Annotated in this window: 93 protein-coding genes and 1 pseudogene (2 of these 94 cut by a window edge); 59 read left to right on the top strand and 35 right to left on the bottom strand. The window is 60.1% G+C overall.

Translation table 11 applies throughout. From position 1 onward, the window contains the following. The 8 genes from IPK17_RS34475 to IPK17_RS34440 all read left to right on the top strand — a co-directional run. A protein-coding gene (locus IPK17_RS34475; RefSeq protein WP_343422257.1) for a TolB family protein crosses the window boundary here: on the top strand, positions 1-377 show its end. Its footprint begins 886 nt before the window's first position; the window shows 377 of its 1,263 coding nt (coding positions 887-1,263); its start codon lies beyond the left edge, outside the window; the stop codon is at positions 375-377. Next, a complete protein-coding gene (locus IPK17_RS34470; protein WP_502749825.1) occupies positions 316-1,131 on the top strand; it encodes an alpha/beta hydrolase family protein in 816 nt (271 codons plus the stop codon). Before IPK17_RS34475 ends, IPK17_RS34470 begins: the two co-directional genes overlap by 62 nt. Then, on the top strand, positions 1,128-2,162 hold the full coding sequence (locus IPK17_RS34465) for a succinylglutamate desuccinylase/aspartoacylase family protein (protein WP_343422256.1): 1,035 nt from the start codon (positions 1,128-1,130) through the stop codon (positions 2,160-2,162). The genes IPK17_RS34470 and IPK17_RS34465 overlap by 4 nt, the downstream gene beginning before the upstream one ends. A gap of 8 nt (positions 2,163-2,170) precedes the next feature. After that, positions 2,171-3,157: a succinylglutamate desuccinylase/aspartoacylase family protein gene (locus tag IPK17_RS34460; protein WP_343422255.1), complete on the top strand. Its 987-nt coding sequence runs from the start codon at positions 2,171-2,173 to the stop codon at positions 3,155-3,157. A gap of 43 nt (positions 3,158-3,200) precedes the next feature. Beyond that, a complete protein-coding gene (locus IPK17_RS34455; protein ID WP_343422254.1) occupies positions 3,201-4,355 on the top strand; it encodes a M24 family metallopeptidase in 1,155 nt (384 codons plus the stop codon). Between the two features lie 190 nt (positions 4,356-4,545). Continuing rightward, positions 4,546-6,135 (top strand): ABC transporter substrate-binding protein, encoded by a 1,590-nt coding sequence (locus tag IPK17_RS34450; RefSeq protein ID WP_343422253.1) that lies wholly within the window; start codon positions 4,546-4,548, stop codon positions 6,133-6,135. Positions 6,136-6,208: 73 nt separating this feature from the next. Further along, positions 6,209-7,126, top strand: a complete 918-nt coding sequence (locus tag IPK17_RS34445) for an ABC transporter permease (protein ID WP_343422252.1) — start codon at positions 6,209-6,211, stop codon at positions 7,124-7,126. 12 nt (positions 7,127-7,138) lie between these two features. Then, the gene (locus tag IPK17_RS34440) at positions 7,139-8,062 is read left to right on the top strand and encodes an ABC transporter permease (protein ID WP_343422251.1); all 924 of its coding nucleotides are present in this window, start codon (positions 7,139-7,141) and stop codon (positions 8,060-8,062) included. A gap of 122 nt (positions 8,063-8,184) precedes the next feature. On the opposite strand, the gene IPK17_RS34435 is transcribed toward IPK17_RS34440, so the two are convergent. From IPK17_RS34435 to IPK17_RS34405, 7 genes are all read right to left on the bottom strand, one after another. Then, positions 8,185-9,000, bottom strand: coding sequence for an anti-sigma factor (locus IPK17_RS34435; RefSeq protein ID WP_343422250.1), 816 nt, complete (start codon positions 8,998-9,000; stop codon positions 8,185-8,187). 56 nt (positions 9,001-9,056) lie between these two features. Then, the gene (locus IPK17_RS34430) at positions 9,057-9,611 is read right to left on the bottom strand and encodes an RNA polymerase sigma factor (protein WP_343422249.1); all 555 of its coding nucleotides are present in this window, start codon (positions 9,609-9,611) and stop codon (positions 9,057-9,059) included. 223 nt (positions 9,612-9,834) lie between these two features. Continuing rightward, positions 9,835-10,605, bottom strand: a complete 771-nt coding sequence (gene tatC / locus IPK17_RS34425) for a twin-arginine translocase subunit TatC (RefSeq protein WP_343422248.1) — start codon at positions 10,603-10,605, stop codon at positions 9,835-9,837. Further along, positions 10,602-10,946: a twin-arginine translocase TatA/TatE family subunit gene (locus IPK17_RS34420; RefSeq protein WP_343422247.1), complete on the bottom strand. Its 345-nt coding sequence runs from the start codon at positions 10,944-10,946 to the stop codon at positions 10,602-10,604. Before IPK17_RS34420 ends, tatC begins: the two co-directional genes overlap by 4 nt. A 15-nt stretch (positions 10,947-10,961) precedes the next feature. Next, positions 10,962-11,141, bottom strand: coding sequence for a twin-arginine translocase TatA/TatE family subunit (locus IPK17_RS34415; RefSeq protein WP_343422246.1), 180 nt, complete (start codon positions 11,139-11,141; stop codon positions 10,962-10,964). A gap of 95 nt (positions 11,142-11,236) precedes the next feature. Continuing rightward, complete coding sequence (locus IPK17_RS34410) at positions 11,237-12,232, bottom strand: SH3 domain-containing protein (protein WP_343422245.1); 996 nt, start codon at positions 12,230-12,232, stop codon at positions 11,237-11,239. 81 nt (positions 12,233-12,313) lie between these two features. Then, on the bottom strand, positions 12,314-13,036 hold the full coding sequence (locus IPK17_RS34405) for a ferritin-like domain-containing protein (RefSeq protein WP_343422244.1): 723 nt from the start codon (positions 13,034-13,036) through the stop codon (positions 12,314-12,316). A gap of 627 nt (positions 13,037-13,663) precedes the next feature. Between IPK17_RS34405 and IPK17_RS34400 the strand changes: the two genes are divergently transcribed. From IPK17_RS34400 to IPK17_RS34335, 14 genes are all read left to right on the top strand, one after another. Beyond that, on the top strand, positions 13,664-14,359 hold the full coding sequence (locus tag IPK17_RS34400; RefSeq protein WP_343422243.1) for a GntR family transcriptional regulator: 696 nt from the start codon (positions 13,664-13,666) through the stop codon (positions 14,357-14,359). Between the two features lie 108 nt (positions 14,360-14,467). After that, complete coding sequence (locus IPK17_RS34395) at positions 14,468-15,505, top strand: sugar ABC transporter substrate-binding protein (protein ID WP_343422242.1); 1,038 nt, start codon at positions 14,468-14,470, stop codon at positions 15,503-15,505. Positions 15,506-15,592: 87 nt separating this feature from the next. Beyond that, positions 15,593-16,768, top strand: a complete 1,176-nt coding sequence (locus tag IPK17_RS34390) for an ABC transporter permease (protein ID WP_343422241.1) — start codon at positions 15,593-15,595, stop codon at positions 16,766-16,768. Then, on the top strand, positions 16,765-18,330 hold the full coding sequence (locus IPK17_RS34385; RefSeq protein WP_343422240.1) for a sugar ABC transporter ATP-binding protein: 1,566 nt from the start codon (positions 16,765-16,767) through the stop codon (positions 18,328-18,330). Before IPK17_RS34390 ends, IPK17_RS34385 begins: the two co-directional genes overlap by 4 nt. Continuing rightward, entirely contained in the window at positions 18,330-19,367 is a 1,038-nt protein-coding gene (locus IPK17_RS34380) for an ABC transporter permease (protein ID WP_343422239.1), read from the top strand. Before IPK17_RS34385 ends, IPK17_RS34380 begins: the two co-directional genes overlap by 1 nt. Positions 19,368-19,369: 2 nt before the next feature. Then, on the top strand, positions 19,370-21,295 hold the full coding sequence (locus IPK17_RS34375) for a D-apionate lactonase family protein (protein ID WP_343422238.1): 1,926 nt from the start codon (positions 19,370-19,372) through the stop codon (positions 21,293-21,295). After that, positions 21,292-22,545: a ribulose-bisphosphate carboxylase large subunit family protein gene (locus tag IPK17_RS34370; protein WP_343422237.1), complete on the top strand. Its 1,254-nt coding sequence runs from the start codon at positions 21,292-21,294 to the stop codon at positions 22,543-22,545. Before IPK17_RS34375 ends, IPK17_RS34370 begins: the two co-directional genes overlap by 4 nt. Next, on the top strand, positions 22,542-23,924 hold the full coding sequence (locus IPK17_RS34365; protein ID WP_343422236.1) for a four-carbon acid sugar kinase family protein: 1,383 nt from the start codon (positions 22,542-22,544) through the stop codon (positions 23,922-23,924). The genes IPK17_RS34370 and IPK17_RS34365 overlap by 4 nt, the downstream gene beginning before the upstream one ends. 10 nt (positions 23,925-23,934) lie before the next feature. Further along, entirely contained in the window at positions 23,935-24,786 is an 852-nt protein-coding gene (locus IPK17_RS34360) for a phosphogluconate dehydrogenase C-terminal domain-containing protein (protein ID WP_343422235.1), read from the top strand. A gap of 9 nt (positions 24,787-24,795) precedes the next feature. Then, positions 24,796-25,872 (top strand): DUF6786 family protein, encoded by a 1,077-nt coding sequence (locus IPK17_RS34355; protein WP_343422234.1) that lies wholly within the window; start codon positions 24,796-24,798, stop codon positions 25,870-25,872. After that, entirely contained in the window at positions 25,869-26,681 is an 813-nt protein-coding gene (locus IPK17_RS34350) for a sugar phosphate isomerase/epimerase family protein (RefSeq protein ID WP_343422233.1), read from the top strand. Before IPK17_RS34355 ends, IPK17_RS34350 begins: the two co-directional genes overlap by 4 nt. Positions 26,682-26,687: 6 nt before the next feature. Continuing rightward, positions 26,688-27,713, top strand: coding sequence for a Gfo/Idh/MocA family protein (locus tag IPK17_RS34345; protein ID WP_343422232.1), 1,026 nt, complete (start codon positions 26,688-26,690; stop codon positions 27,711-27,713). Between the two features lie 631 nt (positions 27,714-28,344). Continuing rightward, positions 28,345-28,776: a MerR family transcriptional regulator gene (locus tag IPK17_RS34340; protein WP_343422231.1), complete on the top strand. Its 432-nt coding sequence runs from the start codon at positions 28,345-28,347 to the stop codon at positions 28,774-28,776. Positions 28,777-28,942: 166 nt separating this feature from the next. After that, positions 28,943-29,890 carry an oxidoreductase gene (locus tag IPK17_RS34335; protein ID WP_343422230.1) on the top strand — a complete coding sequence of 316 codons (948 nt, stop codon included), beginning with the start codon at positions 28,943-28,945 and terminating at the stop codon, positions 29,888-29,890. Between the two features lie 172 nt (positions 29,891-30,062). On the opposite strand, the gene IPK17_RS34330 is transcribed toward IPK17_RS34335, so the two are convergent. Beyond that, complete coding sequence (locus IPK17_RS34330) at positions 30,063-30,419, bottom strand: cyclic nucleotide-binding domain-containing protein (RefSeq protein ID WP_343422229.1); 357 nt, start codon at positions 30,417-30,419, stop codon at positions 30,063-30,065. A gap of 389 nt (positions 30,420-30,808) precedes the next feature. Between IPK17_RS34330 and IPK17_RS34325 the strand changes: the two genes are divergently transcribed. Both IPK17_RS34325 and IPK17_RS34320 read left to right on the top strand, forming a co-directional pair. Next, positions 30,809-32,206, top strand: a complete 1,398-nt coding sequence (locus tag IPK17_RS34325) for a CehA/McbA family metallohydrolase (protein WP_343422228.1) — start codon at positions 30,809-30,811, stop codon at positions 32,204-32,206. A gap of 6 nt (positions 32,207-32,212) precedes the next feature. Next, on the top strand, positions 32,213-34,243 hold the full coding sequence (locus tag IPK17_RS34320) for a DUF5054 domain-containing protein (protein ID WP_343422227.1): 2,031 nt from the start codon (positions 32,213-32,215) through the stop codon (positions 34,241-34,243). Between the two features lie 405 nt (positions 34,244-34,648). Here IPK17_RS34320 and IPK17_RS34315 read toward each other — a convergent pair whose 3' ends face one another. The 6 genes from IPK17_RS34315 to IPK17_RS34290 all read right to left on the bottom strand — a co-directional run bounded on the left by IPK17_RS34315 (position 34,649) and on the right by IPK17_RS34290 (position 46,597). Next, entirely contained in the window at positions 34,649-38,965 is a 4,317-nt protein-coding gene (locus IPK17_RS34315; RefSeq protein WP_343422226.1) for a CBM96 family carbohydrate-binding protein, read from the bottom strand. Positions 38,966-39,749: 784 nt separating this feature from the next. After that, positions 39,750-42,176 (bottom strand): glycoside hydrolase family 31 protein, encoded by a 2,427-nt coding sequence (locus tag IPK17_RS34310; RefSeq protein ID WP_343422225.1) that lies wholly within the window; start codon positions 42,174-42,176, stop codon positions 39,750-39,752. A gap of 65 nt (positions 42,177-42,241) precedes the next feature. Next, positions 42,242-43,069: a carbohydrate ABC transporter permease gene (locus IPK17_RS34305; RefSeq protein WP_343422224.1), complete on the bottom strand. Its 828-nt coding sequence runs from the start codon at positions 43,067-43,069 to the stop codon at positions 42,242-42,244. Between the two features lie 5 nt (positions 43,070-43,074). Further along, positions 43,075-43,950 (bottom strand): carbohydrate ABC transporter permease, encoded by an 876-nt coding sequence (locus IPK17_RS34300; protein ID WP_343422223.1) that lies wholly within the window; start codon positions 43,948-43,950, stop codon positions 43,075-43,077. 94 nt (positions 43,951-44,044) lie between these two features. Further along, positions 44,045-45,331, bottom strand: a complete 1,287-nt coding sequence (locus tag IPK17_RS34295; RefSeq protein WP_343422222.1) for an ABC transporter substrate-binding protein — start codon at positions 45,329-45,331, stop codon at positions 44,045-44,047. A gap of 207 nt (positions 45,332-45,538) precedes the next feature. Next, on the bottom strand, positions 45,539-46,597 hold the full coding sequence (locus tag IPK17_RS34290; protein WP_343422221.1) for a LacI family DNA-binding transcriptional regulator: 1,059 nt from the start codon (positions 46,595-46,597) through the stop codon (positions 45,539-45,541). Between the two features lie 368 nt (positions 46,598-46,965). Between IPK17_RS34290 and IPK17_RS34285 the strand changes: the two genes are divergently transcribed. From IPK17_RS34285 to IPK17_RS34230, 12 genes and pseudogenes are all read left to right on the top strand, one after another. Further along, on the top strand, positions 46,966-48,030 hold the full coding sequence (locus IPK17_RS34285) for a hypothetical protein (RefSeq protein ID WP_343422220.1): 1,065 nt from the start codon (positions 46,966-46,968) through the stop codon (positions 48,028-48,030). A 420-nt stretch (positions 48,031-48,450) separates the two neighbouring features. After that, a complete protein-coding gene (locus IPK17_RS34280) occupies positions 48,451-49,470 on the top strand; it encodes a LacI family DNA-binding transcriptional regulator (RefSeq protein WP_343422219.1) in 1,020 nt (339 codons plus the stop codon). 68 nt (positions 49,471-49,538) lie between these two features. Further along, entirely contained in the window at positions 49,539-50,843 is a 1,305-nt protein-coding gene (locus IPK17_RS34275) for an ABC transporter substrate-binding protein (protein ID WP_343422218.1), read from the top strand. Between the two features lie 173 nt (positions 50,844-51,016). Beyond that, positions 51,017-52,147 (top strand): ABC transporter permease subunit, encoded by a 1,131-nt coding sequence (locus IPK17_RS34270; RefSeq protein ID WP_343422217.1) that lies wholly within the window; start codon positions 51,017-51,019, stop codon positions 52,145-52,147. Beyond that, on the top strand, positions 52,144-53,019 hold the full coding sequence (locus tag IPK17_RS34265; protein WP_343422216.1) for a carbohydrate ABC transporter permease: 876 nt from the start codon (positions 52,144-52,146) through the stop codon (positions 53,017-53,019). The genes IPK17_RS34270 and IPK17_RS34265 overlap by 4 nt, the downstream gene beginning before the upstream one ends. An 8-nt stretch (positions 53,020-53,027) precedes the next feature. Further along, entirely contained in the window at positions 53,028-54,140 is a 1,113-nt protein-coding gene (locus IPK17_RS34260; protein WP_343422215.1) for an ABC transporter ATP-binding protein, read from the top strand. After that, positions 54,137-54,415, top strand: coding sequence for a hypothetical protein (locus IPK17_RS34255; RefSeq protein WP_343422214.1), 279 nt, complete (start codon positions 54,137-54,139; stop codon positions 54,413-54,415). The genes IPK17_RS34260 and IPK17_RS34255 overlap by 4 nt, the downstream gene beginning before the upstream one ends. 40 nt (positions 54,416-54,455) lie before the next feature. Continuing rightward, a complete protein-coding gene (locus IPK17_RS34250) occupies positions 54,456-55,235 on the top strand; it encodes a hypothetical protein (protein ID WP_343422213.1) in 780 nt (259 codons plus the stop codon). Beyond that, a pseudogene (locus IPK17_RS34245) lies at positions 55,153-55,878 on the top strand (glycoside hydrolase family 125 protein); the annotation flags it as partial. The gene IPK17_RS34250 and the pseudogene IPK17_RS34245, both read left to right, overlap by 83 nt. Positions 55,879-55,915: 37 nt before the next feature. Beyond that, the gene (locus tag IPK17_RS34240) at positions 55,916-57,166 is read left to right on the top strand and encodes a glycosyltransferase family 4 protein (protein WP_343422212.1); all 1,251 of its coding nucleotides are present in this window, start codon (positions 55,916-55,918) and stop codon (positions 57,164-57,166) included. Next, complete coding sequence (locus IPK17_RS34235; RefSeq protein WP_343422211.1) at positions 57,153-58,469, top strand: alpha-amylase family glycosyl hydrolase; 1,317 nt, start codon at positions 57,153-57,155, stop codon at positions 58,467-58,469. Before IPK17_RS34240 ends, IPK17_RS34235 begins: the two co-directional genes overlap by 14 nt. Next, the gene (locus tag IPK17_RS34230) at positions 58,435-58,779 is read left to right on the top strand and encodes a DUF3459 domain-containing protein (RefSeq protein WP_343422210.1); all 345 of its coding nucleotides are present in this window, start codon (positions 58,435-58,437) and stop codon (positions 58,777-58,779) included. Before IPK17_RS34235 ends, IPK17_RS34230 begins: the two co-directional genes overlap by 35 nt. Before the next feature lie 106 nt (positions 58,780-58,885). On the opposite strand, the gene IPK17_RS34225 is transcribed toward IPK17_RS34230, so the two are convergent. The 5 genes from IPK17_RS34225 to otsB form a co-directional block, all read right to left on the bottom strand. After that, positions 58,886-60,823, bottom strand: a complete 1,938-nt coding sequence (locus tag IPK17_RS34225) for a glycoside hydrolase family 36 protein (RefSeq protein ID WP_343422209.1) — start codon at positions 60,821-60,823, stop codon at positions 58,886-58,888. Continuing rightward, the gene (locus IPK17_RS34220; RefSeq protein WP_343422208.1) at positions 60,820-61,809 is read right to left on the bottom strand and encodes a Gfo/Idh/MocA family protein; all 990 of its coding nucleotides are present in this window, start codon (positions 61,807-61,809) and stop codon (positions 60,820-60,822) included. The genes IPK17_RS34225 and IPK17_RS34220 overlap by 4 nt, the downstream gene beginning before the upstream one ends. Continuing rightward, positions 61,809-62,855, bottom strand: coding sequence for a zinc-binding dehydrogenase (locus tag IPK17_RS34215; protein ID WP_343422207.1), 1,047 nt, complete (start codon positions 62,853-62,855; stop codon positions 61,809-61,811). The genes IPK17_RS34220 and IPK17_RS34215 overlap by 1 nt, the downstream gene beginning before the upstream one ends. A gap of 218 nt (positions 62,856-63,073) precedes the next feature. Beyond that, positions 63,074-64,540 carry an alpha,alpha-trehalose-phosphate synthase (UDP-forming) gene (locus tag IPK17_RS34210; protein ID WP_343422206.1) on the bottom strand — a complete coding sequence of 489 codons (1,467 nt, stop codon included), beginning with the start codon at positions 64,538-64,540 and terminating at the stop codon, positions 63,074-63,076. After that, positions 64,540-65,391, bottom strand: a complete 852-nt coding sequence (gene otsB, locus IPK17_RS34205; RefSeq protein WP_343422205.1) for a trehalose-phosphatase — start codon at positions 65,389-65,391, stop codon at positions 64,540-64,542. The genes IPK17_RS34210 and otsB overlap by 1 nt, the downstream gene beginning before the upstream one ends. A 488-nt stretch (positions 65,392-65,879) precedes the next feature. On the opposite strand from otsB, the gene IPK17_RS34200 reads away from it, so the two are divergent. From IPK17_RS34200 to IPK17_RS34175, 6 genes are all read left to right on the top strand, one after another. Beyond that, complete coding sequence (locus IPK17_RS34200) at positions 65,880-66,635, top strand: putative hexosyltransferase (RefSeq protein WP_343422204.1); 756 nt, start codon at positions 65,880-65,882, stop codon at positions 66,633-66,635. A gap of 49 nt (positions 66,636-66,684) precedes the next feature. Then, positions 66,685-67,539 carry a hypothetical protein gene (locus IPK17_RS34195; protein WP_343422203.1) on the top strand — a complete coding sequence of 285 codons (855 nt, stop codon included), beginning with the start codon at positions 66,685-66,687 and terminating at the stop codon, positions 67,537-67,539. A gap of 211 nt (positions 67,540-67,750) precedes the next feature. Beyond that, a complete protein-coding gene (locus IPK17_RS34190) occupies positions 67,751-68,776 on the top strand; it encodes a LacI family DNA-binding transcriptional regulator (protein WP_343422202.1) in 1,026 nt (341 codons plus the stop codon). Between the two features lie 186 nt (positions 68,777-68,962). Next, positions 68,963-70,279 (top strand): ABC transporter substrate-binding protein, encoded by a 1,317-nt coding sequence (locus IPK17_RS34185; protein ID WP_343422201.1) that lies wholly within the window; start codon positions 68,963-68,965, stop codon positions 70,277-70,279. An 86-nt stretch (positions 70,280-70,365) separates the two neighbouring features. Further along, complete coding sequence (locus tag IPK17_RS34180) at positions 70,366-71,262, top strand: carbohydrate ABC transporter permease (protein WP_343422200.1); 897 nt, start codon at positions 70,366-70,368, stop codon at positions 71,260-71,262. Next, a complete protein-coding gene (locus tag IPK17_RS34175) occupies positions 71,262-72,086 on the top strand; it encodes a carbohydrate ABC transporter permease (protein WP_343422199.1) in 825 nt (274 codons plus the stop codon). Before IPK17_RS34180 ends, IPK17_RS34175 begins: the two co-directional genes overlap by 1 nt. Positions 72,087-72,340: 254 nt before the next feature. Here the strand turns inward: IPK17_RS34175 and IPK17_RS34170 are convergent, their stop codons facing one another. Further along, entirely contained in the window at positions 72,341-72,766 is a 426-nt protein-coding gene (locus IPK17_RS34170; RefSeq protein ID WP_343422198.1) for a pyridoxamine 5'-phosphate oxidase family protein, read from the bottom strand. 161 nt (positions 72,767-72,927) lie between these two features. On the opposite strand from IPK17_RS34170, the gene IPK17_RS34165 reads away from it, so the two are divergent. Beyond that, positions 72,928-74,529, top strand: coding sequence for a serine hydrolase domain-containing protein (locus IPK17_RS34165; protein WP_343422197.1), 1,602 nt, complete (start codon positions 72,928-72,930; stop codon positions 74,527-74,529). A 48-nt stretch (positions 74,530-74,577) separates the two neighbouring features. Here IPK17_RS34165 and IPK17_RS34160 read toward each other — a convergent pair whose 3' ends face one another. From IPK17_RS34160 to IPK17_RS34130, 7 genes are all read right to left on the bottom strand, one after another. Then, on the bottom strand, positions 74,578-76,503 hold the full coding sequence (locus tag IPK17_RS34160) for a glycoside hydrolase family 3 N-terminal domain-containing protein (protein WP_343422196.1): 1,926 nt from the start codon (positions 76,501-76,503) through the stop codon (positions 74,578-74,580). After that, a complete protein-coding gene (locus IPK17_RS34155; protein ID WP_343422195.1) occupies positions 76,409-76,819 on the bottom strand; it encodes a hypothetical protein in 411 nt (136 codons plus the stop codon). Before IPK17_RS34155 ends, IPK17_RS34160 begins: the two co-directional genes overlap by 95 nt. Before the next feature lie 457 nt (positions 76,820-77,276). Then, entirely contained in the window at positions 77,277-78,233 is a 957-nt protein-coding gene (locus tag IPK17_RS34150; RefSeq protein ID WP_343422194.1) for a carbohydrate ABC transporter permease, read from the bottom strand. 13 nt (positions 78,234-78,246) lie between these two features. Next, positions 78,247-79,146 (bottom strand): carbohydrate ABC transporter permease, encoded by a 900-nt coding sequence (locus IPK17_RS34145; RefSeq protein WP_343422193.1) that lies wholly within the window; start codon positions 79,144-79,146, stop codon positions 78,247-78,249. A 76-nt stretch (positions 79,147-79,222) separates the two neighbouring features. Next, positions 79,223-80,572 carry an extracellular solute-binding protein gene (locus IPK17_RS34140; RefSeq protein WP_343422192.1) on the bottom strand — a complete coding sequence of 450 codons (1,350 nt, stop codon included), beginning with the start codon at positions 80,570-80,572 and terminating at the stop codon, positions 79,223-79,225. Between the two features lie 94 nt (positions 80,573-80,666). Then, positions 80,667-81,761, bottom strand: a complete 1,095-nt coding sequence (locus tag IPK17_RS34135) for an SIS domain-containing protein (protein ID WP_343422191.1) — start codon at positions 81,759-81,761, stop codon at positions 80,667-80,669. 23 nt (positions 81,762-81,784) lie between these two features. Beyond that, the gene (locus tag IPK17_RS34130) at positions 81,785-82,549 is read right to left on the bottom strand and encodes a DeoR/GlpR family DNA-binding transcription regulator (protein ID WP_343422190.1); all 765 of its coding nucleotides are present in this window, start codon (positions 82,547-82,549) and stop codon (positions 81,785-81,787) included. A 243-nt stretch (positions 82,550-82,792) separates the two neighbouring features. Between IPK17_RS34130 and IPK17_RS34125 the strand changes: the two genes are divergently transcribed. The 10 genes from IPK17_RS34125 to IPK17_RS34080 all read left to right on the top strand — a co-directional run bounded on the left by IPK17_RS34125 (position 82,793) and on the right by IPK17_RS34080 (position 94,092). Next, entirely contained in the window at positions 82,793-83,788 is a 996-nt protein-coding gene (locus IPK17_RS34125; protein WP_343422189.1) for a thiamine pyrophosphate-dependent dehydrogenase E1 component subunit alpha, read from the top strand. Continuing rightward, complete coding sequence (locus IPK17_RS34120) at positions 83,785-84,792, top strand: alpha-ketoacid dehydrogenase subunit beta (protein ID WP_502749681.1); 1,008 nt, start codon at positions 83,785-83,787, stop codon at positions 84,790-84,792. Before IPK17_RS34125 ends, IPK17_RS34120 begins: the two co-directional genes overlap by 4 nt. Before the next feature lie 11 nt (positions 84,793-84,803). Next, on the top strand, positions 84,804-86,102 hold the full coding sequence (locus IPK17_RS34115; protein ID WP_343422188.1) for a dihydrolipoamide acetyltransferase family protein: 1,299 nt from the start codon (positions 84,804-84,806) through the stop codon (positions 86,100-86,102). A 6-nt stretch (positions 86,103-86,108) separates the two neighbouring features. After that, positions 86,109-87,020, top strand: a complete 912-nt coding sequence (locus IPK17_RS34110) for a phosphotriesterase family protein (protein WP_343422187.1) — start codon at positions 86,109-86,111, stop codon at positions 87,018-87,020. 20 nt (positions 87,021-87,040) lie between these two features. Continuing rightward, positions 87,041-87,259 (top strand): hypothetical protein, encoded by a 219-nt coding sequence (locus IPK17_RS34105; RefSeq protein ID WP_343422186.1) that lies wholly within the window; start codon positions 87,041-87,043, stop codon positions 87,257-87,259. Beyond that, positions 87,256-88,296 (top strand): D-2-hydroxyacid dehydrogenase, encoded by a 1,041-nt coding sequence (locus tag IPK17_RS34100; RefSeq protein WP_343422185.1) that lies wholly within the window; start codon positions 87,256-87,258, stop codon positions 88,294-88,296. Before IPK17_RS34105 ends, IPK17_RS34100 begins: the two co-directional genes overlap by 4 nt. Before the next feature lie 113 nt (positions 88,297-88,409). Then, on the top strand, positions 88,410-89,771 hold the full coding sequence (locus IPK17_RS34095) for a family 4 glycosyl hydrolase (RefSeq protein WP_343422184.1): 1,362 nt from the start codon (positions 88,410-88,412) through the stop codon (positions 89,769-89,771). A gap of 35 nt (positions 89,772-89,806) precedes the next feature. After that, on the top strand, positions 89,807-90,919 hold the full coding sequence (locus tag IPK17_RS34090; protein ID WP_502749677.1) for a homoserine dehydrogenase: 1,113 nt from the start codon (positions 89,807-89,809) through the stop codon (positions 90,917-90,919). A gap of 13 nt (positions 90,920-90,932) precedes the next feature. Continuing rightward, positions 90,933-93,731: a WD40/YVTN/BNR-like repeat-containing protein gene (locus IPK17_RS34085; RefSeq protein ID WP_343422182.1), complete on the top strand. Its 2,799-nt coding sequence runs from the start codon at positions 90,933-90,935 to the stop codon at positions 93,729-93,731. Continuing rightward, a complete protein-coding gene (locus tag IPK17_RS34080) occupies positions 93,622-94,092 on the top strand; it encodes a hypothetical protein (protein WP_343422181.1) in 471 nt (156 codons plus the stop codon). The genes IPK17_RS34085 and IPK17_RS34080 overlap by 110 nt, the downstream gene beginning before the upstream one ends. A gap of 70 nt (positions 94,093-94,162) precedes the next feature. Here the strand turns inward: IPK17_RS34080 and IPK17_RS34075 are convergent, their stop codons facing one another. The 7 genes from IPK17_RS34075 to IPK17_RS34045 all read right to left on the bottom strand — a co-directional run bounded on the left by IPK17_RS34075 (position 94,163) and on the right by IPK17_RS34045 (position 107,678). Continuing rightward, positions 94,163-100,072, bottom strand: a complete 5,910-nt coding sequence (locus IPK17_RS34075; RefSeq protein ID WP_343422180.1) for a sensor histidine kinase — start codon at positions 100,070-100,072, stop codon at positions 94,163-94,165. Positions 100,073-100,674: 602 nt separating this feature from the next. Continuing rightward, a complete protein-coding gene (gene nrfD, locus IPK17_RS34070) occupies positions 100,675-101,877 on the bottom strand; it encodes an NrfD/PsrC family molybdoenzyme membrane anchor subunit (RefSeq protein ID WP_343422179.1) in 1,203 nt (400 codons plus the stop codon). Further along, positions 101,877-102,692, bottom strand: a complete 816-nt coding sequence (gene dsrO / locus IPK17_RS34065) for a sulfate reduction electron transfer complex DsrMKJOP subunit DsrO (RefSeq protein ID WP_343422178.1) — start codon at positions 102,690-102,692, stop codon at positions 101,877-101,879. The genes nrfD and dsrO overlap by 1 nt, the downstream gene beginning before the upstream one ends. After that, the gene (locus IPK17_RS34060) at positions 102,689-103,615 is read right to left on the bottom strand and encodes a cytochrome c3 family protein (RefSeq protein WP_343422177.1); all 927 of its coding nucleotides are present in this window, start codon (positions 103,613-103,615) and stop codon (positions 102,689-102,691) included. Before IPK17_RS34060 ends, dsrO begins: the two co-directional genes overlap by 4 nt. A gap of 85 nt (positions 103,616-103,700) precedes the next feature. Beyond that, positions 103,701-105,317: a rhodanese-like domain-containing protein gene (locus IPK17_RS34055; protein ID WP_343422176.1), complete on the bottom strand. Its 1,617-nt coding sequence runs from the start codon at positions 105,315-105,317 to the stop codon at positions 103,701-103,703. Positions 105,318-105,347: 30 nt separating this feature from the next. Next, entirely contained in the window at positions 105,348-106,625 is a 1,278-nt protein-coding gene (locus IPK17_RS34050; RefSeq protein ID WP_343422175.1) for a cytochrome c3 family protein, read from the bottom strand. 636 nt (positions 106,626-107,261) lie between these two features. Next, complete coding sequence (locus IPK17_RS34045; protein ID WP_343422174.1) at positions 107,262-107,678, bottom strand: VOC family protein; 417 nt, start codon at positions 107,676-107,678, stop codon at positions 107,262-107,264. A gap of 427 nt (positions 107,679-108,105) precedes the next feature. Between IPK17_RS34045 and IPK17_RS34040 the strand changes: the two genes are divergently transcribed. From IPK17_RS34040 to IPK17_RS34015, 6 genes are all read left to right on the top strand, one after another. Beyond that, the gene (locus IPK17_RS34040) at positions 108,106-108,705 is read left to right on the top strand and encodes a helix-turn-helix domain-containing protein (protein ID WP_343422173.1); all 600 of its coding nucleotides are present in this window, start codon (positions 108,106-108,108) and stop codon (positions 108,703-108,705) included. A gap of 92 nt (positions 108,706-108,797) precedes the next feature. Continuing rightward, complete coding sequence (locus IPK17_RS34035; protein ID WP_343422172.1) at positions 108,798-109,817, top strand: BMP family protein; 1,020 nt, start codon at positions 108,798-108,800, stop codon at positions 109,815-109,817. 68 nt (positions 109,818-109,885) lie between these two features. After that, positions 109,886-111,406 (top strand): ABC transporter ATP-binding protein, encoded by a 1,521-nt coding sequence (locus tag IPK17_RS34030; RefSeq protein ID WP_343422171.1) that lies wholly within the window; start codon positions 109,886-109,888, stop codon positions 111,404-111,406. A 27-nt stretch (positions 111,407-111,433) separates the two neighbouring features. Beyond that, on the top strand, positions 111,434-112,519 hold the full coding sequence (locus IPK17_RS34025) for an ABC transporter permease (RefSeq protein ID WP_343422170.1): 1,086 nt from the start codon (positions 111,434-111,436) through the stop codon (positions 112,517-112,519). A gap of 5 nt (positions 112,520-112,524) precedes the next feature. Continuing rightward, positions 112,525-113,412, top strand: a complete 888-nt coding sequence (locus IPK17_RS34020; protein WP_343422169.1) for an ABC transporter permease — start codon at positions 112,525-112,527, stop codon at positions 113,410-113,412. Continuing rightward, positions 113,409-114,143 (top strand): creatininase family protein, encoded by a 735-nt coding sequence (locus tag IPK17_RS34015; RefSeq protein WP_343422168.1) that lies wholly within the window; start codon positions 113,409-113,411, stop codon positions 114,141-114,143. Before IPK17_RS34020 ends, IPK17_RS34015 begins: the two co-directional genes overlap by 4 nt. Positions 114,144-114,414: 271 nt before the next feature. Here IPK17_RS34015 and IPK17_RS34010 read toward each other — a convergent pair whose 3' ends face one another. Beyond that, positions 114,415-115,343 carry the 3' portion of a Gfo/Idh/MocA family protein gene (locus tag IPK17_RS34010; RefSeq protein ID WP_343422167.1) on the bottom strand. The gene runs 112 nt beyond the window's last position, so only the last 929 of its 1,041 coding nucleotides appear in the window; the start codon falls outside the window, past its right edge — the gene reads right to left on this strand; it ends in the stop codon at positions 114,415-114,417.

Below are 115,343 nucleotides of genomic sequence, written 5' to 3'. Positions count from 1 at the left end.
CTGACCTTGATGAGGAAGTCGGCAATTACGCGGTCGCCGATCAGCGCAAGGGGTTGGCCAACATCACCATGAAGTGGGCTCCCGGCGATGCGTACATCTATTTTCTGCTCACCGAACAGGGCGCGACCAACCTCTTTCGCATCACACCCGCTGGTGAGTACGAGCGGATCGTCGGCGGCAGCAGCGTCACGTTTGAATACAGTCCGGCGGTCGGCGGCACGGTTGCGTATGGGCAGGCGAATCCCGCCAATCCCGGCGAACTCTACCTCTGGCACAACGGCGCGGTCGCAGCAGCTCTCCGATTTCAACCCGTGGCTGCGCGACCACTACCTCTCGCCGCCGGAAGAGTACTGGTACAACGGACTCGACAGCGCTAAAGTTCACGCGTGGCTGGTCAAACCAGTCGACTTTATCGAGGGTGTTCGCTACCCGACGATTGTCTACGTGCACTGCTCCATGTTCTCATGGGACTTCAACCACGAAGTACAGGTGTACGCCAACGCCGGGTTCGTGGTCGCGTATTTCAATCAACGCGGCACCACGGCGGGCTACGGCCAAGCGTGGACCCATGCCAGCGAAGGCGATCAAGGCGGGGCGGACTACGAAGAGATCATGCTCGGCGTGGATGAGCTGGTCAGCCGACCGTACGTGGACGCCAAGCGGCTCGGCGTGACAGGGGGGAGCTGCGGCGGCTTCATGACCAACTGGATCGTCGGCCATACCAACCGCTTCGCCGCCGCGGTAACGCAGCGCTCGATCACCAACCAGATCAGCTTCTTCGGCACGTCGGATATCGGGCCGGAGGGCACCGAAGGCGAAACCGGGACGAATGCCTGGAAAGACCTCGACGCGAGCTGGCGACAGTCGCCAATTGCGTATGCGGCCAATATCAACACGCCGCTGATCATTCTCCATGCGGACGAAGATTACCGCTGTTCGCTCGATCAGGCGGAGCAGTTGTTCGCCGTGCTGCGCTGGATGGGCAAGACAGTCGAAATGGTGGTGTTTGAAGGCGAAAATCATGGTCTGACGCGCGGCGGTCGCCCCGGTAACCGCATCGAACATCAGCGGCGCATCCTCGGCTGGTTTCAGAAGTATCTCGGCGCACATGCTGGAGGGGACACCCCATGACCTTGAAAGTGGGACAGCTAGAAGCCCAACCCGGTGAGCACGTCTTCGGCTATTTGAAGACCGCCGCGTCGCGTTCCGGTCTCAGCCCGGACTTTCCGATCCACCTCTTCGCCGGAGCGGAACCCGGCCCGACGATGCTGGTGCAGGGCGCGATTCACGGTGGGGAGATCATCGGTTCGATTGCCATTCTCAACTTCATTGGCAAGCTCGACCCCAAGACTTTGCGCGGCAATGTGATCGCCGTGCCCGTGGTCAACCGCGTCGGCTTTGAACTCGGCGAACGCGGGTCACGGTTGGACGGCAAAGACATGAGCCGCCTGTTCCCCGGCAAGAAGAACGGCAGCGTGACCGATCAGGCGGCCTATGTGTACTTCGAGGAAGTCATCCGGCAGGCAAACGTGATGGTCGACTTCCACGCGGGCGCGCGCACCGCCTATGAGCGTTACGTGCTGTTCAGCGCGGAAGCCGACCCCAACAATCTGACCGAACTGGAAAAGATGCGGCGCAAGCTGGTGGTCGCCTTCGGGCTGGATCAGGCGGCGTTCTTCCCGCCGGGGACGTTCGGCAATAACTCCGCCAAAGAAGCGATTGATGGCGCGGGGGTCGCGCAGATCACGCTGGAGTTCGGCGGCGGCACAGGCTGGTTCAAGAATGGCGCGGACAATGTGCGCGACGCGGAACGGGGCATCTGGAACATTCTCAAGTCAATGCGCATTATCGATGGCGCATTCGAGGCCGACGGCGACCTGTGCACCGTCTATAACGCGGGCGTGGTCATCTGGAAGCCCGACGTTGACGGGCTGTTCGTGCGGCTGAAGGCGTTCCGCGACGAGCTCAAAGCGGGTGATGTGTATGGTCAGCTCCTTGACCCCTACACGGGTGACGTGTTAGCGGACATGAAAACACCGAAGGACGGCATCGTCATCCCGAGCGGGCAGGAATGGCCGACGGTCGGCGCGACCTCGATTGGCATTCTCGGCACGATTGACCGTGTGGAAGACCGCCGCACCGCCGATCTGTATGTGTACTAGGAGCGCTGATGATGAAGATCGGAACGATTGAAGCTCAACCCGGGTCGAAGGCCTACGGCGCATTCAAGTCCGGCGAAACGCACGGGCGCTTTGACGTGGATATCCCATTGCACCTCGTAGTCGGCGCACAACACGGTCCCATGCTGGTCGTACAGGCAGGCGCGAGCGGTCTGGAGATCGAACCGTCGCTGATTCTGCCGCAGATCGTCAAAGCCATTGATCCCGCGCAATTAGCGGGGACGCTGGTCGTCGTCCCGCTGATGAACACGTCCGGCTTTGAATTTGAGCAGGAAACGAGCGTCTGGGATGAGAAGCATCTCAACCGGGTCGGGCGCGGCAGCCCGACAGGCACGGTCAGCGAGCAGTTGATCGACGCGTACTACCGCGCGGTGATCGCGAAGGCAGACGCGCTCATCGACATCCGCACCGGATCGCAGTGGGGCTACTACCGCTACGCGGGCGTGTATACGACGAGCACAAGCGACACTTCTAAAGCGCTGGCGCTGGCGCTCGGACTGCCGCAGGTCGTGCTTGGACAGCCCGCCGACTCTTCGATGGCGTACGAGGCGGCACAGGACGGCAAAGCGGTCGTCGCCGCGTACATCGGCGGTGGCCCCGGTTTGCGCGACTACCGCGAAGAGGATCTCGGACGCATCGAAAACGCGGTGCTCAATGCCCTGCGTCACCTGAAGATGCTCGGCGGGGCGCTCGCTTATGAATCGGCCTCCGTGCAGGTGATCGCAGCGCACACCTTCATCAAGCCGGACGGCGAACGCGGCTTCACCTTCATGCATACCGCCAAGCGCGGGACACAGGTACAGGCGGGCGAAGAACTCGGCTATGTGCGGCATCCGTTCACGGGCACAGTCGCACAGCGCATCACCGCCCCACGTGCCGGGGTAGTCGTGCACGCGGGCGCGTCGTGGCCGCTGCCGCTGGAAGATCACATTCTTGCCATTCTCGGGGATCTGCAAGCCGAAGTTGCTGTGCCTTAATGAGATTGACTACCTAACTCACGAACAGGAGCACACCACCTCTATGTTGACCCATGACTCACTCAAGCGCGACGTCGCCCGCCGCGTCGAACGCATTCAGGCAATGATGAAAGAGAAAGACCTCGGCGCGCTGATCATCGTCGGTCAGGCGCAGCCGGGCGGCATCGGCGCGATTCGCTATATCACGCACGCGCACATCTGGGGCGGCGCGGCCTACGCCGTGCTCGGCACGGATGATCCGCATCCGTGGCTGCAGGTGTGGAGCTCGTATCAGTCGATGTGGAGCCGCAACGAAACGACCACCCTGCCCGACCGCGTCGAATCGCCAGACAACATCGTCGCGCGCACCACAAACCTCGCGAAAGACTACGCGGGCGCGAATAAGCGCATCGGCATGGTGAACATGAACAAGCTGATGCCCGTTGGGGAGCACGCGAAATTCGTCAAGGCGCTGGAAGGCTACGAACTCGTTGAAGTCTCCGCCGCGTATGACGCCATTCGCCAGATCAAAACGCCGTTCGAACTGGAAGCCATCCAGCAGAACGGAGCGATCCTCGATGCGGCGATGGATGTGTATCGCGAATATGCGCGGGTCGGCGCGCGTTACTGGGATGTGTGCGCGGCGGTCGAAGGCTATATCAAGGCGTTTGGCGGCTTCTGGGGACGCACCAAAGTGTCGACCGACCTGTCACCGTACACCGTGCCCACCCACAAGGATCGGCGCATGGCCGAAGACGACATCATGAACTTTGAGATCGTCTACGAATCGCCGTGGGGCTACTGGCTGGAAATGACGACCGTCTTCTCGTTCAAGCCGCTGCCCAAAGACGTACAAGCCATGTACGACGGCTATCTGCTGGCGGTGGAAAATTCGGCGGCAGCGGCCAAGACGGGCAACACCTTCCGCATGATCTCGGATGCCAACGACAAAACACTGCGCGATCTCGGCTTCCCGGTCGTCGGCAAGCACACGCCGGATTGTCACAGCACCGGGCTGGACGGCAGCGATGGTCCCAGTACAGCCAGCAACCCCGATTTTGTGTTGAAATCGAACATGGTTTTATCCTTCCATCCGGGGACAATTCTGGAGAATGATCGCGGTTTCCTGATTTCAGATAATTTTCTGGTGACGCCGGAAGGGGCGGTGCGGTTGTCGCCGCACAGCGCCAGCCGCTACTACATGCGGTTGGAAGCCTAGTGGGCGTTTGAGTTCGGTAGGTCGGCAGGGGAACACCCAACAGTAAACTTGGCGGTTTCGTAGGTGTTTCCCCGCCTGTTAAGACGTGCAGCCCAACCCGTATAGAGGAGGTGATGCCTATCTCGGGAGCCTAGGATAGCAGAGACGCGGATTTAAGTCAGTATTGTCTTTTAGCCTTGGAGCCAGAAACATGAACGTACAGCCCCGTACACGAATCGTCGCTGTAATCCTCCTACTGGTCATGTCCGTCGTTCTGACTGTGCAGCCTTTGATTGCGCAGGACGACGTCACTGAGTTTGTGTTCGCGCATTCCGGCCCGATCCGCACGATGGATGCGCCCGTTACTTGGTTTGGCTCAACCCATTGGCTGACCAACGGCTTGTACGACTGTCTCATCTGGCGTGCCGCCGATGGGAACGGCTATGTTGGACAGGCCGCGGAGAGCTGGGAAAATATCGATGACCTCACCTGGCGCTTCCATTTGCGCGAAGGCCTGACGTTCCAGAACGGTGAGCCGCTGGATGCCGAAGCCGTCAAGTGGAACCTTGATCGCGTCCGGACGCGTGAAGATTTCCTCGTCTACCCGCAGTGGCAGTTCATCGCCGAGGTGGTGGTGGTCGATCCGGTGACGGTCGATGTCATCACGGTGAGCCCGCATCCCTACTTTGAATACGACGTGAGCTACAACGGCTGCGAACTGCTGCCGCCCGGCTACATGGAAGAAGTCGGCGAAGAAGAATTCGCGCGCACGCCCGTGGGTTCCGGCCCGTATAAGCTGGTGGAATTCACCGAAAGCGACCGCTACGTCTTTGAAGCGTGGGATGGCTACTGGGCTGGCCCGCCCGCCGTCGACCGCGTGATCTATCAGGTCATTCCGGAAGCGTCCGCGCAGGTCGCAGCGCTGCTGGCGGGTCAGGTGGACATGATCCCCGCCGTGCCGGTCTCGGATGTGGGGCTGCTGGAAGGCACTGAGGGAGTTTCGGTCGTCCGCGAAACGTCCAACCGCATTACGAGCTTCTATCTCCGTGTCGAAACGGAAACGGGCGCGGTCGCCACGACCTACCCGGATTTCGTCCCGGCCACCGTTGATAACAACATCCGCCTCGCCATCAGCCATGCGCTCGACCGCGATCTGCTGGCCGAAGTGCAGGGTTCGGCGCACGCCCGGCTGGGCCGCGTGTGCGATTACTATCCGGAAGGCTCCGTAGGCAATATCGACGATCCGGAATTCATCAGCGCGTGGTACAACCCGGATACAACGCGGCAGCTCTTAGCGGATGCCGGTTTCGCCGCGGGTGAAGGCCCCACGATCTATATTGACGCGCCGACCTTCCAGTTCGGCAACGAAAAGGAAGTCGCGGAAGTCGCCGCGGCCATGCTCGAAGAAGTCGGCTTCACGGTCGAACTGAACGTGCTGGATACGTCTGCTTATTCGGAACAGATCACGTCGGGCGGCAACAACCGCGACATGATGCTGACGACGCTCGGCTGCACGCCGTCGTTGGTACCCTCGTTCTATCGCTGTGACTGGGTGCAGGCGAACTACAATGTCTGCGTGGAAGAATGGGATCAGCTCGGTGGCGAAATCCTGACGACGGTCGACCCGGATGCGCGGTTGGCGCTGTGGGAACAGTGGTGGGACACCTACCTGAACTACGCTCAGACGATCTCACTCTATGAAATAGATAGTGTCATCGCCTACAACTCCGCGGAGTTCGAATTCACGCCGCGCAAGGATGGCTGGTTCACATTCCGTGACCTCCGTCCGGCTGGCAGCTAGATCGGCATGAGAGCGGGGCAGCGCCGGAACGTGCGTGCGCTGCCCTGCTCTGCTTTCACCTAGAGGAGATGCGATGCGCGCTCTTGTCATGCGGCGACTGCTGGAAATGGCGGTAACGCTGTTTGTCGTCTCATTGGTCGTGTTCTTCATGGTGCGTCTGAAAGGCGATCCCATTTCGGTGATGGCCCCCCCGACGTTTAATCAGGAGCAGATCGCGGGACTGCGGGCGGCCTGGGGGTTCGACAAACCGCTGGTTGAGCAGTACATCGTGTTTTTGAGTAAGGCGGTGACGGGCGACTTCGGGCAGTCAATTCAAGCACGCCGTCCGGCGATGGAGCTGGTTTTCGAGCGCCTCGGCTACACCTATTTGCTGGCGGCGGCGTCCGCGCTGCTCGGGTTAGTGATCGCCCTGCCCCTCGGCATCTTGTCCGCCGTCCGACGCAACGGCGCCATCGATGTGGTCAGTTCGGCATTAGCCTCGCTCGGCAATGCCATGCCCAATTTCTGGCTAGGCTTGATGTTGATCATCATTTTTTCGGTCAACCTGCGGATTTTGCCTGCCTTTGGCGCGCTGGAGCCAGCGGCGATCATTATGCCCGCGGTGACACTGGCAGTGGGCACGGCGGCGCGCCTGTCGCGGATCACACGTTCGGCCATGCTGGAAGTCCTCAGTCAGGACTACATTCGGACAGCGCAGAGCAAAGGTCTCAGCCAGCAGTTGGTACTGTATCGCCATGCGCTGCGCAATGCGCTCATCCCGATTGTAACGGTGTTCGGGCTGCAGCTCGGTTGGTTACTCGGCGGTTCGGTCGTGGTCGAGAGCGTCTTTTCATGGCCGGGACTTGGGCGCCTGATGATCGAATCGATTAACGTGCGCGACATCACCGTCGTGCAGGCGGGCTTGTTCTGGTTCGCCCTATCCTTTCTTGTGATTAATCTCGTGATCGATGTGTTGTATGTCTACCTCGATCCGCGTATTCACTATAACTAGAGAGCAGAAACTGTGGAAGCCAAGGATGAGCGGGTGATTGTCCCCAAAATCGCTGTGGGTTTCGGCGGCAGACAACGCCGCAGCAGTTTGGGATCGTTCTGGCGATCACTGCGGCGCAACCCGGTCGGGCTGATCGGCTTCATCATCGTGACGATCGTCGTCCTGCTCGCGCTGTTCGGAACGCTGATCGTCCCGCACGATCCCACCGAGAATAATCTGCGCGCGCGCTTCAAAGAACCGGGCTATACCGACGCGATGGGCAGTTACTGGTTGGGTACGGATCAACTGGGTCGCGACATTTACAGCCGCATGATCGTCGGCAGCACGGTCTCCGTGCTGGTCGGCGTGGTGTCGGTCGCCATCGCCGGGACCATCGGCGTACTGGTCGGGCTGGTCGCGGGCTTCTTCGGCGGCTGGATCGACAACGTGCTCATGCGCCTCGCGGATGGTTTTCTGAGCATCCCCTTCATCATCCTCGTCGTAGCGATTTCCGGCGTGCTCAGTCCCGGCCTCGGCACGCTGATGTTGATCCTCGGCCTGACCGGGTGGGTTACCTACGCCCGCGTCATCCGCGCCGAGGTGTTGAAGGCGCGCGAGATGGAATACGTCGTCGCCGCCTATGCGATTGGTCAGCGCCGCGTATGGGTGATGTTGAACCACATTCTGCCCAACGTCGTTTCGACCGCGATCGTGCTCGCAGCCTCGCAGGTCGGCGTGACCATTCTGGCGGAGTCTTCGCTCAGTTTTCTTGGGCTCGGCGTCAAGTCGCCGACCGTGACGTGGGGGTTGATGCTCGCGGATGGGCGCCAGTACATCAACAGCGCGTGGTGGATGACCACTTTTCCGGGGATCGCGATCACGATCACGGTGTTGGGCGTGGTTTTCCTCGGCGACTGGCTGCGGGATGTGCTCGATCCACGCATGCGTGGGCGGTGAATCGTTCGGTGGTGAAACAGCCTTTTAGGTCAAAAATCCGATTGGCGCTATCAGCATGACGGGCTGCACAACCAGCGCGATCAAAGATCATGTAGTTCGAGGAACTCAAGCGCTCCCGGTCGCTACAGCGTTGGCAGCGTGCCGAGCGCAATAGGCGCGCTGGTAGGAGCCGAACTGCCGCCCAGCGGTTCGACCGAAATCGCCACCGCCTGATAATTCTGCAGCGGTTGATCGACCGAAAACCGCAAAGCGCCATCTCCCAGCGCGTCGACCGCGAACACGCCCGCGCTGACCGGCTGACCATCGGCGATCAACCAGAGTTGGAAGGTCTGCTCGGTATTCAGGGACGGCAGAGCCAGCCCGGTCAGCACCGCTGATTGCGACCCAGTATTCCACAACAAGGTCGCCAGTGCCTGATCGGAGTTGGCCTCCGTGCTGATGAGCGCGGTGCGCTGCAGGTCCGTGGCGCTCGCCAGCGCAATCGCCTGATCACGCTGCTCCCGCAGGGCCGTCAACTGATTTTGCAGGCCGCTCCATTGACTCAGCCAATACACGTTGCTGATGATGAGCAGCAGAGCGGCAGCCGCTAACGCCCACCCCAGTAACCGCCGCGGGAACACGCGCGCTGCTGGCGCGGGCGTTGGTCTACGCGCTGTGGCGGCGCTGACCGGGGCAGCAGTCTGCGCCCGCACCTGCGCCATTAAACGGGCATGCAGTTCCGGGGGCGGCATGACTGGTTCGATGCGCTCGTAAAAACCCGCGGTGGCCGCGGCATACTCTGCTATCTCGGCGCGCGCTTCGGGGCATTGATCGAGCAGCAAGCGCACGCGCGCCACCTCATCCGCGTCGGCGGCTCCCGCCACGTAAGCGGGCAGCAGCGCGCGCAGTTCTTCACAGGCGGAGGAACTCGGCTCAGGCTTGGGTTGTCTCTCGTTCATGCTCACACACGACTGCCTTTTGCTTCGGTGAACCACGAAACTGCCATGTTCTTGCGTTAACGCATCTCCCGCAGCCATATTCCACGCAGCATTTGTAATCCACCGCGAATGCGACTTTTGATCGTCCCAAGGGGCTGACGTAAATGCGCGGCAATCTCCTGATGGGTCATGCCTTTGAAAAAAGCCAGCTCAATCGCTTCAATTTGTTCCGGTGGCAGCCGCGCGATCAACGATTTCATCAGTTCAGCATCCAGCGCGTCGTGGTTGTGACCCGGCTGCCCGGCCAATTGAATCATCTCATCCAGTTCGACAGCCGAGGCTGCGACCTGATGCACTTCGCGGCGCAGAATGTCGATGGCCGTGTAGCGCGCGATGGTGAATATCCACGTGCTGAGCTTGCCGCGTTCCGCATCCCATTTGTGCGCGCTGTTCCAGATTTTGAGAAACGTATCCTGCGTCGCTTCTTCTGCCAGGGTTCGATCTTGCAGCACGTGGAGGGTGATCCCAAACACCTGACTGCCGTGCTGCGTGTAAAGCTCCGAGAGCGCCGTTTCGTCCCGACGGAGGATACGGTTGATGAGTCGAAGATCGGCAATGGCTGTTTCCGTCATGACCCCTTTTCCAACCGCAAGCGGAGCATCCCCATGGTACACAGGCGCTGGTTTCCGCGACGTTTCAGCGCTGTAGGTGAAGTCTAGCACAACCTGTGGTCGGCGCAAACGTGGGGTCTGCGAAGCTTTGGAAGCGCTCATCAACGACCTTTCTTCTCGACTCGCCGAGGGCGCGCTCGCGTCACACGCGCCCTTATCAACCAGGGGATGTGGTTTAGGGTATTCAGGTGAGGGGCGGGGGCGCGACCGAAGCGGCGCGGTGGTCATGGATGCGCGCGGCGATAGCCGTTAAGCCGATACTCAGGAGGAACAGTGAGAGCAGCGGCGCGACCACGAGAAACATATTGACCGGGTCAACGGTCGGCGTGATGATCGCCGCCGCGACCATCGACCCCACCACGGCGATGCGCCAATTCCGCAGCAGCATCCGCGGGCGCACAAATCCCAACAGCGCGACGATGAAGAACACCAGCGGCGTTTCGAAGGCGGCGCCCATCCAGAACAACAACGTCGTCACGAACCCCAGATACAGATCCGCCGTCCATTCGGGTTGAAACAGCCGCGGCTGAAAACCGGAGAGAAAGCCGATGGCGGGCGGGATGAGGACAAACCATGTGAACAGCATACCGACCAGAAATAGCAGCGTAATCGGCGGAATTGAGACCAGGACCAGACGCTTTTCACGGTTCGTCAAACCGGGCAGCACAAACATCAGCAGATGGTAGGTGATCATCGGGATCGACAGGATACCACCGAGCATGAGCGCGACCCGGAAATAGGCGGTGATGCCGCTGGTCGGCCCCAGCACAATGAATTCCCGACCATACGGCTGCTGCAGGTAGAGCATCACCGTTTCCGCTGCCAGAAAGCCGATCACGGTGCCGATGACCAGTGAAATCAGCACGGCGAATATGCGATTACGCAGTTCCACCAGATGTTCCATAATGCTCATTTCAACCGGTGCTGGAGCGCTGCGGCGCATGGGAATGTTCATGATGCGGCTCTCTCCTCCACTTCAGGCACGTCCACCACCTCGGCGGCTGGAGCGGCGTCCCGGCGCGCGGGCGGCGTCGCGTACAGGTTACGCAGCGCGCGATCCATATCGCGAGTCAGGGTTTGCCGGGTTGGGATCTCCTTGGGCACCGTAATGCCCGTGCCGGACGCATCCAGTTCGTGCTGGAGCGTCTTGGCGGTCTCGCGCCACAACTGCTGTAACTTCCCCGCATATTGCCCGAGCGTGAATGCCCAGCGGATCATCCGCTCCGGCCCGACGATCACGAGCATCACGAGGATGATCGCCATCAGTTCGCCTAGCCCAATCCCGAAAATCTCCATCGTTGGCCGCTCCGGCTACACTGCGCGGTCGTCAGAGCGGGTTTCCGCCTGGGGCGACTGCACCGCTTCCAAACCCTTGCGGAAGTTGGCGACAGCGTGTCCCAGCTCGCCGCCAATCCGCGAAACGCGCCCAACACCAAACAGCAGCAGCACAATGACGAGGATGATCAGAAGTTCTGTTGGCCCTAAGGACATGAGGTTGCCTTTCTATGCATCACACTTCGGAAGTTGCGCGGACTCTCGCTGGAGTTCAGCCGAGAGTCCGCATGTAATCGGCTTGTTGTTCCGCCTTACATACCCGGCAGGTTCGCTGCGCCCTCACCGACGGTAACGGTATCGGCGCGCACCCAACCGCCGCTGCTCAGATGCCACCACTGCATGCCGGCGTCATCCATCCGCTGACCGTCGATGGCGGCGCTCGTGTTTGCGCTCAGCACACCGTCAATCGCCGCCGAAGTGTTCGGCTCACGGCGAATGTTGACGTTGCCCGCGCCCGCGGTCACCATGACGGCACTGCCCATCATCTCCGGCGTTGCGGCGGGCGTCATTTCCATCGCCGCGTACGGCGTCGTTGACATGTAACCGAGGCTGGCGGCTTCCGCGCGGATCGCGGCGACATCCGCCTCGGTAGGCGGCGCGACCGGGCCGATAAAGCCATCGCCCGAGCCATCGAGGAAGGGCTGGAGCACCGGCACCGCATCCGACACGTTGTTGAAATCGAATTTCTCATACGAGAGGTTGTTCGGCAGACGGCGACCGATCTGGCGGACCAGTGCGCGATGTTCGGCCTCCACTGCCGCAATCTGCGCGGCGGTCACGGCGAACGCGGGCTGTCCCAGATTGGTGAAGATGCGCGCGGCGGCGAGGTACGCCGCCGTGAAGGCCGTTTCCGCCACTTCGGTGATCTGTGAAAACAGGTCGACATCACTGAACAGCGTTTCCGGCACATAGAATTCCTGCACTACGGGCTGCGCGCCGAGCGACAGCAGCAGATCGTAGTGTTCCCGTTCCGCTAGAAACGCCGTTTTGAGATAGTTGACCTGCACCTCGGCGAGATCAAGATCGCCGTTGTTCGCCGCATTGATCGCCGCCAGATAGTGCGTCGACGCGAAGAGCTCGGCAGTCGCCGCCAGGTTGATCACCGTTTGCAGGTCGTCATCTGTGCCCGTCATATCCTGGGCAAACGCGCGGCTAAAACCGAACAGCGCATTGAAACTAACAGCTGAAGCCCCCGCGATCAGGGTTGTGTTCTTGAGAAAGCCGCGTCGCGAAATTCCTTGTCCCATCGTCATTACTCCTCGTGATTGTGACTGCCGTTCACCGGAACGGCAGGTGCATTCAGCAGAAAAATACCTGTTGGAACGGCGTTACATCGCGGCGTACGGCATCGTCGCTTCGTAACCCAGTGCCTCGGCCTCAGCGCGAATCGCAGCCACTTCATCGTCGCTGGGCGGAGCCACCGGGCCGATGAAGCCATCGCCTGAGCCATCGAGGAACGGTTGGAGCACCGGCACCGCATCCGAGACGTTGCGGAACTGGAACTGGGCATACGAGATGTTATTCGGCAGCATCTGCCCGATCTGACGGATCAGCGCGCGGTGTTCGGCTTCTACCCCGGCGATCTGCGCGGTGGTGACGGCAAACGCCGTCTCGCCCGCTTCCGCGAAAATCCGCGTCGCGGCCAGGTACGCGGAGACGAACGTGGTCTCGGCGACTTCCGTGATCTGCGCGAACAGCGCCTTGTCGCTGAACAGCATTTCCGGCACGTAGAATTCCTGCACGACCGGCTGCGCGCCGAGCGACAGCAGCAGATCAAGGTGATCGCGTTCGGCGATAAAGGCCGCTTTCATATAATTGAGCTGGACTTCGTCGAGATTCAGGTCGCCGTTGATCGCGGCCAGATAATGCGTCGACGCGAACAATTCGGCGGTGGCGGCGAGATTGATGATCGTCTGTACATCGTCATTCTGCCCCGTCATGTCTTGAGCGAACGCGCGGCTGATGCCGAACAATCCGCTGATTCCCAGAGCGGAAGCGCCCGTGAGTACCGTTGCCCCTTGCAGGAACGAACGTCGTGTCCATGAAGCCATGTGCTTTTGCCCTCTCTTGTTGTCGATACCCGTTTCATCGGCTGGACTGCCTGAACTGTGTGCGCGCGCCGGTTCAGACACTTCCCGGGAAGGCTGACTTGCTCAACCTCTGTGCTGTTGTTCAGCCGTATGACAGATAGTTCGTGGGGTGGTTGGAGTCTGGATGAAAACTGGTTCGACAAATCGGCGGAACCGCCGATTCTCTTATGTTTAGCTCATCTGGCGCTGGTCTGGGGCGGAAAATTCAGCCCAGCAAAGACGGTTAGCTGCGTAGTGTTCTCAGCCGAGGTAAGCCGATGAAGCGCAGCCTGTCCCGGAATAGTTACCAGCTCAGAAAAGCTTTACCGGTTCCGGTTTGGATTTACCGCAACTTCAGGGCGTCGCAAGCACGCTTAGCGACCCCGAAACGCTTGTCACAGCAATAAGCTTGACTAGGTGCTCTGGCTCGCGTACAGTCTGCTCATCGTCGAACAGCCCACATCCACCAGCTACAGCAGAATGGTCGATTGTGAAATAATATACAAAGTTGACAGTATGATTGTAGATTGTATACAATCTGCTGTATATAGATTTGGGCGATAAAATGCTGTGCATCGTCCTCTTTTTTCTGAGCAAAAGATTGCAGCTATGACGGTTTTCTCCCAAATCCGTGCGGTCAGCCTGCGAGAACAAGTGGCAGAACAAATTCGCACTGCCATCATCGAAGGTCGACTCCGCGCCAATGACCACATCATCGAAGCGTCACTGACCGAACAGCTCGGAGTGAGCCGTACCCCGGTTCGCGAAGCGCTTATTCTTCTGGAACGTGAAGCGCTCGTCGTTTCACTGCCTAACCGTGGTTGTTTCGTCCGTGCCTTTACCGTCGACGACGTGCGCGCGCTGTTTTCTATGCGCGTCACGCTCGAAAACTTTGCCGGCGAGCTGATCATCGACCGCTTGAACAGTGCCGACTACGAGCGGCTGCACATGCTCATGGAACAGCAGCAGTTCTACATTCAGCAGGCCGACTTCAAGCAGGTGCGCAGCACCGATATGGCCTTTCACCAGTACCTGATTAATCGCAGTGAACACCCCCTGCTCATGCGCAACTGGCAGGAAATCGTCGCGCAGGTCGCCGCGGTGCTGTATGTCCGCGCCGAGGGGCACCCCAATTACGACGAAATGCAGGCTATCAACGACCACCGCCGCATTCTCGAAGCGTACCAAGCGCACGATCTGGAACGGCTCAAGGCCGAAAATCGGCGCATCAACCTGCGCGTGCAGGAAGAATGCGCCCGCGCGATTGAAAACATCCCGGCAGCGGAGGGCAAAATCAAGCGTTAGCGATCCTTCCGCAAAAAATACCTGTGGCTTCAACGTCCCTCACGGGAGCAGGCTCGCGTGGGGGATGTTTGGAAGTAACGAATCTTTTTTGGTTTAAGGAGTCTTTCCATGCTCAAGAAGCTTTTGAAGGGTAGTTTGGTTCTCGTCGTAGTCGCCATGATCGGCGCGCTGGCTGTGACCGGCGTCGTCGCGCAGGACACTACCACCATTTGCTTTGGGTTTCAGGACCTCGAAACTGAATTCTGGGTTGCGGGTCACCGCGCCATCACCGATACACTCCGCAATGAAGGCGTGGAAGTCCTCGAATACAACGCCAACGAAGACCCCAACCGCCAGCTTGAACAAATCCGTGACTGCATCTCGCAGGGCGTCGATGGCATCATCATCATCCCGCAGGATGGCGACAGTGCTGTGACCATCGTCAATGAAGCGCAGGCCGCCGACATTCCGATTGCGGTCTTCAACCGCCCGCCGAACGATCAGTCGCGTGGGATCGTCGTGGTCGCCGACAATGTCAGCGCCACCGAACAGGCTGTCGAGTTCATCGCCCAGAAGGCGCTGCGTCAGTTCGAAGTGACCGGTGAACCGATCACCCCGCTGATCCTCGTGGGCGCGCTGCAGGACACGAACGCCATTGGTCGTCGTGACGGTTTCTTCAATGTGATCACCCGCTACAACGAACGCTACCCCGGCATGTTCAACACCCCCATCGAAGTTGCGACGGAATGGGATGCCGCCACGGCGCTGGCGAACCTGGAAGCCGCGATCACCGCGAACCCCGGCGTCGACTTCATCTTCACGTCGTCGGACTTCCTCTTCCCGACGATCCGCTCCGTTCTGGAGCCGCGCGGCATGTGGCAGCCGGCTGGTACGACCGGTCACGTTCTGCTCGCCGGCCTCGACGGTGATGCGACGGCGTGCAGCCTGATCGACTCCGGCTACGTCGACGCGACGGGTGTGCAAGACCTGTTCCTCGAAGCGGAGCTCACCCTCGACGCGATCCGTGGCGCCATTGCGGACGGCGACTCCCAGCCGAACGCCGTGCTGCTCGACCCCGGTTTCGCTCTGACGGCGGGTAACATCCGTTGGCAGCGCAGCGACATGTGGGGCTGCGTGCTCTATGACGAAGGTTTCCTGAACCAGTAATTCGACTGTTGCACGGGGCAGACTGACACTGGGTCTGCCCCGCCCACTGTCGGCTTACGCAAACACAAGCGCAGAAGGACTGAGCAAGTGGCTACACTCCGTGAACCGAGCACACCGGGGCTCACGCGCCCCCAAGCACAATCAGCGCGCGCCAATACCTCCCTCAACGTATTGATCCGCCGCTTCTTGCTTTCGAACTATTTTGTCCTCTACTTAACGGTCATCTTCTTTGTGGTTGCTGCAATTTTCTTTCCATCGCTCCGCACGCCGGGGAACATTTCGAACCAGCTTCAGAATATGTTTCCGCTGCTGGCCGTCGCCATCGGTCAGACCTTCGTGCTGATCCTCGGCGGCATTGATCTCTCGGTCGGCGCGACGATGGGTTTGACCAGCGTGATCGGCGCGGTGCTCATGGCGCAGACGCTCGATCCGGCATTCTTCGACAAAAGTCCGCTGTGGGGCACGCTCATGCGCCCCGAAGGCGGCATCTTGGCGGGCAGTGATCTCGCGGTCCCGCTCGGCGTGCTCGCCATGCTGATCATCGGGACGGCGATTGGCTGGCTCAACGGTTTTGCCATCACCCGGTTTAATCTCGCGCCCTTCATGGTCACGCTCGTAACCTCCACGTTTTTCAGCGCGTTCGCCCTCTGGCTGACCCAGTCGCGCAACATCTCAGGTCTGCCGGACGCCTTCGTCAATCTCGGCAAAGGCGACCTCATCTCCATTTACTTCGGCGCGAAGCTCACTTCGGATATTGCACGGCGAGACATCTTGCCGTTTATCACCTACCCATTCGTGATCGCGGTCGGTCTGGCGATCTTTGCGCAGTTCATCCTCTCGCGCACGGTCTTCGGGCGGCGCATGTTCTCGATTGGCACGAATCGCCGCGCATCGGAAATCTCCGGCGTGCCCAATCGCGGCGTCATCACCCGCGTGTACATGTTCAGCGGATTCTGCGCGGCCGTCGCGTCGATTTTGTACTCCGGTCGGTTGGCGATTGGTCAGCCCTCGCTCGGCGGTGGCAACCTCCTGCTCGACATCATTGGCGCGGCCGTCATCGGCGGCACGAGTCTGTTCGGCGGCAAGGGGTCGGTGCGCGGCACGTTCTTCGGCGTCGCATTCTTCGTGCTGCTGCTCAACATCCTGAATGCCATGCAGCTTTCCCCCTTCGTCATCGATGCCGTGAAAGGCTTGTTCATCCTGATCGCCGCGCTGCTCGACATTACACGCACACGGCTTCTCAACCGGGAGGCGCGCGCATGACCCCCCTGCTCGAAATTCACGACCTCTCCAAAGCCTTCTTCGGCATTGCCGCCGTGAAGAACGTCACGCTCAGCCTGAATGCGGGCGAAACGCTCGGCCTCATCGGACAGAACGGCGCGGGCAAATCCACGCTCATGAATCTCATCGGCGGTGTGGTGCATCCGGACAGCGGCACGATGCAGTTCAAAGGTACGCCCTACGCGCCCCATCGTCCCAGTGACGCGCAGGCCGCGGGCATCGCTTTCATTCATCAGGAACTAAATCTTTTCACCAACCTGTCCATCGCGGAGAACATCTTCATCAGCCAGTTCCCGCGGACGGGTTTCCTCCGCTCGATTGATCGCGGTGCGATCCGCCGGAAGACGACTGAACTGCTGACGGCGGTTGGTTTGGATCTCGACCCCGATATTCAGGTTGATCGGATTTCCCCCGGGGAGCGCCAGCTGGTCGAAATCGCCAAGGCGCTGTATCAGGATGCGGAGCTAATCATCCTCGATGAGCCCACCACCTCGCTCACGGCCCGTGAAACCGAGCGTCTGTTCAGCATCATGGACCAACTGCGTGCAAGTGGCAAAGCGCTGATCTACATCTCGCACATTCTGCACGACGTGCGCCGCCTGTCTGATCACATCGCCGTCATGCGCGATGGCGCGCTCGTCGCCCACGACCCCGCGGAGAGCTTCACGGTCAACCGCATGATCGCGCTCATGGTGGGGCGCAGCATCGAACAACTCTACCCGCCGCGCACCAGCACCCCAACTGCCGACGTCGCGCTGAGCGTCAAAAACGTCACGACGGCGGGCATCGTCGAAAGCATCTCCTTCGACCTGCACAAAGGCGAAGTTCTCGGTTTATTTGGATTGATGGGTTCCGGACGCACTGAACTCGCCCGCATGATCTTCGGCGTCGACGCCTACGACTCCGGCGAAATTCGCGTCGAAGGCGAACTGCTCAAAAAGCCATCGCCGCGGGCCAGCATCCGCAGCAAAATCGCCTTCGTGACTGAGAATCGCCGCGAAGAAGGTCTGCTGATGGGGATCGACATCGCCAACAATATCAGCCTCGTCTCGCTGCAAGACTACGCGCGCACCCTGCTTGATGTCGTCAATCAGGGTGCCATGCTCGACTCCGCGCGGCACATGGCGAGCGTGTTACAGCTCAAGAGCGGTGATATCGCCGACCAGCCCGCGAAAGCGCTCAGCGGCGGCAACCAGCAGAAGGTAGTCATCGCTAAATGGCTGCTCTCGCGGCCTTCGATCTTCATCATGGATGAGCCGACACGCGGCATTGATGTCGGCGCAAAATTCGAAATCTACAGCATCATCGACCGGCTCGCCGCCGAAGGCAGCAGCGTGCTCATCATTTCCTCCGAACTGGAAGAACTGATCGGCATGTGTGACCGTATTCTGGTCATGAGCCGCGGCGAACTCTACGGTGAATTCACCCGCGACCAGTTCCAGGAGGAACGCGTACTGCGCGCCGCTTTCCGTGAACAGGACTTGCCCATGCTGCATGTTCACGACCCCGCGCAGTCATCCGTCGCCGGAAACGAGGAAGCCTGATGGAACAGCGGCGCTTTAATCTCATTCAGTTTTTGCTCAACAATTCGACCGTGTTTCTCTTCATCATCATCTTCATCCTGTTCGGGCTGTCGTCGCCGCGCACCGAGGCCGGTTTCCCGCGCTTCTGGCTGCCGGAAAACATGCTCAACATCATCAAGCAGGCGGCGGTTTTCGCCGGGATCATCGGCGTCGGCATGACGTTCGTGCTCCTCACGGCGGGCATTGACCTCTCGGTCGGGTCGAACATGTACCTGTCGGTGGTCGTGGCTGGTCTGCTGATGCGCTCGATTGGGCTGGAGATCATCCCCGCGCTGCTGGTGTCACTGGCGGTCGGCACGCTGTTCGGCGCGCTGAATGCCTTCGCCATCGTCCGTCTCAAGATCATCCCGTTCATGACCACACTGGCGACGCTCGTGATCGGGCGCGGCCTCGGCACGGCGTTCACCTCCTCTCAGCAAATCGACTTCCCAGAACGCATGAATGCCTTCGGGCAGACGATGGTGCTCGGCGTCATCCCCATGCCGATTGTCGTGTTCGTACTGGTCGTGATCGCCGCGTGGTTCATCCTCGCCCGCACGCAGTTCGGGCGGCAGGTCTACGCGGTCGGCAATGACATCGAAGCGGCGAAGAAAGCAGGCATCAACACCGACCGCACGTTGGCGATGGTCTACATCATCTCCGGTTTCTGCGCCGGACTGGCCGGGTTCATCCTCGCTTCACAGTTGGGCGGGCGCGTAGATCGCAGCTTTGGCGAAACGCGCGAATTCGACGCGATTGCCGCGGCGGTGCTCGGCGGGACGAGTTTGTTTGGCGGCGCGGGCAACGTGTTTGGGACGGTGCTCGGCGCGGTGCTGATCCAGATGGTCGGCACCGGTTTGCAGTTCAACCTCGTCAACCTGTACCTCCAGCCGATGGTGCGCGCCTTCATCATCTTCCTCGCGATCTTCTTCGACAGTCTACGCGAAGCGAATCTGAAGAAGATGAAGCGGCGCTTCATCCGTCCGCTGGAAGCCCGGCGCGCCGACGCAGGAGACTGACCATGCGCCCGCGTATCTATGATGGCAGCGGCCAACCCGCGCCGGAATGCGTCACGCTGACCGCTGGTGCGCTGAGGGTCGAACATGAAGCGGGCACGCTGCGTTACCTCCGCTTGGGTAATCATGAAATCGTGCGCGGCATCTATGCCGCCGTGCGCGATCACAACTGGGGGACGATCCCGGCGGTGCTGCGCGATCTGAGGATTGATCAGCGGGCCGACTCGTTCACTATCACGTTTACCAGCGAGCACCAGCAGGGCGATCTTCACTTCGTCTGGCGCGGCACGATTGAAGGCACCGCCGAGAGCACGGTCACGTTCCGCTTTGACGGCGAAGCCTTGACCAGCTTCCGGCGCAACCGGATCGGCTTCTGTGTGCTGCACCCGATGACGCTGGCCGGACAAGCGGTCGAGATCGAGCATGTGGACGGCACGACCGAACAGGGCGCGTTTCCCCAAGCCATCAGTCCGCATCAGCCCTACTTTGACCTGCGCGCGCTGACGCATGAAGTTATCCCGGGCGTGCGGGCGGAAGTCCGCATGGAGGGCGACACATTCGAGATGGAAGATCAGCGCAACTGGACGGACGCGTCGTTCAAGACCTACTGCACGCCGCTCGGCCTCCCCTTCCCCGCGCTGATCGAAGCAGGCACGCAGATCAGCCAGACGATCACCGTGCGGCTGATCGGGGATGTGGCGAACGTCGAAATCCGCGCCTCCGCGCCCACTCTGCACCTTGATCCGAGCGTTTCCAACCGGCTGTCCGATATCGGGTTATGCGCTGCGGCGGATCGTCTGGAACACGACGCACTTGAGTTCCAGCGCCTGAGCAACTTGATTGGGCATGTACGCGTCGATCTCGTCGTCGATGATGGGCTGGAACAGCGCCTCGGTCACGTTCTGAATGATGCTTGGGCCAGCCGTTGGTGGCTCGAACTCGCTGTCCATTTGACTGAGAACGTAGAAGGCGAATTGTCTCAACTGCGCGGTTTGCTGGAAAAATACCGCATTCGCGCTCGTCTGCTGCTGCTCGACGCGGGACGCTTGGTCACTTCTCCAGCCACTCTCACGGCGGCGCAGCGGATTTTTGCCGATTATCCGCACACTTTGGACATTGGAGTCAGCACGAACGGTTATTTCACGCAGTTGAACCGCAACCGTCCTGATCCTGACCTGAAACCCGCGTTCGTCGCCTATTCGGTCAATCCGCAAGTCCACGCCTTCGACAACGCCTCGTTGATCGAAACGCTGCCCGTGCTCGGCGAAACCGTCAAATCCGCACGGCAGATCGTTCCGGAGGCAAAGATCGCGGTCACACCGATCACGCTCAAGATCGGCTTTAACCCCGACGCCACCGCGCCCGACGCGCCCACGCCCCCCGGTCAGCTGCCTCGGCGGGTCGATCCGCGGCAGATGTCGCTGTTTGGCGCGGGTTGGACGCTGGGTGCCATCGCCTCGCTGGCGCTGGCGGGCGCGGACAGCCTGACGTTCTACGAGACGACAGGCTGGCTCGGCGTGATGGAACGCGCCACAGGATCACCGCTACCCGACCTGTTCCCATCGATCCCCGGCGGCGTATTCCCGATGTATCACGTCTTCGCGGACGTAATCGAATTCGTCGGCAGCAAGGTGTTGGGCTTTACCTCGTCACATCCGCTCCAGTTCAGCGGCTTGGCACTGGCGAGCGCCGCCGGACAGCGGCTGCTCGTCGCTAACCATACCGAACAAATGCAAACCTTGACGATTACCGGGATCAGCGGGGCGTGGCAACTCAAAGCGCTGGATGAACACAGCGCCGACTTCGCCATGCGCGACCCCGAAGGCTACCGCGCGGCTCCCGGCAACACAGTGACGGCAGGCTCGAACGGGCTGACGCTCGACCTGCTGCCGTATGCGGTCGTGCGGCTCGACCAGAAGGGCACAGCATGACCCGCATTCTTGCCCATTATCTGATCGAAACGGCGGGCGATCCGCGGCAGGCCGCCGAACTGATGGCGGGCGAGCAATCCGCCGGGACGTTCGTCAAAGTCCCCGGCGAGACGCCCGAACTGCTGGAAGCCCACGGCGCGCGGATTGAAGCGCTGACCCTGTTGGACGCGGTCGACGCGCCCGCGCTGCCGGGAGCGAAACCACCTAAGTCGCCAGATAGTCAGTATCAGCGGGGGCAGGTGACGCTGTCGTTCCCGTTCGCCAACATCGGCGCATCGCTGACGACGCTCTGGTCAACGGTGGCGGGCAATCTCTTCGAACTGAATCCGTTCAGCGGGCTGAAACTGCTCGACGTGGAGATTCCCCCAGAAATCGCGGATGCCTATCCGCTCCCTGCCTTCGGCGTTGAGGGGACGCGTCGGCTCATTGGTGTGACCGAGCGCCCGCTGTTCGGGACGATTATCAAGCCCAGCGTCGGCCTGACGCCCGAGCAAACCGCCGACCTGGTACAAACCCTGTGCGATGCGGGGCTGGATTTCGTCAAAGACGATGAATTGCAGACCAATGCGCCGCATTCGCCGCTGGCCGCGCGCGTCGCGGCGGTCATGCGCGTGGTCAATGCCCACGCCGACCGGACGGGCAAACAAGTGATGGTGGCCTTCAATGTCACCGGCGATCTGGATGAGATGAGGCGCGGTCATGACATAGTTCTCGCACACGGCGGAACCTGCATCATGGTCAATATGCTGGCCGTCGGCCTCGTCGGTGTGACCGAACTGCGCCGCCACAGCCAACTCCCAATTCACGGTCATCGAGCGGGATGGGGCATGTTCGCCCGGCATCCGCTGCTGGGCATCGAATACCCCGCCTATCAGAAGTTCATGCGCGTCGCGGGCGTGGATCATCTACACGTCAACGGTCTGCAGAACAAATTCTGCGAGACGGACGCCAGCGTCATCGCCTCTGCCCGGGAATGCCTAACACCCATGCCGGGCGTCGGCGCGGTCGTGCTGCCCGTGTTCTCGTCCGGGCAAAGCGCGCGCCAAATCCCCGATACCTATCGCACGATGCATAGTACCGATTGGCTCTATCTGGCGGGCGGCGGCATCATGGCGCATCCGCAAGGACCGGCGGCGGGCGTGCGCGCACTGCAGCAGTCATGGGAGGCAGCGCGCGAGGGAATCGCGCTGGCGGATTACGCCCGCACGCACACTGAACTCGCGGGCGCGCTCGAAAGGTTCGGCGCATGATTGCCGCTGCACGCCTCGCGCTGACCTTCTATGGTGACGATTTCACGGGTTCCACGGATGTCATGGAAGTGCTGGAATGGGCAGGCGTTCCGACCCTCTTATTCCTTGAACCGCCGACGCCCGAACTGCTCGCGGAACGCTTCCCGCACATTCGCGCGGTTGGCGTGGCGGGGGTCAGCCGCAGCCTGAGTCCCCAGCAGATGGAGACGACTCTGCCGCCGATCTTCGCAGCGCTCACCGCGTTAGGCGCGCAGGTCTTTCACTACAAAATCTGTTCGACGTTTGACTCGTCGCCGACCATCGGCAGCATTGGCCGCGCCACCGATATCGGGGTGCGCCTCTGTGGCGAGCAAACGGTCCCACTGCTGGTCGGCGCGCCGTTTTTGCGCCGCTATGTGGCGTTCAGTAATCTGTTCGCCCGCATCGACGACACCACCTATCGACTGGATCGGCACCCGGTGATGAGCAAGCACCCGATGACGCCCATGCATGAAGCCGATCTCCGCCTGCACCTCGGTGAGCAGACGCAGCGGCGCATCGCAGCTATGAATGTGCTGCACCTGAGCCAACCCGCGGACACAGTCAGCGCGTATTGGCAAGCGCTGGAGGCGGACGGCGCGGAAATCGTGGTCTTCGACACCATCGACGACGGGCATTTGCTCACGATTGGCGCTTTGCTACAGGATCTGATGGATGCCCACGACAGCGACCAACCGCTGTTCGTCGTCGGCTCGTCCGGGGTGCAGCGCGCGCTCACCCTGCATTGGCAGCATATCGGGCGCGTCGCGCAGCCACCGCCCCCACCGCCGCTCGGCGCAGTCAATCAGTTGATCATCGTCTCGGGCAGCGCCGCTCCGCCGACTGCTGCGCAGATCGACTGGGCGGAAAACAACGGTTTTGTACTTCTGCGTTTGGACTCGGCACGGTTGGTTGATCCTGAATGCGCGGACACCGAGCGGACAGCAGTCGTGCGCGTGGCTCTCGAGCACCTTGGCAGCGGCAGGAGCGTACTGCTCTTCAGCGCGCGCGGTCCCGACGATCCGCATATCGCCAGCACCAAAGCCCATCTCGCCGAGCTCGCGCTTGATCCGAACACGGTGGGATCACGCCTCGGCACGCAGCAGGGTTTAATCCTGCGCGAGCTGCTCGAAAAGACCGAACTGCGGCGGGCGGTGGTCACGGGCGGTGACACCTGCGGCTATGCCGCGCGGCAGCTTGGCATCTATGCGCTCGGCGCGCTGACGCCGGTTGCACCGGGCGCGCCCATTTGTCGCGCGTATTCGGCTGATCCCCGGTTTGATGGGCTGGAAATCTCACTCAAGGCGGGACAGGTCGGCAAAGTGGATTATTTTGGCAGTATTCTGCGAGGTTCGCAGTAGGAGTAATCTCATGGCACTGAAAGTAGCACTGATGGGCGCGGGCGGCAAAATGGGTCAGCGCCTGACCGACAATTTGATGCATCACCCCGATAAATATGAGATGGCGTATGTGGAGGTGAGCGAAGCGGGCGTCGCCAATCTGGCTAAACGCGGCTTGCAGCCCACCCCACAGGCCGAGGCGCTCAAAGACGCCGACGCGGTCATTCTCGCCCTGCCCGACAAGCTGATCGGCAAAATCACGCGGGAGATCATCGAAGACCTGAAGCCGGGGTCAATGGTCGTCAGCCTCGATCCCGCCGCCGCTTACGCGGAAGTGATTCCGCTCCGCGAAGACCTGACTTATTACGTCTCGCACCCGTGCCACCCGCCGATGTTCAACGACGAAGTGACCGAAGAAGCGCGCACCGACTGGTTCGGCGGCGTCAAAGCCAAGCACCACATCGTCTCGGCGCTGCACCGCGGCCCCGAAGAAGATTGGGCTAAAGGTGACGAATTGGCGCGCGATATGTACGCGCCCGTCATGAACAATTACCGCATCACCGTCGAACAGATGGCGATCCTCGAGCCCGCGCTCGTCGAAACCTTCGCGGCGACGTGCATCTCGGCCATCAAAGAGGCGTACGACGAAGCGGTCAAGATGGGCGTCCCGGCGGAAGCCGCCTGGGAATTCCTCTCCGGTCACGCGCGCATCGAATTCGCCATCATCTTCGGTTTCTCCGGCTTCCCGTTCAGCGACGGCGCGAAACTGGCCATCAAGAACGCCTACGAGAAGATCTTCAAGCCGGATTGGAAAGAGAACATCATGAACATGGATGCGCTCAAGCGCAGCGTCGCGGAAATCACGGACAGTCTGGATCGCTAAGGTCAGCCTGTGACCACGCTGGCGCACTACACAGCCTTACTCGAAACGGTGGGAGAAGCCTTTGCGGTTCTCCCACTGACCGGGGACGCCTCGCTGCTGATCACCCAACGCGGCGGGCGGGTGCTTGGTCTGTTCCCAACACCCGAGTCGCCCAATCTCTTCTGGACGAGCAGCGCCTTCGACTCGCCGGACGCATTTAACGCTTTCATCAACCGCACCGACGGTTGGCACTGGAATCTCGGTGGCGACCGCGTGTGGATCGCGCCGGAGATCACGTACAACGTGCGGGATCGCCGCGATTTCGGCGGGACGTGGGCCATTCCGCGTGCTATGGATCCCGGCAGCTATACTCTGACTGAAACCGACAGGGGCATAGGGCTCAGCGCCGGTTTGCGACTTCAGGGTTACCAGCATGGTAATCCCATCGACTCGGCCAATGTGCTCCTAATCCGCAGAATCGAGCGCACGCGCCCCCCCTTAGCTGAACTCGATCCGACGGTGCTGACGTTCGGCTACGATCAACTTGCCACGCTGGAGCGTCTCGATGATCAGCCGCAGCCCTTTAGTGAAGTGTGGAACCTCGTGCAGTTGAACGCGGGGGGCACGCTCATCATCCCGGTGATCGGCGAGGTGCGCGCATCGGATTATGTCAAACCGGTCCCCGCTTTTGCGCGGCAGATCGTGAACGGCGCGCTGCATCTGCCATTGAATGGACAGCAGCAGTTCAAGATCGGCTATAAGGCGCTGTGCATGACCGGACGGATGGGCTATCTGCACGATCTCCCTGATGGACGCGCCTATCTGCTGGTTCGGCACTTCTTCAATGATCCCTCAAACCTCTATGCCGAAGAACCGCCGGAAGAACCGGGCAACACCGGCCATTCCGTCCACGTCTACAACGACGGCGGCGCGGTCGACCAAGGCCGTCCCTTCTGCGAAATGGAGTGCAGCGGACACACGCTCGGTTTCAACGACACTTTTGTCAAACGAGCTGAAAAACGGCACACATTCAGTCTATGGGCGTATGTGGGCGCGCGGGAAGCTGTCCGGGAGATCGCGCGGCAGTTGTTAGGCAGTCTCCCATGACCAGACTCGGCTTAGGCAGTTACGGCGTCGCGTGGAACATCGGCGTGCCCGGTTACGAACAGCCATCCACCCCGATGGACGCTTTCGGGCTGCTGCGCGTGGCTGATGAGCTCGGCTTGCGGCTGGTGCAGTACGCCGATAATCTCCCGCTCGATGCGCTCTCGTCCGAAGAGCAAGCGCAGCTACGTGATGAGGCACAGGCGCGGAAAATCAGTATCGAAGTGGGCACGCGCGGCATCCAAACGGATCACCTGCACCGCTGGATCGAGCTTGCGGTCTATTTCGGTTCGCCGATCCTGCGTGTGGTCGTCGATACCAAGGCACATCACCCGGATCCCGATGAAGTTGTCGCGCTCGTGCGCGCCGTGCTGCCCGCCCTCCATCAAGCCGACGTTCGGCTGGCGATCGAAAATCACGACCGTTTCAAAGCGCGGACACTGGCGGGGATCATCGAAGCAGTGAACGATCCGCACGTCGGCATCTGCCTCGATACGGTCAACTCGTTCGGCGCGCTGGAAGGGCCGGACGTCGTCGTCGCCGCGCTCGGTCGCCACGTGGTGAATCTGCACGTCAAAGAATTCACGGTACGGCGCGTACCGCATAACATGGGCTTCGAAGTCACCGGCTGCCCGGCGGGACAGGGCATGCTCGACGTACCGTGGCTGCTGGCCGCACTGCGCGGAAAATCCTTCAACGCCATTATCGAGACGTGGCTCGCGCCAGACGCCTCCATGTCAGCCACTGCGGCCACCGAACTCGCTTGGGTACGTCAGAGCGTCGCCTACTTACGCACATTGATCACGGATTAAATGACGATGACAAAACTCCGCTTTGGCATGTTTGGCACGGGCTTCTGGTCGACGTTTCAGCTCAATGGCTGGAACGAGACGGGGGAAGTCGAATGTGTTGCGCTGTACAACCGCACAAAATCGAAAGCGCTGCGGCTCGCCGAGCAGTTCGGCATTGCCGCCGAGCATGTCTACGATGATCCGGCGGCGCTGCTCGCCAACGAGCAGCTCGACTTTGTCGATATTTGCACCGCTATCGAAACGCACTACCCGCTCACGCAGATGGCTGCCGACCGTGGACTCGCCGTCGTCTGTCAGAAGCCGATGGCGACTACGCTGGTCGAATGCACGGCGCTGGTCGAGGTGTGTAAAGTGGCCAACGTTCCGCTCTACATCAATGAGAACTGGCGCTGGCAGTACCCGATGCGCCAGTTGAAAGCGGCGCTGGATACCGGGCGTATTGGTCAGGTGTTTCGCGCCCGTATCGACTACCGCACCAATTTCCCGGTATTCGACAACCAGCCATTTCTAAAAGATGTCGAGCAGTTCATCCTGTCAGATATCGGCAGCCACATATTAGACACCGCGCGCTTCTTGTTCGGTGACGCGACGCATCTCACCTGCCAGACATACCGCGTTCACAGCGATATCAAGGGCGAAGATGTGGCGACGGTCATGCTCCACATGCAGAGCGGCGCGACCGTCGTATGTGAGATGAGCTATGCCAGCCGCCGCGAACATGATCGCTTTCCGGAGACTTATGTGCAAATCGAAGGTGATCGCGGCTTCTTGGAACTCGGCCCTGACTACTGGATTCGCGAAACGACCGACGCGGGCACATTGTCGACGCGCCACAAGCCGCCGCGCTACTCGTGGGCCGACCCGGCTTACGACATTGTGCATTCCAGCATCGTGCCCGCGCAGCGAAACATCGCGCGCGCGCTCAAGGGGTTGGAACATGGCGAAACCAATGGCGACGATAACCTCAAGACCATGCAGTTGGTCTACAAGGCCTACGAATCAGCGGGGGAGCATCGCGTGATCGCGCTCTAGGCGCTTTTCAGCTTCTGCTACAGCACGCTCTGGAAGGTGATGGCTCTGCATCGGGGCAACAGAAAGGCCTCAAGGATGCCTGCGGCTGATCGAGTGAGTGGCGGCGAGTCCTACTGCCCGTAGCAGCAAGGACCGCATCCGCACCTCATCGCCATCGTGGAATACATCACCGAGCAGATCGCGCCGGGCGACTAAATCGCTGATCGACCTTTGTAAAGGTCAATCAGCGATTTTCTTACTACCTAACGTCAGTTAGGGATAAGCTGCTTGTTGATCCATCTGCATCTGCGCCCCTATTGTGATCACCCGCCAAACCGCTCAGGACGAGGCATGCCTCGTCCCTACAACGCCTTATCTGTCTCCCCTCCCCAATTCGGGGAGGGCCGGTGGTCGGATACACAGGGCAGTCACGCAAAATCATCGCCACTCGGCTGTTTTATCCCTAACTGACGTTCCCTGGATGTGGTCGCGCCGCCTTCATGCTGGCCAATCGCGCGGTAGGATTTCGGCTCCGTTGGTCGGGCAAAGATTAGAATCAGCCTAGATTGTCGACAAGCGTTTGAGACCCCCTTGACCTAGAGCGCTCTAGGTATGCAATACTGCGTCTACATGGTGAAAATTGGAGACAGCAATGCATTACTTTACGCTGCAGGAAGTGGTTGAGCGCAGTGGACTGAGTGAACATACGCTTCGCTATTATGAGCGCATCGGCTTACTCGACGAAGTCCAGCGTGACGACAGCAGCGGACATCGGAGATATACCGAGGAAGATCTCCGCATCATCGAGGCCTTGGCGTGTTTACGAGCCACCGGGATGTCGATTGATGATATGCGGAGGTATCGTGAACTCCATAAGGACGGCCTTGACGGGGCACGAGAGCAGGTCGAGCTGTTCGAAGCGCATCGGCAAAAGCTGGAGCTCGAACTGGCGAAGAAACAGGAACATCTGCGTTATCTTGAGTACAAAGTCGCCTTCTGGAAAGCGGTACTGGCGGGTGATTCCGCAAAAGTGAGTGAAATCGGCATGGTCACCGCGGGAATGGTAAAACAGCTCGTGAAGTAGCCCGCGGGCACAACTCAGTCAGGGAGATCGCCGCATGACGACGGGTATCCCCTTCCCTCTCCGGTAAGTTCAGATATTTGCGGCTTTACTTGGGGTTGCAGCTTGCCTGCAGCCAGATTTTGCTTTGCAACTCGCGCTTGAGCGCACAACGATAAGGAGAACTATCATGGCGCAGTGGACTACACAGGACATCCCGAACCAACAGGGGCGACTGGTGGTTGTAACAGGCACCGGCGGCTTAGGCTATGAAGATGCGGTGGCGCTGACGCGCGCCGGAGCCGATGTGATCATCGCCGGGCGCAATCCAGCCAAAGGTGTCGAAGCTGTCGGTAAAATTCGCGCCGAAAATCCGCGTGCCAGCGTCCGCTTTGAGGTGCTGGACCTCGCGAATCTCGCGTCGGTGGCGGCGTTCGGTCAACGGATGCAGGTTGAACACCCGCGCTTAGACCTCCTGATCAACAATGCAGCCGTCATGGCACCGCCCCAGCGCCAAGTCACAGCCGACGGCTTTGAACTGCAGTTCGGTACGAACTATCTGGGGCACTTCGCCCTCACAGCCCACTTACTGCCGCTGCTGCGGCGCGGACATAATTCACGTGTGGTCAACGTCGCCAGTATCGCGGCGAACAACGGCGTGATCCGCTTTGATGATGTGCAGGCGGAACGCTCGTACCGCCCTATGGCCGTCTACGGGCAGTCGAAACTCGCTAACTTGCTGTTCTCCTTCGAACTTCAACGGCGCAGTGACGCGGCGGGCTGGACTCTTTTGAGCATCGCGGCTCATCCGGGTATCTCGCGCACAGAGTTGATTCCCAACGGGGCTGGGTCGAACAGCCGGAGCGGACTTCTGCGACGCTTTCTCGGTCCGCTTCTGTTTCAACCCGCCGCCCAGGGCGCTCTGCCGACGCTGTACGCGGCCACCGCTCCCGAGGCCAAGGGCGGCGGCTATTATGGGCCGAATGGTCTGGGCGAAACACGGGGATTTCCGAAAGCGGCGAACATTCCAGCGCCAGCTCTGGATGTCAATGTCGCTGCCCGCCTGTGGACGGTATCGGAAGAATTAACGGGAGTGACTTATCCGGAGGTCACGGTTAGAACGGAAATGCACAGCTAAGGGAGAATCTGCGCGAGAGCTTCGCCCACAGTCGGGGGTGAAGCTCATCGCGTCCCAGACAAGGTTCGATGTTTTCAGAAGTTCGCCCTTCAGACGACCCCGTCTTCGCAAATCGAATAACAGGTGAGCGGTCGAGCAGGAGCTTCCCTCCCCTTTGCGGTCAGTGTCGATGCTAAGCGAGATCCTCGGAACGCAGGCGTTCTGATAACACGCGCATGACAGTCAGCGCAAAATTAGGCGTCTGCTGCACCATGTAGTTGAAGCGGTCCTCATTCACCTTCGCGAGTTTGCAGGCAGTCTTCGCTACCGCATCGCCCAAACGTGGTTGGTGTTCGATCAACCCCATTTCGCCGAAAATCTCGCCCGGTCCGCACGCGCGCACCAGCCGACCTTGAACAAAAATGTTCACCTCACCTTCGATCACGGCAAACATGCTGTCAGCCGGGTCGTCCTGATGAAAGATATGCTCACCTTCGGCGTAACTAATCGGGTCTTTGATATGACGGAATATATTGGTGGTCGTAGGCATCGCCAACTCTGCTCTCTTAAACTGTATTCATTCTGGTGATCAGATAGGATGCCAAACGCATGTAAACATTCTGCGGAATCTTCTGTAAGGTTGTATTAAAGTTCTGTTTCAAACGAGCGCATAGAATCAGCCGAGCGCTTCAGCTCACCTTGGTCAACTGATCCCGTCAGACCTGTCACCATGTACTTGTCAATGCAATCCTGTTCAATTCTCAGTCCGCCCCGGTCGGCGGCGACCGGGAGTGATCGGCAGCACGCCCATTAAACTCCTCGCCTGTTCGGTTGATGGTTCAGTGCTGCGGTTCGCCGGTGGTACAATCAGCCTGTGTTACACGCGCTGCCCGCGTCGGCGCGCGTCTTCTTCTAAGCAGCAGATGGGAAGCGCCTCACATGCCTGATGCCCAGCATCTGATCATCAACGGTCGGCTAACCCCCGATCAAACGCTGACGTATGTGCATGTGCCGTTCACGGTGCCAGAGGACATTGAGCGCATTGACGTAGCCTACAGCTACGACGCGGCGATCAGTTCCGATCCGCTGGTCTCAGGCGGCAACACCATCGACATAGGCATCTTCGATCCGCGGGGCGTCGACTTTCTCAAGGCGGGGTATCGCGGGTGGAGCGGCAGCGCCCGCCGCAAATTCAGCGTGGGGCGCACAACTGCCACTCCCGGTTACATGCCGGGGACGATCTTTGCCGGAACGTGGAATATCTGCCTTGGGGCGTACAAAGTCGCCCCGCAGGGCTGCAATTATCAGCTCGACATCCGCCTGATCCCCGCGATTGAGGGCGCCGATCCCGGTCTGCCCGCACGGCTGCCGTTGGACGATAGCAAAACGCTCCCGATCAAGCCGGATGGCTGGTACTTTGGGGAGCTTCACTGCCACACGATCAACAGTGACGGGGATTCGACCTCGGCGGAGATCGTCGCACTAGCCGAAGCGCTCGGCCTCGATTTTCTCGCCATCATGGATCACAACAATCTGACGCATCAGGTCGACCTCAACGGCCTGCAGAGCCAAACGCGGCTGCTGCTCATTCCCGGCTACGAAGTGACGACTTACTACGGTCACTGGAACATCTGGGGCGATGGCGCGTGGGTCGATTTCCGCGTCCAGCAGCCCGCGGATCTCGACCGCGCCATCGCCTTTGCGCGTGAGCAGGGTTACCTTGTCTCGTGTAACCATCCGCGCCCATTTGGGCCAGATTGGGCGTTTCCCCAAGTCACCGGCTACGACTGTGTCGAAGTATGGAATGGTCCGTGGGAACTGCTCAACCCGCTCTGTCTCGCCTTTTGGGAGGCGCATTTGCAGCGGGGTGAGCGACTGGTTGCCGTGGGCGGCAGCGATCATCATTTCTCGCACCAAGCGCACGAACATCAACTGGGCACCCCAACCGTCGCGGTGTATATCGCCCCTGATCAGCGGCCAACCGCACGCCGCCTCCGCGACGCCCTCCGCGCGGGTCACTGTTTCATCACCGAGCGCCCGACCGGGCCGCGGCTCACCCTGCGCTCCGGCGCCGCGATCATGGGCGACAGTTTGCCACTCACGGAGCGGCTCGTGCTGGAAATCGACGTGCAGCATGGCGCGGGGACGACCTTGCAGATTCTCGGCACACATGGCGAAATTCGCACCCTTGCAATTGAACAGGACAGCGTACAATTAGCGCTGGATATTGCTCTCGCGGGCAGCAGTTACATACGCGCCCAGTTGAGCGATCCGGCGAGCGGTCACCTTCGCGCGCTCACCAATCCGCTGTATTTTGACAGACACGAACACAGGTAAATGTAGATGCAGACATCGGATCACGGCGCGTCAGTGGAGAAGATCCATCTCGTCTTCAAGACTCATCTCGACTTAGGCTTCACGAATCTGGCGCGGGTCGTCTTCCGCCACTACATGGACGACTTCATCCCGGCGGCGCTGCGTCTTGCCCAGCTCACGCGCGAACGCGGCACCTCGGATCGCTTCGTGTGGACGACCGGATCATGGCTGATCTATCACTATCTGGAACAGGCAGCCAGCGCCGACCGCCGCCTGATGGAAGATGCTATCGCGGCAGGCGATATCGCCTGGCACGCCCTGCCCTTCACCACGCATACCGAACTCCTGGATGCGGATCTCTTCCGCTTCGGGTTGAGCATCGCGCAGACGCTGGATCGACGTTTCGGGCGGACCACGATTGCCGCCAAAATGACCGATGTGCCGGGGCATACGCGCGGCATCGTCCCATTGATGGCGGAAGCGGGTATCAAGCTGATGCACATCGGCGTCAACGAAGCGTCGACCATGCCGCACGTTCCGCCCGTGTTCCGCTGGCGCGATGCAGCGTCCGGCCACGAACTAATCATGATCTACGAGCATCATTACGGCGGGCTGGTGCAGGTGCCCGGCCTGCGCGCTGCGCTGGTGCTGCAAATGACGGGCGACAACATCGGCCCGCCCAACCTCGCCGCGCTGGATGCTGTCTATCACGAACTACGGGCGCGCTTCCCCCAAGCCCAGATCACGCCGACCACGCTCGACACGTTTGCCAGCGCGCTTGAAAGCGTGCGCGATCAACTGCCCGTCATCACCGAGGAGATCGGCGATTCGTGGATTCACGGCGTCGGCACCGATCCGCAGAAGGTCAAGGCGTGGCGTGAACTCGTACGCCTGCGCCGTACCATTGTGCAAGCGGGCACAGCAGATCTCACGTCCGCGGCGTGGTTCGCCTTTCAGGATGCGCTGCTGTGCGCCGCCGAGCATACGTGGGGCATGGATACCAAGCTGCACCTGCCAAACTATACGGCCTACACTGCCGACGAACTCGCCGCCGTCCGCGCGACGCCCATGTTTCAGACGATGGCCTCGTCGTGGACAGAACAGCGCGCCTATCTCGATCAGGCAGTCAGCGCACTGGAAGGGACACGCTGGCACGAACGCGCCCGCGCGAGCTTGGCTCCCGACGCAGCTCCGGCGCTGCCAAAGTTGACGCCGCCTGCACCCCTCCACATCGAAACGCCGCATTTGCTGGTCGACTTTGACGCCCAATCAGGCGCGATCAGCGGCTTAGTCACACGGGCTGATGGTCGCATCTGGGCAGCGCCCGATCACCGGCTGGCGCTGTTCCGCTATCAAACGTTCGACGCTGCGGACTATGATCGTTTCTGGGACGAGTATATCCAGAGCAAAGACCGCGAAACCGTCACCGCGTGGGCGCGCTACGATTATGGCAAGCCCGGGATCGCGGGGAAGGCGCTCTCTATCGTACCGACGCCCGCCCAGGTGATCGGCCTGTCAAGCACGCGCACAGACGAGGGCACGACCGTCATCATGCAGCTCAAGCTGCCGGATGCCTGGTCAAGCTTGTACGGCGCGCCGCCCCTGATCCTCGTCAGTTACCACATTCACGAAAATCACCCACTGATAGATGTACGCCTAACGTGGGCGGACAAGCCCGCGTGCCGTCTACCGGAAGCGCTGTGGCTGTCGTTCCAACCGCTGGCGCCGGCTGCCCGGTGGCGCTTCGAGAAGCTCAATCAGTGGGTCGACCCGACGGGGGTCGTTTCTGGCGGCAGTCGGGGTCTACACGCCGTGTTTGACCGCGTCACCTGCGCGGCTGAAACAATGCAGCTCCAGATCACCACACGCGATGCGCCGCTGGTCGCGCCGGGTGCGCCCGCCTTGCTGCGCTTCCCGAATGTGCCGCCGGATATGTCTGGTGGAGTTCACATCAATCTCTTCAACAATGCGTGGGGGACAAACTTCCCGCAGTGGAACGAGGGAAACGCTGCGTTCGGTTTCCAACTGGAGTGGATGCCGCTTTCAGACATTCCGTAAGCCGCTAACCAGCCGGGAATCTGGATATAACAACAGAAGCTACGTAGCGATTGGCCTGCCTTGGCCTGTTTTGTCGGATTGCGGACACTGGCTTAGTGCTGGCTATCCCGTGGGCTACAATGGATGCAGCGCACTTCAATCGGAAGTAGAAGAACGTTTTTGATGTCCCACCGAAGTGCGCCATGGCGCACTTCAGCGAGATAAGCGAAGTTTCCTGTCTCTCCTAACCCTCATTAGCAATTATGGCGAACACCAACCTTCTGATTAGGTGCTGTTCAGAATCAGCGCGTTCACACCGGCGTTGGTTAGTATTCAAACAGTACACATCGCTGATTGCAGTCCAGTGTATTTGACATTGGAGAGTCCTCTCGGAACTCTCCAAGCAATTTCCGTGTACTCAGTGCCTTATGGGCTTGTCGTTAGCACGACTTCCGGCGTTGTTTCCACTTGAACCTCAATAGGGTTTTGGGTGACACTACTTTCCGATGTAGGCGTGACAAGCTCCGGCACAGCGGGCGTTGACATCTGAACTTGTGTCGAATCAACTGGGCCAGGGGGCATAGTCGCGACAGAGATTACCGGATCGACTGCCAACAGCATCACTTCATCCAGAAGCGCCAAGCTTTCGGCTCGTTGTGCTAGCCAGACAAAACGCACTTGGACGATCTGTCCGTAGTATCCGCTGAGATCAATATCGACGAACTGCCAATCTGTTGCGGGCATGACCGAATAAACAGGCGCCCATGGACTTCCGGTCGCGCTGACTTCCACGATTAACGGCAGATCTTCCCCAAAAACCCTGGCACTGAAGAGCAAGTGAGCATTTGGAACATTCCGCAGATCAATCTGCTTCGCCCAATGCAGAATGTTCTCAGTACCTCCACTGGCCCACCAGCCAAGCCCAACCCCGTTATACGCACCAGCAGCATTGAGCGTCCACAGCCCTGCGACTTGCCAATCCTGCGGCATCGTATCCATGCTGTCGTAGAGCGGCGGGGAAACGATGGGAAATTCCATCGTTGGGGTCGGAAGGACCTCATCGGGAGCAACTACCGTCGGCATACTGGGACCTAGAATAGGCAGAGTCGGGAATGGAGTGGAAGTCATCTGGTCCAAATACATCTCTGTAACTGTCGGCTGGGGAGTCACTGGCAGCGCTAGGTCGACAGTGGGAAAAGCTTGAGCGGTCGGCGTTCCGCTGAAGTTCTGTGACGTATCCGTCAGCAGCGGTGAGAGTTCGACAGTGGTAACTGCGGTCGGCACTTCGCTGGTGGCAGCAGTAGAAGTGCTGTCTACCAAAGTTGCGTTTTCAGGACCAATTATAGATGAGGCCGCAAGCTCCATTGCCTGACTCTGCATCATAGTCGCCCCACCGACCTCAACAAGGAGTTGTGGTACATTCGCGCCTTCGCGACTGGAGAGACTAATCGCCGTATCATTCGACCCTGTCAGACCTAAGCTAAGCGTTCCATTCCCGCTGACCAGCGAGGTTACGTCGAGTGTAACCCACGTATTGGCGCTGAATGCACCTGACGACCGAACGATACTCTCCAGTGCCGGGGCATTGCTAAAGGTGATTGTACTTTCTGTCCACGGTGTTGCAACTACACTCCACACATCAAAGCCTGTCGTAGTACTGCTGTTGGCATAGATCCGCAGCACCGCGTTCGTCACTGGCCCCGACACCCCTTGGACATTGAAATTGAGGTAAGTATTGACCATGGGCGAACCATCGATTCTCAGTGCCAAACTTCTGCCATAATTCGTCGTCAATACAGCCTGATTCACATAGGCATCGGCCAATGCGTTGAATGAGAGTGTTTGGGCGGGAGCTTGCGTAGATGCAGTTGGGGTGATTGTTGGTGTGACTGTCGACATTAGAGTGGGCGTCGTGCGGGACGGAACCGTGGCAGATACGGATTCGTCGGCAACGCTCAATTCGAGCTGAGGCGAATTAGCACTTTCCCTGCTGGAATACGAAACAGCACGGTTATCGTTAGAGGTCAGCACCAAATCATAGGTACCGGGTACCGTAATATAAGCGGACAAATCCACCGATGTCCAAGTGTTAGCGATCACCGGAGCAGTTGAACCAATCACATTTCCGACGGCAGGCGCGTTGTTATAGTTAAGCGTCATCTCAGTCCAGTTTGAGCCAGTCGATTGCACGCTGTAGCCCATTCCGGCACTTGCGCTGCTCGTTGCGTAAATACGCAGCGTTGCGCGGGCAATACTTCCGTTGAGGCTTGGGACCACGAAACGGAGATAAGAACGAACAACAGGACTGCGATCAGTTCTTATACTCGTGTTTCTGCCGTAATTGCTCCCTGCATTGGAGCTGTTAACGTATGCATCCTCTGATGCATTGATCGTCACTGTGTTACCGACAACAACAGGAGTCGAGGTAACTTGCCCGGTGGGTGTTGAGGTGGCAGGTGCGGGTGTGGTAGTTGGAGAAACGGTCGGGAGCGGCGCCGTGGGAGACAGCGTGGGTGTTGACGGCGGAGGTGGATTGCCAAGGATCGAGAAACTATCGCCATAAGTGCCGACAGCGTTCACGATCCGTGCATCAAGACGCCCAGCGGAAACCGTATATACGACGAAACCGGACGTATCAACGCCATCTGTACCAACAAGTCTTGCAAAGTAACCAGCTTCGCTGTCATTCATGTTGATCGAATAGCAGCACCGACCCACATTGCCGTTGATGACAATGATAGTGCCAGCGCCGCGCGTATAGCTGTTGTCGCTTCCATCGTCCACTACACACCCCGGGTTATAGGCGCCCGGTACGATTGCAGCACATGATGCTCCCAAAGCGAGCTGTCGACTGCGCTGGTAAGAGTGATCATGCCCCTGCAATACCAAATCAACGCGGCGCTGAATAAGCAGGTTCATGAGGTCGACACCGATTTCGCAGGATTTTGTTCCAGCCGTGATGCAGTTCTTATGCATCCCTACGACTACCCAGCGCCCTGACTGTTTCGCACTATCAATCGCGGCGGCCAAGGCATTGTAGTTTGTCTGTTCCGTTCGATTGAACTGGTAATCAACACCGGCATACAGTAGATCCGGGGAAATCATGATCACCCGCATAATGGGGTTGGAGTGAGGGTAGTCGAAATAGTAGTTCGCAGCATAACCCGGGCGACCAGGAATGAGGGGCTGAACCCCCAGACGGTCGGGCAGACAAGCCGTCATATTCTCGATATAGCCGTCAGGTCCAGGGCTGGTTGATGAACCTTCCTCGTGATTTCCCGTGACAAGTTGGAATGGGAAATTCGCTCCAACTCGCGCTCGAACGTAATCGCACCACGCTTGGTCTGACGACGTTTCATCGTAGTCAGCATCCCCCAAGGCAAGAAAGAATTGTGCCACACTGGTTGGGATTGCGCGCAAACTGGCATCCGAACGATAATTGGCACCAATGTCACCACCTGCGCCAAAAATGACGCTTCCAGTCACGGCTGTTTGTGACGCAGGCACAGAGGTTGTTGGAGACAGTGGAACAGTCGTCGATGATGGCATAGGAATAACTGTTGTTCCCGCCCCTGTCCCCGCCTGAAGTGGTGGCAACCAACGCGATAACACGTCAACATACGCATTTTGGAATGGCGCGCCATTTACCGAAGTGACTGCCGTGCCACTCACTGTCTGCTGCACTTGTATACCAGGTTCGACTGAGGTTCCTTCTCCCCACTCATTCCAGGTTTCGATCAACTTCCATTGAGCATTGGCGGATACGAGCACAGCAGCGGCATTTTCAAAATCCGTCAGATTACGGGCTAGCCTTGGCGTTTCGCCGCTGTTCCAGAATCCTGGGCTGATGAAAGCGCTGTGGGGTGAGTGTGTACCAGAACGTACCGCAGGTGCGTACTGATGCCAACTATCGGGTTGTGAGGCACAGGTCAGATACCCGGAAAACAATTTGAGGACAAGGTAAAAATTAACCCCTGATTGTGCTCGGGCTTGTAGCCAGCGATTCACCATTGCGCAGCCATCTGTAGCGTCGGCATATACAAAGATAACCGGCCTCCCGTTCACCTGTAGATGCGCGGGCTGATTAACGTAGTTCGCATTAATGTACTGTAAATCCGATGTGATCTCCGCCACGGTCGGATTAGCGAACCCCTCCTTTTCGTAATAGAGCGCCCACCTTAGATTCGGGTAAGGGTTATCTGCACGGTTCATCCAATTCGTGATGATCTGCCGAAAAACATAGTCTGGACCACCGGATGTGGCAAACTGCCCCGCAGTCTGACTGGTAGGGGACGATGAACGACCCCACCATGAGCTAATGCTAACTTCAAGGTGCGCCTGCGCCATCTGACTAATTTGCCAGTAGAAGATGTTCTGATCAAGGGAGCTGTACAGACCTACCGCTGGATTGATCACACCAGTGGCAGCGTTGTAAGCACCGGGAGGCACCGGGAGGAAATTAGCATTCCAGTTGGACGGCGGTGAATGACTATTGCCCTCCCAGAACGCAAAACGGCCATCAACCGCCGGGTTACGGTACCAAGGATAATAGAACGTTCCATAAATCGAAGCTCGGGTCGGTTGGAAGGCAGAGACAATTTGTTGCTGCTCAGGCATCGCTGAGATATTAGCAGTGAGTGTGAAGAGGATGATTGCGGCTATGACCGGTCTTGAGAGCCGCAGTAAAACAAAGAAATATCTGAGCAGAGAACGCCAACGTATTTGATCGGTGATGTACAACATACTATAACCATCCTTACCCATGTTGAAATAAGCAGCGACAGCTATCTTTCGATAGCTACGCATGTCGGCACACTGGTCACTAGATTGGCTGAAAGAAGGGAACGCTAGGCGTTTGCCCGTGAGAGAAATGACTAGAGGCTACCAGAGCAAAGGCGAGTAAGCAGAATGCTTCTCTCAATCTATGGATGTGCTCTTTCAGACCCAGCACACGAACTGGCGAGACACACTCCGTACTCAACTTCGCCCATCATAACGACTTGATTCAGAATTGAGAATAGAATTATAGTACTATAATCCAAATTTTTGCTCAATTCTCTGAGCGGCATTTCTACACTTCAACAAGCACATACTTGATTTAGAATAAACACTCTCTTCAACTGAACAAAATTACAATAATACAACTCCCATGAACAGCCAATCTAATAGAGCCCTCAGAGATCATTGAGAATTCAAAGCACCAGCATATATTAAAGCTAGAGGTTTTTGGTCAGCGCAGCACCAGGCTAAGCCAATGACCGTTTGTCAGCCAAAGGCCAAGGCAGGCCAGTAAGTGCGGAGAATGCCGTGAAACCGGGTTACCTGTCGGTCTTGGGCTTTTGCGGACGCGATCAATCGCGTCCCTACACAACCACGCTTTTCTCGTAGGGACGCAATTATGCCATTTAACTAATGATCGCGGATATTGGCTGTAGGGGCGACCCTATGTGCTCGCCCATGAACGGGAGGGGACACTACCCCTGATAGGGATAACGCCTTGAGTGAAAGGCACCCCCTTATCCCTACCTCATGTTAAAATCAGGCTGATTTCACGCCCGTCGTAAACCACCGTTTGACTGGCGCTGGGTGCGTCGTTCAGGCCGCCGCCCACGCTGACGCGAAACTCGCGCGTCGTAGGCATCCCCGGATAACTGCCCTGCCGAGCATGCAGCGTGAGCCGCCGCGCGGACTCATCCCAACTGACGCGAATGGTCGCGAACTGCCCCTGCTCATAGTTATAGTTGTCGCCTTCGTCCGCATACAACGTGAAGCTGCCGCTCTGTCCCGGATAAACGCGCAGATCCAGCGGGGCGTCGGGCGCTTCATCGGCATAGCTGACCACGGGTCCCAGGGGCACAATCGAACCCGCGCGCACAAACAACGGCAGCGTGTCCAGGCCTGCCTCTACGACCAACGTTTGGCCGCCCGTGTAGCACTGCCCCGTCCAGAAATCGTACCAGTCTGCACCCTGCGGCAGATAGACGGATCGCGTTTTGGCGACATCCGTGAGCGGACGCGACTCTGGCGCGTAATACATGGGCTGCGTCACGGGACAGACGAGTAAGGCGCGCCCAAACATATATTGATCGTCGACGTTATAGCACGCCGGGTCAGCGCGAAAGTCGAAGGGCAGCGCGCGCAGCAGCGTATCATCGTCGTGCGTGACCATGCCCGCGAGCGAATAGATATACGGGAGCAAGCGATAGCGCAGGTGGAGAAATTTGACCAACGCATCGTAGAAGGGTTCACCCGGCTCGCCAAACCGCCACAGCTCGCGCGGGGTATCGGTGCCATGGGGGCGCAGCATCGGCAGAAAGACCGCGTACTGAAACCAACGCACGAACAGCTCACGATAGCCCAGATCGGCGACGCCGCCGTCATAATCACCGTTCCAGAACCAGAGTTTCGGATCATTTTTGACGAAGAACGCGCCAACGTCAGTCGTCCAGTACGGCATGCCCGCCGCGCAGAAGTTCAGACCGTCCGCGATCTGCTTCCGCAGCGTGTCCCACGTCGCCGACACATCGCCGGACCAGGTGATCGTGCTGTAGCGCTGCTGCCCACCATACCCCGACCGCGTCAAGTTGACGACGCGTTTCGCCGATCCGGTCTGCCGCTGCCCCTCGTAGATGCCCTGCGAATGCAGCAGTGAGTAAGCGCTGATGAATTCCGGATCAAGGTAGGTTTTCGCCTCTTCGGTGTTGATGCGCAGACGTTCTTCCGGTTCCGGCTTAAACACGCCCATCCAATCCGCCTGAAACGGCTCAGTACAGTCACACCACCACGCATCAATCCCGTGGGCGAACAGGCCGTCATTTGCCTGCTGCCAGTAGAGCGCGCGCCCCCGTTCCTGAAATGCATCGTAGGTCGCCTGATTGCCGAGCAGACAGCCCGCCGCCCGCATTTCGCGCCAGTTGTCGCCGCCCGGGTTCATGATCGGCCAGATGGAAATCATCAGGCGGGCGTGCAGGCGATGGAGTTCCGTCATCATGCCGGATGGATCAGGAAAGCGTTCCGGGTCGAAGGTTTTCTGCCCCCACAGATCATTCGGCCACGTCTTCCAATCCTGCACGATACAGTCGAGCGGAAGGGCGCGCGCGCGGTATTCGCGGACGACATCCAACAGTTCGCTCTGTGACACGTAGCGTTCTTTCGACTGGATGTAACCAAAGGCCCAGCGCGGGAGCATCGGCGCGCGCCCGGTCAACTGCCGGAAGCTGCGCACGATCTGATCAAATTCCGGGCCGTAGATGAAATAGAAGTCCAGTTCGTCATCGACATCCGTCCACAGATACGAACCGAAGGCGTCGTCGCGAAAACTCATCCACGAATAGCTGTCGAGCAGGATGCCATAGCCGCGCGTTGACAGCAGCACGGGGATCACGACTTTCATGTTCTGCTGATACAGATACTGATGCTGTCCCCGCAGATTCAGCATGCCCTCTTCGTGGGAGCCCAGCCCATACAAGGCTTCGCCCTCCTGCCACTCAAATTCCAGTTTGGTGTGGAAGGCGTGCCGATCAACCACTTTCTGGGCGGATGACCGCACCGCCCGGACACCATCAACATCCTTGCGGACATAGGCCTCGGCATCTGAGTCGAACACGGCCTTGACCACGTCGACGGGAATGAGCGCTTTGCCACCGCGATCTGGTTCTTTGGTCAGCAGCATCCCAGTACTATCCAGATAGGTGAAAGCACAGGTCGCGCGCTGGATTTGGATGGTCAGCTTCGGCAGGGAGACGATCACCGTGTCCGGGGTGTCGTGCACGCTGAATTCCACCGACGGGTCTGGGGAGGCGATCACCATGAGACTCGGTTCGGTGGCGAAGGCGGCCGTCGGCGCATAGCGCACGCGCACCACACTGTCGGCATAGGGGATCAGCCCGAGATAGCCCGTCGTCGTTTCGATGATGACAGCATTACCCTGAAGGGTGTAGCGAATGAGTTGCAAGTTGGACTCCCTGTTGACGGATAAACGGCAAGCGCCAGAACGCTTAGATGGCGCTGCGCACGAACCTAGCCCTTCACGGCTCCGCTCGTCAGGCCGGAGAGAATGAACCGCTGCCCCAGCAAATAGATCACCAGTACAGGCGCGACGGTGAGCACAATGTCCGCCGAGACCAGATTCCAGTCCTGCTGGTACTGCCCAAAGAAGTTATAGACCGCCAGCGTCATCGGCCAGAAGCTGCTGTTATTCAGGTAGTACAGCGGCAGCAAAAACTCGTTCCAGATCCCGACAAAGTTGAGCAGCCCCGCGGTCACAATGACCGGGGTCAGCAGCGGAAAGATCACGGAAAAGAACAGCCGAAACGGGCCGCAGCCATCGATGATGGCGGCTTCGTCCAGTTCGCGCGGAATCGCATCGATGAACCCGTAGATCAGAAAGACGTTGAACGGAATCTGCGTCGCGGCGTACAGAATGATAATCCCGAACTGTGTGTTGATCAGATGGGTGATCTGCATCACTTTCGTCAGCGTGAAGAAGTTCAACGGCATGGCGATGCCCATGACGATGAAGAAGTAGACGAAGCGGTTCAGGCGGGTACGGTTGCGCGCCAACACATAGGCCGCCATGGCCGCCAGCAGCGTGCTGACGAGCGTGGCACTGGTGGCGTAGAGCATGCTGTTGACGAAGCTCTGCGCGAGTTTGCCGCGATCAATCACCGTGAAGAAGTTCTCGAAGTGCAGCGTATCGGGCCAGGCAGCGCTCATGGTGCGCGCTCCGGCGGAGTCTTTGAGCGAATTAACCAGCACCACATAGACCGGAACGAGCACCAGCAGACACACCAGCAGCGCAATGAAGTTGTTGCGCGTACCACTTAACAGTTTCGTCGATGACTGCATGATCGTTAGGCCTCAATGGGATCGCGGGTGAGCCGGCGCACGATAAAAATGCCGACCACCGTCATGATGACGAACAAGACCGTCGACAGCGCCGTCCCCAAGCCGTAGCGCCCTTTGGAAAACTCGTCGAAGACGGCGGTGAACACGACATCGGTCGCATACCCCGGGCCACCCCCGGTCAGCACATAGACGATGTCGAACACGCGCAGACCATAGAGCAGATTGAGAATGGAGACAACCGTGATCGCCGGGACGAGCAGCGGCAGCGTGATGTGCCGGAAGCGGGCGAACGGAGTCGCGCCGTCGATCTCGGCGGCCTCGTAGTATTCCTGCGGGATGGTCTGGAGCCCGGCGAGCAGAATCACCATGATATAGCCGACACCTTTCCAGGTATCGACGCCGATCACCGAGAACAAGGCGATATCCGGGTTGACCAACCACGACTGCGCCAGCCCACCCAAACCCACCGCGCGCAAAAACTCGTTCAGAATACCGGACCGGGGATTGAGGATGGAGCGAAAAACCAGCCCGACAGCAATTGTCGGCAGTACCACGGGCAGGTAAATAATGACCCGATAGAGATGCGAAAACCGCCGCACTCCGTAGTTCAGGAGAACGGCGAGAAACAAGGCAATGATCGTTTTGAGCGTAATCGTCCACACGGTGAACAGCAGCGTATTCTGGATGTAACCGAGATAGTTCTCACTGGCAGAGAGGATCGTCCTGAAGTTCTCCAGTCCGATGAAATTCACCTCGGTGGTGTAGCTGTTCCAATCCGTGAAGGAATAAGCAATCCCCATGAAACCGGGCAGAACCACGAACACGACATATAAGAGGAGCGCGCCCAGTGTAAAGTAGAAAGGATAAACGCTATTTTTCATGATGAACTTTCAGGATCAACTGACGATGGTGGCAGGTGACAACCCGGGCAGACCAGCCCGCCCGGGTCATCGTTGCTATCGGTTGATGTGCGCCTTAACCGCCCCACGCGGGATCTTGCGCGGCCTGCGCCATCTGGGCGCGGCGTTCGTCAATGTGCGCCAGCACTTCCTGCGGTTCGATGGCGTCGGTGAACATCGCCGTCAGATCCTGCCCAATGTCCATCCACTGCGGGTTCACATAGTTAACCGCCGTCTGATAGACCGTGCCGCGCTGTTCCGGCGCGAACGAGTCGAGGAATTCCTGCTGGCTTGGCATGAGGTTGAAGGTCAGCCCTGCGAACGGGAGCGTACGCATCGCCGGATTATTGTCGATGAGATATTGCAGGCTCTCCGGGCGAGTGAGGAACTCAAAATACTGCAGCGCCGCGTCGATGTGTTCCGAGCCGGAATAGATGAACTTGGTCGGGCCAGCGGGGTTGATGTTCAGGTTCTGATTATCGGCGAGCGGCATGACGAAGAAGCCGAAATTGTCGGCGCTCACATCCGGGTAATCCGCTTCAATCGACTGCGGGCCGGTCAGGTTGGTCAGGCCCATGGCATATTGCCCGGTTCCCAGGGCTTCCGTCGTAAATTCGGTGGTATCTGCCAGCGCATTGTCGCCAAAGCAGCCGAGGTCATACAGTTCTTTCAACTGCTCGACGACCGAGAGCATGGTCGGATCTTCCGCGAATGTGGTTTCGTTCGCATTGAGCGCCGTCGCCAGTCCCGGTGTGACTTCTTCATAGCGCGGCCCGAGTTCGGGGAACCACAACACATGATGCCAACCGGACGCCACCGGCTCAAAAATCGGGATGATGCCCACGCCGAGCAGTGTCTCACAGGTCGCCTTCAGTTCGGCGTAGGTGGTGGGAACGCTCAGGTTATTCTCTGCAAAGATGGCCTTGTTGTAGTTGACGACCCACGTCGTACCCATGACATCCCACAAGGTCAACCCGTAGACTTTGCCGTTGACCGAGGCCTGCTCCAGCACCAGCGGATCCATTTGCGCTACCCACGGCTGGTCGCTCAAATCGACGGCGTTGGCTTCGACGTTGTAGTTGATGATCAGATCCGTCACGCCGCTCTGCCCGCCGAAGATATCCGTGCCTTCCCCCGTGTTCAGACGCGTCTGCAGCAGCGTGAAATACTGATCCGCCGGGACGATCTGGTAATCGACGTGAATCCCGGTCTCAGCCTCAAACTGCGCGCCTAACTCGATTTCGGCATCCGGCACCCACCCCTGACTCGCCATATAGGTCAGGGTGATCGGCTCCTGCGCTTGGAGGCTGCCCACAGTGAGCAGTAGCAAGAGACTTACAACGATGAAGGTTAGCTTTTTCATGACCAATCAATCTCCATAGTGGTTCTAAATGAGCAATGTTTGGAAATTTGAGACCACGGCGGCGCCCGCAATGACCGGACGCGACCATGCCGAACTTGAAACAGGCAAAACAAAACTATCAGGTCGGCGCTGGCACCATCGACCTTTCGCACACGCTGGACTGGTTGTCTCCTGCTCGTTTGTTGACTTCCCTACCCAAACCGGGAACTACTTCACCTCCTGTGTGCTTTCCCGGACAACCAGTTGCGGCGGCACCAGCAGCTGCTTGGTCAGCGGTTGCTGTGCCGCGAGTGTTTCCGTCATCAACAAAGTCGCCTCATAACTGATCTCATACGGCGACCATTCCAGCGTGGTCAGCGAGGGCGTTACCACGCTCGCTAAATTCCCGCCAAAGCCGACCGCCATCACTGAGCAATCGCCGGGTACTGACCGCCCCTGCTGCGCCAGAGCCTTGATGCTGCCCGCCGCCGTCAAATGGCGGACGGTCACAATGGCCGTCAGGTTCGGGTTTTCCTGCAGCAAATCCAGCGTCGCCTCAAAGCCTTCTTCGACGCTGTTCAGGCCAATTTCCCGGTAGCAACTGTGTACGCCGTATTCGTTCAGCGCCTGCCGATAACCGTCGAGCGAGCGCACCGCCGGGCCGATCCCGCGGATGCGCCAATCCTCGGGATACGTCAAAAACCCGATATCCCGGTGCCCAAGCTGGACGAGGTAGTCGAACGCCTGCCGCATGGCGAGCTCAAAGTCGAGGTCGATGAAGCTCAAGCCGTCTAAATCGGCGCACCGCCCGATCATGATGAACGGGTAAGGCTGCTGGCGCAGCAGATTAATCCGCCAGTCGTCCATGCGCACCTGCAGCAGGATCAGCCCGTCGATTTGATTGCTGCGGTACATGGTGAGCAAAGAGTCGGGCGTGAGCTGCGACATCAGGAAGTTGAGAAAGTATTCTTTTTCGCTGGCGGCGGCGGCCGCGCCCGTGATGTACGGCGTTTCCAGCACGCTGCTGAGTTCGTGCGGAGATTCAATCGGATAGTGGAGCGCGAGCGTCATGCTCGCTCCGCCCCGTAAACGGCGCGCCTGCGTATGCGGCGCATAGCCCAACGCCTGAATCGCCTCGTGAACGCGCTGGCGCGTCTCTTCCGCCACGTATTCTTTGCCGTTGAGGATGCGCGACACGGTCGGCACGGAGACGCCCGCCGCAGTTGCGACATCGGCGATGGTGACCCCACGATTTGGATTTCGAGAACTAGAAGCCTTTTTCGTCATCAAAGAATCTTTTTTCTGATATCGTTATCAGATAACGATATCAGCGATTTTCACGCTTGTCAACAGATCTGGCTGGGGACATCCTAGCCAGTCGACAGCGTCCTCGACGGGACGTTCGCCGCGCCTTGACGAGGCAAGCTTGCGTCAACACGGAACGTTTGACGCAGACTGGCATTTCAGGCTGCACCGTATCGAACGTGAGCAGGATGCGCACTTACTACACACAGGCACTGCGGCTCGATCCCGGCCTAAAAGTCGCTGCCGTGTGGTGTAAATTATGAAGCTCCCATCTTCAGCTTAAACCGTGCTCATCTACCCCGGCTATCATCCGCACCCAAGCATCAGCATCCACACAGAAATGGGATCGTATGACGGCACTACCCCCTGTTCAGACCACAACCCAACGCTCAATCTCTGACCGAACGGCGCTCAATCTCGGCATCTGGTTCACCCTGATCATCTGCCTGGCGATCATCGCGCTCGGCGGCTGGCTGACACAGTTTGAGCTGGCCACGCCCGACCTGAGCGATGGGTTCTTCTATGAGTGGCAGCTGGCCACGCCCAACTTCTGGAACGCCGCGACCGCATGGATCGGCTTTGCCGTGCACAACCTGCTGATCTGGGGCGCGACATGGTGGGCGCAGGAACGCTACAGCAAATATACGGGCACACTCCGCCCGGCGAACTACTGGGCGCTCGCGATCAACGCGGTGTTCATCGTGCTGCATTACGGACAAACGGCGATCTTTTACGATGGAATCGCGCAGGACTTACCGAGTTGGACGGCGCAGTTCACGGTGATCATGATGCTGTTTGTGATCATCGCGCTGGAAAACCGCCGCCGCGGCATGTTCTTCGGCAAAAAGCTTAACTTTCGCACAGAGTTCTACGGTTGGCTGCGGCGCTATCACGGGTACGCTTTCAGCTTCGCCGTGATCTTCACCTTCTGGTTTCACCCCATGGTGCCGACGTTTGGGCACATCTTCGGCTTCCTGCACGTGATCCTCGTCATGCTGCAAGGCTCATTGATGTTCACACGCGCCCATCTGGACCGGAAGTGGAATTTCCTGCTCGAAATCATCGTCTTACCCCATGCCGCGCTGATCGCTCTCGGTCAAGGAACGGGTATCGTCTATATGTTCCTTTTCGGCTTCCTGACGATTTTCATCGTCACGCAGATGCACGGCCTGGGCCTAAAACCGTGGGTCAAATATCTGTTTGGAGCGGGTTACCTGCTCTCGATCCTGTTCACGTATCTTGTGCTGCGTGCGCCGTATCAAGCCAACGAGATCATCCGCATTCCGGCTATCGAGTACTTGATGGTGTTCCTCATGTATGGGCTGTGGTGGTTGGGCGCGCGCCTGCTCGGTCAGTTTGGCGGCAAGGCTGTCAAGCAAAAAGAGTGGCACGAAGGCGAACCCCAAGCAGCGTGAGTCAGAGGAACGCCCACAAGGCTCAACAAACTCACCCCGCCCGCTGCTCTATTGTCCCTCTCCCACGACAGTGGGGAGAGGGACAATAGCGACGTTTCTCACCTTCTGCCCGCTTGTATGGGAAAAGGGGTCGGGTTTGAGGGGCTAATTTGGTACCCTTTGAATCGCAAATTAACGGCTTTCGAAATCCGCTTTAACACCTCAAAGAAATTACTCATCAGGGCTTGGCGTCCCCGTTCAGCGAACTGAAAAGCCGCAGCGCACTGGTCAAAACAGACCCGCATCTTGATTAATTACGCTTCTCGTATACACGAGTAACTTGACGTAAAGAAATACTGGTGATATTTTATAGTTATCGTAATCCGAAACGTTTCGGATGACCAAAAGTAGTGCAATTATTGGTTGTTATTGACGGGTCACATGGTAAAACTAAAAGACTTAGCAGCTAAAACCGGTTATTCGGTAACGACAATTTCGCGGGCGCTCGGCGGCTTCAGCGACGTCAATGAGCAGACACGCCAGCACATCATCGAAACGGCGCGCCAGCTCGGTTACCAGCCACACGAACCCGCTCGCCAACTGCGCAGCCAACGCACCCAGACTATCGGCCTGATCATCCCGGCCAACGACCAAAGTTTCTCAAACGACTTCTTCAACCTGCTCTTGCGCGGCATCGGCGATGCCGCGGCCAGCGCGGGCTATGACCTGCTCATCAGCGCCCAAACCCCGGGCGCCCACGAGATGGACGCGTACCGGCGCTTTGTGGGGGGTGGGCGCGTGGACGGTATGGTCGTCGCCCGTACGCGGCAGGCCGACGAACGTATCGAGTACCTCAAACACATGCAGCATCCGTTCGCGGTCTCCGGGCGCAGCGCGCCGACTGAGGAATCGCACTTCCCGTATATCGACGCCGACAGTCAGGCTGGCATCCGCGAAGCTACTGCGCACCTGATCGCGCTCGGCCATCGTGAGATTGCGCTGCTGCTGCCACCTCCCGAACTCGCCTATACCGAATATCGACGGCGCGGCTATGCCGAAGCGCTCGTCAACGCTGGCCTACCCTATCGCACTGATTATGTGCTGCACGGCGATCTGCTGCGCTCGGGCGGCTATGCGCTCACGGACGATCTCCTCAATCGGTTTCCCGAGATCACGGGGATCGTGTGCGCGAATGACCTGATGGCGCTGGGCGCGATGAACGCGGCGCAAAAGCGCGGGCTCGTCGTCGGCCACGACCTGTCGATCACGGGCTTCGACGACATCCCCCCGGCAGAATTCGCCCACCCGGCGCTGACCACGGTGCATCAACCCGTCTACGAAATTGGTCAGCGGCTGCTGCACATGCTGGTGCAGCTCATCACCCGGCAGACCCAGCCGGAAACGCAGATTCTGCTTCCGGCCCGGCTTGTTGTTCGCGAATCAACTGGACTAAGGAGGTGATGCACGGCAGATCAGTGTGAAGTAACTCGCTTCTTCATCCTGTATAGCTCGTTCTAGAGAGGTAAAAAATGTCCACAAAATATCGTTTTATCCTGTTGAGTGTCCTCCTCCTCGCCGTCATTGCGCTGCCTGTCGTCGCGCAAGACAGCCCAACTGTCACTTTGATTTCTACACAGTTCAATGTCGTCGAAGAAGCTGAGAAATTCCGCGGTGTGCTGGGCGGGTATGCCGACGGCACGATCGAATTTGTGCCCTCGGAAGAAGGCCCCATGCTCGACCTGCTGCGCGCGGAAGCGCAGAGCGGCTCCGGTGTCAACGATGTGATCGGCGCGCTGCATGGCACGTTCCCGACGCTGGCCAACGAAGACCTCGTCTTCGACCTCACCGATCTGCTGAACGACATCGAGACGGAATACGACATCTCCGATGCGTATGTTGAACTCGGACGGATGGGTACCGAAGATTATCAGTATTACATCCCGTGGATGCAGGCCACCTACACAATGGCGGCCAGCAATGAAGCCCTCGAATATCTGCCGGAAGGCGCGGATGTGAACACGCTCACTTGGGCGCAGTTGGCCGAATGGGCGAAGAACATGTACGACGCGACAGGCGAAGCCAAGCTCGGCTTCCCGGTGGCGGGTCTGTTCCATCGCTTCCTGCAAGGCTATTTCTTCCCGTCGTTCACGGGAGCGATGGTCACGCAGTTCAACAGCCCCGAAGCAGCGGCGGCGTTCGCGTTCCTGCGCGACGAACTGTGGCCGTATGTCAACCCGCAGTCGATCAGCTATGAGTTCATGCAGGAACCGCTGCTCTCCGGTGAAGTTCTCGTGGCGTTTGACCACGTGGCGCGCCTCAAGGGTGCTTTCGACGAACGCCCGGCAGATTTCATCGCCTTCCCCGCGCCCATTGGCCCGGCGGGACGCGGTTTCATGCCGGTCGTCGCGGGCTTGGCGGTTCCGTTCACGTCGGCTAATCCCGAAGCGGCCCAAGCAGTGATTCGCTACATGCTGTCGCCGGAAGTCCAATCCGGCATCCTGAGCGAGCTCGGCTTCTACCCCGTAATCTCCGGAGTGGATATGAGCGGCTTGTCTGAAGGCGCAGCCGAACAAGCGGCGGCAGTCACGGCGCAGGCCACCTCGCCCGATTCGATAGTCGCGCTGCTGCCCATCGGCTTGGGGTCGCGCGGCGGTGAGCTCAACCAGATCTTCCGCGATGCCTTCACGCGCATCGTGATCGATGGCGGCGAGATCCAGACCGTGCTCGACGAACAGGCGGTCATCCTGCAAACGCTGCTCGACGAAACGGGCGCGCCATGCTGGGCGCCGGATCCGGCGAGCGAAGGTGCCTGCCAGCTCGCCAGCGGCATGTAACGAACGATAGCCTCACCCCTAAATCCCCTCTCCTAAAGGAGAGGGGTTGGGGTGAGGTTGAGTGTTTTCAATTGTCAAAAATCGAGCCGAGGACGAGACCGTCTCTCGTCCTCACACCAACTTGCCGGGCGCAAATCCCTCACGTCAGCAGTTAGGCGAAAGTAGATTTTCTTATGAAACGCCATCGCTGGATTCCCTATTTATTACTTTTGCCCTCGTTGATCTATCTCGCGCTGTTCTTTCTTTATCCCATGACGCAGGCGGCCCAGCTCGCCTTCACGCGCGAGGGGCAGTACCTGAATCTGCGCGCCGAGCCGAGCGACACAGCGCCCGTGACCGGCGCTCTGGCGCTGCAAACTGAAGTGCGCATCACCGAGCGCAGCGAACAGCAGGAGACACTCGCCAGCGGCGCGCAGCGTCCAGTGTTCTGGTACCGCGTCCAGGCGGAAGATGACAGCGGCGCGACCGTCGATGGCTGGGTCAGCATTCGCAACCTGTTCATCGAGAACCGCCGCACCTCTGAAACCGCGCGTGTCACCTCCGGCGAAGCGGTGCGCGAATTCTCGCTCACGCACGTCAACCGCATGTTCACCGATTTTCGCTTCGACGACGCGCTGTGGACGACCGTCCTGCTCATCATCCTGATCATTCCCGCACAGTTTGTGCTGGCGATCATCATGGCGCTCGTGCTGCAAAGCCAGATCCGCTTTAGCAGCCTGTTCCTCTACATCTATGCGATTCCGCTCGGCCTGTCCGATCTGGTATCGGGCATTCTGTGGTTCGCCATCTTCACGCAGCGCGGCTTTTTGAACTCACTGCTGGTGGAAGCGGGCATCCTCGACCTGCCGTTCATTTTCATTCAGGCGGGGCAAATGGGCTGGATGATCGCCATCATCGTGCTGGCAGAAATCTGGCGCGCGACCTCCATTGTCATGGTGATCATCGTCTCCGGGCTGCAAGCGATCCCGCGTGACTATATGGAAGCGGGTGAAGTCTTCGGCGCATCGATGTGGCAGCGCCTGCGACACATCATCCTGCCGCTGCTCAAGCCGAGTCTGCAAGTCGCGCTGATTCTGCGCACGATCCTCGCGTTTCAGGTATTCGCCATCGTCATCGCCATCACGGGCGGTGACATCCTCACCGTGCTGGCGAATGAAACCTTCCGCTGGTATGACCCGGCCCGCTTCAATAGTCCCAACATGGCGGCAGCCTACTCCGTCTTCATCATGCTGATTTCACTGGGCGTGTCGTTGTTCTACCTCCGTGCCGTCCGTTCCCAAGAGGAGGCCACGCAAACCGCATGAGCACCCAAGCGCTGGAGCGGCCAATTCCGCTCCCGAATGAACGTGAACGCCAACGGGCGAAACTCCGCCTGCGCGTGCGCCGCGCAGCCGTGTATGTCGTCGCCGTGCTGCTGGCAATCTGGATTCTGCTCCCCATCTGGTTGATCACCGACATGGCGTTCAGCACACCCAATGCGGTGCGCGCCTTCCCCAAAGACTTCTTCCCGAATCCGATTTCGCTCGATTCGCTGCGCTTCTTCATCAACAGTGAAGGCATCCTGCGGGCGTTGGGCAACAGTGTGCTCGTCGCCGTGCTCACGCTCGTGATCTCGACCATCATTGCCGTGCCCGCCGGGTACGCGATTGCGCGCTATATGTTCCGCGGGCGTGACGCGATCCGCCTGCTGATGCTCTCGGTGCGCGCCTTCCCCATCGTCGTGTTGGCCGTGCCGCTGGCGGTAATCTTCATCCGCTTCGGCTTGTACGATCAGCCCGTCACGCTGGCGCTGATGCACACTGCACTCACCTTGCCGACGACTGTGCTCGTCGTCTCCAGCGTGTTCGCCAGCGTGCCCTATGAATTCGAGGAGGCGGCACAGATCTTCGGCTGCACACCAATTCAGGGGTTTTTCAATGTGGTGCTGCCGCTGGCGCTGCCGGGGATCGCCGCGTCCGCCATTCTGACGTTCGTGCTCTCGTGGAATGAGGTTTTCGCCGCGATTTTGCTCACCAGCAACAACCGCACGCTGCCCGCCCACATCCTGTACAATCTGGATAAATCGAGCGATCCGTTCAAGTTTGCGGCGGCGTTCTTCATGCTCCTGCCGACGATGATCTTCATCTTCTTCATTCGGCGCTACCTGTTCAACATGTGGGGATCGATTAATAAATAGAGGGTTTTATGTCCGAAATTGTGATCGAAAACGCCATCAAACGGTTCGGCAAATTCACGGCGATTGATAACGTCAGCCTGACCGTGCACGAACACGAGTTCGTCGTACTGCTCGGCCCGAGCGGCTGCGGCAAGACGACACTCCTCCGCGCGATTGCCGGGTTGGGCATGGTCGACGATGGGCGCATCACCATCGGCGGGCGCGACGTGACCTTCCTCGCGCCGCGCGACCGCAACATCTCGATGGTCTTCCAGAACTACGCCATTTTCCCGCACATGACGGTGTACGATAACATCGCCTTCGGTTTAAAAATGCGCCGCGCCGACAAAGCGCACATCAAAGAGCGCGTAGACCATGCCGCCAAGCTGTTGCATATCGAGGGCATGCTCGAACGTTATCCCTCCCAGATGAGTGGTGGTCAGCGCCAGCGCATCGCCGTTGCCCGCGCCATCGCTTACGAGAGCCGCATCATCCTCATGGATGAGCCCTTGAGCAACCTCGACGCGCTGCTGCGCCTCGAAATGCGCGCCGAACTCAAGTCACTGCTCAAACGTCTCGGCGCGACAACCATCTATGTCACGCATGACCAGATCGAAGCGATGAGTATGGGCGACCGCATCGCCGTGATGCAGAGCGGGCGCATCCTGCAAATTGACGTCCCCACCCGCGTGTATGACCTGCCGAGCAATCAGTTTGTCGGCGGCTTCATCGGCAACCCGCCGATGAACTTCGTGCATGGGCAGGTGCAGAAAAGCGGCAGCGCGTATGTCGTCAAGATTGGCGATTTCACTATCACACCCGATCCGGCTATCCAGTCGGCCCTGCCCGCTTACGACGGTAAAAACATCTATCTCGGCATTCGCGCGGAAGCGATGGAAGTCGTCACCACGCCGACGCCCGATACGCTGCCCGTCATCGTCGACGTGGTCGAGCCGTTGGGCGCGCAAAATCTCCTCACGGCGCGCGTGGGTTCAGACATTGTGAAAGTTTCAACCGCGCCCGATTCGCCGATCAAAATGGGTGATCAGGTGTGGCTGCGTTTCCCGCTGGCGAAAATCCGCTGGATGAATGTTGACACGGGTCAGGCGATTACGCCGGCTGTGGCGCAGGTGACAGCATGAAACCGCTCGATTTCGGCGCGAATGGCATCAATGGCAGCGTCGATCAGTCCGGGCGCATCATCGCGCTCAACTTCTACCACCCGGAACACGGCTACGTCACGCTGACCAGTGCCGACCCCTTCCCCGACGACCAGCGCTACGATGTGGCGGCGGTGCGCGCCTATCGCAAAAGCCTCGCCGAGTTGGAGGGGTTCGGCGTGCAGTTCGACGTGCCGATCCAGTCGGTGCACAGCGAGAATCGAATGGCAGCACCACGGTACAGACATTACCTTTGAAGACGGGCGCGAAGTCGAAGCCGATACCTTCGTGTACGGTGTGACGACTTATCAACGCTGGAAGCTGAACGACATCCCGGCGCGCATACAAGGTCGTCTGTCTGTGCAGCGCTGTGCCTATACGCAGATCACCGAAGGCGGCGTGATCCCTGCGCCGCCGGTTGAAACGAATGTCACGTTTGATCGGCATGGTTCAATCGGAATATGGACAATTGAGAATCCCGCGCTGCCCGCCGCTGTGTGCCTCATCGCAAACTTTGGTGGCGCGCCGTATGAACTCGAAACGGTCGGTGCAACGCGGCTCAACCTGCCACTAATTGGCGATGACGTGATCCTGTGCTTCACGACGGGGATGAACGCGCTGGAAGCGCAGAGCCACGCGATCTCGTTCTACCCGCCAACGGCGGATCATATTGAGGCGGCTCTCCGAGAAATCCAGAATTCATGGCTTCGACATTATGCTGCCTATTCGGGGCCGGATGATCCGCTTTGGTGGCGGGGGATGTTCTACAGTCTGAGCATGGCGATTCCTGTAGGCGAAGGCGTCTGCTTCCTGACCGATCATATGCTGCTGCCGCTGTCATGGAATCGAGATGCCTATTACCTCGCATGCGCGCTGTTAAGCTGGCGTCAAGCAAAAGAGCAAACGCGACATCGTGCGCCGCCACCTGATCTGGATGTTCGAGATCGCCAAGCGCGTCGATGGCGCGTGGGGACGCAGCTACCTCGCCAACGGCATGATCAAAGACCCGTCGTTTCAACTGGATCAGCAGGTGTTCCCGCTGCTCGAACTGGCCGAATATGTGCTGGAAACGGGTGATCGCACAACGTTTCAGCGGTTGGAAGGCCACATGTATGCGATCCTCGATATGCTGTTCGCGCGCAAGGCTGATTTCGCGCCGCTCTTCCCCACCGACGAAACGCCCGCCGATGACCCGATTGCGCTGCCGTTTCACCTATCGAGTCATATTCTGTTCTGGAAGACGCTCGACAAGCTGAATCGGCTCGGCGTGGATACCGGAACGCTCAAAGACGACATGCGCGCCGCCGTGGATCGCTATTTCATCACCGACTGGAACGGTAAGCGTATCTACGCCTATGCGACGGATGGCAGCGGTAATCATCACCTGTATCACGATGCCAACGACTTCCCGACCGTCCTCGCGCCAACCTGGGGCTGGTGCGACGCGACTGATCCGGTATGGATAGAAACAATGAACTTTGCATTCTCGCCTGCGAATAAAGAGGCGTGGTTTGAGGGACATTTGGGATCGGTGCATACCAAAGCGGCGTGGGCGCTGGGTGATATTCAAGAATTGCAGCTTCTTGTCGAGCACCTAGATGACTCTATAGTCCATCGCAATTTGCGGAAACTTGGGGAAAGGGACGGTTCGCTGCCCGAAGCCTACGATCCCATGACAGGTGAAGTTGTAGCGCGCCACTGGTTTGCGTGGCCAAATGCGGCCTATGTCTGCGTGATCAATTGGGAGCATTTAAGCCATGAACATTGGCTTTGTCTCAACGCGGTTGGCTGGCGTCGACGGGGTGAGCCTCGAAGTCGCCAAGCTGGTGACGATCTTGCGGGAGATGGGTCACGCGTCGTTTTACTGCGCGGGCGAACTCGATCCGGTCACGCCGCCCGCGCGCCTCGTGCCGGAGATGCACTTCACCCACCCCGAAGCGAAACGTCTGCATGACGAGGCGTTCAGCACAGCGCACCCGCCTGCCCGCCTCTTCCGCGAGATCTACGCGAGCGCCGACTACCTGCGCGGTGAACTCGAAGCGTTTGTCGAGCAGTACGGCATCGAGGTGATCGTCTCGCAGAACGCCAACGCCATCCCTATGAATCTGGCGCTCGGCGTGGCCATTGCCGATCTGGCGCGGCGCAACCGCGTCAAGGTGCTGTGTCACTCGCACGACTACTATTTCGAGCGCACGCGCTTCATCAACAATGGCATTCAGAGCATCCTCGACGAAGCGTTTCCGCCCAAGCTGGAAACCGTGCGCCACCTGTCGATCAGCACGGTGATGCAGCAGCGGTTGTACGCTTGGCGCGGCATCCCATCGCTGTACATGCCCAACATCTTCGACTACGAAAATTCACCGCCGCCGCCCGACGACTACGCGTTGACCTTCCGCGCGGAACTTAGCTTAAGCGCCGACGACTTGATCGTTTTGCAGCCCACGCGCGTCATCCGCCGCAAGGTGATCGAGAAGGCGGTCGAACTGATGCGCAAGCTGGACGATCCGCGCCTCGTGCTGCTAATCACGGGCTACGAAGGCGACGAAGCGGGCGGCTACGGGGAATGGCTCAAAGAGGAAGCGGATCGGGCGGGTATTCGCTACCAGTTCATTGCCGACTACATCGGCGCGGAGCGGGGCGAACGGAACGGCCACCGGGTGTATACGCTGTGGGACATTTACCCGCAGGCGCACATTGCGACGTATCCCAGCGATTACGAAGGCTTCGGTAATGCCATGCTGGAAATGATGTACTTCCGCAAGCCGTTCATCATCCATACGTATCCGGTCTATGTAGCAGACATCAAGAGTCGCGGAATCAAGGCGGTTGAGTATCATTATGACCTCACTCCGGACGTGATCGCACAGACCCGCCGCCTGATCGACGATGCGGCGCTGCGGGACGACTGGACGGAGACTAATTACCGTGTGGCGACCGAGTGCTTCTCATACACGGTCGCGCGCCGCGTACTGGAAGAAGCGTTGAGGCGTTTTGATGAACCCTTCTGATCGAATTCGCCAACTGCTCGGCGACCTGTACCCGGAGCAGGTCGAGTCGCTGTTCGTCCAGATTGGCGAGCGACTGCGTAAACTCCATGTGCCGCCCGCGCAGGGCGACTACTTCTCGGAAAAGACGATCACCCTGATCACCTACGGCGACACACTGCGCCGTGACGGTGAACAGCCGCTGCAAACGCTGCGTCACTTCCTTGACGACAATGCCTACGACTTGATCGACACCGTGCACATTCTGCCGTTCTATCCGTATTCTTCGGATGACGGCTTCTCGGTGATCGATTATTACGCGGTCAACCCGGTGCTCGGTGACTGGGACGATGTACGCGCGCTCAGCCGTGACTATCGACTGATGTTCGACGCGGTGATCAATCATATGTCGGCGCAGAGCGACTGGTTCCAGCGCTTCCTCGCCGATGATCCTGACTATACGCAGTTGTTCATGACCGAAGCGCTGGAGACGGATTTGAGCGCCGTCGTGCGTCCGCGCACCTCGCCGCTGCTCACCCCGTTCACCAAAGCGGACGGCGAAACGGTGCATGTCTGGACGACCTTCAGCGCCGATCAGGTCGATCTCGACTTCCGCGCGCCCGCGACCTTCCTGCGCATCCTCGACGTGCTGCTGTACTACGTGGAACAGGGCGCGCAAGTCATCCGCCTCGACGCCATCGCCTTTATGTGGAAGGTCGCCGGGACGAACAGCCTGCACCTGCCGCAAACCCACGCCGTGATCCAGTTGTTCCGCGCCGTGCTCGATGTGTCCGCGCCCCATGTCATCCTCATCACCGAGACGAACGTGCCGCACGCCGAAAATATCTCCTACCTGCGCGCGGATGAGGCGCAGCTCGTCTACAACTTCACGCTGCCGCCGCTGCTGCTGCACACGCTGATCACCGGACACGCGGTCAAGCTGGCGGACTGGATCAACAGCCTGCCCGCGCCGACCCCGCGCACCACGTTTTTCAACTTCACCGCCTCCCACGACGGGATCGGTCTGCGCCCGGTCGAGGGGATTCTAGCGCCGGACGAACTCGCGCAGATGATCGCCCACGTCGAAGCGAACGGCGGGCGCGTCAGCTACCGCGCGCTCCCCGATGGGGGCCAGAAGCCGTATGAGCTTAACATCACCTATGTCGATGCGACCGGAGCGCCGGAGATCACGCCGGGTCAGCATATCAAGCGCTTTCTGCTGACGCAGGCCGTCATGCTCTCGCTGAGCGGCGTCCCGGCAATTTATCTGCACAGCCTCGTCGGCACGCGCAATGATGTCGCGGGGAGTCGAGCAACTCGGCTATAACCGCGCGATCAACCGCGCGAAACTCGACGCCAACTCACTTGAGGCAGAACTGCGCGACGCGGACACGTTCCGGGCGCAGGTCTTCAACGCCTACGCCGATCTCGTGCGCTCACGGCGTGGCCACCCCGCCTTTCATCCACTCGGGTCGCAGCGCGCATCCACGCTCAACGACGGGCGCGTGCTCGCCCTCGAACGAACTGCGCCGGGCGGCGGCGAGCGGGTGCTCGCGCTGTTTAACTTCAGCGATCAGCCGCAGACGGTCGAACACGGCGAGCTCGCACCGTACGAGTCGCGGTGGATTGCGGGGTAGTACCGACCCCACCCCCGGCCCCTCCCCGAATTCAGGGAGGGGAGCCAACAGACTCGCAGTAGCTCCCCCTCTCCGCTCGGAGAGGGGGTTGGGGGGTGAGGTTTACTTAAGGCAGATGCTCCGGCGCGGCGCAGATCGGTTCCTTCGACAGGAAGATCAGAGCGCCGTCGTGGGGGGCGAGCGTGACCGCGATTCTGTCAATCGGTTCGGGGTAGGCGCGATCCGCCGTCCAATCATAGGCGTATTGTTGGACAGGGATGCCCAGCACTTCCAGTGGATACACGCGCTCGACCGAGATTTCGCCAGCGTTCAGGATGAAGACGGCGCGATCAATGCCGTTACTTCTCACCTGGACGATGACCGGGTCAACCGCGCGGCCTTCAGGTCGTCCACGCGCATCCGTGCCATAGGCGAACGTCGATTTGCCCAGCAGGGGATAGGCACACTCCGCGCCAAACGCCGCATCTTGGGCGATCAATTTCCAAAGACGTAAGCGTTCCGGCGACAATTCCGCGAGATTATCGCTCGTCATGATGACCTGACCCGCCATGCCCGCGTAGATCGCCAGCGAGCGCACTTCAATGTCGCTCAGGTTATGGAAGCGGTCACGGAGGAGGATGCAGTCAGGGTCGGCGCGCCAGAACATCCCGTTCGCGAAATTGCGCAGCAGACTATCGCGCAGCATGGACTGCGCCGAGTAATCGCCGCGCCACTCCACGCCGACATCGCGCCCGATGCGCAGCGCATCAACCAATCCAATCGACGCAAATAAGGGACAACCGCAGCCCAACCAGAGCGCGTCCTCGCCAATCGTTTCGCGGATCATCTCTGCGGTGCGCCGCCAGATTTCGATGCGCGTCAGGCCGGGCGTGTGCCACACCGCCCGATCCGGCCCGTATTCGCTGCCGAAGTGCATAAAGTCGGTCTTGAAGTACTCACAGCTCCACTCATAGCGCCACACGCGGAACACCTCACGCAAATAGGCGAAGGCGTCGGGGTGCGTCGTATCGAGGATGTAGTAGGCCTCGCTGCGTTTGTGCCAGCGGAACTCGGCGTAGAACTGCATGTGGGCGATGGGTTGGCCGTCGTGATCTTTGACCACCCAGTCGGGATGATCGCGGTACAGCTTACTCCGGTTGCCGACCATGAATGGCGCGATCCACAGCCCCGGCGTGAAGCCTGCCGCGCGAATATCATCCAGCACGGGTTTCATGCCGCGCGGGAACTGCGGTTTCACGTCCAGCCAGTCGCCCATCTCCGGCGTAAACCCGTCGTCGATCTGGAACACGCGCATGTTGAGCTGCTCGCGTTGGTTGACCTCCGCTGTCGCCCGCAAGTGTTCAAGGATGTTCTCTTCCGTGATGGAGGCATACAGGTTGTACCACGAACACCAACCGGAAATGCCTTCAAAGCCTTCCCCACGTTGATCATCACCGATCGGTTCAGCCCATTCTTGAAGAGCATGTTCGTAGGGATTGGTCGACTCGATGATATCCAGTTGTTCAGATTCGCACCCGTCAGCATGTGCTTTGCGATCCCACAGTGTTTCAATGAGCAGCGTGTACGGCGTCTGGCGGTTGTCGAGCGTGAGGGTGTGTTGAAAGCGATCATGTCGATGAAAACCGATGACCACACTCCCCGCACCATAGCGCGGGAGCAATTGCGTCAGCGCGTAACCTTGAATCAATCCGGGCGGCGCAGTTTCCGGTTCGATGTAGCTCGCGCCATCCCAACTGTAGTAGCCCATGCGCAGAAACGCGCGCAGATTGGTCAACCGGGTGAAGGCGATCCCGAACGAGTCGAGCACGATTTCGGCGGGCAAGCCGCTGAGGCCATAGAGCAGATGATCCGCATACTTTTGGTTGATTTCAACGTAAAACGTTCCAGTGAGGGGCGTTGGCAAGCTACATTCATAGCGTCCCGGTCGCGCCGCGCGCCAAACCGCCGCTTCAACTCGAGCGCCGTTGATCACCGGGAGCAGTTCGCCAAGACCGACAAATTCGGTCTCGATTGACAGCACTCCCGAACGTAGGACAACGTTCACAGGGCAACCTCCCGGCGTTCCTCAGCGGAGCGCCGCGCCGCCAGCACCAGTTCGAGGATCGTCGCCCCGTCGCGCAGCGGCGTGCGCGTCTGTCCACCCGATTGGATGGCCGTGAGCAGATCGCGCAGCATGGCCACGCGCATATCGCGTAACGAGTCGATCTTGGTGACGGGTGTATCCGGCTGATCAGTGTGCGTGAAGGCCGCCATGTTGGCGCTCGCAAAATCGGCGGTCAGCTTCTCGGCCACCACGCGGTAATCGCCGATCCATTTACCGGGGACGGCATTGTTGGTCGCCGTGATGACGCCCATCCCCCCATTGGCAAACGTGACCGTCGTCGCGCTCGTGTCTTCGCTGGTGTAGCCCGGCACAGTGGAATGGAACAGATTGGTCTGCCGGCTGTAAACCGCAACGGGCTGCCCCATAAAATAGCGCATCAGGTCGAACAGATGAATCGCCTGTTCGATCACTTGACCGCCGGATTTGTCCCGGTCGCGCCACCACGACGCATGCAGCGCATTACAGAAGTAGCGTCCGTTGAAGAGGGCGACGCCGCCTGTTTTACCTTCCGCTTGCAGCGCCTTAAACGCCTCGACCGCCTCGCCAAAGCGGAACTGAAACCCTACCTGCGTCTTGATCCCCGCCCGCTCAACGGCATCGACCATGCGCCATGCCTGCTCTGCAGCGAGCGCTATCGGCTTTTCCATCAGGATGTGGATGCCGTTGGCCGCGGCCCGTTCCACCTCATCCGTGTGGGCGAAGGGCGGCAGACAGATCACGACGAGATCGAGCCGCGCCTCATCAAGCAACGCATGGTTCTCCGTATAGATCGCGGCTTCTGGCGCGTATTTCGCCGCGAACGCGCGCGCTTTCTCCTCGGTGCGGTTGCTCAGCGCGACAATCTCCACGCCTTCGTCCTTTAAGCTGTTGATGACGGCGGCATGCCGTCCGGCGACGTCGCCCGTACCCATGATCCCAATGCGCATCACACACCTCCAAATTCAAGCACAGCGAGCAGCACTTCGTTCGGGCGTTCGTCGATCAGCCGGTACATCGACTCGGCGTCCGCAAACGGGGCGCGGTGCGTAATCAGCGCGCGCAGATCGAGCACACCATCCGCCTGCAAGCGGATCGCCGACTGCCACAGGCGCAGCTTCGTCCAACGGTAGCTGAGTTCAGGTGACACGCCGGAAATCTGCGAACACACGAGGTTGATCCGGTTATGGTGAAACTCCGCGCCGAGCGTCAAGCCCTTGGCTTCACCTTGAAAGAAGCCCATCGCCACCACCCGCGCCGAGTAGGCGGCGGCGCGAATCGCCTCGTTGAGCGCGATGGTCGAACCGGACACTTCGATGCACACATCCGCGCCTAGGCCGCCCGTCAAATCCTTGATCGCCTCGGCGGCGCTGCCCTGCCCCGCGTTCAGCACAACATCCGCGCCCAGGCGCTGCGCCATCTCCAAGCGCGAGTCAAGCAAGTCGACCGCAATGACTTTCGCGCCGGAACGTTTCGCCGTCAGCGCGACGATTTGACCGAGCGCGCCCAGTCCAAAAATGGCGACCGTATCCCCTAAGCGGATCGCCGCATCATGCACGCCGTTTAGCGCGATTGCGCCGAGATGCGAGAAAATGCCGCACAGCGGATCAAGACCAGCGGGCATCAGGCGCGGGCGGGCATAGTCGACCTTGGCCACATGGTGCGTGCGATGTCCCCACGTGCCGAACAGGTGTGCGCCAACCTGGATGTCGCTCACCGCCGTGCCGACTTCGACGACTTGGCCGACCTCCTCATAGCCGAGATTCAGCACCGGATAGCTGAAGCTCGGTTCCGCTGACTCGACGAATAAGCGCCGATCAGCATCCCAACGGCGCGTCAGATAGGGATTCGTGCCCCGCCAGTAAGTCAGTTCGGTCCCGGCGCTGATGCCGGAATAGAGGGTTTGAATGCGGACTTCGTCGGGCTGCAGCGGCGGATCAGAGAGGGTTTGAAAAGCGCCAGAATAGGGAGCATCAAAAACAAATAAGGTACTCATAGACAGGCTTTCTCATAAGTCAATCCTCCCCTGAGCATACCTCACGGCGTGGAAAAGACGGTAATACCGTTGGTCAGCATCCCGAGTTTAGCTGGTCAACGGGCAGAGCATGTGCCGTATTGTTACTTAAGTGCTGTATCGGGGAATTAGTTGAAGAGGATATTGGAGGGGTGTACGACCGTGCGGCCCTCACAATAGTTATCGGACGGCGGGAGCGCTTAGCGGCCTGCGTTCCACTGGTGTTCGGCATCCTCCAGCTGAAGGCGAAACCAGTGATGAATGTCGTTTTGCCGCACCTGCGCTTTGAGTTTGGTGGCGCGGTCGTGCCGCTCCGCCTCGGGCATATCGAGCGCCTGCCGGAGCGCTTCGCGGGTGCCGTAAACGTCGTAGGGCGAAACCAGCAGCGCGGCATCGCCGAAGCCTTCGGCCACACCCGCTTCTTCCGACAGGATGACCACCCCGTCCTGACGGTTGAGCGCTGCGCCCTCTTTCGCCACCAGATTCATGCCATCGGCGAGCGGGTTGACGAGCAACACGTCATACAACGTGAACGCCGCCACCGCCCGGTCATAATTGTTGCCCAGCAGCACGCGGATCGGCTCCCACTCGCCATCGCTCAACGTTGCATTGATCTCGCCGACGAGCGCCATCACTTCCCGCAGATAGCTGCGGTATTCGGTCACTTCGGTGCGCGATGGCACCAGCAGCGCCAGCATGTCCACCCGACCGCAGTATTCAGGATGAGCGAGCAGCAGATTGCGGAAGGCGAGGAAACCGCGCAGGATATTTTTGCTTGGCTCGACGCGATCCACGCGCAAAATGAGTTTTTGCCCCTCGTACTGATTTTGGAGGCGCGCCACCTGCTGCTGCACTTCGGGGCTGTCCAAGCGCTGTTCCAGATACTCCACATCCACCGAAATCGGGTATGGGGTCGCCTCAACTTCGCGTCCCCGGAAGGCGAGGCGGCGCCACGGCTTGCTCACACGGACATCCGGGAGCACATCGACACACGTCTGGAGAAAGCGGCGGGTATCGCGCTCCGTCTGGAAGCCGACGCGATCCGCGTGCAGCATCGACGTGATGAGATCGCGGCGCATGGGCAGCGGCAGCATACGCCATGCATCCGCGCTGGGCCACGGAATGTGGAGAAACGACTGAATGATGACCCGATCGCCGACCAGTTCGCGCAGGAACCGCGGAAACAGGTACAGATGATAATCCTGCACCAGCACGAGGATGCGCCCTTCCAGTTGCTGAATGCTCTCCGCGACCGCCTGCGCTAACTGCCGGTTGATGGCAGTGTAGCCATTCGACCACGCTTTCCACGTGTTCTCATCGATGATGGGATGGCGCGGCGTATCGTGGAGTTGATGCTGCACGAACCAGAGCAGCGGATTGCTGATGACGTTGTAGTAGGCATGGTACTGCGCCGCGTCGGGCTGCACGAGACGAATGCTCATCTCCCCCACTTGGTGGATGCCCTCGCCCATCAGGTGCAGCCACTCGCGATCCCCTTTGCTCAACGCGCACGAGATCCACAGGATCTCATGCTGGCGCGCGACCGCGCTGAGGGCAGTGACCAGCCCCCCCGACCCGCGGACGGCGTGCGGCTCACCATCACGCACGGAAAACGAGAACGGTCCTCGGTTTGAAACGACTAAGATGTGCACAGTTTGGTTTTCCATCAGTTTTCCCCTAGGCTTTGACGAGCAGTGGGCGGTGTTCGGTGCTCCAGTATCCAGCGCAAACAGTGCGTGACATCCGGCACGCCATTGGCTGTCAAATCACAAACGGCGAAAAGATCCGGCGGTGTGGTCGGATGCACGACACCAACCGACAGGGTTTGCAGGTCGCGGGTCGGGTCGGCAGCCAGTTCGCGCAGCGCGCGCATGGCGGCGTAATCGGTCACGTCATCGCCGAAAAAGAGTACGCTCTCTAGCCGATAGTCGTCGGCAATGGCGCGAACGGCCGTGCCCTTGTCCACGCGCAGCGGCGGCTTGATATCCCAGATGAACTGGCCCGCGCTCAATTGCAGGCCCGTCAGCTTACACAACGGCAGCAGATACGCCTGTAACTGCGCCTTGGTCGCCTCCGGGTCAGCGGCCAAACGATAGTGGATCGACCCGGTAACATCTTTGTCCTCGACGATGACGCCCGCCATCTCTAGAGCGCGCACCGCGTTGAGCACGGTCTGCAGGCGCTCCCGCCACGCAAGGGCGGTCTCGACCAGCCTTGGCCCATCAGCGGACCAGCGTTCCAGTCCGTGATTCCCATAGTAGACGAGCTGCGGACGCGTAAACCGCGCGCGGACATCCTGTACGCTCCGGCCAGACACAAGCGCGACCACCGTCACCCGCTCCGCCAGTCCGTCGAGGAGGCGCGCGTTCTCCGGAACGATAGTCGCCACATCGGGATGCGGGGCGAACGCGCTTAACGTACCATCAAAGTCCGAGATGAGGCCGAAGCGGGAGCATGCAAGCACACGCCGCAGCCGATCTGTGTGCTGTTCCCAGTGCTGATCCACCGCTTGTTTCACGCCCGCCTGCTCCTAATCCATCCATTTGTGACTTAATGAAGAATTAAATGTCTTATCAGGATACTATAAAATTCATTTCGATTGTCATTACAAAAAAAACCCAACACCATATTCTCGGCAGATACACGCGTCATCCAAGGTGGAGTGGCAAGGCCGCACTGCGGCTCGAACCCTAGCCAAGTTTGCTGCTGGACCAGGCGAATTCTTCAGCCTTCCGTACCATACATTGCGCATAAAATTAAGTGAGTACCGCTACGCAGCTCGGTTTGACGTCCCGCTTCCGCCGCGCCTGCGCTGGGCATAGTTGTCGGTTCTCGGTTAAGTTATTTCGGCACCAGAACTTTTCGTTAGTCGGTTTGACTGCTGTGTGCACGCCCAGCATCCAGATTGAGGCAGTATCAGGTGACCACCGCTATCCCCCCCCCCCCCCCCCCCCCCCCCCCCCCCCCCCTCCGCTCCGCGCATGGTTTATCCCCCTTGCACTGCTGGTGCGCTGGCCGTTTCTCGGTGTTGAAGGTGTCCCCGGCGACCTGTTTCTGAACGGGTGGTGGGGCGAAATGTCGTACAAAGCTGGCTTTGAAGTCTACAGGCTCACCGAGGCCAATCACCCACCCATCTTTCTCGTCCTCAACGGACTGTCACAAGCCGTGGCTGAAATCCCATTCGTGTGGAATTTCCTCGAATCGGTGCAGTTCACGTGGACGATGCGCCTAAAACTCTGGCCCATCACGGCGGAAATCCTGCTAATTCTCATCCTGTGGCGCTGGCTGCGGGGACGGGGCGCTCTGCGCTGGCTGATTCCGCTGGTGATCGCGCTTCATCCGGCGTTCATCCTCGACTCCGTCATGTGGGGGCAGAGTGACCCCATCTTTACGCTGTTCTTGGTCGTGGCGCTCATGGCGTTCAACGAGGGCAAAGTACGCCTCGCGTGGGTGCTGTATGCGCTGGCATTGCTGACAAAGTTTCAGAGTATTGTCCTGCTGCCGCTGCTGGTCGTGCTGACATGGCGGCGCTGGCAGGCGGCGCCCCCGGGATCGCCGTGTTTTGCGCCGTCCTCGCGCCTTACGTTATCGGCAGCGGTTGGGCTTACGCGCTCGCTCCCTATTCGCGCGGGAGTGTCGATGTCTTCCCCTTCACGACGATTTTCGCGCTCAACTTGTGGCACGTGCTCGAACCGGGTTACTGGCTCGGCACACTCGGCGGCGTCGCCTTCGAGGACAACGGGGCACTGGTTCGCCCGCTGACCGACTTTCAGGCCGGATCTGCTGGTCTATACCTGCGCTGTGTATCGGCATGTGGCGGCAGGCGCACTGTTCACGCGAATTCGTGTGGGGCGCGGCGCTGTACTTCGGCTTCTTCATGCTGCCCACGCAGATTCACGAGCGCTACCTGTACCCCACGGTGATTTTGTCTCTGATCGGCCTCGCGCAGGAGCCGCGTTTACGGCTGGTGGTGGGCACACTGGCGTTTACCTTCACCCTGAATCTGCTCTATGCCGTAAACGCGCCGTTCGGGTGGTTGGGCAGCTTCCTCGCCTACTACTTCCTCCGGTGGACGCCACTGATCGCGCTCATGCAAGTTGTACTCTTCGTCGAAGTTACCTGCTTGGCGCTGTTTGAACATGCACGCCGCTGGGTGCTGCTGCCGGGTCGATTGGCACTCGCCGGATTGGTCGGCTGGCTGCTGGTGCTGGCCGTCGCGCCTCCCATCGATCAACTACCCGTCGGCCCGGAGCTGGTCGAGGATCTCAGCCTCGACGGCGTCGCCAAGCTGGTGGGCCTGCAGACGACCGCGCGCGATGATGGGGTGCTGATCGTCAACCTGTTCTGGTACGCGCAAGCGCCCGTGATCCGGGATTGGCGTCCGCGCCTCGAACTCGAACGTGAGGGACAGGTCATCGGCACCGGCGAAGGTTCGGATCAAGACTTCACTGAGGGCTCGTGGCGCTGGTTCGCGGGGAAAGTGACCTTCACCACCAGTTATATCGCTGCGCTGGACGGCGGGCCACCGGACAGTCTCTACCTCAGTCTGTTCGACGCGACCAGCGGTGAACTCGCGCCGCTGTACCAATCCGGACAGCCCGAAGCGGTTACCCGCGTTCATCTGGCTGACTTTGTGGACGGCGAATTGATCGTCAGCCCGCCCTGAGTCACAGCAGCAGCCCGCAGCCCCCCGTCAACCGCAGCTTAAGTAGGTTCTCGCCAACCTAACGCCGAGCGCAGAGCCGCAGTTTAGCAACCCCTCCGCACCTTTCACCCCCTCCTCATTTCCAACTACTTGACAGGCTTCTAAAACAGTTCTACCATGATGGAAGCGCTTCCACGACAAAGAGTGTTATTTAGAACGGGTGCAGTTTGTGATGCCCAATCCAACGATTTACGATGTGGCGCGAGCCGCCGGAGTCGGCGTGGGGACGGTCTCGCGCGTGCTCAACAACAGCAGTCGGGTCAGCCCGGAAACGCAGGAAAAGGTCCTGACCGCGATTCGGGAACTCGGTTTCCGCCGCAGCAAAGCCGCGCGGCAGCTGTCGACGGGCACGCAGCATCGCAACATTGGCGCCATCATGCCGTATATCACCCCGCCCTCGTTTGTGGAACGTCTGCGCGGTATGCAGACCGCCCTCAGTCACCAAGCCAACGACTTCAACCTGATTCTCTATACCGTCAGCGAACCAAAGCGACAGCACGACCAACTGCTCGCGCTGATCGACCAATCCAATCTCGATGGACTGCTGATCACGACGCTCAATGTGACCGACGAGGAGCGGGAGCTGTTGACGCAGGCGGGCATCCCATTTGTATTGCTGAGTGATGTGTGCGCCGGAGAGCCCAACTGCATCAGCCCCGACAACATCCATGGGGGGTACATGGCCACGCAGCACCTGTTGGAACTGGGGCACCGGCGGGTAGCGTATGTGGGCGACGAATTCCCGAATGATTATGGCGTGCCCACGGGCGAACTTCGCTACCAAGGCTATGTGACGGCGTTGGAGGCGTATGGTGTCCCCTTCCACGCGGAGTACACCGCTTTGGGTGTCCACGGCGAGGAAGCCGCGTACAAGCTGACGCAGGGGCTGCTGAGTCTGCGCGAGCCACCCACCGCCATCTTCGCCATGTCTGACATTCAGGCGGTCGGCTGCATGCTGGCGATTCGCGCGGCTGGTCTGCGCGTGCCGGAAGACATCTCCGTGATTGGCTTCGACGATGTGCAGTTGAGCCGCTACGTCGGGCTGACGACTGTCCGCCAGCATCTGGAGCAAAGCGGCTACCTCGGCATGCAAACCCTGCTCGACCTCTTGAGCACACCCGACAACGTCAAGCCGCGGCACCTACCACCGCTAGAACTGGTGGTGCGCCAGACCACGCAGCGGCTGAATGCTACTTAAGGGCCATCAGAAACACGTCTGCCCGGTGCAGCGTCACTTCTGTTGACAATTTTGCGAAGCGAGAGCCAGTGGGTGAGAAAGGAGCGAGGTATCGACAGCGCTAGAAACGGACAGAGCCGGGTGGCCGCCCGACTCTGTCGCCAGGCCCATTATTGAACCTGATTGACAAACATAGGAGATATTAGCATGAAACGTTTGTTTTATCTGATCCTGACCACCGCCGCCGTGTTGGCAATTTTCGGCATTGCCCTACAAGCGCCCAAGGTGACCGCGCAGGCGGTCGACTGCGGCACCGAGCCGGTGACGCTCCGCGGCTACTTCGAAACCGGGTTTGATCTGCCCTTCCGCCTTGCCGAAGAGTTCACGAATCAGTTCCCGAATGTCACATGGGACATCAGCCAGGACCAGTTCGCCAACCTGATCAACGCAACTCCGCGTCTGCTCTCGGGCGACAATCCGCCGGATCTCATCCGTCTGCCCACCATGGTGTCGTTCGCCAATCAGGGTCTGCTCAAGAATCTGGATGAATACGCGGAAGCCTTCGGCTGGAACGATTGGCCCGTGCCGCAGCTCAATCAGAATCGCGTCGCTGAAGATGGCACGCGCGGTTCCGGTTCGCTCTTCGCGATGGGCCTCAACTACAGCCTGACGGGCATCTTCTACAACAAAGAACAGGCCGCGCAGATCGGTATGACCGAACCGCCGGCGACCCTCGCCGAATTCGAAGCCCTGCTCGCCGCCGCCAAGGACGCAGGTCTGCTCCCCATCATGCAGTGGGGCAGCGCGCAAAGCGGTATGGGCTTGGCCTTCCCGCTGCAGGCGCTGATGGCGTCGGTCGGCTCGGTCGATCCCATCAATGACTGGATCTTCCAGAAGCCCGGCGCGACCATCGACACGCCTGAGAATCTCGTCGCCGCGCAGCATCTGGCCGACTGGATTGCCAATGGCTACTTCCCCGAAGACATCAACGCCATCGAATACACGGATGCCAATGCCCGCTTTGGCGAAGGCGAAGGCGTCTTCATCTTCAACGGTGACTGGCAGAATGCCGCCTACGATGCGACCATGGCTGGCAATGTCGGCTTCTTCGTCATGCCGTCCGCTGAAGAAGGTGGCGCGCCCGCGGCCATGTCCGCCCCGCTGACCTTCGGCATCGCGGCCAACGCCGCCAATGCGGATTGCGCGGCCTTCTTCCTCAACTGGGTCGGCTCAAACGAAACGGCGCGCCAGATCGGCGTGGATGTCGGCGGCTCGAACCCCGGTGGCCCGTCCGGTCTGCCGATGCCCGAGGTTGCCGAAGGTTCGATCACGATTGAAACGCTCGCCGCCGGTTCGGTGATCGGCGAAGCGGGGACGTCGATGGACTTCATCGCCAACGCCACCAGCGCGATCTTCGCGCAGGGCTGGACGCCGGAACTCCAGAAGATGGTTGGCGGTCGGCAGGATGCGGCGGGTCTGCTCCAAGCGGTACAGGCCGAATACGAGCGGCAGCTTTCTGAGTAAAGGTTACGGCCGCAGGGCGATTGCCTGCGCCTGCCTGATCGACTATGACAATGAACACGTCAGACAATCGTCCCGCGGCTCCCAACGTGTCCCGGCAGACCCCCTTCCAACAGGGGGCACGCCGGGAGCACTTCATCGGCTGGCTGTTTGTCCTGCCCGCCTTAGTCATGTACGCGGTCTTTGTGCTCCTCCCCCTGCTGATGAGCATCCAGTACTCGTTTGTGCGCTGGAACGGCATCGGTCAGATGACGTGGGTGGGGCTCGACAATTATGTTCGCGTCCTCGAAGATCCCGATCTGCTGGGAACGATCTTCAACTCGCTCCGGTTGGTCGTCTTCTTCAGTTTCATCCCGGTGTCGCTCGGGCTGGTGGTCGCCAGCATCATGCATCGCACCGCCACGGGGCGCTTCGGCGCGACCGCGCGCACCGTTTTGTTCTTGCCGCAAGTCATTCCACTGGTGGCCGCTGGGATCATCTGGGGGCGCCTACTGTCGCTCCCCGGTCTGGTCAACGAGATTCTCCGCGGCATCGGTCTGAGTACCGTCACCCGGGCGTGGCTCGGTGACTTCGACTGGGCGCTGCCCGCCGTCGGTTTCATTGGCATTTGGGTGCTGCTCGGCTTCTGCACTGTCCTCCTGTGGACGGGCATGACCAAGCTCGACCCCGCCCTCTTTGAGTCGGCGCGCATTGATGGCGCGAGTTGGTTCACCGAATTCAGTCGCATCACCGTGCCGCTGCTGCGCAACGAGATCGGCGTGTGCCTCACGGTAACGGTGATCGCCGCGCTGGCCGCCTTCGATATCGTCTACGTATCAACCGCGGGCGGGCCGGGCAATTCGACCGCCGTCCCCGGCATCCAGATCTATATTCTGGCGTTCACCGAGCAGCGGATTGGGCCGGCGTCAGCGCTGGCAGTCATCCTGACCGCGCTGGTGCTGATCATCATCCTCCCCTTCCAACGCCTCAACCGGGAGGCCAAATAATGAAGATTGACCGTTCCGAACTGTACAGCGGACGCCTGCTGCTGCTCGGCCTCATGGTGATCACCATCCTGCCGTTCATCAGCATATTCATGACCGCGCTGCATCCGTCGAACACCGTACCCGGTGGTCTCGAATGGCCCGCTGACCCGCAGTGGAGCAACTTCATCGAAGCCTTCAGTGTCGCGAACATGACCGCGCTGTTGGGTTCGAGCCTGTACATCGTGCTCGCGGTCGTGCCCGTGTCGCTGCTCATCTCGACGATGGCCGGATTTGCGATTGGTCAACTGCGCATCCCCGGCTCCCGCATATTGCTCGCGTTGTTCGTCTTTGGGCTGACGCTCCCCTTCGGCGGGATCATCGTGCCCCTCTACTATCTGGAACGCGCGCTCGGCATCTACAACACCCGGTTGGCCGTGGTGCTGCCCTTGATCGGTTTGTATATGCCGTTCGCCGTGTTCTGGATGCGCGCGCATTTCGTCAACATGCCGACGGAGATCTCCGAGGCGGCGCGCGTGGATGGCGCCACACTGTGGGATTTGTTCGCGCGCATTCACCTGCCGCTTGCGCGCGCGCCAATGGCATCGCTCGGCATCCTGATGTCGGTGTGGACGTGGAATCAGTTTTTGCTCGCGCTCGTGCTCGTCGAGGATCCGACCGAGCGCACGATGGCCGGGGCGCTCGGCGCGTTTCAGGGACACTATGCGACCAACGTCCCCCTGCTGTGCGCGGGCACCATTCTGATCCTGCTGCCCACGCTGGTGGTCTTCGTGCTGTTCCAGCGCCAGATTATTTCCGCATTGCTGCAAGGGTCAGTCAAAGGCTAAACGACACCATTTCCTCCCCACAATTGGGTGACGGAGGGATAGTTTTAACAATCGCGGGAATTGTAGGGACGCCCAACGGGGCGTCCGCCGAATTAACGAAACGGACGCGCCGTTGCGCGTCCCTACAGAACACGTTTTCCCTCAAACGATCGCGTTAATGGGTCCCCATGTTAAAAGTGTCCTGTCCTCAACCACACTTGGGGAGGGTCTTCGTCCCTGCTACTCAGCCTCAACGCGCCCTTTCCAACCCGCGGCTAACCGCTAACGCGGATCACCTTGCGAATTTTGAGCCGCAGCACGACGATGTCATCGTTTTTCCACGTCTCCAAGAGCTGATCCGCGGCTGCCGGCAGATAATGCCGGGTGATGCGCGCCGTGACCGCATGCGCAGGGTCATCCTCGACCGCGAAATCGCCTTGCAGCATGACGCCGGGGGTATGGCCACCTTGACCATCGGGCAGCGGATCGCCGCCGACCTGCACCGCACCGCGCGGATGAGCGACAAGGTTCTGGACTTTGCGCGCGGTGCGATCCGCCATGATGACGACCTCATCCCGGTCATCTTCCAGCAAAAACCACAGCGGTGTAATGTGTGGATACCCTTCGGCATCTACCGTTCCCAGCCGAGCGACCAACGGCTGCTTCAAGACGTCACGAACTTCCTTCAATGTCACCGACATGCCACTTTCCCTTTGTAACCAGCGATCTAGTGCACATCTTACCGCGACTTCCGTACTGTCCACCACGAGAGCGAACCGCGGCATTCGTGATGCAGCCGCTTCTTGGATAGAATGGCAAGCCTGATCTCAAGGCTGATCCCTATCCGCGAAAGGCAGTTCACATGCCAGTTTCCCAGCAGCAGGTCGACGCACTGTTTGCACGTTGGAATCGCACCGACTCCCCGGGCTGTGTGCTCGGCGTCATCCAGGACGGCCAGTTGATCTATCAGCGCGGCTACGGCATGGCGGACTTAGAGCGCGACGTGCCATTGAAGCCCGAGTCAGTGCTGGACATCGGGTCGACGGGCAAGCAGTTCGCCGCCATGCAGATCGCGCTGCTGGCCGAGCGCGGCGCCTTGTCGCTGGATGATCCCGTCCAGAAGTACGTCCCGGAGCTGCCACAGTACGACCATCCGATCACGATTCGCCAACTGCTGCACCATACCAGCGGCCTGCGCGACTATCTGGTCTTGCTGCTGCTCGCGGGGAAGTCGTTTGACGTGATGGAAGATGTCGACGCGCTGCTGGAACTGATTGGCCGCCAGCGTCACCTCAACTTCGTGCCCGGCGAAGAATTCCTGTACTCCAACACCGGCTATCTCCTGCTCGGCGTGATCGCGTCGCGCGTGACCAACACGCCATACCCCGACCTACTGCGCGCGACCTTCTTCGCGCCCTTGGGCATGAGCGCCAGTGACATCAACGACGATCCGCTGCGGATTACGCGCAACCGCGCGCTCAGTTATTCGGGCAGCGTCGAGGACGGCTTCCGCAGCGAAGCGATTGAGCCGGGCGGCTTCGGCGACGGCCCGATCCTCACCACCGTGGGCGACCTCTACCGCTGGGATCAGAACTTCTACGCCAACCAGCTCGGCGGCGGGCAAGCGCTGATCGAGCAAATGGTGGCGTCCGGCCAGTTCAACGATGGCACGCCGATTGGCTATGGGTTAGGGCTGTTCACCAGTGATTATCGCGGGCTGCCGACCATTCATCATGGTGGCGCGTGGGCGGGCTACCGCGCCGAATTGCTGCGGTTCCCGGAACAGCGCTTTTCCGTCATTGTGCTGGCGAATTTGGGGAGTATGTCGCCGTCGCAGCTCGCCAAACAGGTCGCCGATCTCTACCTCGCCGATGTGTTCCCCGAGCCGCTGCCGGAACTGCCCACCGTCCCCGCCGATCAAGCCGTTGATCTGACGCCGTTCGCCGGGTTCTACCAGAGTGACCAGACCCGCGCGGTGATCGAACTGACGCAGCACGATGGCGAGGCCGTAGCGATTTTGTCGGGGTATCCGCTCAAGCTGGTCCAAGAATCCGCGGGCCGCTGGCGCGTGACCAACTTGCCGTACCGCTTCCATCTGGAGGTCGAAGGGACGGGCGGACTGCGGACGGAGGATGAGTTCAGCCCGCGGGGCGCCGAAATCTACCGCCAGCGTCCGTCTGATCCCGTGTCAGCAGCCGATCTCGAGACGCTGTGCGGCGAATACTATTCCGACGAGTTGGACGTCAGCTACCACCTGTCGCTGCAGGCGGATGCCCTGCATCTGCGCATTGGTGACCATGCTCCCCAACCTCTGCGCGTCGTGAACCGTGATCTTCTGACGAGTGGTGAAGGGGCGGTGTTCGATGTCGTCCGCAGTGAAACCGGAGCCATCCGCAGGTTAGCTGTCTCCGCCGGACGTGTCCGCATGGTCATCGTGACGCGCGTGGAAGCCACACCGAGCTAAAACCACGGTCCGCTGTGTCGCCTGAGTGACACAGCGGCCTCCTCCCAGTTAGGCAGTCACAGTGAATGCGCCTTCGAGCCCATCCGTCGAGTCAGGCCCAATCCAGACCTTGAATGCCCCCGGCTCGACGCGATACTGCATGTCCAGGCCATGAAAACCTAATTCGCTGACAGGAATCTCGAAGCGCACCATCTGCTGTTCGTCCGCCGCCAACGTAATCCGCTGAAAGCCTTTCAGTTCTTTGACCGGGCGCGTCACCGAGCCGACCAGATCGCGCACATACAACTGCACCACTTCCGCGCCAGCGCGGTTGCTCGCATTGTGCACGGTGGCGGTCACTTGCAGCACTCCGTCACGGGCGACCACAGGCGTCAGCACGGCGAGGTCGCTGTACACAAACCGGGAATAGCTCAGCCCTTCGCCGAACGCGAACAGCGGCGCATTGGATTCGTCGAGATAAGTCGAGCGGAACGGTTCGAAAAACTGCGTCGTGCCCGCGCCTTCGGCGGGGCGTCCGGTCGCTTTGTGCGCATAAAACACGGGGATCTGCCCTTCGGCGCGGGGAAAACTGGCCGTGAGCTTGCCCGACGGGTTGACTGCGCCGAACAGAACATCGGCGACCGCCTGCCCCGCGCGGATGCCGCCATGCCACGCCACCAGCAGCGCCGCTGATTTCTGCGCAATCTGCGGAATGACGAGCGGACGACCGCTCATCAACACCGTGATAAGCGGTTTACCAGTCGCCACGAGCGCATCGAACAGCGCCGGCTGGCTGCCGGGCAGACCGAGGTACACCCGCGAATGCGCTTCGCCGCTCATCGCCGCGCTTTCGCCGACGACCAGCACCACAACATCGGCCAGTTCGGCGGCCTGTACCGCCGCGGTCAGGTTCAGGTCATCCCCTTCGATGGAACAGCCCTGCTCATAGATCACCTGCGCGTCGTACTGCGCCAGCCCATGCAGCACAGTCTCCACCGCATAGGCTTGACTCGCCATCGACCACATGCCGAGCAGATCCGCGCGGTTGTTTGCCAGCGGCCCGATCAGTGCGATGCGCTGCTGGCCGGCTGTCAACGGCAGCACCTGATCGTCATTCTTGAGCAGCACCAGTGACTGCTGCGCCACCGCCAACGCCAGCGCCTGAAATTCCGGAGCCATGAGCGTATTTTTAGCGAGCGTGGTGTCGAATTCGGCATGCTCGAACAGACCGAGGCTGAACTTCAACTGCAAGACGCGGCGCACCGCTTCATCGACCAGCGCGACGGGCACCTCGCCATCTCTGACCAGGCTCGCGAGGTGCTGATCATACGCACCGCTCTCCATGTCGAGATCCACGCCCGCGAGGATGCTCAGTTTGGCCGCTTCCCGCAGGTCTGCCGCGACCCCGTGCTGCACCAGTTCGCCAATCGAGTTGTAGTCGCTGACCACGACGCCGTTCCAGCCCCACTCATCGCGCAGCACAGTGCGCAGCAGGAAGGTATTACAGGTGCCCGGCACGCCCGCGATCTCGTTGAACGCGCTCATGACGCTGCCCGCGCCCGCGGCCAACGCCGCTTTGAACGGCGGGAGGTAAATGTCACGGAGCGTGCGCTCCGACAATTCGACCGAGTTATAGTCGCGCCCAGCTTCTGCCGCGCCATAGCCGACATAATGCTTGGGACACGCGGCGATGCGGTGACCGACCGGCAGATCGTCGGTTTGGAAGCCGCGCACCCGCGCGAGCGCCATGGCCGTCCCCAAACACGGGTCTTCACCCGCGCCTTCGGCGATGCGTCCCCAGCGCGCATCCCGCGCGATGTCGATCATCGGCGCGAAAATCCAGTCGATCCCCACGGTTGAGGCTTCAATCGCCGCGGCGCGCGCCGCCTGTTCCAACAGGTCAGGATTCCAGGTGCAGGACTCCGCGAGTGGAATCGGGAAGACGGTGTGCAGCCCATGAATCACATCGTGCCCGATGAGCATGGGAATTGCCAAGGCGCGATTCGTGCCGCGCTGTCCGCTGAATTTCGTGATTCACCATGCGCTCCGCCGAAATCGTTGCGCCTGCCTCACCTTTGCGGATCTTCTCGATGATGCGGGGACTCACTTTGATCGGAAACTCGTACGTTTCGCCCTTCTGCTCGGCTAACTTCTGCTCTTTGAACGCCTGATCCCAATCCATGGGTGCAAACGCGCTCAGCATCACTAACTGGCCAACTTTTTCCTCCAGCGTCATGCGCGCCAGCAAATCGTCGATTTTTGCTTGGGTGACGGGGTCGGGTTGTCTGGCGTGGGACAAAAACTTGCTCATCGTCGTGTGTCTACTCCTCGGAGATGTGTCCGCATAGCCTGATTATACGCTGAGCCACACCCTAATCCCGCTCAGGCTGAAACGTGAGCCGGGTTGCAGGCGAAGGGTGATGATCATGCAATATTCGTGCGGCGTGGGACGTGGACGGGCAAACCCGTAACACGGGTTACCCAGCAGTTTCTGGGGCACAGCGGACACGATCAATCATGTCCCTACGAGAAAGCGCTGCTTGGACAGAGATGCGATTCAAAGAGTGTCCAATAACGTAATCATCTGTAGGGACGAGGCATGCCTCGTCCTAATTTTCAGAGAAATTCACAGAGGACAAGGCATGCCTTGTCCCTACAAATACCTCTCATTAAGATAACTGTCCACCGTTTTAGACACCCTCTTCATGGCGTCCCCTGCTCCTAGAGCGTCTTCGCTCGTCTGATGTGTTACCAGCAAGCGCTGCGCCCTAGTATTCCCAGTTGCGCCGCAGCAGACGCGATTGCAGGAGTGTGATCACGAGGATGATCAGGAACAACACAATGCCCATCGCCGAGCCGTAGCCGAGCTGAAGCTCACCAAAGGCGACCTGCCATTGATACACCGAGACAACAATCGTCGAATTGAGCGGACCGCCGGGCTTATCCGCGCCGGAAGCCACAGTCATGATGTAGATTGGGCCGTAGACCTGCAGCGAATTGATGACGCCCGTGATGATCACAAACACGGTCGTCGGACGCAGCAGCGGCAGCGTGATGCGCCGGAAGGTTTGCCAGCGCGTCGCGCCATCGACGCGCGCCGCTTCATAGAATGTGGACGGGATCGCGCTCAAACCCGCCATGAAGATCACAATGTCGTAGCCGAGGTTCTTCCATACGGCGTAGATGATCACGGAGAACAGCGCCGTCGCGGGTGAACGCAAAAACGGCTGCTGCGGGAGCCCCGCCAGCGCAAACACCTGATTGAACAGGCCGTAGCGCGGCTGGTAAAAGCCGACTGACCAGATCAGCGCCGTCGCGATCACCGAGGTGACGACCGGGAGAAAGTACACGGTACGGAAAAAGCCCGCCAACCGTCCCGCCGCATTGATCGCCAGCGCGCACAGCAGCGCCAGCACAATCGAGAGCGGCATGTAGATCAGCGCGTACTTGAAGGTATTGACGACGGAAGCTTGGAACACGGGATCATTGATCAGCCGGATGTAGTTATCCAGTCCAATAAACCGCCGCTCTTCCGGATTCTGAAAAGCCTGCCAGTTGGTCAAGCTGCCGGCAAATCCCGAGATGATCGGGTAGACGTAAAAGACAGCGAAGAACAACAGCATCGGCAGAATCACCGACCAGACGAAAATCTGCTGGTTGCGGCGAAAGCTGTTCTTGCCTTCGGGCACGGAACGCGTCGCAGCGCGTGTGGAAGCAGCAGCCATATTCGTCACCCCGTCACTTCATACCCGTCAGAGTAATGCCTTCGATAAAGCGGCGCTGCGCCAGCACATACACGATCAGCACCGGGAGGACGGCGACAAACGACGCCGCCGAGACCAGCCCCATGTCAACCGTGCCGCGTCCGCGGAACTGCGCCAGTCCCAATGGCAGCGTATACAGGCCCGGGTCGTCGAGCACCACGAGCGGCCAGAGGAAGTTGTCCCACTGGAACGTGAACGTGAAGATCGCCAGCGCTGCCAGCGCCGCGCCGGAAAGTGGCAAAATCACGCGCAAATAGATGCCGAGTTCGGACGCGCCGTCAATGCGCGCCGCGTCAATGAGTTCGTTGGGGATGTTGGCGATCTGCTGGCGCATGAGGAAGATGCCGAATGGCGTAAAGAGAATCGGCACGATCAGCGCAAGGTAGTTATTGCGCCAGCCCCAATCCGCCACCATGTTGAACAGCGGAATGAGCGTCACGCTGAAGGGCACGACCAGCATGCTGATCACCAGCCAGAAGATCACGTTTTTGAAGCGAAACTCGAACTTGGCGAACACATACCCGGCAATACTGCTCGTAAACAGCGTAATGAGCGTGATGACGATCACCACGAAAGCGCTGTTACGGAAGAAGATCAGCATGCTGCCGGTCGTCAGGTTGCCGATGTCCTGCCAGTTTTTGAGGGTGAATTCCTGCGGCCACCACGTCGGGGGAATCGCCGTGCCTTCGCGCTGCGTCTTGAAGGAACTGATGATCATCCAGTAGAACGGGCCGATCATCGCCACTGAGCCGATCCCGAGCACGATCCATAAGACGAGCCGTTCCCAGTCCAGCCGACGCCAGCGCCAGTCGACGGCAGTGCGGTTTTCGCTCACGCGGGCTGAGTCCATCGCGCTTTCCTTCCGTTTGATCATAGAGGGCGAACTCTTCGTTCGCCCTACCATCGGTGCTTAAATCAATTGCTGAAAGTCGCCAATCTGCAACCGCGCCTTATTCGGCGGGTGCAACGTAGCTGCGTTCGGTGATCAGGTAGTTCTGGTCGCCCTGTTCCGCGAGGAACGCATTGTAGCGCGTCGTCACGTCGTCGAGCACGGCCTGCGGTTCTTCCGCATTGAGGATCACGCGTTCAAACATTTCACGCAGATACGTGTCGGCTTCGAGCGGCTGTTCGCCCGCGTTGACGCGGTACGGAATGGTGACGGCGGCGCTTTGCAGCACATTGCCTTCGTCGCCTTCCAGCAGGCGCGGGTCGTTCAGCAGATCAACGCGATCCGGCGGGACGGCGTGCACCTTCGCCCATTCGATGCGGCGTTCGTCGGTGCCCAGCGCGTACTGGATGAAGCTGAACATCGCGGCCTGTTCTTCTTCCGGATAGTTGGCGAACACGGCGATGCCTTCTTCCGGCAGCGTCAAGCCCCACGACGGCGTCGGGCCACCCGACCACGTCGGTTCCGGCACGGTGCTGAACTTGCCTTCCCACGCTTCGTCGGAGACGAGGCTGCCCGCCCAGTAACCGTGGCTGATGAAGCCCGCGGCGCGTTCCGTCGAGAACATGTCGAAGTGGCGTTCCAGCAGCGGATCGTCGATTTTGTGGACATGATACCAGTCGCTGATGAACTGGAGCGCCGCCACGCCTTCGGGGCTGTTCCAGATCGCCTGCGTGCCGTCTTCGCTGTACTGGAAGCCGCCCGCTTGATAGATCAGGTCTTGCCACAGCCACTTCTGCGAATAGTAGTGGTTCAGCGCGACGCCGGGACGGACGACATTGCCGCTCCCATCATATTGGGTGAGCTGCTTGGCGAATTCAACAAAGTCTGCCCAGTTCGCGGGCGCATCGGCGGCCGTCAAGCCAGCTTCTTCCAGCATGGTGTTGTTCAGGAAGACGATCGAGCAGTAATAGCCGAAGGTGCTGGTGTACACCCGCCCGTCCATCGCGGCCAGGAATGGCGTGCTGGCGAGCTGCGAATAATCAAACAGGTCTTCCGGATACGCGGCGAGCAGACCTGCGCGCTGCAGCGCCGGACGCCAGTCGGCGTGCACGTTGCTGATCGGCGGGTTCTGTTCGGCTTCGTTGGCGGTCAACAGCTTGGTGCCCAGGTCGCCATAGGGGAACGTCGTGTAATTCAGCGTGACGCCGGGATTAGCTTCCTGCCACTCCGTGATCAACTGCTGCATGTAAGCCTGACGCGGCTCATATTCCCAATCCCAGAAATCCGCCGCGCCCTGAAAACCCTGCGCGGACAAACGCTTCAACGGCGAACCGGCGAGCAGCAAACCACCCGCGGCCCCTAACGATAGTTGCAAGAAATTGCGGCGGCTTAAAGAACCTTTTTTCTGCATGACACTTCTCCTCATTTACTCTCTTGGGCGCGATGGTAAGCACAAACTGCGGCAGGGGGCGCACTAATCGAACGCCCCGCGCAGCAGACGTCCCCTAGCTCAATTGGGCTTTGTTCGTGTGATCGTCATTCAACTCGATCACGGCGGTCAGGTTGTTCGGCAAGTCGGGATTCAAGCCCTTGGCGACTGTATGGTGATAGATCGCCAGATGCAGAATCGGCAGGTACAGCGGCCCGCGTTCGGCGTCAGTCAGCCCCTCCGGCAGCACGATCTGCTCGTCCGCCGCGGCCTCTGGCAGCGTGACCGGGGTCACCGCCAGCACGGTCGCGCCGCGCTGACGCATTTCCGTCAGCACCTGCGTTTCGGCGGTCGTCGCCGTCTCCGAGACCAGCGCGACGATCAGCGTCTGCTCGTTGACCATCGACATCGGGCCGTGCCGGAATTCCATCGTCTGGTAGGCTTCAGACAGGCTGAGCGACATCTCTTTCATCTTGAGCATGGCTTCGCAGGCCAGCCCATAGAGCGCGCCGCCGCCGAGGAAGAAAACCCGTTCAAACCGTTGATGCAGCGTGCTGCCAAACTGCTGCGCGAAATCGGCACATTTTTCGATCAGCGCGCGCCCCAACTGCGGCAGTTGCAAAAACCGCGGGCTGAGTTCGCGGTTGGCGAACGCATAGATCAAGCCCTGCGTGAGAATGAGCATGGAGGTGAAGGAACGCGTTTGCGCCAAGCCAATTTCCTGACCCGCTTTCGCGAGCAGCGTCAGCGGGATCGTCCGCGCGAGGGTCGATTCGTCGTAGCAGGTGACGGCGGCAATCGCTTTACCACCCTGCGCGTTGAACGTCTCGATGGCCTTCAGCACTTCCGTCGTCTCACCTGAGCGCGAAATCACCACCATGACCGTTGACCGTCCGACAATCAGCGTCTGATCAGTGAACAGCCACATGTCCGAGCCGGGGTGCGCTTCCGACAGGATCCCAGTCAGCCCACGCGCCAAACTCGCCCCGGCCCGCGCCAGAAAATACGGCGACCCGCAGCCCAGGAAGATCAGATGATCGGGCTGGTGCTGCGCATAGAAGGCGCGCAGCGCGCCCTGCTGCCGCGCCAATTCGTCGAGCGCGTCCTGCCACGCTTCGGGCTGGCTGAGAATTTCGCTGAGGGTCTGAAAACTGGAAGGAGAGGTCTGCATGTTTGTCCCTAAGTCGGTGCGCGCTACACGCGGAGCACCTGTACACCACAATCGGCGATCTTGCCCACTTCGTCGTCTTCGGCGGCGGTATCGGTGATGAGCGTATGAATGCGCTCCGCCGGAGCCAGACGAACCGAGCCAACTTGCTTGAATTTGCTCGCGTCGGCAACCACGATTAACTGCGCCGCCGCGTTGATGAGAAAGCGATCCGTTTCGACTTCCTGAACGTACGTTCCAGTCAGGCCATAGTCGGGATGAATGCCATACGTACCATGAATGATCTTGTGCGCGTAGATGTCTTTGAGTGCCTGCTGAGTGAGATGCCCGAGCAGCGAAAATTCGGAATGGCGCAGCCACCCGCCGAGCACCACGACAGTGATGTGCGGATACGCGGACAGCTCATAGGCGATGTTGATGACGTTCGTGACGACTGTCAGGTTCTTGTGGTCGACGAGGAACGGCAGCATCGCCTCGACCGTCGTACCTGCCGTCAGGATGATCGTCTCGCCGTCGTTGACAAGGCGCGCTGCCGCTTCGGCGATCCGTCGTTTGGCGTCGGCGTTCACATCATGACGCTGCAGAGCTGGGCGTTCCGGTTCCGCGCCGTCTTCGACCAGCAGCGCGCCGCCGTGCACTCGCGTGACTAAACCCCGCTCTTCCATCTCTTTGAGGTCGCGGCGTACCGTCGACAAACTGATGCCTAGCTGCGTGCTCAAATCGTTAACCGAAGCTGATTTATGTCGTCGAATTAAGGCATGAATCTGTTTCTGGCGTTCGTGGCTCAACATGTGCTTTTTCTCTGCCTGACTAGGGAACACGATTGAGCGAACATCATACCGCAAATCTCTTAATTCCTAATTGACCTGCCGCTGACAGCCTATTCATTCAGAATCTATCATAATTCGCCAAAAAAAGTCAACAAACTGCAAAATAATTGACAATCGCGCACAATCGCGCTATGTTGTGATTGAAATTGACGTATTGACCCAACTTAAAAAGTGCGTGCCTGCGCTGGCCGAAAGAAGTTTGGAATGCATCAAGACCGTTGGATTGACTTTTATCGCACGATGACGCGCATCCGCGCGTTCGAACGCACTGCGCGCGAGGTATACACCGCGGGCAAGCTCCCCGGCTTTCTGCACCTGAGCATCGGTCAGGAAGCCATTGCGACGGGCGCGTGCGCTGCCCTCCGTTCCGACGACTTCATGGCGAGCACACACCGCGGCCACGGCGACACCATCGCCAAAGGCGTCAGCGTGGAAAGCGCCATGGCCGAGTTGTACGGGCGCGTGACTGGATCGTGCCGCGCCAAAGGCGGCTCGATGCATATCGCCGATTTCAGTCAGGGCATTCTGGGCGCGAACGGCATCATTGCCGCGGGCGTGCCGATTGCCGTGGGCGCGGCGTTGAGCTGCAAGCTGCGCAAAACCGATCAAGTGGCGCTGGCCTTCTTCGGCGATGGCGCGACCGGCAGCGGTCCGCTGCACGAAGGCATGAACATGTCGATGTTGTGGCAGCTCCCTATGATCTTTGTGCGCCAGAACAACCGCTACGCCGAATCCACGCCGCTGGTCGAACACACGGGCATCGTCGACGTGGTGCAGTGGGCGTGCGGCTACGGTATGCCCGGCATCCGCGTCGACGGCAACGACGTGGTCGAAGTCTACAACACCGTCTACACGGCGGTTGAACGGGCGCGCATGGGCGGCGGCCCCACCTTCATCGACTGCGAGACCTACCGCCACTACGGGCACAACATCGGCGATCCCGGCACAGCGCGACCGAAAGATGAGGTCGAAGCGTGGAAAGCGCGTGATCCGCTGGAACGCCACCGCGAGCGCATCCTCGCCGCGGGTCTGGCGACCGAGGCCGATCTCGATACCATCGACGCGGAGGAACAGGCACGCATGGACGCCGCCGTCGCCGCCGCGGAAGCCGCGCCCAAGCCGGAACTGCATGAGGCGCTCGAAGGTCTATACGTTGACGAACAACTGGGCAAACAGGCACTACAGGGGGTGCGTCCGTGAGCGCGTTACCACAAACCGGCGGTCGTGAGATCACCTTCCGCGATGCCGTGCGCGATGCGATGTTTGAAGAATTGGGGCGCGATCCGAATGTTTTTCTGATTGGCGAAGACCTGCGTGACCCGTGGGGTGGCGCGTATAAGACAACGGTCAACGTGAGCGCGGTTTACGGCAACGACCGGGTGATCAACACGCCCATCGCCGAAGAGAGTATCATCGGCGCGGCGCTCGGCGCAGCGTTGGCGGGCTTGCGTCCAGTCGCCGAACTGCAATACCTCGACTTTGTCATGCGGGCGATGGATGCCGTCGTGAATCAGGTCGCCAAAGTGCGCTACATGAGCGGCGGACAGGCGAAAGTGCCGCTCGTCATCCGCGCACAGGGCGGTGGGGGGAAGTCATCCGCGGCGCAGCACGGCAACAGCCTCGAATCGTGGCTGTGTCATGTGCCAGGGCTGTTCATCGCGCACCCGTCGACGCCCTATGACGCCAAAGGTCTACTTAAAACCGCCATCCGCCTGGATGACCCGGTTTTCTTCATTGAACACAAAATGCTGTACATGAACAAAGGTTACGTGCCGGACGGTGACTACACCCTCCCCTTCGGCGTGGCCGACATCAAGCGGCGCGGCACGGATGTGACCATCGTCGCCAATTCGCGCATGGTACTTTACGCACTGGAAGCGGCTGAACTGCTGGCGGCGGAGGGCATTTCCGCCGAAGTCATCGACCCGCGCACGCTTGTGCCGCTGGACGAAGCGACGATCCTTGAATCGGTCGCCAAGACCAACCGGCTCGTCGTCGTCAACGAGGGCGTGGAACGCTGCGGGTGGGCGGCAGAAGTCGCAGCCATGGTGCAGAAACGCGCCTTCAGCGATCTCGACGCGCCGATTGAGCGGGTGTGCACGCGCAACGTGCCCCTGCCCTTCCAGCCGGATTTGGAGAACTACGTGCTGCCCTCTGTGCCGGATATTGTGACCGCGGCCAAAACGGCGCTGTACTTCAACTAGCGGAGGCGAACATGCGCGTTGAAGTCACCATGCCCCGTATGGGTCAAAGCATGGAAGAAGGCACCATCCTCAACTGGTTAAAGACTGCGGGGGCGACCATTAAGCGCGGTGAGCCATTGTTCGAGATCGAGTCGGACAAAGCAACCGTTGAAGTGGAAGCCTTGACGACGGGCAAACTGGCCGAAATCATTGTGCCCGCCGGGACGACGGTGTCCGTTGGGTCGGTGGTCGCCTTTATAGAAGCAGCGGAGCGGATCGCAGTCGCTGCTCCGGCTGCCCCTCCCCGTGAACCCATCGTCGACGCTGCCCCCCGCCGCCAGCCGATCTCCCCCGTAGCGCGGCGCGTGGCGCACGAACACGGCCTCGACCCGGCGGCGATCAGCGGAACAGGACGCGGCGGACGCATCGTCAAAGAGGATGTCCAAGCCACCGTCACGCAGCGTGACGCCGTTCCCGCTAAGTCGGCACGGCTGGATGTGTCGCCGGTGGCCCGCAAGTTGGCGCGGCAGCACGGCCTCAATCTGGCGCAGATCGTGGGCAGCGCGCCGAACGGGCGCATCATCAAGCGCGACATTCTCGCCGCGGTCGTATCGCAGGCACAAGCGCCGAGCACCGCTGCCGAACACCGCGTGCCGCTCACCCGTTTACGCCGGATCGCGGCGGGGCGCATGGCCGAGAGCAAATCGACCATTCCGCACTTCTATTTGACGCTCGACATCGACATGGGGCGGGCGCTGGAACTGCGCGAATCGCTCAAGCGGCGTGGGCAGACGGTCAGCATCAACGATCTGATCCTCAAAGCGACCGCATTGGCACTGACCGAGTATCCCACGCTCAACGCAACTTTTGCAGATGGTGAGCTGATCCTCAACGAGCACATCAATCTGGCGGTGGCCGTAGCCGTTGGCGACCGGGCACGACCGGAAGGTTTGACCACACCCGTCGTTCACGACTGCGGAACGCTCAGGCTGACCGAAATCGCCGCGCAAGCCGCCGTGTTGGCTGGCCGCGCCCGCGAGAACAAGCTCAAGCCGGACGATCTAAGCGGCGGCACGTTCACCGTGAGCAATCTCGGCATGTACGGTATCCGTCAGTTTCAAGCGATCATCAATCCGCCGCAGGTGGCGATCCTCGCCGTTGGCGCGCTGCAAAAAGTTGCCGTGTTCGACGCCGACGACCGCGTGCGCCCGGTGCAGCGTTTGACCGTCACGTTGAGTGCTGATCACCGCGCGACCGATGGCGCGGAAGCGGCGGGTTTCCTCAACGTGCTGCAAACTGCGCTCGAAGACGCGTTTGTGCTGGTCGAGTAACCGCCGATGAGCACGCATCTCGTCACCACACTGGGCGACCTCAGCGCCGATCACGTCGGCTGGATGCTGGCGCACGAGCATGTCTTCGCCAACTTCTACGCCGACGATGACGCGGCCACGGCCATTGCGCCCGTGATTGACCGGATGGAACCCGCGCTCCAAGCCGTGAAAGCCGCCGGGATCACGGCCCTGGTGGAGGCCACCGCGGTCGGCGGCGCGCGCCGACCGGATGTGCTGCTGGCGGTATCCCAAGCAATCAAGCTGCCCTTGATCGCCGCGACGGGATTGTTCAAAGAGCCCGCTAAAACCGAGTGGGCGCACAGGCTCGGCGAAAGTGGTCTGCGCGACTGGCTGATCCGCGAACTAACCGAACAGATCGACGGCAGCACGTTTCGCGCCGGCTGGATCAAGTTGAGCGTAACCGACTCCGGCGTGCAGCCGCATGAAGAACTCCTGCTGCGCGCGGCGGCACACGCGAGCCAGACGACGAACGCCGTGGTCGGCAGTCACACGGTCGGCGCGGCGCTGGCCAACGCCGAACTCGACATCTTCGAAGCGGCAGGCGGCGATCCAGCGCGCTTCATCTGGATTCACACGCAAACCGAGCCGGATGTCGAGCAGCACGCGGCCTTCACGCGGCGCGGCGCGTGGATCGAATATGACGCGATTGACGAAGACCGCCCCGACGACGCCTATCTCGACTGGATTGTGCGCGCCTTCGACGGCGGCTATGCCGATCAGGTGCTGCTCTCGCATGATCGCTCCGGCTATAATCCGACTCAAATGAATGGCGGCACATTCAAGCCGTATACGTACTTGCTGACTCAGTTTGTGCCCAAGCTGCAAGCGCGCGGCATCCATGAAGCTGGCATCCAGCAACTGCTGCACGCTAATCCGTTCCGTGCCTATGCCCGTTAGTCGCTTTCAAGGGGGATACCGTGTACACCTATTTCCGCTCGCAGGGTTTTCGCACCTTCATGGTGGCCGAAGCGCCGTACTTCCTGATTTCTTTCCTGATCGCCAACTTCTTCTATAAGTTTCACAGCTTTGGCCTCGAACTCGTCGGCTTCATGGTGACGTGGTACATCATCAGCGCGGTCGGCAACTGGGTGGTCGCCAAGGTGACCAAGCGTGCTGGAGTACAAGCGCAATCGTGAGTGCGGGTCGAACCATCGAGATTCTCAGCACCAAATACTTCGATGAGGCGTGGCTCGACCGGGTGCGCGGCCTGGCACCGAATCTCCATGTGACGCAGATCACAACGGAAGACCCCGCCGCTGTGCCCGCTGATCTGTGGGCACGGGTGGAAATTCTGTACGCCTGGCAGGCACTGCCTGACCCGGCCACTGCGCCCAATCTGCGCTGGATTCAACTGGACACGGCGGGCTTTGACCATGTGCTGAAATCGCCGTATGCGAAACCGGAGTCGACGGTTGCCGTGACGAACCTGGCGGGCGTCGCGCCCCCCAACATGGCGGAACACGCGCTGCTGATGATGCTGGCCTTCAGTCACCGTTTGCCGCTGATGCTGCGGCAGCAGGGCGCGCGCCATTGGGGTGGCGAAATGGAACGGCGACGCGATTTCACGCCGTCCGAACTGCTCGGCGCGACCGTGGGCGTGATCGGCTACGGCGCAATTGGGCGCGAAATCGGACGCATCGCGCACAGTTTTGGCATGCGCGTGCTGGCCGTCGCCCCGTCCCCGGAATCGCTGCTGCCCAAGCCGCTGACGTATCAAGTGCCGCAGTTGCTCGACCTGCCGGGGAAAGAACCGGATGGCTTCTACACGCCGGATCGCCTGCTGGAGATGCTGCCGGAGTGCGATTATGTCGTGCTGGTGACGCCGCGCAACGCCTCGACGCTCGGCATGTTCAACGCGGCGGCCTTCGCGGCGATGAAACCGGGCGCGGTGCTGGTCAATATCGCGCGCGGCGGCGTAGTGGACGAAACCGCGCTGATCGCCGCGCTGGAGTCTGGTCATCTGGGCGGCGCAGCGCTCGACGTGTTCGAACGCGAACCGCTCCCGGCGGAGAGTCCGCTGTGGGGCATGGACAACGTGATCATCTCGCCGCACATCGCCGGGCTGACGTCACGCTATTTTGACGTGATTTTTGATATTTTCAGCACCAATCTGCGCCGTTATCTGGCGGGCGAACCGCTGATTAATCAGGTGCTGCCAAAAGCGAAAAGTTAACCTCATCCCCTAACCCCCTCTCCAGATGGAGAGGGGAACCTAAGTTGATCAACCTCCCCTCTCCCGTGGGAGAGGGGACTGAGGGGTGAGGCCAATCATTTGGAGAAGAAACCATGAAAATCGTGTTGATTGGCGCGGGCAGCGCCCGCTTTACGCAAGGTCTGGTCGCCGACCTCATTTTCTCACCCCAGTTAGGCCCGTATGAACTTGCGCTGGTGGATATCGATCCGGTGGCGCTGGATGTGGCGGAAAAACTAGCGCGCAAATTAATCGAACACACGGGCGCGGCGATCACCATCACGGCGTCAACTGACCGCAAAGCGCTGCTCCCCGGTGCGCGCTACGTCATCACGACGATTGGCGTGGGCGGGCGGCGCGCGTGGGAGCAGGACGTGTTCATCCCGCGCAAGTATGGCATCTTCCAGCCCGTCGGCGATTCGGTCATGCCCGGCGGCATCTCCCGCGCCATGCGCATGATCCCGGCGATGGTTGACATCGCCAAGGATGTGCAAGCGCTCGCGCCGGACGCCTACCTGTTCAATTACAGCAACCCAATGACGGCCAACTGCTGGGCGGTGCGCCAAGCGACCGGCATGAACATCGTCGGGCTGTGCCACGGCGCGTTCCGCGTCGAACGCAACCTCGCCAGTCTGGCAGGCGTCCCCGAAGATGAAGTGACGAGTGTTGCCATTGGCTTGAACCATCTGACATTCTTCACCAAGCTGTATCATCATGGGCGCGACCTGATGCCCACACTGCATACCAAAGCCGCGGCGCTGTTCAAAGATCCTGCGCAGCAGAATTTCCCACTGGCGGGCAACAACTTTGACGATCATCCGATGGGCGCGAATCCGCTGTCGTGGTCGCTGTTCGAAGCCTACGGCGCATACCCGTCGGCGAATGATCGCCACGTAACCGAGTTCTTCCCAGAACGCTTTCCCGGTGGCCAGTATTACGGGCGCACGCTCGGCGTCGATGCCTACTCGCTGGAAGATGCGATTCGCATCTGGGGCGACGAGGTCTACGAAGAGATGCGCGCGCAAGCCAACGGCGAAAAACCGCTGAGCGAAGAATTGCTCAAGCGGCGGGTGGGTGAACACGAACAACTGCTGCAGATCATGCAGTCGATTGAGTGGGATGAACGCAAGATCTTCTACGCCAACCTGCCCAATGACGGCGCGATCCCGAACCTGCCGCCGGATGCGGTGCTGGAATTCCCGTGCGTCGCGATGGCGGGCGGCTTGCATGCCATCCACTTCGACGATTTCCCCGACGCGCTGGCGGCTGTGCTGATCCGCAAGATCGCCGCGAACCAGCTCACGGTCGAAGCCGCGCTGACGGGCAGTCGCGAACTGTTCACCGAGGCGCTGCTGATCGATGGCGCAGTGACAGATCGCGATCTGGCGAATCGTCTGCGCGACGAAATGCTCGAAGCGCACCGCGCCAATTTGCCGAATTTCTTCCCGGCGGGGTGAGCAGATCGATCTACAGTTTGTAGGGACGCAATTCATTGCGTCCGGTTAGTTGCCTGAATAACACAAGCGGATGCCATGTATGGCATCCCTACACAGTAAAGTACCTAGGGAGTCGTACAATGCGCCGCGTGAACTGCATCATCAGCGGATTAGGCAACATCGGGTCGCGCTTTGTGTGGGTGCTCAACCAGAAACAGGCGCAGATCCGCGACCAATACGGCCTCGACGTGCGCCTCGTCGCGGCGGTCGATGTGGACGGCGGCGCAATTGACCCTAACGGACTCGATCTCGCGGCGATCGCGGCGCTCGAACGCAAGGCCAGCGTCGGCACGCTGCCCGGCGTCGGTCAACCCGGTCTCGGCATCCTCGACGTCTTGCAGCGCGTGGACGCCGATGTCTTTTTCGAGGCGACGCGCGTCAACCTCACCGATGGCGAACCGGGCATGAGCGCGATGCGCGCGGCTATTCAGCGCGGCATGCACCTCATCACCACGAACAAAGGGCCGCTGGCGCTCGATTACGCGGGCTTCCGCGCGTTGGCCCGGCAGCACAACGTGACCATCCGGCACGACGGCACGGTGTTCGGCGGGTTGCCCGCGATCACCATCGCCGAGCGCGACCTCGCGGGCGCGACCATCACCAAGCTGGAAGCGCAGGCCAATCTCGCCAACAGCTACATCCTCGCCAAAATGAGCGAGGGCTGGAGCTATGCGGACGCCGTGCAGGGCGCGAAAGACGTGGGCGCGGCGGACCAGGATGAGACGCTCGACGTCGACGGATGGGACGCGGTGATCAAGCTGGTAATTTTCGCCAACGCCGTGCTCGGCATGAACGCCAAAATCGACGATGTGCGCCGCGAGTCCATGCGCGATGTGTCGCCGGAGCGGATCACCGAGGCCAAAAGCCGCGGTAATGTGCTCAAATACATCGCGGAAGCGGTGCGTTTGGACGATGGGCGCTATGATCTGGCGACCGGGCTGCGCGAACTGCCGCGCGATCACGCGCTGGCGGCGCTCGGCGCGCAGCACATGGGCGTGAGCTACACCAGCGACCTGTTCGGCACGATCACGGCCTCGATCCACGAAACCTCGCCGCTGCCGTCGGCCTCGACGATGCTCCGCGATCTGCTCATTCTCTATCAATGCTAAAGGACACATTCACATGACGACTCAACCCGCATGGCTTGGTGGCTTGCAGTGGCGTTTACTCGGGCCTTACCGCGGTGGACGGGCGACGGCGGTCGCCGGGCATCCGACGGATCGCATGACCTTCTATTTCGGCGGGTCGGGCGGCGGCGTATGGAAGACCGATGACGGTGGTCACCTGTGGACGCCCATCGCCGATGAGTTTCTGCAAACCGCTCCGGTCGGAGCAATTGCGGTTGCGCCGAGTGCCCCGCATATTCTGTATGTGGGCATGGGCGAAAACGTCGTCGTGCAGTTCCATTCCGGCGGTGACGGTGTGTACCGCTCCGGCGATTCCGGCAAAACATGGCAGCATGTCGGCCTCGCGGAGACGCACACCATCGGGCGCATCCGCGTGCATCCGACCGACCCCAACCGCGTGTATGTGGCGGCGCTCGGTCGGCGCTTCGGTACGAACCCAGAACGCGGCGTGTACCGCACAACCGACGGCGGTCAGACGTGGGAACAGGTGCTGTTCCGCAGCGACAAAGCGGGCGCGATTGACATCACGCTGGATGAGCACAATCCGGATATCCTGTACGCGGCCTTCTGGGAGCAGTTGATTCAGCCGTGGAACTACACGAGCGGCGGCCCGGACAGCGCGATTTATCGTTCACTGGACGGCGGCGACACGTGGGAAGACATCAGCCACAACCTCGGCTTGCCGCGCGGCTTGATGGGCAAGATCGGCATTGCAGCTTCCCCCGCCAAACCGGGGCGGGTGTGGGCGCTGATCGAAGCAGACGAAGGCGGCATCTACCGCAGCGACGACTACGGCGTGTCGTGGACCTGGCTCTCTGACGAGCGCAACTTCATGGTGCGCGCCCGCTTCTCGATCTGCATCGTCGCCGACCCGCAGGACGCCAGCACCGTCTATGTCGCCAGCCGCAAGCTGTGGAAATCGACCGACGGCGGGCGCACCTTCGGGCAGTTGAATGTCCCCTACGTCGATCAGCATGATTTCTGGGTCGACCCCAACGATTCCGGTCGCGTCATCCTCGGCGATGATGGCGGCGCCTCCGTCTCGTTTGACGCGGGGCGCTCATGGTCGACGCTGCTCAACCAGCCGACCGCGGAAATCTACCGTGTCACCACCGATAACCACTTTCCCTACCGCGTTTATGGCTCGCAGCAGGACAACAGCACGCTCGCTCTGCCCCACCGCTCGGAGCGCGGCGCACTTTCGATGCAGGAATCGTACGACATTGGCGGCGGCGAGAGCGGCTATATCGCCGTGCGCCCCGACGACCCGAACATCGTGTATTCGAGCGACCTGCCGGGACTGGGCATCACCCGCTACGACCACCGCAACTTCCAACTGCGTGAGATCGGCCCGTGGGGTGAACCGGGAGCGTGGGATAAGCTGGAACTGCGCTACCGCTTCAACTGGTGCGTGCCCGTCAAGCTCTCGCCGCACGATCCGAATGTGCTGTACAGCGCCGCGCAGTACATCTTTCGCACGACGAACGAAGGCCAAAGCTGGGATATCATCAGCCCCGACCTGACGACCGCTGATCCCTCGAAGATGATCATCACGGGCGGTCCGGTGCAGTTCGAAGACGCGCTCGCCTACGCCTACCCGTCAATCAGTTCGGTGGCGGAGTCACCGGCTGAACGCGGCGTGATCTGGGTCGGCACGGATGACGGGCTAATTCAGGTGACGCGCGATGATGGCGCGACGTGGACGAACGTCACCCCGCCCGACTGCCCCGCGTGGTCGACGGTGCGCATGGAACCGTCGCGGTTCGCGCCGGGGAAAGCCTACGCGGTCGCGACCAACGTCCGTATGGATGATTTCCGCCCGCACCTGTTCAAAACCGAGGACTACGGCGCGACGTGGACGCGCATCACCGATGGCATTCCCGATTATGACTTCGCCCGCATCCTCCGCGAAGATGTGGAGCGCCCCGGCCTGCTGTACGCGGGGACGGAGCGCGGCGTGTGGTGCTCGCTGGACGATGGCGCGTCGTGGTTTGCGCTCAAGCTCAACCTGCCCGCTGTGGTCGTGTACGATCTGTGCGTCAAGGAAGATGACGTGATCATCGCGACCCACGGGCGCTCCATGTGGAGTCTCGACAATATTTCGGCACTGCGGACGCTGACGCCAGACACGCTGAACCAAGCGGCGCATCTGTTCCCGGTGCAGCCTGTCACGCGCATCACCCGCGAAGTCCATAAGCTCGACAGTCTGCTCTCGCTGTACACCGCCTATGTCGCGCCGAATCCGCCGAACGGGGCAATTGTCGATTACTATCTGCGTGAAACGCCCTCCGGTGATGTGCACATCGCGCTGATCAACGCGGCGGGCGAAGTCTTGCAGCAGTTCACCAGCCAACCGCCGCCGGAAGCCAAGCCGCGCCCGGTCGGCGCGCTGGCCTACAAGCTGGCCGGGGGATCACGCTTGCGCGGAAAGATACGCGGTGAGGAAGTACTCGGCTTGAAGTGGGGGGCACTCACGCTGCCGGATGAACCGGGCGCACAAGTGCCGACCCAGCCGGGGATCAACCGCTTCACCGTGCCGATCACCGCGCCGGGAGCCGACATCACGCCCGGTTTGCAAGGCTGGGTGACGCCCGCCGCGCTCGTACCGGGAACGTATACCATTCGCCTCACGGTCGGCGATCAGGTCTACGAGGCGCCGCTGGTCGTCGAGAAAGGATCCGCGCGTGAATACAACCATCGGCGAGTATCAAGCGCAGTACGACCTGCTCATCCGCATCCGCGACCGCGTCAACGACATTCACCGCGCCATCGGGCGGTTGTACCGCCTACGTAAGCAGCTCGTGGAGCGCGCGAGTTATTTCAGTGCAGAATCCGAACTGGGGACACGCTGCACAGCTTTGATCACGGCGCTGACCGAGATCGAAAACCAGCTCATTCAGCCGGATTTGAACGAAAACAGCGGCGAACTGGACGGCACCCACTTCCCGGATCGTGTGGATGGCAAGCTGCAAGCGCTCAGCTATCAGGTGGCCCGCAGCGACAACGCGCCGACGCAGCAGGCGGTCGATCTGTGGAGCGTGCTAGATGCGCAGGTGACGGAGCAGGAAGCCCGCTTCGAAACATTGATCACGGACGAACTCACCGCGTTTAATGCGCTCTGCCGAGAACAGGATTATCCTATCGTCCGGCTTTAGACCCAGGGCTGCAACTCACGTCCGTAATCCGACCCTGAGCGGTCAGAGATTACGGACGGGGAAGCCGCAGTCATTCGGCCTCGTCGGCGGAGCGGTCAATAGCCTGCGCTGCCCCTTTGGGAAACACAACGTTGAAGGTCGTGCCGACATCCAGTTGGCTTTCGGGCGTAATGGTGCCCTGATGCAGTTCCACTGCCTGCTTGGTGATGCTCAAGCCCAGCCCCGTGCCGGAAATCGTGCCGACATTCGCGGCGCGGTGGAACGGCTCAAACAAATGCTTGAGATCGTCGGGCGGAATGCCGATGCCCGCATCCTGCACGCTGAACGTAACTGTATGCGCGTCCTGCGTCAGGCGCACATCGACCGGTTTGTCGTCCGGCGAATACTTCAAAGCGTTCGAGATCAGGTTGCTGATGATCTGGCGCATCAAGCGCTCATCAAACCACGCCACCACAGGATCATCCGGGGCGACATAGCGGATGCGCTCCTGATAAAGCAGTTGACTCTCGAACTCCTCGACGACTTCGCGGCACAGTCGCTGAATATCGCCGCTTTCGGGTCGAAACTCCACCCGCCCAGCCTGAATCCGCGCAAGCTGCAGCACATCATCCATGATGCCTTTCATATACGCGACCTGATGGCGAATTTTGTTGAGGCGCGCGTCCAGTTGCGCGCTGTCCATCCGGTCGCGATAAATCGTCAGCGTTTCGACCGTGGCCAGAATCGCAGCCAGGGGCGTACGGAATTCGTGCGAAGCCATCGAGACAAAGCGCGTCTTGAGTTCGCCTAGCTCCTTTTCCTGTGCCAGCGCCTGCTTCAGCGCGACTTCGGCTTGCTTGCGTTCCGTGATGTCGATCACAAAGCTCATCACCAGCGGCGCGGAGTCCATGTCGACAAAGCTGAACTGAATCTCTGCTGGAAATTCACGTCCGTCTTTGCGCCGTCCCGCCACCTCAACGGCCTCCATTCGGCGTTTTTCGGCGATGGTGCTCGCATGGCGCTGCTCGGTGTGATCCGATCGGAAGGTATCCGGCACCAGTCCTTCGATCATCTGCCCGATCAATTCTTCGCGGTCGTAAGCGAAGAGTTTCTCGGCTTCCTTGTTGGCCAGTACGATCCTGCCACTGCGGTCACTGATGACACAGGCGAGCGGCGCAGATTCGATAAACTGGCGGAACTTCTCCTCGCTGGCGCGCAGGGCTTCCTCCGCCGTCTTCCGTTCAGTAATGTCGGTTCCGACCGCCTGAATCGCGATGACCTCATTCTGATCGTCGACAATGACCTGATCGGTCCAGACCTGCCAGCGAATTGAACCGTCGGGCCGGATCACCTGATGCTCGTAGGTGCTCGTTCCACGTGTCCGCAGAAGCTCCGCGTAAAATCTGCGAATGTCCGCGTGTTGCGCTTCCGGAATCAACTCTAAGAAACTGTGTCCGATCAACTCTTCCGCTGTCTTGTCGAAGTACCGGCAGTAGGCCCGGTTCACGAAGGAGAGCGTGAGATCGGGCTGGTACCGGCAGATCAATTCGGACTGGGTTTGAACCACACTCTGGTAGCGTGCTTCGCTTTCCCGCAGCGCGTCTTCCGCTGCCTTGCGCGCGGTGATATCATGCAAGATTCCAATAAATTCGAGGGGAGCACCGCTCACCGGATCCCGCACGACGGTGTAGGCAATTTCAACCCAGATGATCTGCCCCAGCTTGTGCAGAATACGTTCCTCAATCTTGAAATAGGTCGCCCCCGCCGCAGTCGCCTCGCTAGCGAGGTGGATTGACGGCGCTTGGTCATCCGGATGCACCAACATCAGCCCCGAACGCCCGATCAATTCGTCCGGCTGATAACCAGCGAGCGCATAACTGGACGGACTCACAAACGTGAAGGTCGTGTCCAGCGTCTGCTTAATGATCACATCCTGAATGTTTTCCGCCAGCAGTCGATACCGCTGCTCACTCTGCCGCAGCGCCTCTTCCGCGCGCATACGTTGACTGATATCGTGGATGATCCCGATGAGCTCCAGCGGCTTGCCGGACTCCGCGTCACGCACCACCGTATTGGTGATTTCCACCCACACATAGTGTCCGTCTGTGTGCCGCAGCCGCTGCTGAATGGTGAAGAACGTCGCGCCGCTCACCAGCGCCTGCACTGAGGCCGCAGTCGAAACAGGCACATCGTCAGGATGCACATTCTCCATCACTGGGTGACCAATGAGCTCTTCCGGTCGATGACCGGTCAGGCGGTAGGTAGATGGCGTCACAAACGTGAACAGCCCCTCCGGCGACAACTTGACGATCACATCCTTGATGTTTTCGGCCAGCAGTCGGTACCGCTGCTCACTGTCGCGCAAGGCGAATTCGGCGCGTTTACGGGCGAGCAGCGCGCCGACCGTCAGCGCGTACAGCGCAAGAATATCCATTTGCGCCTTGGTGATGGGACGATGCTGCACGCCATTATCAATCGCTAACCACCCGAGCGCTTCCCCATTCCAGAGCGCCGCGACGGCATTATGCCCAAAGCCCATCGGCTTGAGATTGGCGTACAACTGCGCGTGTTCTTCAAACGCGAATCGTTCTTCGCGATCCAGCGTCCGCTTGAGGATCCCCGTCAGACTGCCGGGGTCAATCCGCAGATGATATTCGGCGACCAACTGACCGTGTTCATCCGTGCCATACGTTCCGGTAGCACTGCCATCATGCGGGTCATATAACAGCAGCCCCACCCGCTCATAGTCGAAGTGCGCTAAAGCCTCTTCGACGGCGGTGCGGTAGAACGCATCCAGATTTTCCGCCCGCGTCAGGCGAATGGTCGAATTGTGCAGCGCCTTGAGATAGCCTTGCATCCGGCGTTCCTCATGGCGCTTCTGCCGCATTTCCGCTTCCACCAGCCGCTGCGCAGTGATATCTTCGAAGGTACTGACCACGGCGGTGGGTTTGGTATCCCCCGGATTGATGACCGCCTGCGTGTTGATCGAAATCCATGACAGCTCGCCATTTGGTTTGCGCACGCCCATAATGACGTTCGCTTGCGGCGTCCCCGTCCGCAGCGTAACCATCGCCGGATGGAATTCACCGGGGAACGGCGTGCCATCTTCGTGAATGGCCTGCCAGTGCTCGTCAAACGAGGTGAGTCCGCGCAGCTCGGTCATCGATAGTCCCAGAATGGTGCTGGCCGCGGCATTGCACACCTGAATCATGCCGTCCGCATCCTGCATCACAATGCCTTCCGACAGCGCGCTGATGGTGGTGCGGTAGCGCGTCTCGCTGATGCGCAGCGCTTCTTCATGCGTTTTGATCGCCGTCACATCGTGCGTGACGCCCAGCACACCGATCACTTCACCGTTCAGATTCCGCAAGGGCACTTTGTTGGTCAGCGTCCAGTTGTGCTTGTTGCCGACCTGAAGATACTCGCTCTCCAAATCTTTAAGCGAGATGCCTGCGTCAAGAATCTCTTGATCCTGCCCCCAGAAACGCGCGGCGTCTTGCGGCAGGAAGAGATCGGTATCCGTCTTGCCGATGAGCGCCCCCGGGTCTGTATAGCCATGGAACTGAGCGTATGCCTGATTGCACAGGCTGAAGCGATGCTCCCGGTCTTTGACGTAAATGAAATTGGGTACGGCATCAATGATGGCCCGCAGCAGGTTCCGCTCCTCGGCAATGGTCTGCTGCACCGCCTTAGTCGCGGTGATCTCCACATGCGTCCCTAACATGCGCACGGGTCTACCGTCCGCTGTCCATTCCATCACCTGACCGCGATCCCACACCCATACCCAATGCCCGGCCTTGTGTTTCATCCGGACTTCGCAGTCATAGTAGTCAAGGTCGCCAGCAAAGTGCTGCTGGAGGAGCTGCTGTGATCGCTGCAGATCGTCGGGATGCGCGAGACTGCTCCATGTCGAAATGCTGATCGGCGCCAATTCCTCCAGCGTATAGCCAACGATTTCCGCCCAGCGCTCATTGAAAACGGTCTCTCCGGTCTGGACAAACCATTCCCAGGTTCCGGCGCGCGTGCCCGCCAGCATCATCGACAGGCGTTCTTCACTTCTCCGCAGCGCGGCTTCAGCCAGTTTGCGCTGCCGCACATCGCGGATGATGCACACAAGATTATTGACCTGCCGCCCCGACCGATTGACCGGCGCTAGGCTGATTTCCACGTCAAAGTCGCTGCCATCTGCCCCCCGAGCGCAGGCTTCGATATGCTGGGTCTCATGGGAGGCCGCCACCTCATGCACAGCCATCTCCAGGCGACTGGCGCAATCTGGGTGGAAGTAGGTCATAAATGGCACGTCAACTGCGGCAGACACGCCGAAGAGGGTCTCAAAGGCGAAGTTCGCCTGCAAGACAGCGCAGTTGACATCCAGCAGCACAATTCCATCACCGCTGTGGTTGAAAATCGCCTCAAGTCGATCTTTCGCCCGTTCCAGTTCGACCGTTCGTTCCGCGACGCGCTGTTCAAGCTGCTCATTCAGGGTTTGCAGCGCGCTTTCCGCTTGCTTCTCTTTCGTGACATTGATGCTGATCCCGCCAATCAACGGCAGCCCCTGCTCCTGCGGGATCAAAAACTTGAGGATGCGCCAAAAGTAATACTTACCGTTGCGCTCGCCTTGATAGGCAAACTCGATGCTGGGCTGGCCCGATTCCAGAAGCTGACGGTTTTCATCCCGGATAAGCCGCGCCTGTTCCGGGCTGGTATAGTCTTCCGGCAAGCGCCCGACGATTTCGTCCGGCGTCAAGTGGAACGAACGCGCATTGATTGAATTACAGTACTGGACGCGGCCTTCGTGATTCTGGATGAACGTCCCGGCGGAGAGCTGTTCCATGAAACTACTGAACAGCCGATTGCTCTGGCGCAATGCGGCTTCAGCCTGCTTGAGCGGCGTGATATCACTCACATTGATGAGCGCCAACGGGACGGGAGCGGAGGTATCGCGCACGGCCTGCACGCTGATACGAAGCCAGTGCTGCACGCCACCCAAGTTTCTGGCTTCCTCTAGAATTTGTCCGGTGCCGGTCTCAATAACCGCCTGCACCACTTTGAGTCGGGCATCCGCTACCTCAGCCGGGAAGAAATCGTGCAGCGATTTGCCGACGTAACTCTCATCCAGCAAATTGACAGCGCGCTTGCCCACCGAATTGATGAACAGCATCCGCCCGAGCGCGTCGAGCAGCACAATGCTGCTGTCGGTGCTTTCAACCACCCCGCGGTAGCGCGCCTCGCTCGCCCGGAGCGCAGCTTCGGCCTGTTTGCGCTCGGTGACATCCCGGCACGAGTACAGAATTTCACCCTGCTTGAGCGCGCTGTGCTTGATGTTGATCAGCAGATGCCGCACTTCGCCCGTCGGCCTTCGGATATCATGCTCGATATTGGTGATTTCACCGTGCGCCCGCAGTCGATCTGGGTCGATGAGGTTGGTACCCAACAGCGCGGAGATCGTCCCCAGCGCTTCCACCTCCGCCGCGGTGTAGCCGAAAATCACGCTGACATTGGGACAAATGAAGCTGAATTTGCCCGCCATGTCGGTCAAGAACACCGCATCCGAGATACTGTTCAGAATCAGGCGATGCGTCTCTTCGGATTCTTGCACCGAACCCTGCGCCTGTTTGCGGTCGGTGATGTCGCGAAGGACCTCGTTCATACGGATCGGTTGGCCCTGCGCGTCCCGGTTCACCCACAGCCGATGATGCACCCACCGCACTTGGCCGTCCGGCCAAATCAAACGATGATCCAAGTCGGCCTGCCCCGCGCGTACAGCTTGATTGTAGGCCGCCAACGCGAATTCGAGCTCATCTGCGGGCACAATCCGTTTGAACAGCTCCGGATCATCCAGAAAGGCGCGCATTGGGCGCCCAAGTATGGTCTCGACCGATGGACTGCCATAGATCAGGCGGCGTTCCGACAAGGAAAATGACAGCACGGCATCCTCCATGCTGTCGAGAATGTCACTATAGACCTGAGCAGGGTGTTCAAGGTTGGGGGTCGTACTCATAAGCTCTATAGCCTCCAATCCGGCAAACTCAGGAGCCGTCTGAGAGCCTGGTCACGTTGATCAACACTGGCGGAAGCAAAGACAGTGAATGTGATTTATAGATAAGTCCATCGTAGATCCAGCGGCGGCGGCGCCTAATCTCCTCTCCAAATTTGGGCGGGAGCGGGGGTACGTCGGCTGCGTACGGTAGTCGCGGCGCCTTGGCGCTCGTCGAAGGTACTATCCATAAATTACGTTAATTAATTTTAGTTCCACCAAGTATTTAGTCTCAATCTCAATAATGTATTTACATCTAGTTCTTTATCCTTAACTAATTATAGCACCATTCTTATGCCTCAACCGTTTTGGTTTCTGCGTGAACGGTGTAAACGGTCCGGGGCAGAAGCAGCCGACAGGCAACCGGACGAGCACGGGTTCTAGTTTGGATGCGTTGTAGGGAGATCGAGGAACAGGCGCGGCGCCGACCACCGCAGCGGAGGAATCAGAATAGCCCCGCGTCCTGCACGGTCAAGCGGGCGGCGTGGAAGACAGATAACCGTGGGGACGCGAGTCGCGTCCCACGAGGTGATCGCGCTGACCCTAGTCTGTGCCCGACCTAACGATCAATGCGCGTGCCCTGACTCGGACGGGAGCAGCGGCAGGAAGCGCAGCCCCAAACTGAACATCAGCAGCGCATAGCCGAGCACACCGACGGCGACGCCCCATTCCACCGGCGATGGGAAATAGCCGTGTGCCGCGAACAACTCGGCGCTGCCCGGCGTCCAGTCGAGCGGCAGAATCAAGCCGGAGAGCGTGACATTCCAGCGGTTCACGACGGTGCCGAGCGTTGCGAGCGCCGCCGCTGCGATGATCCAGATATCGCGCTGGCGGAAGCGCGGCGCGAGCAGCAGAATTGCCGGGATGAGCGCGCCAAACAGCACTTCGACGAGCCAGAACGTGTCACCATAGGGCGTGATCTGATCGAGCAGGCTCTGGGCTTCGGCCCGGGCGGGCAAGTGGCTGTAATAGCTGGTCGCCAGAAAATCCCACAACTTGAGGTACAGATAGGCCATCATCATCAGGCCAGCGAAGCGGGCGATATTGGCACGCAGCGCCGAGTCGATTTGGCGGACGCGCTTGAGGTTCTCATAGATGATGATGAGTGCGAGCGTGACCGTGCCCCCCGCCGCAACCGCCGACACGATGAACATCACCGGAAGCGACGGCTTGAACCAGATCGGACGCGCGACGAGTACGCCGTAAGTCGCGCCGAGCGACGACTGGTGCAGCAGCGACAAGCCCAGACCAACCACCGAGACGATTGGCGTGAGGCGATGCAGGAAGTGCCCGATCTTCGGGGCGAACGGGAAGCGCTTGCTCACCACGTCGCTTTCCAGCAGGATGGGGCCAAATTCCACCATCAGCACCGTCGAGTAGAGGATCACGCACATGGTGATCTCCCACAACACGGAGTGCACATTCCAGAACAGAATCGGATGCCAGAAGCGATCCGGTCGCCCAATGTCCATGAGGAGCGCCAGCATCGCCGAAGTGTAACCGACCAACCCGACGAACACCGCCGTCCGCGCGATGCGCTGGAACGACTTAACATGGAAGATATAGGCGATAGTGGAGAGCGAGAACGCCCCTGCCCCGAGCGCAATGGACGTCAGGTCGACGGTGATCCACAAGCCCCACGGCACCTGATTGGTCAGCGCCGTGATGCCAAGACCCTGCGTGAAGACTAGAATGCCGGACACCAGCCCGATCCCCAACAGCACGGCGAGGAGGGCGAGCCAGACTCTGAAGGGAGTGAACGCGCGCATCAGATTAAGCCCTCCGGCGGGATGTAATAGACATTCGGTTCGGTGCCGAGATCTTCGCGCAGGCGGAAGGTCGGGTTAGCCGCGATCAACCGGGAGACCGGGCTTTCGGGATCGTTCAAATCGCCGAAGACGCGCGCCTTGACCGGGCAGATGTTGACGCAGGCCGGGGTGGCTGCGCGGTCAACGCCGGGCACCAGCCCCTGACTCAAACCGCGGTCAATGCGATGGACGCAGAAAGTACACTTCTCGACCACGCCGCGCGGACGCTGTTCCACTTCAGCCGCGCCCCATTCCGCTTGATAACCGCTCGCCGTCGCGCGCGCCGTCCAGTTGAACGACCGCGCGCCATACGGGCAGGCCACCTGACAGTAACGGCAGCCGATGCATTTATCGTAATCCATGATGACGATGCCGTCTTCGCGCACGAAAGTCGCGCCGACCGGGCAAACCGCCGCGCAGGGCGCATCCTGACAGTGCAGGCACGGGCGCGTCAGGTGATAGACGTTGCCCGTCTCCGTTCGGTCAATCAGATGCACGTTCCAGCGCATGTCATCGAGCACATCGTTGACCGCCTGACAGGCATACACGCAGTAATCACAGCCGATGCACGCGCGCAGATCGATCACCATGCCCCAGCGATGGCGGGCATCGCCGTGCGCGTGCGCGCTCCGTTCGCCCGTCTCCAGCGCTATTTCCTGATCCAGCAGGGCGCGCAGTTGATCGGCATTAGATAGGGCGGCAGCCGCGGCCACACTGATGCCCACGCCCGCCATGAGCCGCATGAAGTCGCGCCGGGTGATGAACTGCTCGCTCATCCCGATTTTCCTCCGCTCGAACGGCGGCTGACCAACGCATAGAGACCGAGCGCGATTAAACCTGTGAGCGCCGCGCCGAAGAGCAATCCCTGCACGCCCAGCGACAGCGCCGTGTTGTCGCTTTCGACCTGCTTGGTCTGGAGTTCGGCTTCCAGTTCACTGATGCGCACCTGAGCTTCTAGCAGCGGTTGTTCACCCGTGCCCGTCGAGATCAACTGCGTTTCGTCGAGATCATCGTGGCAGTCGAGGCAGGTTTTCGTCTCGACATTCGCGTCGTGTCCGGTGGGCATCAGGTTGCCCGTCAGCACATGATCGGCCTCAAGCGTGGCTTTGTGCCAGTGACACTCGACGCACTGCTGATCCGGATGCGCAACGTGCGCATAATCGGTGCGCGGTTCATCATGGCAGTTCAGGCACAGCGCGTCAGCTGTTTCAAAGCGCAGCGTTTGGGGGTGCGGGTTGTGACAGGTCGTGCAGGCGAGCTGCTGTGTGCCGTGTTCGCTCATCTGCCATTCGGCATAGGTGGTCGTATGGCAGTCGGAACATACGCGCACGCCGGGATCCGTGCTGACCACTTCCGGCGGGTGATTCGCAGGCGTCGCCCCGTGACAGGCGAAGCAGGTCACGCCCGGCTGCGCGTATTCGCCCGTCGCCGGGATGAACCCGGTAGTATGACACGCGAGGCACTCGGTTTGCGCGCCGCCATCTTGCCACGCCGTTTGAAATTCCGCGTCGTGGTACGCCTGCGCATGATGGCTGTCTTGCCAACTGGCAACGATATCAAGGTGACATTCCGCGCAGTCCTGCGGGACGGGTTCGGGGGTGACCTCCGCGTCCTGTGCCGACACGGCGTACGCTGCCCCGGCGATCAACAGGAGGACGAACGGAATAATCCAGCGGCGAAGGGTCGAAAGTTGGCTCATGGTCAACGCTTTTCTGACCTAAGAAGATGAAAAATCGATATAAACAGGGGCGCAGTACACCGCGCCCCCGAAATCTTGAAAGTGATTATTCGGTGACGAGCGCTTGTCCCGCGTTCGTCCAAGCGCCGACGCCGCCGGCCAACACGCGCACGTTTTCGTAACCGAGCATCCGCAGAATGGTCATGGTCATCGAGCTGCGGTGCGTCGGGTTGTCGTAGACGACGATCGACGCGGTCAAGTCCTGCGGCCATTCCGCCTGCAGGGTGAACATGTCGGCGAAACTGACGTGCACGGCGCCTTCGATCCAGCCAGCCGCCCATTCGCCATCCGTACGGACGTCGATGAGGATCGGCGGGTTTTCAATCAGTTCGACGGCGAGGTCCGGGGCACGCACCGTCCAGTAGCCTTCGGGGATGCTGGTCATGTACGCATCGACGGCGGCGAAGACATCAACGTCAAATTCCGGCGCGGTGCCTGCAACCGCTTCGGTCAATTCGGTGCTGACCGGGTTGCCCGCATTCGTCCAGCCGCCAAAGCCGCTGAGCATGCTGCGCACGTTGGTGTAGCCAAGCAGATTGAGCGCGGTCATGGCAATCGCCGACCGGTGCCCGCTGCCGCAGTAGACGACCATCGGTTGGTCGAGGTTGGGCAGCAGGTCGAGGTGCTGTGTCAGTTCCCCGAGCGGGATGTTGATCGCCCCGGCGATGAAGCCTTCAGCGAATTCGTCAGCTGTGCGCACGTCGACGAGCAGCAGATCGTTTTCCGCGGCCAGTTCGGTCGCAAGGTCAGCAACGCGCACCGCGTTGAAGGTTTCCGGCAGGCCGGCGACATAGCTGGCGATGTAAGTGTTGAGGTCAAATGGCACGCCCACCAGCGGCAGCTCTGCCGCCAGCCAACCATTGACGCCGCCCGACATATTGCGCACATTGGTGTAACCCATGATGCGCATGAGCGACATCGCGAGGCCACCACGAACGCCCGACTGGCAGTAGATGACGATGTTAGCATCTTTGTCTGCTGGCCATTCGCTCTGACGCGCCGTGAATTCGGCGACCGGAATGTGCTGCGCACCTTCAATGTAACCGCTGTTCCATTCCTCATCCGTGCGGACGTCGATCAGAATGGGGGGATTCTCGACCAGTTCAGCCGCGAGGTTCTGCGGGCTGACCAGCGCGTAGCCTTCGGGCAGCGTGGCGAAGAAGTTATCTACCGCCGCGACCACCGCCGCATCGATTTCCGGCGCGCTGCCCGCTTCCGGCACAAACGCGTCGAGCGTAACCGGCAGTTCTTCACCGGCCCACGCATCGAAACCGCCGCGCAGCACCTTGACGTTGGTATAACCGAGGACATTGAGCCCCGTCGCCGCCAACATCGCGCGACCGCCACCCTTGCAGATGACGACAATTGGCGCGTCGAGGTCGGGCAGCAGGTTCAGGTTCTGGCCCACGGTGCGGATCGGCACGTTGAACGAACCTTCGATGTGGCCGGCTTCGTATTCGGCGACTTCCCGAACGTCCAGCAGGGTGAGTTCCTGTTCGACCAGCAGGACGTTGAAATCATCCACACTGATCATGCCGTAGCCTTGCGGCAGCGCGCTCCCGAACGCCTCAACGCTGGCGACGACCGGGGCTTCCTGCGCCGCGACAAAGAACGTCGGGAAGGCAAGGAGCAGAATAGCGAGAAGCAGTACTAATTTTTTCATGGTATAGCGACTCCGATAGATGGTCTCGTTTTATGAATTTCCCCAGAAAGCATCTGCGCTTTCTGTAGCTTCCGTGGTTGGTTGTGCCGCAGCCCCGCCCCAGAAATCATCGGCGGGCGCGGGTGTAGCTGGAGGGGCATCGCCCCAGAACCCGTCGTCGCTGCCCGCAGCAGGCGCGACCTCTTCAGGCTGCGCTTGCGCGCGGTCGGCGTATTCCGCAGGCAGCGGCGGCGCGCCGTCGACCATGACACTCTGGTTCGCGGCCAGTTCCTCGGCGGCGACCACTGCCTGCGTGAGGAAGTATTCGTCGTTTCCGTGGCACGAGGTGCACGATTCGGTCTGCGGTGTGTTGCGCTGGATGTTATGCGGCGTGGCATACACCCACGTGGCGCGCGCATCGAAGTTGGACAGCAAGTCGTCGCCGTAGAAGCTGAACGAGTCGATGTCAATGGGCACGTGGCGCAGCGTGGTGTACTCGTATGGACGTTCGGCGTTCTGCAGCGGGTTCAAGCCGATGTAGAAGTCGATGGAGTGCTCTTCGATGGAGTAGAACGGGATGTCGTCTTCCGTGCGTTCGACATGGCAGTTGACGCAGCTCGTATAGGCGACACTGTGACAGACCTGACAGGACACGGTCTCGGTGCCATGAATTTCGTGCTGTTCAATGCCAGAGCCGACGCCAACCTGATCTTCGTGGCAGCTAATGCACGAAGGCTCGGCTAGACCGTCATAACGATGCGCCGCATCCACATCTGTGCCGTGCATTTCGGCGCCTGTGTGACAATCGGTGCAGCCCATACGCTCACGGAAGTGCACGTCGGCGGGCAGACCTTCATTCAGCCCGTAGTATTCGTTTTTGACGCGGCTGCCGTGGCAGGCCGTGCAGGTGTTGCTCATCGGCGGGGTTTCGACGAAATCGTGACCGGAAAGCAGCCCCCCACCGACGGAAACCGGTTGGCTCACATGGCAGTCGCCGCAGGTGGCGTGACAGTTATTGCAGTGGTAGGACTCCATATCTTCCAGCACAGCGTGGTTTTCGGGTGCGCTGCGCGCGTAAATCGCGGTGTCGTATCCCGCCAGCGTGCTGTGCAAGCTGTTGAGGCTGTCTGGAGTGACATCGGTATGACAGTTGCCGCAGGTGGTCGCGGCTTCGGCGCCGGGCGAGGCGATCATGCCTTCGTGCGCGGCCTCCATGTCATCCACCGCCTGCCCTTGATGGCAGTCAGTACAGTTGATGTAGGAGTGAATATCTTGGGTGTAGGTTTCGGCGTCAATCCAGACGCGCTGCCATGGCTCCATCGGAGCCACGGAACCCCCTCAGCCAGGCCCCGAAGAGAGAGACTCAGTTTTTTCTTCGGCGACCGCCAGGGTCGTCAACCGGGCTTCATCGGTATGGCAGTTGAGACACGCGGTATCTGTAAACGGGATTAGCCCCGGGGTTGCCGGCAGTTGATTGAGGGCGATGGTTTGGCCAGCCCGATCCGGGTTGGCGGTACTGCGAGGAGCGAGGGTCGGTGCGGAGGTATCGGGTGCGCAACTGGATGCCACAACGATGATGATGCCTCCAGCAGCGAGGGCCAGTCCAGCGGTGATCCAACGATTCATCAGCGGCTCCGTCTAACCAAATACCTGCGGTGATTCCTCAATGAATCATTGAGGAATCCTTCACTATATTGTCACACAGTGTACACTTTAAAGAGCTTTCCGTGAAATTAAAGTACACAGCAAACACGTTACATTTGTCACAATCCACACTTTTGTGTGAGTTTTGCTCGCTAATTACACAAATCTTGTGCGAATCACGAAGGTAAGCCACACTGACCAACCGGGCGTTGGTCAGTATCTGTCCCTGCAAATGACAATCAATGGGGCGAGTAGATGCGGTAGGCTCAGGTCGATTGGTATTCGCGCGATCGACCGAAGGGGTAACGGCGGGAGCGCCGCTTACCGGATGCGCTGGTTGAACTCGACGCGTTCGCCATCGGGTCCCAGAATGTTGAAGTAATACACGCCCTTCTCCCAGAACGGGAGAAACACGGGCGCGCTTTCCAACGGCGTCAGTCCAGCCCCGGTGACCGTCGTCCACACGTGCTGAATATCGTCGACATCCAGCGCGAAGTGGTCGATATGGCCGTGCCCACGGGTGCCGATTTCCGCGCCTCCCGTTCCCGGAAGTTGGTACAGCTCCAGCACAAAACCCGCGACCTCCAGCATGGCGACCAGAATGTCACCCTCCGGCATGGTCAGTGTGGTCGCCAACGCCTCACGAAAGCCCAAGCGCAGATAGAACGCTTTGGAGCGCTGCAAGTCGGTTACGGGAACGCCCAAATGCTGAAAACCAGTAATGCGCGCACTCAGCATAGAAAAATCCTCACTGTTTACGAAAACCAGAATCCTTAGTTCAGCGGATCTCAAACTCCGCATCCGCGCCCACGAGTGGACGGGGTCGCCCTGCCCGCCTCATAGCAAACTGTTGACCCGCAGTCGGCGTAATGGGCAAATCGATCAGCCCGTTGATCATCGTGCGTGCCTGTGAGCAAGGCGCGAAACAGCCCCGGCGGATTTTACCCGATGCTGGCCGTTGTGGGGAAACCAATCGCGCGCTCGGGGTAATACAGTCGCTCCGAGGTTCACCCCAGAGCGGCACTTGTCTATATGCTCCAATTGAGACCGCCTACTTGTCGTTTACAGTAACGTATTGCCCACGCCCCAAATCCTGTTAGACTGTATAGTGAAGATTGTTCAATATATTGAACACCCCGCTCATTTGAGCCTGTGAGAGGCTGGCATGGCTTCATCCCACAGCGACGCACCGCAGTCCGCGAGCGCCTCGTCCGACCTGAAACTGATCGGTGAGCAGCTGCACAGCGCTCGTCTGGACCTCAATTTGAGCGTTCAGGCGTTGGCGGATGCCTCCGGCATCAGCGCGGGGATGATCAGCCAGATCGAGCGCGGCCTCGCCAATCCGTCGATCAACACGATTTCCAAACTAGCTTCGGCGCTCCACCTGCAGTTGGGCATCTTCTTTGAGCCGCGCCCCCAAGCCGACCAAGAGATTGTGGTGCGGAAGCAGCAGCGCCGCCGCATCGGCATCCCCGACCCGAACTTCGTCTACGAACTTCTCGTGCCCGATCTGTCGCGCACGCTGGAATTCGTATGGGTGGAATCCGCGCCGGGTTCATCGACGGAGAACTCGCCGTTTCAGCACGAAGGCGAGGAATGCGGTCTGGTGCTGCAAGGCACACTGGAAGTCCATCTCGGCGACGACGTATTTATCTTGGAAGCAGGCGACAGCATCATCTTTGACAGCCGGCGCCCGCACTGGTATCGCAATATTGGCACAGAACGGGTGCTGTCCGTGTGGGCGATCACGCCGCCCACGTTTTAAAGCGACAGCAGACGGTGCGTATGGGGGAAACTGCATCAGCATGGCGAACTATGCGATGCATCATTATCAGGTTAGGAGGAGGGACGACATCTATGGGCAAGAAACTTTCGATTGTTCTGCTGTTGGTTCTGCTGGTCTTAACATTCATGTTGGGCGGCACAGCGTCGGCTGGCCCCGCGGCTCAGGACGCCACTGAAGAAGCGACCAGCGAAGCGCCGCTCCTGAAGGTGGCCATGATTCTGCCCGGCCCGATCAACGACAACGACTGGAACATGGTCGGCTACAACGGGCTGATGGCGGCTGCCGAAGAACTCAACCTTGAAGTCGCGTACGTCGAAAACGTGACCGATGCGGATGCCGAACGCGTCCTGCGCGATTTCGCTACCCGCGGCTATGACCTGATCTTCGCGCACAGCTTCTCGTTTGGCGATGCGGCGCTGTCGGTCGCGGAAGATTTCCCGGAAACGTACTTCATGGCCGGGACGGCGCGCGAACTCGCGGATAACCTCGGCACGTACTCTAACCCGGATTACCAAGGGGCTTACCTCGCCGGGATGCTCGCCGCAGGCATCAGCGAAAGCGGCGTGATCGGCTGGGTCGGCGGTATGCCCGCCCCGAACATGCTCGCCAATCTGCACGCTTATGAAGCGGGCGCAGCGGAAGTCAACCCGGACATTGAAGTCCTGTTCACCTTCATCGGCAGTTGGTTCGACCCGCCCAAGGCCAAAGAAGCGGCCTTAGCACAGGTGGAACAGGGCGCGGACGTGCTCAGCGCGCAGGGCGTCGGCGTGATCGATGCGGCCAACGAAGCGGGCGTATACGCCCTCGGCGCTATGACCGACCAGAACTTCCTCGGGGAAGAATCCGTCGTGACGAGCGTAACGTGGAACCTCGGGCCGCTGGTCACGGGGGTCGCTGAAGAAGTGATCGCCGGCGAATGGGAAAGCCGCAACTGGTCGTTTGGCCTGATCGAAGGCTCGATTGAACTGGCATCGTACCACGACCTCGCTGAAGTGGTCACGCCGGAACTGCAAGACCTGATCGACGCCAAGATCGAAGCGATTTTGAGTGGGGATTTCGTCGTCGAAGAAGACACGACGCCCGTCGAATAAACTTAACCGCAGTGCAAGCCCCGGTCTGTTCCGGGGCTTGTTTGCTTTAGCACTTCAGGTTGGTTTTGATGTCAGCAACTCTGCTGCAAATGTCCGAGATTGTGGTGCGCTATGGCGATCTGGTAGCCAACGACCGGGTCCAGTTCGACATACGCCCCGGCGAAATCCACGCCTTGCTCGGCGAGAACGGTGCGGGCAAAAGCACGTTGATGAAAGTCCTGAGTGGGTTGGTCAAACCCGAGTCCGGCAGAATTGAGTTCCATGGCCGCCCGGTGCACATTGACTCGCCCGTGACCGCGCTCCAGCTCGGCATCGGCATGGTACACCAGCATTTTATGCTCATCCCCAGTTTGACCGTCGCCCAAAACTTATGCATCGCCGCGCGCACCAAGGCCGGCTTTTTTCCAGATCTGCGCCGCATTGCGCGGGAAATGCGGCAGTTGGGGGATCGTTACGGCTTAGAAATTGACCCAGACGAGAAAATTGCTAACCTGTCGGTGGGGCAGCAGCAGCGCGTCGAAATCATCAAGGCGCTGTATCGCGGCGCGCAGCTCCTCATCCTCGACGAGCCAACCGCCGTCCTCACCCCCCAGGAAACTGCCAGTTTATTCGCCATCATCCGCAACCTGACCGCGGAAAAGAATGCCGTTATTTTTATCAGCCATAAACTTCAGGAAGTGATGACCATCAGCGACCGCATCACGATTCTGCGCGCGGGCGTGAACGTGAGCACGCGCACCACCGCCGAGAGCACGGTCGAAGGCTTGGCGGAAGCGATGGTCGGACGCCACATTCAGTTACCGACCAACGCGCACACGGTCGACGCGGGCGCGCCGGAAGTCCTGCGTCTGCGCGGCGTGCACTATACCAATCCCCGCGGCGTAACAGTGCTCAAGAACCTTGATCTAGCGGTGCGTCAGGGCGAAATTCATGGCATCGCTGGGGTGGACGGCAATGGTCAGGACGAGCTGACGCGCTTGCTCTCCGGCTTGATTTTCCCGAACGCCGGGCAGATCTGGTTGGAAGATCAGCAAATCACGCATGCGCCCCCGGCGCAGCGCATCCGCGCCGGGTTGGCCACCATCCCCGGTGATCGTCAGCGCACTGCCCTGTTGATGGGGCGATCGTTGTCCGACAACGCCGTCCTCGAACAGATCAATCAGCCCAAGTTTTCCCGCGCTGGTTTTCTGCGGTTTAAGGCGATCAGCGCGTTCACGCAGTCGCTCATTGCAGGCTACGACATTCGCTGCCAGTCGCCAGAGCAAACGGCAGGCACGCTGTCCGGCGGCAATCAGCAGAAGCTGGTGTTGGCGCGCGTGCTGGAACGCCACCCGCGCCTGATCATCGCCGTCCAACCCACCCGCGGACTCGATATCGGCGCGACCGAATACGTGCGCTCCACCCTGCTCGACCAGTGCGCGCGCGGCGCCGCCGTCCTGCTCATCTCAACCGAGCTCGACGAAGTGCTGGCGCTTTCCAACCGGATCTCTGTGATGTACAACGGCACGCTGAGCCAACCGCTGGAACGCGCGACGGTGACGCGCGATCAACTTGGATTGCTCATGGGCGGGCGCCCGCTCGCAGGCTAAATGATGACAGAACAAAGGCTCCCCTCAGTGAATGCCGACTCCGGAACCACCCCGCTCCGCCTCCCAGTCTGGCTGCGCCGCACCATTCTGCACCCGGAACTGGTACAGAGCGTGGTTGCCGTGGTGATCGCCCTGCTCATCGGGGCGCTGCTCATCCAACTGCTCGGTAAAGATGCCCTTGCCGCGTACCGCGCCCTGCTCGAAGGGGCGGCAGGCAATCTCAACAGTCTCGCCGAAACGTTCCTCAAAGCCATTCCGCTGACACTGGCTGGAGTCGGTGTGACTATCGCGTTTCGCGCCAGCGTCTTCAACGTCGGCGCAGAAGGTCAGTTGTTCTGGGGCGGCCTGCTGGCGGGCTGGGTGGGTCTGCTGCTCGGCGATCAACCGTGGTACATCGTGCTCCCCGCCATGATGATCGCTTCGATGCTCGCGGGCGCGGCGTGGGCCGGGATAGCCGGGGTGCTCAAGACCGCGCTCGGCGCAAGCGAACTCATCAACACGATCATGCTCAATTACATCGCCATCTTCTTCATTGGCTATCTGCTGCACGGGCCGCTGCAAGACCCGAATTCACCGTTAGGACAAACCGCCCGCCTCGCCGAAGCAGCACGCCTGCCGCGTATATTGGAAAGAACGCGGCTGCACGCCGGCGTGTTCATCGCGCTGGCGGTCGTTGTCATCGCCTCGCTTCTGCTGTGGCGCACGGTGTGGGGCTTTCAGATTCGCGCCGCCGGGCACAACGCCGAAGCGGCTCGAGCAGCGGGCATCAATACGTCATGGGTCATCCTGAGTTCGCTGATGCTGAGCGGCGCGTTGGCCGGGCTCGCGGGGTTCGCGGAAGTGGCAGGCGTACAGCGCCGTATGATCGAGAATCTTTCGCCCGGTTACGGCTATACGGCGATTGTCGTCGCGCTGTTGGGGCGCACCAATCCGTTCGCCGTGTTGATCGCGGCAATCCTCTTCGCCGGTTTGCAGGTCGGCGCGAGCACGATGGAATCCGCGGTGGGCGTCCCGAGTTCGATTGCGACTATCATCCAATACCTGATCGTCCTACTGCTGATGGGGCGCGGGACATTCAGTTTCCTGCAGCGGCGGCTGTCAGCTAAAGGCTAATCACGATGGAAATTCTGGTGGATCCCGCTCTCGAGGGCTTTCTCTCGGCCAGCATGCGCTTAGCCCTCCCGATCATGCTGGCGGCGCTCGGCGGCATCTTCAACGAGCGGGCAGGCGTGCTGAATATTGGCATGGAAGGCATGATGCTCGGCGGCGCGCTGTCGGCCTTCGTCGTCACGTACTATGCGGGCAGCACGGCGCTCGGCATCGTCGGCGCGCTGATCCTCGGCGCACTCTTCGGCCTGATCATCGGCTATTTCACGATCACGCTGGCGGGCGATCAGGTGATCGTCGGCATCGCCTTCAATCTGCTCATGCTCGGCGTGACCAGTTTCGTCTATCGCGCTTTCTTCGCCGTGGGGACGCAGCGCCCGCAGGTGGAGGGCTTGAGCACGCTGCCCATCCCGATCCTGGAAAGCATCCCGATCATCGGTCCACTGTTCTTCCGGCAAAATCCGCTGGCCTACATCGCCTACCTGCCTGTCGGCGAGTCGCCCGAATCCGCCGAAACGCTCGGCATCCACATCAACCGCACGCGCTATGCCGCTCTGATCCTGTGCGGGATGCTGTGTGGGTTAGGCGGCGCGTTCATCTCCATTGGTTCGTCGAGCATCTTCGTCGATAACATGACCGCGGGGCGCGGCTATATCGCGCTGGCGCTCCTCGTACTGGGACGGCGGCATCCGGTCGGCGTGTTCGGGGCATCGCTGTTGTTCGGCGTAGCCGATGCGCTCCAACTGCGCGCCCAAATTCTCGACATCCAACTTCCTTTCCAATTCATGCTGATGCTGCCCTATCTGCTGACGATCATCGTGTTGGCCGTGTTCGTGCGCCGCACCAATGATCCCGCGGCGCTGGGCAAGCACTATCAACGGGGGCGCAAAGACTCATGAGACTGGAAACCGCAACGTGGGTCGAGGTCGAACGTCGGCTCAGCGCGGGCAACGCCGTGGCGCTTCTGCCCGTTGGGGCACAGGAGCAGCATGGGCCGCATCTCGCGCTCGCCACCGATACGATCATGGCGACGGGTCTGGCGGAACGCTTGGCCGATCAACTCGACGCGCTGCTGCTGCCCGCCCTGCCCTACGGCGAGACGTGGACGACCGCAGGCTGGAAAGGCACGATCTCGATCAGCTTCAATACGCTGGTCGCGCTGACAACTGACATTGGCGCCGCGCTCGCCGCGCACAAGGTCGCCGCGCTGATCATCGTTAATGGGCATTTTGGCAACAGCGCGCCGCTGGAACAGGCCGCCCGCGCACTGATGACACAGCACAATTTGCCGACGATGATTCTGAACTACCCGGGCATTGAGCAAGCGGCCGCCGCCGTCTGCGAGTCGACGCCCGCCGCGCCCGGCTTCTATCACGCCGACGAGGTCGAGACGTCGGTCGTGCTGGCTCTGCGCCCGGATGCCGTCCAGATGGACCAGGCGCAGCCCGAGTATCCGCAGTTTCCGCCCACCTTCGGTGCCACGCCCACACGGTTGGACACCTTCAATCGCAGCGGTGTCTTCGGCGATCCGCGCCCCGCGACCGCCGCCAAAGGGGAGCAATTGCTGACGCTGCTAACCGTCAGCGCCTTAAGCGTCATCCACGCCTTTCTCGCCGAACACATCCGGTAACAGCGCGCCCACCACCAGCAAGCGCCCCAGCCGCCCGCGCGCGTAAAGTGTTCGATTTCAGCCCATCACCCTCTACAATGGATGGTGTTCGCTAGATGGAGTCAAGGTTAGGGCACATGCGCCTGCTGTTGATCGCAGATGAATAGGGATCGGAACCCTTATCACCCAGGGGCTGCGCGAAGCCGGGCATATAGTTGACTGGACCCGAGACGGCGAAACCGGACTAGGTTACGCACTGCCGTCCGGTTCCTGCCGATTCGCGACTTTCGAACTACAAGCGTTCTGCTTCCAGTGCCATGCGCAGACTCGCGAGGCCATGTTCGACGGTGACTCGCAGTGACTTATTGGGATCTCGCACCGCGCCCGCCAAATCGCGCATCCCCGCTTGAATACAGGCCCGATAAACTGCGGACTTGTCGCCTGATGTGTCAACCACCAGCGAAGCGCCGCTCGTCGCTGTGACACGCAGATCGTCGGTCAGAAACGGCTGAATTGCGGCGTGACCAGCGGCATCCAAGCCAGAGAAAGTCAGATTCGTCGGCACCCAGCCCTGCAGGTGCATATAGGCGTGCTCAAAGGTCAGGGCGACCGTCGTCTGCTCGGTCGTGCCGCTGTGCGTAAAGCCATGATAGAAGTGCGCGGCGGTCTCGCCGTAGGTCGCCAACGCCTCAACCCGATCTTCTTGCCCGGCGGCGTTGACAAAGCGCTGTGCCGCGCTGACTGTGCCAACCGCGCCCACCACCCACGCGAACGCATCGAAAAAGTGCACGCCGTGTTCGATCCAGATGCCGCCGCTCTGCGCTTTATTCCAGAACCAGTGCTGCGCGGGCAGGCTCAACCCCGCCGCGTGATTCGTCAGGCTCAGATGCAGCAGCTTGCCGAGCACACCCGCCTCGCGAAGGCGCGCAGCCATGCGCCACAGCGGATTCTGGCGCATCACATAGTCGATGGTGAGGCGCGTCCCGGTCTGCCCTGCGGCGGCGCGCAGCGCTTCGCCTTCACTCAAGGTGAGCGCCAGCGGCTTCTCGCAGAACAGATGCTTGCCCGCCTGCAATACCGCGAGTCCCTGCTCGGCGTGGAGAAACGGCGGCGTATTCAGCGCGACGATTTCGACCGCCGGATCGTTCAGCATGGCGGAAAGCTCTGTATACGCGCGCACGCCATACTGCGCCGCGAACCGTTCAGCTCGGACACGGTCCG

The sequence above is a fragment of the Candidatus Flexifilum breve genome (assembly GCF_016713355.1).
This window is presented reverse-complemented; position numbering and strand designations above follow the sequence as displayed.

Bases quoted from the DNA above. Each gene is read 5' to 3' on its own strand.
- IPK17_RS34465 (WP_343422256.1), top strand. From the start codon at position 1,128: ATGACCTTGAAAGTGGGACAGCTAGAAGCCCAACCCGGTGAGCACGTC.
- IPK17_RS34460 (WP_343422255.1), top strand. From the start codon at position 2,171: ATGATGAAGATCGGAACGATTGAAGCTCAACCCGGGTCGAAGGCCTAC.
- IPK17_RS34455 (WP_343422254.1), top strand. From the start codon at position 3,201: ATGTTGACCCATGACTCACTCAAGCGCGACGTCGCCCGCCGCGTCGAA.
- IPK17_RS34450 (WP_343422253.1), top strand. From the start codon at position 4,546: ATGAACGTACAGCCCCGTACACGAATCGTCGCTGTAATCCTCCTACTG.
- IPK17_RS34445 (WP_343422252.1), top strand. From the start codon at position 6,209: ATGCGCGCTCTTGTCATGCGGCGACTGCTGGAAATGGCGGTAACGCTG.
- IPK17_RS34435 (WP_343422250.1), bottom strand. From the start codon at position 9,000: ATGAACGAGAGACAACCCAAGCCTGAGCCGAGTTCCTCCGCCTGTGAA.
- IPK17_RS34430 (WP_343422249.1), bottom strand. From the start codon at position 9,611: ATGACGGAAACAGCCATTGCCGATCTTCGACTCATCAACCGTATCCTC.
- tatC (WP_343422248.1), bottom strand. From the start codon at position 10,605: ATGAACATTCCCATGCGCCGCAGCGCTCCAGCACCGGTTGAAATGAGC.
- IPK17_RS34420 (WP_343422247.1), bottom strand. From the start codon at position 10,946: ATGGAGATTTTCGGGATTGGGCTAGGCGAACTGATGGCGATCATCCTC.
- IPK17_RS34415 (WP_343422246.1), bottom strand. From the start codon at position 11,141: ATGTCCTTAGGGCCAACAGAACTTCTGATCATCCTCGTCATTGTGCTG.
- IPK17_RS34410 (WP_343422245.1), bottom strand. From the start codon at position 12,232: ATGGGACAAGGAATTTCGCGACGCGGCTTTCTCAAGAACACAACCCTG.
- IPK17_RS34405 (WP_343422244.1), bottom strand. From the start codon at position 13,036: ATGGCTTCATGGACACGACGTTCGTTCCTGCAAGGGGCAACGGTACTC.
- IPK17_RS34400 (WP_343422243.1), top strand. From the start codon at position 13,664: ATGACGGTTTTCTCCCAAATCCGTGCGGTCAGCCTGCGAGAACAAGTG.
- IPK17_RS34395 (WP_343422242.1), top strand. From the start codon at position 14,468: ATGCTCAAGAAGCTTTTGAAGGGTAGTTTGGTTCTCGTCGTAGTCGCC.
- IPK17_RS34385 (WP_343422240.1), top strand. From the start codon at position 16,765: ATGACCCCCCTGCTCGAAATTCACGACCTCTCCAAAGCCTTCTTCGGC.
- IPK17_RS34380 (WP_343422239.1), top strand. From the start codon at position 18,330: ATGGAACAGCGGCGCTTTAATCTCATTCAGTTTTTGCTCAACAATTCG.
- IPK17_RS34375 (WP_343422238.1), top strand. From the start codon at position 19,370: ATGCGCCCGCGTATCTATGATGGCAGCGGCCAACCCGCGCCGGAATGC.
- IPK17_RS34370 (WP_343422237.1), top strand. From the start codon at position 21,292: ATGACCCGCATTCTTGCCCATTATCTGATCGAAACGGCGGGCGATCCG.
- IPK17_RS34365 (WP_343422236.1), top strand. From the start codon at position 22,542: ATGATTGCCGCTGCACGCCTCGCGCTGACCTTCTATGGTGACGATTTC.
- IPK17_RS34360 (WP_343422235.1), top strand. From the start codon at position 23,935: ATGGCACTGAAAGTAGCACTGATGGGCGCGGGCGGCAAAATGGGTCAG.
- IPK17_RS34350 (WP_343422233.1), top strand. From the start codon at position 25,869: ATGACCAGACTCGGCTTAGGCAGTTACGGCGTCGCGTGGAACATCGGC.
- IPK17_RS34345 (WP_343422232.1), top strand. From the start codon at position 26,688: ATGACAAAACTCCGCTTTGGCATGTTTGGCACGGGCTTCTGGTCGACG.
- IPK17_RS34340 (WP_343422231.1), top strand. From the start codon at position 28,345: ATGCATTACTTTACGCTGCAGGAAGTGGTTGAGCGCAGTGGACTGAGT.
- IPK17_RS34335 (WP_343422230.1), top strand. From the start codon at position 28,943: ATGGCGCAGTGGACTACACAGGACATCCCGAACCAACAGGGGCGACTG.
- IPK17_RS34330 (WP_343422229.1), bottom strand. From the start codon at position 30,419: ATGCCTACGACCACCAATATATTCCGTCATATCAAAGACCCGATTAGT.
- IPK17_RS34325 (WP_343422228.1), top strand. From the start codon at position 30,809: ATGCCTGATGCCCAGCATCTGATCATCAACGGTCGGCTAACCCCCGAT.
- IPK17_RS34320 (WP_343422227.1), top strand. From the start codon at position 32,213: ATGCAGACATCGGATCACGGCGCGTCAGTGGAGAAGATCCATCTCGTC.
- IPK17_RS34315 (WP_343422226.1), bottom strand. From the start codon at position 38,965: ATGTTGTACATCACCGATCAAATACGTTGGCGTTCTCTGCTCAGATAT.
- IPK17_RS34305 (WP_343422224.1), bottom strand. From the start codon at position 43,069: ATGCAGTCATCGACGAAACTGTTAAGTGGTACGCGCAACAACTTCATT.
- IPK17_RS34300 (WP_343422223.1), bottom strand. From the start codon at position 43,950: ATGAAAAATAGCGTTTATCCTTTCTACTTTACACTGGGCGCGCTCCTC.
- IPK17_RS34295 (WP_343422222.1), bottom strand. From the start codon at position 45,331: ATGAAAAAGCTAACCTTCATCGTTGTAAGTCTCTTGCTACTGCTCACT.
- IPK17_RS34290 (WP_343422221.1), bottom strand. From the start codon at position 46,597: ATGACGAAAAAGGCTTCTAGTTCTCGAAATCCAAATCGTGGGGTCACC.
- IPK17_RS34285 (WP_343422220.1), top strand. From the start codon at position 46,966: ATGACGGCACTACCCCCTGTTCAGACCACAACCCAACGCTCAATCTCT.
- IPK17_RS34280 (WP_343422219.1), top strand. From the start codon at position 48,451: ATGGTAAAACTAAAAGACTTAGCAGCTAAAACCGGTTATTCGGTAACG.
- IPK17_RS34275 (WP_343422218.1), top strand. From the start codon at position 49,539: ATGTCCACAAAATATCGTTTTATCCTGTTGAGTGTCCTCCTCCTCGCC.
- IPK17_RS34270 (WP_343422217.1), top strand. From the start codon at position 51,017: ATGAAACGCCATCGCTGGATTCCCTATTTATTACTTTTGCCCTCGTTG.
- IPK17_RS34265 (WP_343422216.1), top strand. From the start codon at position 52,144: ATGAGCACCCAAGCGCTGGAGCGGCCAATTCCGCTCCCGAATGAACGT.
- IPK17_RS34260 (WP_343422215.1), top strand. From the start codon at position 53,028: ATGTCCGAAATTGTGATCGAAAACGCCATCAAACGGTTCGGCAAATTC.
- IPK17_RS34255 (WP_343422214.1), top strand. From the start codon at position 54,137: ATGAAACCGCTCGATTTCGGCGCGAATGGCATCAATGGCAGCGTCGAT.
- IPK17_RS34240 (WP_343422212.1), top strand. From the start codon at position 55,916: ATGAACATTGGCTTTGTCTCAACGCGGTTGGCTGGCGTCGACGGGGTG.
- IPK17_RS34235 (WP_343422211.1), top strand. From the start codon at position 57,153: ATGAACCCTTCTGATCGAATTCGCCAACTGCTCGGCGACCTGTACCCG.
- IPK17_RS34230 (WP_343422210.1), top strand. From the start codon at position 58,435: ATGATGTCGCGGGGAGTCGAGCAACTCGGCTATAACCGCGCGATCAAC.
- IPK17_RS34220 (WP_343422208.1), bottom strand. From the start codon at position 61,809: ATGCGCATTGGGATCATGGGTACGGGCGACGTCGCCGGACGGCATGCC.
- IPK17_RS34215 (WP_343422207.1), bottom strand. From the start codon at position 62,855: ATGAGTACCTTATTTGTTTTTGATGCTCCCTATTCTGGCGCTTTTCAA.
- IPK17_RS34210 (WP_343422206.1), bottom strand. From the start codon at position 64,540: ATGGAAAACCAAACTGTGCACATCTTAGTCGTTTCAAACCGAGGACCG.
- IPK17_RS34195 (WP_343422203.1), top strand. From the start codon at position 66,685: ATGTGGCGGCAGGCGCACTGTTCACGCGAATTCGTGTGGGGCGCGGCG.
- IPK17_RS34190 (WP_343422202.1), top strand. From the start codon at position 67,751: ATGCCCAATCCAACGATTTACGATGTGGCGCGAGCCGCCGGAGTCGGC.
- IPK17_RS34185 (WP_343422201.1), top strand. From the start codon at position 68,963: ATGAAACGTTTGTTTTATCTGATCCTGACCACCGCCGCCGTGTTGGCA.
- IPK17_RS34175 (WP_343422199.1), top strand. From the start codon at position 71,262: ATGAAGATTGACCGTTCCGAACTGTACAGCGGACGCCTGCTGCTGCTC.
- IPK17_RS34170 (WP_343422198.1), bottom strand. From the start codon at position 72,766: ATGTCGGTGACATTGAAGGAAGTTCGTGACGTCTTGAAGCAGCCGTTG.
- IPK17_RS34165 (WP_343422197.1), top strand. From the start codon at position 72,928: ATGCCAGTTTCCCAGCAGCAGGTCGACGCACTGTTTGCACGTTGGAAT.
- IPK17_RS34155 (WP_343422195.1), bottom strand. From the start codon at position 76,819: ATGAGCAAGTTTTTGTCCCACGCCAGACAACCCGACCCCGTCACCCAA.
- IPK17_RS34150 (WP_343422194.1), bottom strand. From the start codon at position 78,233: ATGGCTGCTGCTTCCACACGCGCTGCGACGCGTTCCGTGCCCGAAGGC.
- IPK17_RS34145 (WP_343422193.1), bottom strand. From the start codon at position 79,146: ATGATCAAACGGAAGGAAAGCGCGATGGACTCAGCCCGCGTGAGCGAA.
- IPK17_RS34140 (WP_343422192.1), bottom strand. From the start codon at position 80,572: ATGCAGAAAAAAGGTTCTTTAAGCCGCCGCAATTTCTTGCAACTATCG.
- IPK17_RS34135 (WP_343422191.1), bottom strand. From the start codon at position 81,761: ATGCAGACCTCTCCTTCCAGTTTTCAGACCCTCAGCGAAATTCTCAGC.
- IPK17_RS34130 (WP_343422190.1), bottom strand. From the start codon at position 82,549: ATGTTGAGCCACGAACGCCAGAAACAGATTCATGCCTTAATTCGACGA.
- IPK17_RS34125 (WP_343422189.1), top strand. From the start codon at position 82,793: ATGCATCAAGACCGTTGGATTGACTTTTATCGCACGATGACGCGCATC.
- IPK17_RS34115 (WP_343422188.1), top strand. From the start codon at position 84,804: ATGCGCGTTGAAGTCACCATGCCCCGTATGGGTCAAAGCATGGAAGAA.
- IPK17_RS34110 (WP_343422187.1), top strand. From the start codon at position 86,109: ATGAGCACGCATCTCGTCACCACACTGGGCGACCTCAGCGCCGATCAC.
- IPK17_RS34095 (WP_343422184.1), top strand. From the start codon at position 88,410: ATGAAAATCGTGTTGATTGGCGCGGGCAGCGCCCGCTTTACGCAAGGT.
- IPK17_RS34085 (WP_343422182.1), top strand. From the start codon at position 90,933: ATGACGACTCAACCCGCATGGCTTGGTGGCTTGCAGTGGCGTTTACTC.
- IPK17_RS34075 (WP_343422180.1), bottom strand. From the start codon at position 100,072: ATGAGTACGACCCCCAACCTTGAACACCCTGCTCAGGTCTATAGTGAC.
- nrfD (WP_343422179.1), bottom strand. From the start codon at position 101,877: ATGCGCGCGTTCACTCCCTTCAGAGTCTGGCTCGCCCTCCTCGCCGTG.
- dsrO (WP_343422178.1), bottom strand. From the start codon at position 102,692: ATGAGCGAGCAGTTCATCACCCGGCGCGACTTCATGCGGCTCATGGCG.
- IPK17_RS34060 (WP_343422177.1), bottom strand. From the start codon at position 103,615: ATGAGCCAACTTTCGACCCTTCGCCGCTGGATTATTCCGTTCGTCCTC.
- IPK17_RS34055 (WP_343422176.1), bottom strand. From the start codon at position 105,317: ATGAAAAAATTAGTACTGCTTCTCGCTATTCTGCTCCTTGCCTTCCCG.
- IPK17_RS34045 (WP_343422174.1), bottom strand. From the start codon at position 107,678: ATGCTGAGTGCGCGCATTACTGGTTTTCAGCATTTGGGCGTTCCCGTA.
- IPK17_RS34040 (WP_343422173.1), top strand. From the start codon at position 108,106: ATGGCTTCATCCCACAGCGACGCACCGCAGTCCGCGAGCGCCTCGTCC.
- IPK17_RS34035 (WP_343422172.1), top strand. From the start codon at position 108,798: ATGGGCAAGAAACTTTCGATTGTTCTGCTGTTGGTTCTGCTGGTCTTA.
- IPK17_RS34030 (WP_343422171.1), top strand. From the start codon at position 109,886: ATGTCAGCAACTCTGCTGCAAATGTCCGAGATTGTGGTGCGCTATGGC.
- IPK17_RS34020 (WP_343422169.1), top strand. From the start codon at position 112,525: ATGGAAATTCTGGTGGATCCCGCTCTCGAGGGCTTTCTCTCGGCCAGC.
- IPK17_RS34015 (WP_343422168.1), top strand. From the start codon at position 113,409: ATGAGACTGGAAACCGCAACGTGGGTCGAGGTCGAACGTCGGCTCAGC.